Below are 114,620 nucleotides of genomic sequence, written 5' to 3'. Positions count from 1 at the left end.
GCATCCCAGAGCAGGCTGCTGTCCGTCGGCGCGTGAACCGGTGCCTCCGTGACCGTGCTATCAACCCGAACCTGGCGTCCGCGCTCGATCTTTTGCGTTTGCGCATCTTGCAACATCAACCGATTGATCCGCTCCCAGCTTGCCTCACTCAGGGCGCTGATCCCCCTCTGCAGCGCCGACTTCTTCGGCTTTAATCTCAGGGGCAGCCGCGCAAAGGCCTGAAAGGAACGAGAGTCCTCCAGATAAAAGGCCAAGGCTTCATAGCTGAGTTGACGGTGCTGCTTCAGGATGGCGCAGCGCAATATCGACTCGACAGACAATCCTTCACGGCCAGTCTCCTTCACGTCTGCCCGGCACAGTTCCGGGGTCATCCAATCCAGAATCTCGGGATGACCATCCAGCCAGTCGGACATCGCTTCGAGTTCGCGCCCGATCTCGTGCTCTGCGTAAAGATCGAATATACTGCTCTGGACGGTGCGTTTTTGACGCATTGTTACCTCCTCGGATTCTGGTTTTTTCTTTTGTTTCAATTGCTTGTGACAAAGAATACCATTTTCCGCTGGAGGTTTCCTGCCTGATTACCTCATTTTTTTATTTAATATCAGTGTTTTACGTTTATGGACGGAAACTAGTTAGCCGTTCCCCGCGCTCGCGGGGATGAACCGCGCTCAATCTTGTAACCGCCCTGCTTGTAAAGCCGTTCCCCGCGCTCGCGGGGATGAACCGTTGTGTTTGTGATGAAATACAGGTATTTGCCGCCGTTCCCCGCGCTCGCGGGGATGAACCGTCGTAGGGGCAGCCGATCTCGTCGGCCTTCTGCCGTTCCCCGCGCTCGCGGGGATGAACCGACATAGCTGTATGGTGTCGTCGGCGTCGTGGCCCGTTCCCCGCGCTCGCGGGGATGAACCGCCGGGATGGTACGAGATCATAGACTGGGGAGTCCGTTCCCCGCGCTCGCGGGGATGAACCAGATGGGATGCCGGTCCGGCCCCTACATATCAGCCGTTCCCCGCGCTCGCGGGGATGAACCGGTTAATGTGTCTGTTAAGCAGATAATTAGACGTCGTTCCCCGCGCTCGCGGGGATGAACCGCTTCTTTGATTTCGTACTTCTCGGCTATTTTTCCGTTCCCCGCGCTCGCGGGGATGAACCGCAAAGAAAGACATCCATAAAGCCGCAGACAAGCCGTTCCCCGCGCTCGCGGGGATGAACCGCCTAAGTGCTACAAAAAGATTGGTAATTTGGGCCGTTCCCCGCGCTCGCGGGGATGAACCGGTTTCGTTGCCGGCGACAATCGGCGCGAAGGGCCGTTCCCCGCGCTCGCGGGGATGAACCGGGTATGTGGCCTCCAAAACCCCAGCTCCGCAGCCGTTCCCCGCGCTCGCGGGGATGAACCGAAATCAGTGAAGAGCTTGTTATCAATCCTGCACCGTTCCCCGCGCTCGCGGGGATGAACCGGTGCCGCGATAGCACCGCGTGAATCTCTGTCGCCGTTCCCCGCGCTCGCGGGGATGAACCGCAGCCGAGACTCAGGTAGACACCCAGCGCACCCCCGTTCCCCGCGCTCGCGGGGATGAACCGTCTGAATGGTTGCCACCTGAACCGGGGCGGCGCCGTTCCCCGCGCTCGCGGGGATGAACCGCGCACGGGCGTCTTCCAGTTCCGCGTCGTCATCCGTTCCCCGCGCTCGCGGGGATGAACCGGGATCTTTTCATCGGAATGGATGGACACCAAGCCGTTCCCCGCGCTCGCGGGGATGAACCGGCAACGCTGGAGCGTGTGCGCGCTGGTCGCTCCCGTTCCCCGCGCTCGCGGGGATGAACCGTGTACTCGCTGGTCACTGAGAGTCAAGCGGCGCCGTTCCCCGCGCTCGCGGGGATGAACCGGCATAGATCAGCTCGATCAGCTGGCTGAACAGCCGTTCCCCGCGCTCGCGGGGATGAACCGAACATAGGGTTGAACGGCGTACCTGGTATATGCCGTTCCCCGCGCTCGCGGGGATGAACCGCCAAACCAGAGGGCAGAGCCCCAGACGCCCTGCCGTTCCCCGCGCTCGCGGGGATGAACCGGATGTCGCCATGGCTCGGGATTCCAGTGACACCCCGTTCCCCGCGCTCGCGGGGATGAACCGTCGATAATACGAGCGGCGATATTATCCTTGGCCTGTTCTCCGTGCTCTCGGGGATGAGCCAAAATCAAACGTCAGGATTGGAGGCTGGTTAAACTGTTCATCAAAAGCGCAGGAATGAATTGTGGAAAAGCGAACACGCTGCCTGTTTGACGGCTATCTGCGTTATGTGGTGCTAACAATGCCATTGTGGTGATTTTTGATCACGCTTAATCATTGGGTAGCCCGGGAACTATCGATCACCAGAAAGGAACTTCGACGATGAGTACTCCGTCTTTGGCTGGGCCGTGAGGTCCGTGGTGAGTATTCCCGCATTCCCTTGTACCTGACGTAATAAGGGAACCTAAGCACAGGCAATTGACACACTGTTCATTGGGCCATTGGCCCCTTCCTACCACGAAAGCCCCAGTGTCGCCTGAACTCAGGTGTGGTTTTCCACCCATCATGGAATTCCAATGGGTGTAAATTCACCCATTTTCTAGTGGGTGGCCTCTGTGTTTTTCAAAACGTAGCTGTTTTAAAAGTGGTTTTTGGAACTGGTCTGGTCCTTGCAGCCAGGTGTGCCAACGCCGCCCGGTTGAGGCGACGTCGAGAACCCAAACAAACAAAATGAAACGGGGAGCATTCTCTATGAAAACCCAAGCCTTCATGGCGGTGGCATTCGCCTCCACCTTCGTTGTCGCAAACCCTGCCGTTGCTCAGGATCGTTCAGACTGGCCTGACAACTTCACGGTGGGCACTGCCAGCCAAGGTGGAACCTATTTCGCCTATGGTTCCGGTTGGGCCAACTTTGTGGCTGAAAATCTGGGTGTTTCCGGTGGTGCGGAAATCACTGGAGGCCCGATGCAGAACATGGCACTGGTGCATACTGGTGACCTCAAGTTCGGCCTGACCACCATGGGCCCTGCACGTGAGTCAATGGACGGCAACAGCCCTCTGGCTCCGGGTATGAAGATGGATAATGTGTGTGCCATGTTCCCGATGTATGAAACGCCATTCTCGGTTACCGCGCTGTCAAGCTCCGGTATTACGTCCATTGATGATATCCCGGATGGCGCCACTATTGGCTTCGGGCCAGCGGGCTCAACTTCTGATACCTATTTCCCGCGGATGATGGAAACCCTGGGCGTGAATTTCGAGCGCCGCAATGGCAGCTGGTCCGATCTGGGTGGTCAACTCCAGGATGGCCTGATTGACGTGGTGGCCTTTGCTGCGGGCATTCCGATTCCTGCGGTAAGCCAGCTGGAAGTGCAAACCGACGTCAACATCATCGGTATGACCGACGCAGAAGCTGAGACAATCATCAACAACTTCCCGGTTTCCGAATTTATCATTCCGGCCTCCACCTACCAGTCCCTGGACGAGCCGTCCCGCGTTGTCTCCATGTGGAACTTCGCGATGGTGAACTGCGATATGCCCGAAAGCTTCGTGTATGAGATCACCAAGCTAAGCATGGAGAATAACGACAAGATGGTTTCCATTCACAAGGCTGCCCGTAACTCGGTTCCCGAGAATTACAGCAAGAACAACGTACTGCCCTGGCACCCGGGTGCCGCGCGTTGGTTCAATGAAAACGGTTACACGATTGAGCAAAGCAAGATCAAGTAACTGTTTTCGTGCGGGGGATTGCTTGGCAATCCCCCGAATGACAGCCAGCCAGTTTCTGGCTCCGATTTGCCTGTGAGCAGGGTGTATCATGACTACCGAACAAAATTCCCAGAACCTTCCGGACATAGAAGTGGGCGAGGACCATACTCTCGCTCACAACGTTGATGATGAACCGGTAGAAGCCAACCGAAGACTGTTTGAAGGCGGTCTCCTGAAATTCGTCGCAATGCTGGCGATTGTCTATTCATCCTTCCACTTATACTCCCTGAACATAGCTCCGCTGGAAACCTGGTCTTTCCGGATAGTCCATATCGCCGGCGCCCTGGTGCTGGGTTTTGTGCTTTTTGCAGGCGCCCGTTTCATCTCTGCGGAAGAAGGCAATGCCCGTAACCGCTGGACCACTTGGATCAGTGCGGCCGCCATGTTGCCGGCACTCTATGTACTGTATCAGACCTTTTCGTTCTGGCAGATGGTCCAGAGTGGTACCGTTCGCATTCCCGCTGAGCTGGAGACCTGGCACTTTGGCTGGCCGCTGCTGGCGACAACCGGCGTCGGCATCGTCATGAGCTGGTTTCATCAACGGGCGCGTTCGGTGTTCAGCGTGCCGGATCTGGTGCTCATTGTGTGCTCCCTGGCTGTGGCGGTCTACTTTCTCGTGGTTTATAACACCTCCATGAGGATGTCTACCGGCACCTCCTTTGCTCCGGTCGGCATATCCTTTGCCGCGATTGCAGGTACGGCTCTGATTATGGAGCTGACTCGGCGTGTGGCGGGCATGGCACTGGTGATTATCGGCCTGGTGTTTCTTGTTTATGTGTTCGCCGGTCCCTATCTGCCGGGCTTCCTGGGCTATCCCGGTCTGTCGGTTCAACGTTTTTTCAGCCAGGTCTATACCGATGCAGGTATTCTGGGACCCACGACGGCAGTATCATCCACCTACATCATTCTGTTCATTATTTTTGCCGCCTTTCTGCAGTCTTCAAAGGTGGGTGACTATTTCGTGAACTTCGCCTTTGCTGCTGCCGGCCGGTCCCGGGGTGGTCCGGCCAAGGTGTCGATCTTTGCCTCCGGCCTCATGGGCATGATCAACGGCACCAGTGCCGGCAACGTGGTCTCTACCGGCTCGCTGACGATCCCGTTGATGAAAAAAGTGGGCTACAGCAAACAATCGGCAGGCGCTGTTGAAGCCGCCGCTTCCACTGGTGGCCAGATCATGCCGCCGATCATGGGCGCTGGCGCTTTCATCATGGCGGAGATCACCGGTATTCCCTATACCGAGATTGCCATTGCTGCGATCATTCCGGCGATTCTCTACTTCGCCTCGGTTTACTTCATGGTGGATTTTGAAGCGGCCAAGACCGGCATGCGCGGCATGCGCGAGGACGAGTTGCCAAAACTCCGGACCATGATCAGGCAGTGCTATCTGTTCGTACCCATCTTCATCCTGATTGTTGCCCTGTTCATGGGATATTCGGTGATCCGTGCCGGCACCCTGGCCACTATCTCGGCGGCTGTGGTGAGCTGGTTTTCACCAAACAAGATGGGCGTGCGACAAATCCTTCAGGCACTGGAAGTTGCCTCCTATATGGCGATCCAGATTATCGTAGTGTGTGCGGCGGCGGGTGTCATCGTAGGCGTTATTTCCCTGACCGGGGTCGGGGCCCGATTCTCGGTTCTGTTGCTGGATGTCGCTGCTGCAAGCCAGCTGCTGGCGCTCATCTTTGCCATGTTCATTTCCATCCTGCTGGGCATGGGGATGCCCACCACAGCGGCCTATGCGGTGGCTGCATCCGTTGTGGCGCCGGGTCTGGTTCAGTTGGGTATTGAGCCGCTGACAGCACACTTCTTTGTGTTCTACTTTGCCGTGGTCTCTGCCATTACCCCGCCGGTTGCGTTGGCCTCCTACGCGGCGGCCGGTATTTCCGGAGCCAATGCCATGGAAACCTCGGTGGCTTCGTTCCGGATCGGCATTGCGGCGTTCATCGTGCCGTTCATGTTCTTCTACAACAGCGCGTTGTTGATGGACGGGGACTGGTTTGTTATCGCCCGCGCCCTGGTGACCGCAACCTTTGGCGTGTACCTGTTGTCTGGTGGCGTGCTGGGCTGGTTCGGCAAGGTCAGTGCTGCCTGGGTGGTCCGCATCATGATGATTGCCGCGGCGTTGTTGATGATCGAAGGCGGACTGTGGACTGATATGGCCGGTGTCGCCCTGGCGGTGATTTCGTTCCTGGTTCAGCGTCAGCGCAGGCAACGTTCGGCGCTTTTGGCAGTCTGAGCCTGTGCAGGGCAGGATGATCGTGCCGGTGAACGGTTGTCCTGCCTGGTTCCGGGCGCTACGCTAGCGGTTTTTCCAGGAACCCGGCTTATGTCCTTCCGGATTGGCGCTTTCCTTATTTTTGGCCTGACCCTACTGGTGTCCTGGACACTGGGAGGCTGGGCTGGCTACCGGCAGGTGGAACAGAAAAGCCTTGAGGAATCGTTTCGTTACCGTCAGCTTGTCGCCAACGAGCTGAACCGGTATCTCCCCATCCCCGAGCTTATGGCTGAGCATCCCCTGCTCGAGAAAGCCCTGAGAACTCCGGATGACCCGGGGATCATTCTGCAAGCCAACGAAGAAATGCAGCGGATGGCCACGATCATGGGCAGCTCTGATGTCTATCTGATGGATGTGAACGGCCTGACCATTGCCGCCAATAACTATCAGCAGGAAGACAGCTTCGTGGGTAGCAACTACGCTTTTCGCCCCTACTTTTCGGAGGCTTTGGCAACCCGGGATTCCGCCATCTATTTTGCACTGGGGCTGATGTCCAATATGCGTGGCCTGTATTTTTCGCACCCCATTCTGGATAGCCAGGGCTCGGTGCTGGGCGTTATTGCCGTCAAGGTCCTTGTTCATGAGCTGGAGTCCCAGTGGCACCGCCCTGCGTCGCTGAGTGAGGCGGAAATGGTGGTGCTGGACCGGGACGGCATCAGCTTCCTGGCCAGTAAACCACGATGGCTTTACCGGGACTTTGAACCCTATTCCGGCACAACGCCGGCGGCTGAATCCTACCAACGCTATCCGGACCGGGACCTGACGCCCATCAATATGATGCGGCTCGGGCGTCCCTGGGGCGTGTCTGACCGGTCTGAAAAAATCCATCTGGTTGGGAGTGATGCTGGCGGGCATTACCTGAGTGTCCGTACCGATTTGCCCAGGCTGGACTGGACGCTGCAGGTAATGGTGAGCACCCGCTCCGTTATCTGGACCCGGCTGGCCTTTCTTGTTGGCGGTGCGGCCCTGTTTTTCGGAGGCTTGCTGACCTGGCTCTATATCCGGGAGCGCTACCGCCGGGAGGCTGAACTGGCCTTGAGGGGAGAGCAACTGGAGAGGAGGGTGGCCGAACGAACCGCCGATCTGGAGAACTCTAACTGCAAGCTACTGGAAGAAATCCGCGAGCGTGAGCGCACCCAGAACGAACTCCGGGAAACCCAGCAGGAACTGATCCAGGCCGCCAAGCTGGCCGTTCTGGGGCAGATGTCGGCGGGCCTGAACCATGAAATGAACCAGCCACTGACTGCGATACAGACTTACGCCAGAAACAGCCGCCGTTTCCTTGAGAAAGGCGCGGAAGACATGGTCGACGCCAACCTGTCCGAGATTATCGCGTTGTGTGACAAGATGGCGGAGCTGACGCGGCAGTTCAAGGTGTTTGCCCGCAAATCCGAGGGGCCGCCGGCGGTGGTGGACTTGCGACAGTCCATTGATGCGTCCCTCAAGATCATCCTGGCTCAGAAATCCAGTGCCGATATCGACATCCAGTGGAACCGGCCGGACCACCCGGTGATGTGTCACGGTGACCTGATTCGCATTGAGCAAGTGATGGTGAACCTGATGGCCAATGCGGTGCACGCGGTGGAGGAATCGCGGCATCCGCAGGTGCGGATTGATATTGAGGAAGCCGAAGATTGCTGGAAATGCCTGGTTCGGGATAACGGTCCCGGCCTTCAGGGCAATACCGAGCAGATTTTTGAACCGTTTTTCACCACCAAATCAGTGAAACAGGGCCTGGGCCTGGGGTTGTCAATTTCACGCCAGATTGTCGATGCCCTCGGTGGCACCCTTACAGGGCGGAACCGTATGGACGGTCCGGGTGCCGAATTTGTGTTAACCCTCAGGAAGCGGGAGGCGACGGAATGACAGAACCCTCGGTAATCTTTGTGGACGATGACCCCCATATCCGTCAGGCCATTGCCCAGACTCTGAAACTGGAAGACCTGCCGGTCAGCTGTTATGAAAGTGCGCCGTCCGCTCTCGGGCAGATCGATGCCGACTATGACGGCGTTGTCTTGTGTGACTACAATATGCCGGAGATGAACGGCCTGGAGATGCTGGAGCGGGTCCGGACTGTGGATGAGACTATCCCGGTGATCATCCTGACCGGCCAGGGGGACATCAGTACCGCCGTAACGGCCATGCAGCAGGGGGCCTATGATTTTATTGAAAAGCCCTTTGATCACGACGAGCTGATTGAACTCCTGCGGCACGCTCTGGAAAAACGCCATCTGGCCCTTGAAAACCGGCGACTGAAGGCGCAGTTACGCCATCTGGCAAAGCCGGGACCCCGGATTCTGGGCGATTCGCCGTCAATGCAGAAGGTGATGGCGACCATCGACCCGATCCTGGATATCTCCGCCAATATCCTGCTGCACGGCGAAACCGGCTCCGGCAAGGATGCGCTGGCCCGTTACATTCACGAGAACAGTGCTCGCAGCGCCCATAATTTTGTTGCCATCAATTGTGGCGCGGTTCCGGAAAACCTGATCGAAAGCGAGCTGTTCGGCCACGAGGCCGGTGCCTTTACCGGCGCGGACAAACGCCGCATCGGCAAAATCGAGCATGCCCACAAGGGCACTCTGTTCCTGGATGAGGTAGAAAGCATGCCCATGCCGTTGCAGGTGAAGCTGTTGCGGGTTCTGGAGGAACAGCGGGTGGAGCGCCTGGGCAGCAATCAGGTACAGGAGGTGGATGTGCGTATCATCGCGGCTACCAAGGCGGACCTGAAAACGCTCAGTGAGAAAGGTGACTTCCGGTCCGATCTCTATTATCGCCTCAATGTTGTTAAGGTGGATATTCCGCCATTGCGGGAGCGCAAGGACGATATTCCAACATTGTTTCACCACTTCGTACTGATTGCCGCCGCCCGGTATGACCGGGAGAGTATTCCTCTGGATGCCGGCCAGGCGGCCCACCTGACACAGCACACATGGCCCGGCAACGTCCGGGAACTGAGGAATCTGGCGGAACGCTATGTATTGCTGGGAGCGGCCGCACTGGATGAGAACGGGCCCGTGGCCGCCGCCAATGTATCAGGCCGGCAGACCCTCGCCGAGATGATGGACGGGTTCGAGCGTTCGGCTATTATCAGTGCCCTGAATGCCTGCCACGGTAGTATCAAGGACACCATGGTGCAGCTCGGTATCGCCCGGAAAACCCTGTACGACAAAATGCGTAAACACGGCCTGGATAAGGCGCAGTTCAAAGACTGAGCTACAAAATTTACCGTTGTCGTTACAGGGCAGAAACAAAATATGCAGTATCATCAATGACATTGCCGGTCTTTTTTCGTAATGTTGCCAACCTCTGTTCAGGGCCGAATGTTCCGGCTGACCGCTTGCTCACCAAAAAAGGCCATCTGCCATGAAAAACCTGACCATCCAGACCCGGGTGCTGTTACTGGCTCTTGTGCCGGTTATCGTGCTCACCGCGTTTCTTACCAGCTACAACCTGAATCAGGCCAGTGAGATTGGCGAAGAGGCCGTTGCCGGTTTTTCCACAGACATGGAAGCAAGCAAGCGCCGGGAGCTGAAGAATTACCTGGAGTTGGCCAGGACGTCCATCGCCCATTTGTACAATCAGCCGGGTTCGGCTGATGATCCAGAAATACGCCGGCAGGCCTGGGAGATCCTGCGCCAGCTTCGTTTCGACGATTCCGGTAGCCCAGGGTATTTCTTCGCTTACGACACCCGCGGCGTCAACGTGATGCATGGCGTTAACCAGTCTCTGGAGGGCAGGAATCTGTGGGATTTCCAGGACCCCAATGGCACTTACCTGATCCGCGAACTGGTAAAGGCTGCCCGCAGTGGCGGCGGCTATGTTCCCTATCACTGGAAGAACAGCAGCACTGGCGAAGTGGCGCCCAAGCTGGGTTACGCGGAAATACTGCCGGAGTGGGGCGTCATGATCGGGACCGGTTTCTGGATCGATGGTCTGGACACCCATGTGGCCGATATCGAAGCCCAGGTCGGCGACTCCCTGGCGGATGCTGTAATCGGTTCGGTTACCACGTCCCTGATTGCCCTGGCGATCATAGTGCTTCTGGCCCTGATTGTGGTGCGCAGCATTATCCGGCCGCTGAAATCCGCCGTATCGGCGATGAACGATATTGCCAGTGGTGATGGCGACCTGACCCGTCGGCTCGATGTCTCCGGCAAGGACGAGCTCGGCCAGCTGGCAACGGCATTCAACAGCTTCGCTGACCAGGTGCATGAACTGGTTGAACGCGTGCTGTCATCAACCCGGACACTGAACGAAGCCACGGCTGATCTTACCCAGGTCATGAGCGAGGCCGAGCGGGGCGTCGAGCGGCAGAAATCCGAGAGTGACCAGGTGGCAACGGCCATGAATGAAATGACCGCCGCCGCCCAGGAGGTGGCGAATAATGCCAGTGAGGCCTCAGAGGCTGCTGATCGTGCCAACGGGCAGGTCTGTGATGCCCAGGGCCTGGTGCATCAGGCTATTGGCGTTATTGGCGGGCTTTCGGAACAGGTGGGAGAAGGTGTTCAGGTGATTGAACAACTGGGTACCGATTCCCGCCGAATCGACAGCGTGCTGGAGGTTATCCGCGAAATCGCCGACCAGACCAACCTGTTGGCTCTGAATGCCGCCATCGAGGCGGCCCGCGCCGGTGATGCCGGTCGTGGCTTTGCGGTTGTAGCGGATGAAGTGCGCACGCTGGCTCGTCGTACTCAGCAGAGCACCCAGGAAATTCAGGACATGATCGAACGTCTCCAGTCCGGCGCGGGCAATGCCGTGAAACTGATTGGTTCAATCAGCGAGCGCAGTGAAGCGACCGTTGAGGAAACCCGTCAGGTCAACGAAGCCCTGCAGCGCATCGGCCAGGCAGTGGCCACCATCACGGATATGAATACCCAGATTGCCAGCGCAGCCGAAGAGCAGACCAGTGTTTCTGAAACCATCAATCAGAATGTTCATGAGATTGTTGCGATCACCGAGCAGACTTCTCAGGGCACCCGGCGCGCGGGCGATGCAACCCAGCGCCTGAGGAACCTGGCTTCCGACATGTCGGAACAAGTGAGTCGTTTTCGGGTGTGAGCCCTGTCGGCTGAACACGGGGTCAGAACTGAAGTTCTGACCCCTTTTTTATGAGTTGTTATCGGGTGTGACGCCGGCCGACTGAAGACGGGGTCAGAACTGTGGTTCTGACCCCTTTTTCATTAGAGATTGGACTCGGCAAATTCCGCCAGTACCGAACGGGGAACGCCCTGCAGGTGAATGTGGCCGCCGTGGCGGAAATCCTTGAAACGTTCCGTCATGTAAGTGAGACCGGAGCTCAGCGCACTCAGGTAGGGTGTGTCGATCTGTGCCAGGTTGCCCAGGCAGATCACCTTCGAGCCGTTGCCGGCGCGGGTAATGATGGTCTTGATCTGATGCGGCGTCAGGTTCTGGGATTCGTCGATGATGATCAGGCTGTGCTGGAAGCTGCGGCCGCGGATGTAGTTCATCGACTTGAAGTGCAGGGGCACCTTGCTGAGGATGTAGTCCACGCTGGCGGTCATGTTCTCGTCGTCTTCGTGCAGCGCTTCCAGGTTGTCGACAATGGCGCCCAGCCAGGGCTCCATTTTTTCGGCCTCGGTGCCGGGCAGGAAGCCGATATCCTCGTCCAGCCCCTGGGTGGAGCGGGTGGCAATGATCCGCTTGTACAGTTTGCTGGCCACGGTCATCTCGATGCAGGCGGCCAGGGCCAGGATGGTTTTACCGGAGCCGGCGGAGCCGGTGAGGTTCACCAGATGGATGTCGGGGTCCAGGAGCAGGTTCAGGGCCATGGCCTGGTAGATATCCCTGGGCACCAGACCCCAGACCTCCTCGTTCAGAAGGTCGTGCTGATGCAGGTCCTTGATGATCACCTGGGTGTCCGTGAGATCCGCCACCTTGCCGACAAAGCCCAGTTCATCCACCACAAACTCGTTGATCTTCAGCTTGGCCAGCTCACCTTCCCGCTTCAGGATGTGTTCCGTTGTGCCTTCCCGCTGGACGGTTTCCACCTTTTCGATGGTGTCCCAGAAGGAGTTGGGAAATTCCCGGTACCCTTTGGGCAACAGGTCGATGTCGTCCAGAAGCTGGTCGTTGTGGTAGTCCTGGGCTTCGACCCCGAAACCCCGCGCCTTGAGGCGCATATTGATGTCCTTGGACACCAGGATGATGTCCCGGGACTTGTGCCGGTCCTGCAGTGCCGCCAGGGTATTGATGATCTTGTTGTCGTTGAGGTGCTCCGGGAGGGAGTGGTTGCCCGTGTGCTCCGTGCTCATCAGGATCGACAGTCTGCCCAGAGGGTCGGCCTTTTTGCCCCGCACGATGGGAACACCTTTCTCAATTTCCTTCGGGCTGGCGTCGCCCAGCAATTTGTCAATGTTGCGTATAGCCTGGCGGCAGTCGGCCGCCACGGCCTGTTTGCCGGATTTGAGGCTGTCGAGTTCTTCGAGGACTGTCATCGGGAGGATGACATCGTGTTCTTCAAAGTTCAGGAGGGCGTTCGGGTCGTGAATCAGGACGTTGGTATCTAGGACGTACATCTTCCGGCGAGCTTGCGGTGCTCTGGGCATAGGTGGCGCTACCTCTCTGGTGGCTCAGTCGTTTCGGGCGCAGCGTTGCGTGAGTTCCTCATCCGAGATCACTTTCAGCATATCGTAAGTAGTTATGATGCCCGTGATTTTTGCGTCCCTGGTGACAAAGATCCGGTGCAGGTGTTCGCGCATCATGACATTCGCAATGTCCCGCACCGGCGTTGTCTCGTCAACCGATAAAACGATAGGGGTCATGATATCCCGGACTTCCACCGGCACCTTGCCCATTTCTTCAAAGATGATCATGCGAAGGCGCCGGGCTTCCTCGCGCTCCTCCGGTGTCAGATGCCTGTCGGCATCAGAGCGGGTGGCATTCCAGCGGAATTCGGTGATGTCTTTCAGGGTGGCAATGCCCACGATCTCGCCATCGTCGTCGGTCACAGGGCTGCCGGTTATTTCGTTGTCGGTGAGAAAGCGGGCAAGCCGACCCATGGTCCAGGATTGCGGAACGGCTTTGATGCTCGGTGTCATGATCTCATAAGCGAGAACGGTCATTGATGTGGGCTGCCTTCTAAAGTCCTTTTCCAAAGCTTAGCGCGTGATACCGTGCGCGTCATCCCCTCAAGGTCTGTCGGCTCAGGGGGCAGAGCGACTTACACCGGTCAGTTGACCCTGTTCGTCGTAAATCAGCCGGTAACCCTGGTACCTTTCGCTGTTGGCAACCCGTTCCAGCTCCTCCATGGATTGCACGGGAATGTCCACCAGCAGGGAATTTACCAGCCAGCCCGGTAGTGCGCCATTGGGATCGGTGTGCTGAACCCAAACCATTCGGGTTTTGTCGCCGTCCGGGGTAAACCGGTACAGGGTATCAGAGCGATCAACCCTGATCCGGCTGCTGCTCTGCGTGCGCTGGTTGGGGGTGGCGTTCAGATCCATGACAATTTCACCGGAGGTTTCATCACCCCGGGTCCGGATGCGCAGTACATAATCCCGATCAGTAACCGGCCATGGCATGTCGTTCACGGAATAGGCAAACCGATCACGGAACTCGCCATCGCCGAAGGCATAGGATTCGGTGCAGTTGTACACCCACTCAACGCAGGAGCCGGGGTTGGCCATGACAGCCATCAGATTTTCGATGGGCGCATCGAGAACGGCCACAGCCTTGAAGGCTTTAAAGCTGGAGTCTGGCTGATCGATGGTATAGACACGAATATCATTGGCTTTCTTGCGCAGTGTCCACGCCTCATCGGTTTCAGAGGGCAGTTCAGCCTGGGCATTGGCGGCAACAGCAAATGCCAGCAACGTACAGGCAAGCCCGTTGATGACCGAGGCCCAGCCAGTAATGCCATGGGCTATGGTCTTTCTCATAGGGTACACTTCCTTGCAGATGGTGGGCCGAGTCTAGCATGAGGTTCAGACCGGCACGGCGACGGAAACAGTGGATTGTGAACCAGGTAACTCCTGGCCTGCCCTGGAAGTCTGCGCGAATTCTGCTGCGCAGACTTCCAGGGCAGGTTTTCAGAGTTATCGTTCGGGAAGCGTGACGTTCAGCTCCAAAACCGAACAGCTTTCGTTGCGGTCGACTTCTACCTGCACCATGTCGTCACTGATCTGAACGTACTTGCGGATGACCTCAAGCAACTCCTGCTGAAGCTGGGGCAGGTAATCCGGCTGGTCACGCTGGCCGCGTTCATGGGCGACGATGATCTGGAGCCGTTCTTTGGCCACACTGGCGGTGTTACTGCTTTTTTTGCCTTTGAAATAATCCAGGAAACTCATCCCTTAGCCTCCCTTGAACATCCGTGAGAAGAAACCTTTTTTCTGGGCGGTCATGAAACGGTGCTCCCGTTCCTCACCCAGCAGGCGCGCTACTGCATCCTCATAGGCCTGGCCTGCGTCGCTGTCCTCTTCCAGAATAACCGGTACGCCCTGGTTGGAGGCATTCAGCACAATCTGGCTCTCCGGGATAACGCCCAACAGCGGAATGGCGAGAATTTCCTCGACATCGGCCACCGACAGCATCTCGCCCCTTTCTACCCGGGAGGGGTTGTAGCGGGTGAGCAGCAGGTGTTCTTTCACCGGGTCCTGGCTCATTTCGGCCCGCCGGGATTTGCTCTGCAGAATACCCAGAATGCGATCCGAATCCCGCACCGAAGACACTTCCGGATTGGTGACCACCACGGCCTCGTCGGCATAGTACAGGGCCATCATGGCGCCGTGTTCGATGCCAGCCGGAGAGTCACAGACGATGTAGTCAAACGTCTCGGACAGCTCGTTAATGATTTTTTCGACACCTTCCTTGGTCAGGGCTTCTTTTTCCCGGGTCTGGGACGCCGGGAGGATATAAAGCGTGTTGACCCGTTTATCCCGGATCAGTGCCTGATTGAGGGACGCCTCGCCCTGAATAACGTTGACAAAATCGTACACCACGCGGCGCTCGCAGTTCATGATCAGGTCAAGGTTGCGCAGGCCCACGTCGAAATCAATAACGACGGTTTTGTGGCCCCGTTTGGCAAGGCCGGTGCTGATTGAGGCGCTGGTGGTGGTTTTGCCAACGCCGCCCTTTCCTGAGGTAACGACAATGATTCTAGCCAAGGTTCTGTTCCTGTTTCTCGGTGGATTCGTCGTGTCTGCCGAATTATCCGGTCAAGTTGTTGTATTCAGCCCCAATATCAGGCCTTGTCCAGTGGCGTCACCACCAGCAGGTCGTCCCTGAGCTGGATCTGCACGGCGCTTTTCCAGCCATTGTCCTGAAGATCTTCGGAGATTTTATAGTGTCCCGCAATGGACACAAGCTCTGCCTCCATGGAGTGACAGAATATCCGCGCGGACTCCGCCCCGTGGATACCTGCCAGTGCCCGCCCCCTCAAGGGGCCGTACACATGGATATTGCCTGCCGCAAGCACTTCGGCCCCGGCCTGGACCGGCGCCAGAATCACCAGGTCGCCTTCCGGGGCGTGGATTTGCTGGCCGGAGCGTACCGGCTGGGAGATGATTTTGGCCGGAGGTGGGTCACCGGCACTGCCCGTCGGCGCGGCAACACCTGCGGTTTCTGCTACCTCCGCGGCCGCCTGTTCGGCTTCATGGATGCGATCCCGCTGTCCGTTGCCGGGCAGGAGTGCCAGGGCCGCTCCACGGGCCAGACGGCGCTGGTCTTCATTGCCGCCCCGCACGCCGATCACGTGGATGTGGTTGCGCCGACAGGTTCCGATAATCTTGAAAAAATCCAGCTCGCTGTCCAGCCCCTGGTACTTTTCCAGGCTGATGATCAGTGGAATGTCCTTGAAGAACCCGGGGGCCTGGCTGATCTTGTCCCGCAGGACCTCTTCGAACTCGCCGTCGTCAAAGTAGTAGAGCTCCAGGGCGGTCATGGACACGCTGGCGCTTTTTAGCTGAAAACCCTGTTTTACCCCGGAGGTCGCGGTATCGCTCATGACGGAGTCTCTTCCCTGGTCATGTTGCCGGTTGGGTTCGGGCGCTGCCGGAGAGGTGCGCCTTCGAACCGGATGCCGGACCATCCGGTGCTGATAAACTGGCGGATGTTGCCGTGGCTCTCGCCGGTCGGGTCGTCCAGAACCTGTTGATAATGCTGGGCAAACAGCTTGAGCGTGTCGACTTCACTCAGGTTGCAGTACTGGCCAAGGGCAAAGATCCGGCAGGAGCCGGTGTTTTCGCCCTCGGCGTTGACCAGGGGGCCGTTCCGGAAGCCACAGGGCTGATACTCAAAGTGCTGTTCGATCAGGGTCAGGGAATCGTCGAAGTTGGCATGGCCTGCGTCCAGGGATGCCAGATGGATCCTCACGGCATCTTTTATGGTCATTATTTGTGTTCCTGCTTGGGGCCTTTTTGGTAGAGGGCTTTCCAGTCCTCGTAGGGCATGCCGTAGATTTCTTCCCGGGCTTGCGGATCGGAAATCTCGAACCCCCGCTCATCCGCCTCCGCCCGATACCACTTGGACAGGCAGTTTCGACAGAAACCCGCCAGGTTCATCATGTCGATATTCTGCACCTCGGTGTTCTCACGCAGGTGGCTGACCAGTCGGCGAAAGGCGGCTGCTTCAATTTCGGTGCGTTCTGCTTCAGGAATCGGGTTGCTCATGGTGGCCTCGCAATGGTTGATGCGCCGGTTGATAAGGGTTCCTGACATTCTCTGCATGTTAACTTAAGATACAAGGCTGTATAAATGTACAGAAAGTCGACGCGAGCCCCTCGATTATGCCACAACGCAAGATCATCCATGTGGATTGTGACTGCTTCTACGCGGCGGTGGAGATGCGGGACGATCCCAGCCTGCGGGATGTGCCGCTGGCAGTAGGTGGCGATGGGGGGCGGGGCGTGGTGACCACCTGCAATTACAAGGCCCGTGCCTACGGTGTGCGTTCGGCGATGCCGGGTAGTGAGGCGCGACGACTGTGTCCCGGGCTGGTGACGGTACCGACGGACATGGGACGCTACCGGGCGGTTTCACAGCAGGTGATGGCCATCCTGCGGGAACTGACAGATCTGGTGGAACCGCTTTCCCTGGATGAAGCCTTTCTGGATGTCTCCGATGTGACCGATCACAAAGGCAGTGCCACCCTGATGGCCCGCCACCTTCGGGAGCGGGTGCACCGGGAAGTGGGGATCACCATTTCCGCCGGGGTTGCGCCCAACAAGTTCCTCGCCAAGGTCGCCAGCGACTGGGAAAAGCCGGACGGGCTGTTTGTCATTGGCCCGGAGGACGTTGAGGCATTTGTGCAGGGATTGTCGGTTGAGAAGCTGTTCGGAGTAGGGCAGGTGACGGCCTCGAAACTTCACGCGCTTGGGGTCAAGACCTGCGGTGACATGCAGGCGCTTGGGGCGGAGGTGTTGATAGAGCGCTTCGGCAAGCAGGGCTATCGTCTGCACGAGATGGCCCATGGCCGGGATGACCGGGCCGTGGTGGTGTCGCGGATCGCCAAGTCGGTCAGCGTGGAGCGAACCTTTTCCCAGGATTTGCCGGATATGGCGGCGTGCGAGATGGTCATGGCCTCTCTGGTAGCCGACCTCAATCTACGGCTATCCCGCAGGGCGCGTCAGAAACCAATCCACAAGCTCTTTATCAAGATCCGCTACAGCGATTTCTCAACCCACACCCTGGAACGGGTTCGGGAGCAGGTCAGGGAGCCCGCCCTGGAAGATTACCTGCCGCTGCTTGCCGAGCTGGTAACCAATCGGGAAAGGCCGGTGCGGCTGCTGGGGCTGGGCGTGCGTTTCCGCAATGACGGCGCCCCTGTTACGCAGTTGCGTCTGTTCGACTAGCGGTCAGAAAGACCCTGTGAAAAGCCTGGCGAAGTCCGGGTACAGCCAGGTCATTGCGACGTAGCCCATCAGCCCACCGATCAGGGCGCCCGCGGCGACGTCGCTGGGGTAGTGCAGGCCCAGAATCACCCGTGATGCGGCAACGCTGAGGGTAAACGGGAGCACGATCAGCGCTAGCGCCGGTTCGGCCACGGTGAGCATAACCTGAAAGCAGCCGGCGTGAAGTGTGTGGCCGGAGGGAAAGCTGTAGCGGTCCAGGGGCGGTGTGCCGCAGTTGATGGCCGGGAAGGATATAAACGGTCGTTCCCGGATAAGCCAGCGTTTGAGCAGCTTGTAGCTGACGGTACAGGTGAGTCCCGTCAGCGCCATGAGCAGCGCCAGACCAGGGCCCGATGCCGGATAAACAAAGGGGATGGACAGGATCAGGGCGTACCAGAACCAGCCGTCTCCGAGTCGGCTTACCAGTCGGAAATAGCCAAGGGCTGGCCGGAAACGAACAGCACGGTTGATGGACTGGCAGAAAGCGACTTCCCGCTGGTCTGCCAGTTCAAAGAAGCGAGATGCTTTGCTTGTTGACGGCATGGTATCCGGCTTTTGCGGTTTGGTTGAAAACCAGTAGCTCAAACTGGTCGATCTGCGAATTCCAGCTCTGCTCCAGGGCGTCCAGCCTGGCCTGGGCCCTGATCCGGTTCAGCAGGGTCGGCTGATCGGCCAGTCGGAGGGCACTGTCGACATAAGCCTCGTCCTGATCCAGGGGCACTTTCATGCCGTTTTCCTCGTGGCGGATGTGTTCGGCCGCCGCCGCATCATTAAAGGCAACGACACCCAGGCCACTGGCCATGGCTTCAAGAACCACGTTGCCGAAGGTGTCGGTCTTGCTTGGGAACAGGAACAGGTCTCCGGAGGCAAAATGCCGAGCGAGGTCATCACCGCACTGGGTGCCGCAGAACACGTAGTCCGGGTGGCGTTCAGCCAGTTGACGCCGAAGCGGGCCGTCGCCAACCAGGATGAACCTGGCCTGGGGGTGGAGACCCCGGATACGCTCGAAGCAGGCAACCGCCATTCGCAGGTTTTTCTCCGGTGCGAGTCGGCCGACGTACAGAATGGCTCTGTCGTTGGGCTGTAGCCCCCAGGATTCTCGCAACGCGCTGTCCCGCTTGTGGGGAGTGAATCGATGACAGTCCACGCCCCGACTCCAGAGTCCGGTTGCCGGAATGCCCATGGCCCGCGTCGCTTGCTGCATTTTTCGGGTTGGTACCAGGGTGATGGCAGTGCGGTTATGGAACCAGCGGCCATAGAGACACAGCAATCGCTCCAGCATGCCGACGCCGTAATACCGACTGTAGCTGTGAAAGTTGGTGTGGAAGCCGGAGCTCACCGGGATGCCCATCTGGTGTGCCGCCGATGTGGCGGCGACGCCCAGTGGGCCCTGGGTGGCAACGTAGAGGGCATCGGGCCGGTCGGTAGCCAGGAGCTTTTTCAGGTGACGGGTCCGGGCCAGGCCAAAGCGCAGGTCCGCGTAGCCGGGTAAAGGCAATCCTGTTACCACATGCTCGCGGGTGAAAAGGGCCTCGCCGGCAACGGCGAAGTTGCCTTTGCGCTCATGTTGCTGTCGCGGCCTTATAACCGTCACCCGGTGCCCACGCTGCATCAGTCCCTGGCATAGATGCCTGAGCGTGTTTGCCACGCCATTGATTTCCGGCGGAAAAGTCTCCGAAACAATGGTAATGTGTTGTTGGCGCCGGTTAGCCTGCACGGTCTCGGTCACGGTGTATCCTGTGCTTCCTTTGACATGCCCCTACTATGAAAAGCTGACATGACCGTTATGCGACACTCCCGTGACATTCCCTTTACCTGTGAAATGCGCCGACCCGGAGACGATAGGCAAACACAAAAGCCTGGAAAGACGGATATCGGCGTTACCCTTATTGGCCTGTTCATTTGCCAGGCCGGGCGGGGCTGCGGTTACAGTCTGAAATGTTTGGGATCATTTTTTGACGAAAATGCGCTGATCCGATGACAAAAAGGCGGCGCGTTTGTGTGCGGATTCACATCTTTCTGGCGCTGAATCATTAGACTTTAGCTATAGGTATCCGTAGACTAACGTTTCGGAAAAGGTCTCAGTCAGTGTCATGATTATTCGCATCTTTGTTGCATTACTCGCTCTCAATCTCATTGCTTTTGTTGTCCGTGCCGAAGCTTCCGGGCGTGCGTTTGAGGAAGCCGAAAACGCTCCGACGGCCGAAGAAATTTACGAGCTGCAGGAGCGGATGTCCGGTGATTTTGATTACGACAGCTCCGAGGCTTTCGCCGAAATCGGTTCACGGCTGCTAAGCCTCACACTGACCCGTTCCAGGAACACCGGTAAGCAGTATGCGTCCGATCCGGCCCAGGCGGACCATGGCATTTCTCTGTTGAACGAGGGCGCCCGCCTGAACCTGAAGTGGAACTTCTGATAATTCCCCCTTCTTTCTGTTGAGACTGTTTCGGTTAGCTCGTCCGGTCTGTTCCCGTCTCTGCCGTTGGTGCATGCAAATCCTCAAATCATGACCTGGCGCATTGTTTACGCCCGGGGCTCGTGTGATTATCCCCGTTGACATCCTGATTAGCCTGTAAGGAGCTTGGTAATGGCAATGGATAAAGTGCAGGTATCGAATGATGTGAACGCCTGTGTTGATGAGGTGGTTCGCCGGGTTGGCAAGAACATCACACTGGGTTTACCTCTGGGACTGGGGAAGCCCGTCCGGTTCGTTAATGCGCTCTACCAGCGGGCCAAGGATGACCCGGAAATCCGTTTGCATATTGTCACGGCGCTGTCGCTGCTGGCGCCGAAAGGAGGTTCGTCACTGGAGCAGCGCTTTATGGGGCCGTTTGTGGAGCGCCTGTACGGCGCTATTCCTGAACTGACCTATGCCCGGGACGTATCGTCAAATCGCCTGCCAGAGAATGTCCAGGTTTCCGAGTTTTTCTTCAAGGCCGGAAGTTACCTCAATAATGGCTCCCAGCAGCGCCATTACGTTTGCACCAACTACACCCATGCGGTTCGCGATCTCATGGCGGTGGGTGTGAATGTGGTTGCCCAGATGGTGGCGCCGGGGGAGGCACATGGACAGCCCGGGCAAGTCAGCCTGAGTTGCAACCCAGACCTGACGCTGGACCTGATTCCACGGTTTCGGGAGCGGGAAGCCGCGGGCACGCCGGTCGCCGTGGTGGCAGAGACGAACCGGAACCTGCCGTGGTTCGGGCACGATGCCGCTATCGGGGCAGATCGTTTCGATATAGTGCTTGATCAGCCCTCCGGCGATTACCCGCTTTTCTCTGCGCCGCCGATGTCTGTCAGTCCGGAAGATCATTTGATCGGGTTTTATGCCAGCACCCTGTTGAAAGACGGTGGCACGCTTCAGGTCGGAATTGGCTCACTGGGCGCTGCCCTGGTTCACAGCGCCATACTCAGGCACAGTCATAACGATGCCTGGCGGAACGTGTTTGATCACCTCAAGGTTGATCAGAACTTCCCGGTGGTCAGCGAAGATGGTGGAACCGGGCCCTTCGAGCAGGGGCTGTATGGCTGTAGCGAGATGATGGTCGATGGTTTTCTCTATCTGATGGAACACGGCATTCTGCGCCGAGAAGTCTACGACCATGCCGGCCTTCAGTCCCTGATCAATAACGGGGACATGACCGAGCGGGTATCGCTGGCCTCCCTGGATGTGTTGCGCCGGGAGAAGCTGATCGACAGTCCGCTGCGGGCCCGGGATGTCCACTGGCTGGTCCGGCACGGGATTTTCAGGGAGACTGTGGAATTCAAGGGTGGGCGGCTGCGTGCCGGCGATCAGTCCGTTGAGGGCGATCTGGACAACCCGGAAGCCCGGGAAGCCATTGAAACGCTGATTCTCGGAGAGCGACTCACCGGCGGCATCGCCATGCACGGTGGCTTCTACGTCGGGCCCGAGCGGTTCTACCAGTCCCTCAGGGAGCTGACCGACGATCAGCGCGCGAAGATCTGCATGACCAGCGTGAACTTTATCAACCACCTTTACGATCACCGGTTTGGCGATCAGAAGCTGAAGGCTGCGCAACGGGTACATGGACGTTTTATCAATTCGGCGATGATGTACACCCTCAATGGTGCTGGCGTATCGGACGGCCTGGAAGATGGCCGGGTTGTCAGCGGCGTGGGCGGGCAGTACAACTTCGTGGCCATGGCCCACGAACTGCCGGGTGCCCGCTCCATACTGACGCTGCGCAGTACCCGGCAGTCTCGTGGCAAGGTGTTGTCGAACATTGTATTCAGCTATGGCCACTGCACCATTCCGCGTCACCTCCGGGACATTGTGATTACCGAATACGGCATTGCGGATCTCAGAGGACAGTCCGATGAGCAGGTGTTCCTGAGGCTGATCCGCATCGCCGACTCCCGGTTCCAGCAGGAGCTTCTGAGCAAGGCCCAGAAGGCGGGCAAGGTAGATCCTGCCTTCAAACTTCCGGCGTCCTGGGGTAACAACACCCCGGCATCAATCCGCCGCGCGGTGTCGGCAACCGGCGATACGGGCCTGTTCCCGCCGTTTCCGTTTGGCAGGGATTTTACCGATGAAGAGCTGATGTTAGGGAAAGCCCTTAAGGGGCTAAAGGCCGCAACGGCTACTCGCCGTGGTAAACTGGCGACCCTGTGGCAGGCCCTCCGGGCCCGGGACGATGATGGCCGCTATGGGGTCCTGCTTGAGCGCATGGGGCTGTCGGCGCCTTCCGGATTGCGGGACAAGCTGGATCAGCGGCTGGTTATTCATGGTCTGAAACAGCTCGAATCACCACCGGATACAGGAAACCCGAAAACCTGATGACAGCTCCACAAGCAAGACCCGATGTGTTTACTATCCACTATGTGCTGAAGAACAAGATCGGCGAGCTGGTTGATACTTCCGAGGGCAGCGAGCCTTTGCATTTTGTCTACGGCAGCCCCGAGATTATTGAGGGTATCCAGCAGGCCGTGAAGGACCGCAACGTGGGCGACTGCCTCGAGGTGACGGTGCCGCCCGCGATGGCCTATGGTGAACATAAGCCGGAGCTGGTGCGCAAGGTGCCACGCTCACTGTTTGAAGGAATTGAAAATCTGCAGGTTGGCATGAAATTTCAGACCAACACCGGGGACGAAGCGCAAATTGTGCAGGTAGTTGGTATCGATGGCAATCTGGTCAGGGTTGATGCCAACCACCCGCTGGCGGGTTTTACCCTGTACTTTGATCTGGAGATTGTCGGCCGCCGTGAAGCGACGGAAGACGAGGTGGCTCAGGGCCGCCCGCTGTTTTGACGAGGCGGTCCTCGCCTTGGTCCAGCTCGCCAGTTGCGGGCTCAATCGCTGGGCCCACGGGCGAATAGACCATCCCATGCCCGGCGCTCTTTTGTTTCCATTTCCCGACCAGCCTATGACGCCGGTGTGACGCACCGGTGACCAGGAAGTGGCGTGTCTGTGACATCGCAAGGCAGACCGACATCGCCGTGCGCTGTGTCACGGGCTGTAACGAAACAGCGGTTCCATGTATATTTCTGAATAGCATGTATAATTGCTGTTACAACAGGTTGCCTGTATTGTCGGGTACATAAAGTGACCTGAAACCGGAATAACAAAACCAGAGACGGATGGCGTGGAACAGACAAACGAAAGTTGGCGAATTCTGATTGTCGAGGACGACGAGCGGTTGGCTGAGTTAACCCGTGAGTATCTTGAAAGCAACGGGTTGACCGTCTCCCTGGAAACTCACGGTGGCCCTGCGGTGGAGCGGATCCGCAACGAGCAGCCCGACCTGGTGGTGCTGGATCTGATGTTGCCGGGGGAAGATGGCCTGTCCATCTGTCGCCGGGTGCGCCCCTTCTATTCCGGTCCTATCATCATGCTGACCGCCCGCACGGATGATCTGGATCAGGTTCTTGGTCTGGAGATGGGCGCAGACGATTATATTGGCAAACCGGTCAAACCCAGGGTTTTGCTTGCCCGTATCCGAGCCATGCTGAGACGGGTCACCGAGGCGGGGCAGGGCTCAGCTGATGAAGCGAGCGGCGAAGAGCCGGTGCGCCTTCAGTTCAATGACCTGGTTGTTGATCGTTCCATGCGTGAAGCCTGGCTGAGTGACGAGAGTATCGATCTGACCAGCGCCGAATTCGACCTGCTCTGGCTGCTGGCCAGCAATGCGGGCCGGGTCCTGAGTCGGGAAGAAATCTTTACGGCGCTGCGCGGTATCGAGTACGACGGCCAGGATCGCTCCATTGATGTACGGGTGTCGCGGATTCGCCCCAAAATCGGTGATGATCCTATCCATCCACGGCGCATTAAGACCGTTCGCAGTAAAGGCTACCTGTTTGTAAAGGAAGCCTGACGATTCAGTCTCTGGAGCCGGTGTGCAAACGGCCTGCACATCGGTGTTCCATGCCAGGGTTGGTATCATGCCCCTGAAATTCTTCCTCAAGCTTTATGCCCGCCTTGCCGGTCTTACCGCGTTGGTTGTTCTTTTGTGTGCTCTCCTGTTTACCGGTATCAATTCGGTTCGTTCCCAGTTCTGGCATGAGCGCTTTCCTGAGCCTGTGATGCGGTGGCTGGCAGCCACGCCGGCGCCAGCGCAGCAATATCATTGGCTGAGATCGACCGTTGATTTCCGTGTGGGGGCCGCCTCCGAATTTGTCCTTTCCCAGGTTGCGCTCGAGAGACTGGGTTACGGCCAGGTGGTCGGAATCGAGAGTGGTGCCGGCTACCGGGTCCTCATCGCGGGTCTCTCGGGGCAGGTTTTGCAACTGCGCCTGACCGACCCTTACCGCGATGTGGCGGAAACCACCGGGCTGATCTTCCGCTGGCATCTTGACTCAGCACCACCGGAGAATCGTCCCGATGTTGCGGCCCAAATGGCGCGGGTCCTCAATGTCGGGGTTCGTCCGTTGGATGATTCAACCTTGCTGCCGGGTTCGGACGTTCTGGGCCAGGTTGCCGACCGCGGCCTGGCATTCTATACAGAGGGCTCTGATGACAGCGGCAGAGTCATTATTCAACTCTCGGACGGTGAGCTGTTCCGGATCGATATGCCGGCTCCCTTCAGCGCCTGGTCCTGGCCCGTTGTTCTCCTGCTGGTTATGGTGCTGGGTGGCGTGCTGGCGGTCGCCCTGTTCCTGGCGCTTCGGGAAGTGGATAACAATCTCAGAACCGTTGAGTCGGTGGCTGTTCGCATAGCCCGCGGCGAAATGGGGGCAAGGGTTCAGGCGGGCGAAGGGACCCTGGTTTCCCGGTTGGCCGCTTCCTTTAACGGCATGGCCGAGCATATCCAGCGGCTGGTGCAGGTGCAGCGGGAAATGATTCACGCGGTATCCCACGAATTGCGCACCCCGGTGGCCCGAATCCGGTTTGGTGTCCAGATGATCGAGGACTGTCAGGATCAGGCCTCGCTCCAGAAACAACTGGACGGTATCGACGGCGATATACAGGAACTGGATGAACTGATCGACGAGATTCTCACCTACGCCAGGCTGGAGCAGGGCGGCCCGGTTTTCTCCCTTCAGGAAACCTCGGTAACCGACATTGTCCGCCAGGTGGTTGCGGAGCAGCAACTGGTGCGACCAGAACTGAGTATTCAGGACAATATTGATGAGATGTCCGAACGCTGGGCACTGTCGGATGTTGAGCCTCGTTACCTGCATCGGGCTATTCAGAATCTGGTGGGTAACGCGGGTCGCTATGCGGCTGGCAAGGTCGTCGTAAGCTGTCATTTTGACGAGGATAACTGCCGGATAGACGTGGAGGATGATGGTCCCGGAATTCCGGAGGAGGACTGGGAAAAAGTGTTCACAGCCTTTGCCCGGCTGGACGACAGCCGTACCCGTACCTCCGGCGGCTACGGTCTTGGTTTGTCCATTGTCCGGCGGATTCTGTATTGGCATGGCGGCCAGGCTTTCGTCGGCACAAGCGACACCCTTGGCGGCGCCAGGTTCAGCCTGGTCTGGCCCAGAAAGAAACCACTGAATCCCATTGTGTGAACCAGTCCTCACTGACTCACCTGATGTAACAAAGCTGCTACACAAGCGCTACTGAAGTTTCCTGCCCCCGCGTTAATAATAGACATCGTAAGGGATGACTTTTGAGGTTGTAGTTCTTACGAACTTCCTTGTTTCATTCGTCATTTGAGGGTCGGTTTTCCGGCCCTTTTTTTATGGCTGCCGCCAAATTCCGGATTGTTCACTCTTTCCTGGGGCCCCCGCTGTTAAAATCGGAAGAAACAACAGGAGGCCGTCCATGACCCGCTATCTGCTTGCCATTGATCAGGGCACAACCAGCACCCGCGCAATCGTTTTCGACCAGACAGGTAACTGCGTTGCGACTGATCAACAGGAGTTTCATCAGTATTTCCCAAAGGATGGCTGGGTTGAGCATGATGCCCTGGAAATCTGGGACAGTACCCTGGCGGTGTGCCGGGGTGCTCTGGAGAAGGCCGGCGTTGAGGCCAGCAACCTGGCAGGCATTGGCATCACCAATCAGCGCGAGACCACGGTGATCTGGGAGCGGGCCACTGGCAAGCCCATACACCATGCCATTGTCTGGCAGGATCGCCGCACTGCCTCCTGGTGCGCCAAGCTCAAGTCTGACGGCCACGAAGACAGCGTCACCGAGAGGACGGGGCTGCTTATCGACCCCTATTTCTCGGCCACGAAGATTGCCTGGATACTGGACAACGTGGAGGGGGCCCGTGGGCGGGCGGAATCCGGAGACCTGGCGTTCGGCACGGTGGACAGCTGGTTGCTCTGGAATCTGACTGGCGGCAAGTCACACTGCACCGATGCCACCAATGCCTCGCGCACGGCACTTTTCAATATTCACCAGCAGGGATGGGACGACGAACTCCTGGCCCTGTTCCGTGTGCCCCGCGCCCTGTTACCGGACGTGTTGGACAGTGCAGCGGATTATGGCACTTCGGAATCACATTGGCTGGGAAGCCCGGTCATGATTGCAGGCATGGCCGGCGATCAACATGCCGCCCTGATGGGGCAGGCCTGCTTCAAGCCGGGCATGGCCAAGAGTACTTACGGCACCGGCTGTTTTCTGATGCTCAATACCGGGGATCAGGCCGTTCGTTCCGAGAACCGTTTGCTAACGACCATGGCCTATCGCCTCAACGGGAGGCCCTGCTACGCCGTGGAGGGCAGCATTTTCGTCGCCGGTGCGGCCATGCAATGGCTGAGGGATGGGCTGAAGCTGATTGCCCACGCCAATGAGTCCTCGACCCACGCGGAGGCGGTGGGTGTCGATAATCCGGTGTACCTTGTTCCGGCGTTTACCGGTCTGGGCGCGCCTCATTGGGACCCTCACGCCCGCGGGGCCATTATGGGCCTGACCCGGGACACGGGGATTGGCGAGATTGTCACGGCGGGCCTGCAATCGGTGTGTTACCAGACCAAAGACCTGGTGCGCGCTATCCAGAATGATGGTGCCCGGCTTGAGTCCCTGCGGGTGGATGGCGGCATGGTGGTGAATGACTGGGTGATGCAGTTCCTGGCGGATATCCTGAATGTCACCGTTGACCGGCCAAGGGTCACGGAAACAACGGCACTCGGGGCCGCCTACCTCGCCGGGCTGCAGACGGGTGTGTTCGAGAGTCTCGAGCAAATATCCGGACTTTGGGCCTGTGAGCGCCAGTTCCACCCCGGCATGCGGCCAGCCCTGCGCGAATCCCTCTATGCCGGCTGGATTGATGCCGTGGAGCGGGTCTGCAATAACTGAGCCTGGTTCAGCCGGTGCGCTCAAAAGCGATCAGGTGATCCGCCTCCACGCGTACCGGTACATGCTCGCCGAGATGGAAGTCCAGATGACTTCGGAACAGGGCCTCGAACTCGGTGTCTTCCGAGCAGCGAAAGCGGTAAAGCGTTGAGGTGCCTGCGAAGGTTTTCTCGATCACCTTCGGTCGAAGATCCGAGCCTGGGTCGTGGACAATGTCATCCGGCCGGATAAGTACGTCTACGAGGGTTCCCGAGGACCACTTGTAGGCCCGGTTGCCGCGAATGGTGCCCAGTTCCGATTCGATGGTATCTGGTCCCAGGGCCAGACCGGGGATGAACCCGCCCTGGCCGACGAAGCTGGCCACAAAGCGGTTTGCCGGCTCATGATAGAGATTGTACGGCACGTCCCACTGCTGGATCACGCCGTCCCGCAACACCGCCACCTGATCGCACATGGCGAAGGCTTCCTGTTGATCGTGGGTCACCAGGATGGCACTGATCCCGAGGGTTTTGAGAATTTCGCGAACGTCCAGGCTCAGGCGCCGGCGCAAATCCGCATCCAGATTGGAAAACGGCTCGTCCAGCAGGATCAGGGTCGGCTCGGGTGCCAGAGCCCGGGCCAGGGCAACCCGTTGCTGCTGGCCTCCGGAAAGTTCATGGGGGTAGTGATCGGCCAGGTCCTGGAGGTGAACGACATTGAGTAACTCCATGACCTTCTGCCGCTTTTCCGCTTTGCCCAGATTGCGCAGGCCAAAGCCAACGTTATCGGCGATTGTCAGGTGCGGAAACAGGGCGTAGTCCTGAAACACCATGCCAATCCGGCGTTTCTCGGGCGGCAGGGTGCGACCGGGCAGGCTTATGGCCTGAGACTGAAGGCGGATTTCACCACCCGTCAACGGCAGGAAGCCGGCCAGGGCCCGCAGGATGGTGCTTTTGCCGCAGCCGCTGGGGCCCAGAAGACAGCCGATGTCGCCGTGGCTCAAGGCAAAGCTGACATCCTTGACCACGGAATCCCCGCCGTAGCCACAAGACAGGTTGTTGACCTCAAGCAGCCAGTCTGCAGGAGATTGCGCGGTCGTACTCATGGAGTCAGTCCAGGTGGTTCAGAATGAGAAACTCAAGCAGGGCTTTCTGGGCGTGCAGGCGGTTTTCGGCCTCGTCCCACACCACCGAAGCGGGATGTTCCATCATGTCTGCGGAAATCTCTTCGCCCCGGTGGGCTGGCAGGCAGTGCATGAACAAGGCGTCTTTATTCGCCACGGCCAGGAGCTCCGGATTGATCTGGTAGCCACTGAACGCTTTCTCGCGGGCTTTCTGTTCGTCTTCCTGGCCCATGGATGCCCAGACATCCGTTACCAACAGGTTGGCATTGCGCGCGGCTTCTGCCGGTTCGCGAAACAGGGTTACGCGATCACTGCTTGCCCTGACCAGGGATTCGGCGGGTTCGTAGCCTTCGGGGCAGGCAACATTCAGGTGGAAATCAAACCGGGCCGCCGCGTTGATGTAGGAGTGGCACATGTTGTTGCCATCGCCGATCCAGGCCACGGTGGCGCCACGAATGCTGCCACGGTGTTCCCGATAGGTCTGCATATCGGCCAGCAACTGGCAGGGGTGGAACTCATCCGTCAGGGCATTGATAACCGGAACCCGGGAAGCGGCGGCAAAACGCCTGACCGTGTCATGGGCAAAGGTGCGTATCATCACCGCGTCCACCATGCTCGAAATAACGATGGCGGAGTCTTCAATGGGTTCGCCCCGGCCAAGCTGGGTGTCCCGTGGCGACAGGAACATCGCGGAGCCACCGAGCTGGGCCATGCCGGCTTCAAAGGAAACCCGGGTGCGCGTTGATGACTTTTCGAAAATCATTGCAAGCACGCGATTTTTAAGGGAGTCGCGAACCTTGCCCTGGCGCCATTCATTGCGCAGTGCAGTGGCATGATCAACCAGGCCTTCCAGTTCACTGGTGGTCATGTCGTTTAGTGTCAGAAAATGTCTTGCCGCCATGAAATGGCCCTTATCTCAACGAACCCCGCGGCGGGCGGGATTGCCTGAACGTTGCCTGAAAAAAACGGGGCATCAAGTCTAGCCCTTCGGGGCAGGTATGACAACGCTGCAACCGGGCCGGAACCCATGGCGTTGTCTGAGGTCATATCACGGTGTTTGGTGCGCGGTTGGGCACCCGTGTACAATGAGTGTCAAGCGAATTGCCGTGTGGCAAGACTGTTCCAACAGAGGTGAATGTTCATGGATATCAATGAAACCATCAAAAGCCAGCTCAACGAAAACCCGGTCATCCTATACATGAAAGGCAGTCCCCAGGCGCCCCAGTGCGGCTTTTCCGCTAAAACCGTGCAGGCCCTGATGGCCTGCGGTGAACGTTTTGCGTTCGTGAATATCCTGGACAACCAGGAGCTCCGTGAGGCCCTCAAGGTATATTCCAGCTGGCCCACCTATCCACAGCTCTACATCAATGGCGAGCTCGTTGGTGGTTGTGACATCATTCTCGAAATGTCCGAGAGCGGTGAACTGGCCAGAATGGTCAAAGAGGCTGCGAAGCAGGCAGAAGCCAGAGAGCGGTCTTGAATCAGAGCCGTTTCGGGGTGAATACCAGTTCAACCTCGAAACGATTCTGGCTGTTTTCCCCTTCAGGAGGTCTGGGGTAGGGGCTTGCCGCCAGGGCCGCCCGGTAGGCGGCCTCATCGATCCCCTCAATTCCCGTTGATTTCAGCACTCTTGCCCGGGTCAGGGCACCGTTACCCAGCAGTTGTAGCTCCACTTCCATTGCCACAGTCCGGGACAGTTCTCTCATTGCCGGGACCCTGACCTGTTCAAGCTGGCGCGCCAGATGTGTCGCCAGGATTACCAGGTATGGATCTTGCTCGGCCGGGGATTTGGTAATGCGGGTTACCGTTGCGTCGGTGGCTTGCACTTCCGGCTGTGCAACCTCCCCGGCGTGGGCGCTGTTACTGGCTGTTGATTTACGGGTGATCTCCGGTGTTTCGGGCTTTGGCTCGGGGGCAGTCTGTCTGGGAGCGTTCAGGGGGGCAGGGCTTTGCCGGGTTACTATCGGCTCCACAGGCTCCGCCGTAAAACGTGGAGTGGGAGGTGCTGGCCGACGGATTGCATCGGATGGTTGGCCAGGCCGGGAAGTCTTATCAGTACCCGGGGGAATCAGCTCAAATTCCAGGCTTTCGCGATGGGCTTCCTGTCGCTCCCTGACCGGTGAAGGAATACCAGAGAGCAAAAGGGTATGAAGCAGTAGCGCCAGGGACAGTGCAAGGGCGATCCGGTATCTTGCCGGAAGGGCGCTGGCTCTGCCTGCTTCGACCATTAATGTCAGGCCGTTTTACTCCGTAAGGTGCCGACAACAGCGTCCAGGGCGCGGTCGATCAAGGCGCCCTGCTCCAGCAGGGTCAGGCGACCACGGCGCATTTCGTGGGCCAGCTGGATCCGTGTTTTCTCGATGACCTTCAGCCCCATCCGGTTGACAAAGACAAAGCACTCGGCTTCCTCGATAATGGCGGAAAGCTTGCAGCGGAAATTGGCGCCATTGACCAGGCGAAATTCAACCCAGTTACCGATTTCAATGCTGTCAATCTGGGCGACGTACTCGGAAACTGCCGCTTCTTCCAGTTCCTGCTGTCTCTCGACCGCAGTCTGGTGAACGGTAGCGATCTCCTCCTCTTCAATCTCTTGCGGGGAGTCCTGCCGTGCTTCTATGGCCGCATTGGTCCGGAACGCTTCGGCCAGCTCATGTTTCAGGTGGCTCATCATTTCGTCCAGCCTGGACGAATTGTAGGAAACCTCCACCAGACCGGATTTCAGGGTTTTCAAAAGGCCCGGCACAACCCGCACCCATTGGTCCCTCTCGTCATCTTCCTGATGGGGGTGCAGGCACCAGATCAGGTCATCAACCACCTTCACCGTTGTATTCCAGCGATGCTCGATGTCGTCCCGGAGGTAGGCGAGAAACATCACCCGACTCCAGCCGTTGATCAGAATGTCGTGGATCGATTCTGGCAGTTTGTAGCGTGATACTTTTTCTTTCAGCAGGTTATCGACGGTTTGCTGTGCTGTCTGGGATTTGATTCGGCCCCTTTCCGATTCCCGGGTCCGCTGCTCAACCAGTGAGGCTTTGCGGTTCTCCCGTTCCAGGAATTGCTCAAACTCCTGGTTCAGTGTCTCGAACAGCGCTATATCGCCATCAAATTCGTTGAGAATCCTCTGAACGATGTTGTGGATCTGGCCGTACAGCTTATCCTTGGTTTTCTCGTCGCTGCTGCTCCATCCAATGCCTGCCCGGGCGAGGGAATTCAGCAGGCGTCTGGCCGGGTGCGTGGCCTGGCTGAAGAAGCTCCTGTCCCGGATGACCACTTTCAGTATCGGAATCTGAAGGCGGCTGATCAGAACCTGAACCGGAGCAGACAGGTTGTAATCATCAAGAATAAACTCGAACAACATGGACACCAGATTGATGAGATCTTCGTCGACCTCGTTCAGTGCCGGTTTTCGGCCATCCCCCGCATCTGCCTTGGCAAGCAGCTGTTGCATCAACTGTCTCAGATCGATAGTGACGGGCTCCCCGTTACTCAGGTCGCCCTGGTCGTGCCGGATACCTGCAAGAGGCAGCGAATTCAGTAAGCTGGCCAGCTCCGAATCACCGACTACGCGAACCTTGGGGTCGGATGACCGGGGCGGAACCCCGGCATTGGCCCGTTGCAGTGCCAGCATCTGCCTGATCTGGTCGAAAACAGCGCTGCTGTTACCGGATTCCCCGGCCATTGTGTGAGTTGCGGAGTCTGAGGCCTCGGATGCCCCCTTGCTGGCGCCTTGTGCCTTTGAAGCACCATGCTGCTGTCCCGCTTTGCCGTGATAACGGAAATTCGGGATGATGCCGGCCTGAATCAGAATGCGGTTGGCTTCGTCCAGCAGCATCCCGAGATTGGAGACAACGTAGCGGTCAAATTGCTTGAGCAGAATCAGGCGTTCCCGGATCTGGATTTCCAGTGCCTGTATCGCCTCGGTAAAGGCGCTGCAAAGAGGTTCTGGCGCCATTGGGTTAACCGGTGATTCGTCGGTAGCTTCCGGATAAACCTGGCTGAATCGGGTCTGCAGCTGAAGCAGTGGACCCTGAAAATGGGCTTTCGCTTTGGTGATCATGGCGTTGAGGGCGACCTGCTCTTCCAGATCGTCGTTGCCGACCAGAGACAGGGTGTCGGCACTGGAATGTTTGCCCTGGTTTTCTTCCTGGAGGGGGCCAGTATGGGGCGGGTTCGCGAAATGCTGGGCGACCATGTTCTGGAAATGCCGCTCCACACCCTTCCGCTTGATGCGGATTTCACGCATTGCCTCGAAGTACCGATTCTGCTCATTGTTGCTGCGTGCATTATTGGCCAGTTCGAACAGTGAGTCGTCGACGGCATCGAAAGCACCCTGCAGCAAATCTCCGAGCCCGGCAACAACCGTGTCCCGGATGCGGGTGACCTCCGCTGGAACCGGTTTGCTGCTCCCGGCTTCCCGATGCTCGCGAAGGTAATGTATGCCAGACTGCTTGTTCATGGCAGACTCCTGTTTTACGCCTCAACCGGATACATGACCGAGCTCAAGATCTTTGTCTTCTCATTATTGGTTAAACTTACCGCATTTTCGCTAAAGTTAACATGACTAAACACTAACGTGGGACCGAATTCAAAAAACATGGGGCGCCCCTCGGGGCACCCCATGCATGTTACTGAGCGACCAGGGATATTGTCGTCAGTTCACATAGACAGGGCCTATACCCATACTCCAGATGACCACGCTGATAGCGAGCAAGGCGACCAACATCACCAGTCCGACTGTAAGCACGGCGGATGCAAACATGAAACCTCGCTCTTGCGGGATTTTCATCAGTATGGGGAGTCCTTCGTAGAGCAGGTAGACTGCATAGCCAGCAGCTACGAGCCCAGCCACCATATTGACCCAGATGTTGGGATACGCAGCGATGACGCCGATCAGGAGGATCGGGGTCGCCGTGTAGGCGGCCAGAGCGACGCCCCTCGGTACCCGCTCAATCGCATCATAGGTGGTGGCAAAAAAATCGATAAACTTGCCCAGCACAAATATGCCCGCGAGCATGGCAACATAGAACAGCACCGATAACTGCAGCGCGCTGGCTGTGGAGAGCCGGGTTGTCTGGCCGTCGCCAATTTGCCAGCCAACCTGGGTGGTTCCATAAAAACCTGCGACGGCGGGTATCAGCGCCAGTAACAAAATGTGACCGGTATAAAGTCTTGTAACAGATTCTGATTCATTGCGTATCGCTTCCCATTCCCTGTCGGGATGGGCAAGCAGGCCGAAAGTGTGTGTCAGGCTCATGGACGAATTCCCTGTGGTTGTTTTTGTGTTGCACGCCTTGTCAGTGTTGGTGCGGAATTGATAACGGTCAAGCCGGTGGTTAAATCTTGATCTTTCAAGAGGGGGTGCCACTATAACTGAAGAATCTATAGCGGCAGGCAAGGGTCGGGTTTGTTCAGGCCAGCGAAAGCGAGCGTTTTTTGCGCTTTTTGGGGTGCACAATAGCCGCTTTCACGACATTGTCCTTGATCTGCAGCACTTCCACCCGGTGTCCGTCCACTTTCAGGCAGACATTTGTGTCCGGGATGTTTTCCAGGGTTTCGGTAATCAGGCCGTTGAGGGTTTTTGGTCCGTCCGTGGGCAGCTTCCAGCCCAGGGTCTTGTTGATGGTGCGCACTGCCGATGCGCCGTCAATGATAAACGTGCCGTCGTCCTGGGGAATGATATCGGGGCTGGTTGCCGCGTAGTCCGTTGTGAAGTCGCCGACAATCTCTTCCAGTATGTCTTCCAGTGTCGCAAGGCCAAGAACGTCGCCATATTCGTCGACCACCACGCCAAACCTGCGCCGGCCTTTCTGGAAATTGATCAGTTGGGTATTCAGTGGCGTACTTTCCGGGATGAAATAGGGTTCCTGGCACAGCTGCATGATCATGGTCTTGTTGATTTCCTCCTGCTGGAGCAGCTTGGAGACGCTCCGGAGGTGGAGTATTCCCTGAATGTTATTGATGTCACCCTTGAATACCGGCAGCCGGGTATGCTGACTGCTGCGTAACTGGCGCAGGATTGTGTCGGTGTCGTCCTCCAGGTCGATACCCACGACCTCGTTGCGGGGCACCATGATGTCGTTCACCGTCACTTTTTCCAGGTCAAGGATACTGACCAGCATGTCTTTGTGCTTGGCGGGAATCAGGGCCCCGGCCTCGTTCACCAGGGTCCTGAGTTCCTCCCGGCTGAGGTGGTCATTGGCAGCGTCCGCGGCGGAAACCCCAAGCAGCTTCAATATGCCGCCGGTAAACAGGTTAACGGCCCAGACAATGGGGTAGAGGATCTTTAATAGCGGCCCGAGTATGTAGCTGGCGGGAAATGCGATTTTTTCCGGGAACAGCGCGGCCAGGGTTTTGGGGGTTACTTCGGCAAAAATCAGGATCACGATGGTCAGCAGGATCGTGGCTATCGCAATGCCGGCGTCGCCCCAGACGCGTATCGCAATAACCGTGGCAATCGACGATGCGAAGATATTGACGAAGTTGTTGCCAATGAGGATAACGCCGATCAGCTGGTCCGTGCGTTGCAGCAAGCCCTGGGCACGTTTGGCGCCTTTATGGCCGGTTTTGGCCATATGTTTGAGGCGATACCGGTTGAGGGACATCATCCCCGTTTCCGAGCTGGAGAAGAATCCGGAGAGCAGGATCAGTCCGACAAGGAGAGTAAACAGCGCGGTAAGCGATGTTTCGTTCAAAAGAGGTGTCCTTATATTACCGACAAGTAGCGAAAATAGGGTGTGGGGGAGCTTTATGTCAAGAGATTGCCGGGCGCATCAGGCCTCAGCCGCCTCTTTGGAAAATGAGTTCCAGCACAAACTTGCTACCATAGAATGCCAGCATCAGCAGCGCGGAGCCCGCCAGTGTCCACCGGCTTGCCGTGATGCCGCGCCAGCCCCTGGTATAGCGCCCGATCAGCAGTGCCACGAAGACCAGCAGGGAGAGCAATGAGAACAGGGTTTTGTGGGCCAGGTCCTGGGCGAAAAGGTCATCGATGAAAAGTGCGCCGGTCACAATCGCGAGTATGAGCATGACAACACCGGCCCACACCATCTCGAACAGCAGCGACTCCATGGTTTGCAGCGGTGGAAGGTTGCGGATCAGCAGGCTGTTATAGTTATGTTTTAACTGGCGATTCTGGAAATAGAGGAGCACAGCCTGGATAGCCGCCAACGTAAAGAGGCTGTAGGCTGTCACGGACAATGCGATATGGGACAGCATGCCGTAGTTCTGCTCCGACACCAGTCTGGACGGTCCATGGGTGACCAGCGCCAGGACGATTGTGAGTGCGGCCAGCGGGTACACACCCAGAAACAGGCTCTGAACCGGCTTTTTCAGATTCAGCCCAAGCAAAAGGAAGACAATAAGCCAGGAAATCAGTACTGAGCTTTTGAAAAAGCTGAAGTCGAAGCCGCCGTCACGATGAACGGTCTGGGCTATCAGTAGACCGTGGCTGGTCAGGGCGAGTACGCCAATCAGAGTGGTGATGGCGAGGTTGCTTTGAACCCGGCCCCTGAAATGCAGGGCTTGCAGCGCAGTACCTACGCTGTACAGAAAAAGAGAGGTGACCGCGAGAATCAGCGTTCCCATGACTTCCTTATTAACCACTGTTCTGACTGGGGATCGGCGTTGGTTTCAGCCGATTTGACCGGGCTGGTCGTTTCAGGGCGATAGTCTGGTTATAATGTCGTGATTATGCAACTGGAATCAAGGGGTAGACACTGGCCCTGTGGTTCATGCACTCAATTTATCCGGGGTACGGAAGAGCAACATGTTTGAGAACCTCCAAGACCGACTTTCCGGCAGTCTGCGCAAGATTTCCGGCCAGGCACGCCTCACCGATGACAATATCAGGGACACCCTCAGGGAGGTGCGGATGGCACTGCTGGAGGCCGACGTTGCCCTTCCGGTAGTGAAGGATTTTGTCGAAGGTGTCCGCAGGCGTGCTATCGGGCAGGAGGTGCAGCGCAGCCTTACACCGGGCCAGGTATTTGTAAAGGTCGTTCAGCAGGAGCTTGAGCGAGTAATGGGCGAGGGTAACGAATCCCTCAAACTGAACGTTCAGCCGCCGGCCGTGATTATGATGGCCGGCCTGCAGGGCGCTGGTAAGACCACCACGGTTGCCAAGCTTTCGCGCTTTCTCAAGGAACGCCAGAAGAAATCCGTAATGGTTGTCAGTGCCGACGTTTACCGTCCGGCAGCGATCCGGCAGTTGGAAACCCTGGCGGGCGAGGTCGGCGTCGAGTTTTTTCCAAGTACCGCTGACCAGGATCCCCTGGATATTGCTGAGGGTGCGATTGCTGCCGCGCGGAAGAAGCATATTGATGTAGTGATTCTCGATACTGCTGGCCGCCTCCATGTCGATGAGCAGATGATGGGTGAGATCGGCAGGCTGCACAAAGCCGTCAATCCGGTAGAAACCCTGTTTGTGGTTGACGCCATGACCGGCCAGGATGCCGCCAACACCGCGAAAGCATTTAACGATGCGTTGCCGCTTACCGGTGTGGTGCTGACCAAAACCGATGGCGACGCCAGGGGCGGTGCGGCCCTGTCGGTCCGTCACATCACAGGCAAACCGATCAAGTTCCTGGGTGTGGGCGAGAAGTCCGATGCCCTGGAGCCGTTCTACCCGGACCGGGTGGCGTCCCGGATTCTGGGCATGGGCGATGTGCTCTCCCTTATAGAGGAGGCGGAGCGCAAGCTGGACCAGAAAAAGGCCCAGAAGCTCACCAGGAAGATCAGGAAGGGCAAGAGTTTTGATCTTGAAGACTTCCGCGACCAGTTGCAGCAAATGAAGAGCATGGGTGGTATCGGTGGTTTGCTTGACAAGCTTCCGGGTATGGGGCAGATGGCCCAGGTGGCCCAGCAGCAGGTAAACGACAAGTCCATGGGGCAGATGGAGGCAATTATTTGCTCGATGACTCCGAAGGAGCGCCGCCACCCGGATGTCATCAACAACTCCCGCAAGCGCCGCATTGCCACCGGGTCTGGTACGCAGATCCAGGATGTGAATCGTCTGCTGAAGCAGCACAAGCAAATGCAGAAAATGATGAAAAAGTTTGGCAAAAAGGGTGGCATGGCGAATATGATGCGCGGTCTGGGCGGCATGATGCCGCCAGGCGGCGGGGGTGGTGGCGCGCCTCCATTTGGCCGTATGTAAAAAGCCTTACAAGGAAAACCGGGAAACAACCGGTTTTCCTGTTTTCTTTGGCGCGTATTTGGCATAGAATAGCGCCCCTTTCGAGTATGGGTCTTCGCATCAGGCGGTGTTCAGCCGGCGCGAATCGTACAAAGTTCGTTCAACAGAACAGGATATTGGTTAAATGGTAACAATCCGTTTGGCTCGTGGCGGCTCCAAGAAGCGCCCGTTCTACCATCTGACAGTCACCGACAGTCGCAAATCCCGCGACGGTCGTTTCATTGAGCGCGTTGGCTTCTTCAACCCGGTCGCCCGTGGCCAGGAAGAGCGCCTGCGCGTAGATCGTGATCGTGTTGACTTCTGGCTTGGCCAGGGTGCTCAGGCCAGTGATCGCGTTGCCCAGCTGCTGAAGGCTGCTGAGTAACCCAGTATTGACGCCGGGGTTGGTGGCATGACACAGAGTTTGCAGGAAACTGTGATCGGCCGGATTACCTCGGTGTTTGGGGTCAAGGGGTGGCTGAAAGTCTTCTCCTACACGGATCCCAAGGAAGGCATACTGAACTATCCGGACTGGACTCTGGATCTGGACGGTAGGCGTATTCCGGCCAGGCTTGAGGAAGGTCGCCGCCAGGGCCAAGCCATTGTCGTCAGGCTGAAAGGAATTGATGATCGTGAGTTGGCGCGCACGTACTGTGGTGCCGAGGTCAGGGTTTCCAGGGCAGAGTTGCCTGAGCTTCCCGAAGGGGAGTACTACTGGTTTCAGTTGGAAGGTCTTGAGGTCTTCACGGTTGAGGATGAGTGCCTTGGTAAGGTGCGCCATCTGATAGAAACCGGGTCTAACGATGTTCTGGTGGTGCAGGCAACGGCAGGTTCCATCGATCAGCGTGAGCGTCTGATTCCTTATCTGCCGGGTGAGGTGATCCAGAGTGTTGACCTGGATGCTGAACGCATGGTGGTGGACTGGGATCCGGAGTTCTGACGGGTGTGGATTGGCGTAGTCAGTCTGTTCCCGGATATGTTCGGTGCGGTAACGGATTACGGGATCACGGGTAGGGCGGTCCGGGACGGTCTTCTGACTTTCCGGAGCTGGAATCCCCGTGATTATACCCGTGACCGGCACCGCACAGTGGATGACCGGCCCTATGGTGGTGGCCCGGGTATGCTGATGAAAATTCAGCCCCTCAGGGATGCCATTCACGCGGCACGGGAGGCGGCGCCTGGCAAGGCTTGCGTGGTTTATCTGTCGCCCCAGGGCGAGACGTTGAATCAGTCCGTTGTCGAGTCGCTTGCGGCAGGAGAGCCGCTGATTCTCGTGGCAGGCCGGTACGAGGGTATTGATGAGCGCCTGATAGCGACGGAAGTTGATCGGGAAGTGTCTCTGGGTGATTTTGTGCTTTCCGGTGGCGAGCTGGCAGCAATGGCGGTTATCGATGCGGTTACACGCCTCATCCCCGGAGCGCTGGGTCATGCGCAGTCGGCAGAGCAGGATTCTTTCGCCGACGGTTTGCTGGATTGTCCGCACTACACCCGGCCCGAGGTTTACGAAGGCCAGGCGGTGCCGGATGTTTTATTGGGCGGTCACCATGATCAGATCCGGCGTTGGCGACTCAAGCAGTCGCTGAGGCGAACCCGGCAGCGACGCCCCGACCTGCTTGAAAAACGGGTGTTTACGGACGAAGAGCGTGATCTGCTGGAAGAGATTTTGAACGAACCGGGTGCCTCTGAATGATCAGGGCATTAACAGATTGGGTATCAGGAGCATTACGATGAGCGGCAAGAACAACATCATCAGTCAACTTGAAGCAGAACAGATGACCAAGGAAATCCCTGCGTTTGCGCCGGGCGACACCGTGGTCGTTCAGGTTCGCGTAACCGAGGGTAACCGTGAGCGTCTGCAGGCGTTCGAGGGTGTTGTCATCGGTAAGCGTAACCGTGGCATGAACTCCTCGTTCACCGTGCGTAAGATTTCTTACGGTGTTGGTGTTGAGCGTACCTTCCAGACCTTCTCTAAGCTGATTGACAGTCTCAGCGTGAAGCGTCGTGGTGACGTACGCCAGGCCAAGCTTTACTACCTGCGGGACCTGTCTGGCAAGGCGGCGCGTATCAAGGAAAAGCTGGGCTGATCAGCGTATTGCCGACCACCAGACACAAAAAAGGCAGCCATGGCTGCCTTTTTTGTGTCTGGTGGTCCGTTAGGCCTGCTGTGGGTGAGTCACCGTTTGAGGGCTTGGGCGTGAGATCAGGAGACGAATCAGTGATCGGTCGGTTTGTTGATGCCATCTGGCTTGAGGATGGGCTTGGTGAGAAGACAAGGCAGGCATACCGAAGTGATCTGTCAAGGCTGTCCGAATGGCTGGAGGACCAGCCAGGTCGTCCGATGCTGACAGAGGTGCGCAGAACCGACCTTCTGGCCTGGATGTCCCGGGGGCTTGCGGAAGGGATAAAAAGCTCCACGGCTGCAAGGCGTCTTTCGGGGCTCCGGCGGTTTTACCGGTTTTTGTTGCGGGAAGGCCTGATCACCGAGGACCCGACCCTGCGTATAGACAGCCCGAGCCTGCCGCGACGCCTTCCGGATTCCCTGACCGAAGAGGAAGTGGATGCGCTGCTTTCAGAGCCGGACCCCGGTGTTGCCATCGAACTCCGGGACAAGGCTATGCTGGAGATTCTCTACGGATGCGGCCTGCGGGTGTCGGAGCTGACGGAACTGAGGGTTGATCAGGTGAATCTGCGCCAGGGTGTGATCCGGATTACCGGCAAGGGTGACAAGGAGCGCCTGGTCCCCCTGGGCGAAGAGGCGGTGGACTGGTTGCTCCGGTATATGAAAGAGGCGCGCCCGGAGCTCCTGAGGGGGCGGTCCTGTGATGCGCTATTCCCCGGTAACCGGGCAGCCGCCATGACGCGTCAGACTTTCTGGCACCGTATCAGGCACTACGCCGTGCGAGTGGGTATCCGGAAGCACCTCTCGCCCCATACGCTCAGGCATGCGTTTGCCACGCATCTCCTCAATCATGGGGCGGACTTGCGTGTTGTCCAGATGCTTCTCGGCCACTCGGATCTGTCCACCACCCAGATCTACACCCATGTGGCCCGGCAGCGGCTTCATTCGCTGCACCAGGCCCATCACCCCCGTGGCTGAATGCCGGGTGAACTTTCCCGGCATGGAGGTGTCGCACTGAATTGATTCCCGGCCTGTGCCAATACTGCCCGGGTTGTTTAACCGATGACTGAAAAAGGGTTGTTTGCCAGAATGAATATTAAAAGTCTTATCGTGGCGCTCGGTGTCGTTGCCGGCTTGTTGGGAGTGGCCAGCGTCAATGCCGGCGAAGTCGAGGACCGGATCGCCGAGCGCCTGACTGAGGCGGTACCGGGGCTGAAAGTAATGTCGGTGCGCAAATCCGAGGCGAGAGGCCTCTATGAGGTGCGGAGCAACAACGGCGACACCATCTACACCACCGAAGATGGCCAGTACCTGATGACCGGTGACCTTCTGAAGATTACGGATCAGGGCATCACAAACGTCACCGAAGTTGCCCGTGCCGAGGCTCGCAAGGCGACGATGTCCGCGTTTGGTGATGAGGGTGCAATCCGTTTTCCGGCGAAAAATGAGAAGGCCGTGGTGAGCGTTTTTACCGATATTGATTGCCCCTATTGCCGGAAGCTTCACGATGAGGTGCCACAGCTCAATGAGTATGGCATTACGGTGAATTACTACGCGTTTCCCCGCTCGGGCCCGAACACAGCTTCTTTCAGGAAATACGAGTCGGTCTGGTGTGCAGAGGACCAGCAGGCGGCTATGACATCAGCCAAGGCAGGCAAGAGCATTGATGAGGCCAACTGCGAGAATCCGGTTCAGGAGCAGTACCGGCTTGGTGGCCAGATTGGCGTAACCGGCACGCCTGCCATTGTTCTGGAAGACGGCAATATGGTCCGTGGTTATGTCCCGGCGAAGCGTCTGGCAGAGGGTCTTGGGCTGCTCTGATTGCAGTTCTGGTTGTCAGGGCTTTCCGAAATTTTCAGTATTTGAGTTGGTTCCGGTTCAGGGCTTATTCACTGAGGCCTGAATCGGTATACTGTGCCCCCTTAATAGCCATTCATCAGCACCCCTTCGGGATTAGAGGTGAGAGTTTGAAAGACGTCAGTGTCGGAATCTGCGGACTGGGAACCGTCGGCGGCGGTACCTTTAATGTCTTGACCCGCAACGCCAGGCTCATTGCCGGCCGGGCCGGCTGCAACATCCGGATTACCCGGATCGCCAGTCGCCGGGCTCGCGAGGACATGGACCTCGGAGATGTACCCTTCAGCACCGACATTTACGACGTGGTGAACGATCCCGGCGTGGATATCGTGGTGGAGCTCATCGGCGGTTACGATGCCGCCCGTGAACTCGTGCTGGCGGCCATTCGCAATGGCAAGCATGTTGTGACGGCCAACAAGGCCCTGATCGCCGTTCACGGCAACGAAATCTTCGAGGCCGCCGAAAAGGCGGGCGTCGTGGTTGCCTACGAGGCTGGTGTGGCCGGTGGTATTCCGGTGATCAAGGCTGTGCGTGAGGGTATGGCGGCAAACCGTATTGACTGGATTGCCGGCATTATCAATGGCACCGGTAATTACATCCTCACCGAAATGCGTGCAGGCCGCGAGTTTGCCGAAGTGCTCAGGGAAGCCCAGGATCTGGGTTACGCAGAGGCAGATCCGACCTTTGACGTGGAAGGCATTGACGCGGCCCACAAGCTGACCATCCTCGCCTCGGCCGGCTTTGGTGTGCCTCTGCAGTTTGAAAAAGGCTATACCGAAGGGATTTCGAAGATCACTCCGTACGATATTGCCCACGCCGAACTGCTCGGCTATCGCATCAAACATCTGGGTATTGCCCGCCGCCGGGACGATGGTATTGAACTGCGGGTTCATCCCACCCTGGTTCCCCGTAGCCACCTGATTGCCCAGGTGGACGGCGTGCTGAACGCGGTGCTGGTGGATGGCGATGCCGTTGGCCAGACCATGTACTATGGCCCTGGCGCCGGGGGTGAAGCAACGGCGTCGGCGGTTATTGCGGATATCGTCGATGTCGCACGCGCCGTGGCCACGGAGAGCGGCCAGCGTGTGCCTTACCTTGGTTTCTCGCCAGACACCATGGAGGATCTGGGTGTACTGTCCATGGAAGACATCCAGTCTGCCTATTACCTGCGCATTACCGCTCTGGACCGTCCGGGCGTACTGGCTAAGATTGCCTCGATCCTGAGTGAGCACGGCATCAACATTGAGTCGATCATGCAGAAGGAATCCGAGCTGAAGGATGGCCGGATTCCGGTGATTATCCTGACTCACACGGTTCAGGAACGGCAGGTCAACCGTGCGATCAAAGAGCTGGAAGCCCTGTCCGATACCGATGGCCAGGTTGTCCGCATCCGCGCCGAAAACTTTAACTGACAGGTACGCACGTGAGATACATCAGTACGCGGGGTGAGGCGCCCGCACTGGGCTTTGAAGACGTTTTGCTGACCGGGCTGGCCACCGACGGTGGGCTCTACGTTCCCGAGTCGCTGCCACATTTCAGTCTGGAGGAGATCCGGAGCTGGCGCGGACTTTGCTACAGTGAACTTGCCTTCAATATCATGCATCCGTTTGTGGACGATGCCATTCCCGCGGGCGATTTCCGCAAGATGCTGGATGAAACCTACGCCGTGTTCGCGCACAAGGCCGTTGCACCACTGGTGCAGCTGGATACCAATGAGTGGGTGATGGAGCTGTTCCGTGGCCCGACACTGGCGTTCAAGGATTTCGCCCTGCAGCTACTGGGTCGTTTGCTGGATTACGTGCTGGAGAAGCGCCAGCAGCATGTGGTTATCATGGGAGCTACCTCCGGTGATACCGGCTCGGCGGCCATTGAAGGCTGCCGCCGATGCGAGCACGTGGATATCTTCATCCTGCATCCTTACCAGCGGGTGTCGGAGGTGCAGCGCCGCCAGATGACCACGGTCCAGGGCGACAACATCCATAACATTGCCGTGCGCGGCAATTTTGATGACTGCCAGCGCATGGTGAAGGAGAGCTTTGGCAATCAGTCCTTCCTGGGCGGCAAAACCCAGTTGGTGGCAGTCAACTCCATCAACTGGGCCCGGATCATGGCCCAGATCGTCTACTATTTCCACGCCTCCCTAGCCTTGGGTGGTCCGGATCGCAGCATGGCGTTTTCGGTTCCCACCGGGAACTTTGGCGATATCTTTGCCGGGTACCTGGCAAAGAAAATGGGGCTGCCGATCTCCCAGTTGGTCATTGCCACCAACCGCAACGACATCCTGCATCGCTTCATGAGTGGCAACAAATACGAGCAGCATCAGCTCGAGCACACACTGTCGCCGAGTATGGACATTATGGTATCCAGCAACTTTGAGCGCCTGCTGTTTGATCTGCACGGTCGGGATGGGCTGGCGGTGAAAACCCTGCTGGAAAATGCCGCCAAAGGCCCGGTCAGTATTGAGGATTACCGCTGGAGGCACGCCCGCAAGCTGTTCGACAGCGACGCGGTGGATGACAAAACCACTTGCGACACCATCCACGAAATTTACCAACAGAATGAATATCTTCTGGACCCGCACACCGCCATCGGGGTTCGCGCCGCGCGCAACTGTCGCCGCGATAACACCGTACCGATGATTGCCCTGGGCACAGCCCATCCGGCCAAGTTCCCGGACGCCGTTTCCGAGTCCGGCCTGGGTGTGCAGCCGCCACTGCCGACCCACATGGCGGACCTGTTCGAGCGGGAAGAGCGTTACACGGTGTTGGATAACAACATCGCCGCTGTTCAGGAATTCATCGCCAAGAACTGGAAGAATACCTGACCTGGTATGGCACCCAAAAAAATCCTGCGTCGCCCCCAGCCCGAGACAATCCCGGGCTGGGGGCGAAACCTGCCCCCCTTGCTTCGCCGCCTGTACGCCGCCCGTGGCGTCACCTCCGATGAGCAACTGAGCTATACCCTGAAACACCTGGCTTCGCCCATGTCCCTCCGGGGCATCAACCGGGCCGTTGAGCTTCTCGCCGAGGCCATTGATCAGCAGCAGCGGGTTCTGGTGCTGGGCGATTTCGACGCAGACGGTGCGACGAGCACCGCCGTGGCCATGCTTGGCCTTTCGATGCTCGGCTTACAGAGTATTGATTTTCGCGTTCCCAGCCGGTTCGCAGACGGTTACGGCCTGACCCCGGGTATCATCGAACGTTTGCGTGAGGAAGGCGAGCTTCCGGACCTGATGATCACGGTCGACAACGGCATATCCGCCGTTGAGGGTGTCAGGGCCGCCAGGGAGCTGGGCGTGACGGTGGTGGTTACCGATCATCACCTGGCGGGCGAGGAACTTCCGGATGCCGATGCCATCGTCAATCCCAATCAGCCGGGTTGCCCCTTCCTTAGCAAGAACGCCGCCGGCGTTGGCGTGATGTTCTACGTGCTCACGGCGTTGCGCAAACAGCTCAGGGAAACCGGTCGCCTGCCCAATCCGGAGCCAAACCTCGGCAGCCTGCTTGATCTTGTGGCCCTGGGAACGGTTGCGGATGTGGTACCCCTGGATCACAACAACCGGATCTTCGTAGAGCAGGGTCTGCGCCGTATACGTCAGGGCGAGGCCCGCCCCGGTATCCTGGCGTTGCTGGAAGTGGCTGGCCGGGATCATACCGCCATCAGCTCAACCGATCTCGGCTTTGTCGTTGGCCCCCGCCTGAATGCAGCGGGCCGGCTTGATGACATGAGTATCGGCATCGCCTGTCTGCTGGCGGATAGCCCGGGTGAGGCCCGCCGTCTGGCCAGGGAGCTGGATACCTTCAACCGGGAGCGCCGGACCATCGAAAAAGACATGAAAGCCCAGGCCCAGGATCTTCTGGCTTCCATGTCACTGGACCTTGACGGTTTGCCCTGGGGCCTGGCCCTGTTTGATCCCGACTGGCATCAGGGGGTCATCGGTATCCTCGCCGCCCGCATTCGCGAGCAGACCCACCGACCCACCATCGCCTTTGCCCCGGACGACAACGGCGAAGACATCAAAGGCTCCGCCCGCTCCATCCCTGGTTTGCACATCCGTGATGTACTGGCGGTGGTGGATTCCCGCCACCCTGGAATCATGAAAACGTTCGGCGGCCACGCCATGGCAGCGGGCATGACCCTCGCCAAAGCCGACCTGGACGCCTTCTCCGAAGCCTTCGACCGCGCCGTTCGCGACACCCTTTCGGCCGAGGATCTGGAGGCGGCGATCACTACCGACGGACCTCTGGAGCCAAACGAGCTTTCCCTGGATACCGCCGCGTTACTCAAACGGGCCGGCCCCTGGGGGCAACATTTCCCGGAGCCGCTGTTCGACGGCGAATTCCGGGTGGTGAGTCAGCGAATTGTCGGGGAAAATCACCTGAAACTGGTGTTGCAGCCGGTCGATGGTGGCGGCATTATCGACGGCATTGCCTTCAACACCGGTCCGGAAGTGCCTGATTACACCCGAACCGGTGCCCGGGTGGTGTATAAGCCGGATGCGAACACCTTCCGGGGGCGGACCAATCTTCAGCTGCTGGTGGATTATCTGGAGCCGCTGAGTGAAATTGGGGTCTGACCCCGCGGGGTCAGACCCCTTGTTCAAAGACACCTTTTCCCGCCAGAAAGCCCTGCCTGCGTCCCGCATGCTCCCAATAGCCGGAAAACCACGGCTGATTTAACAAGCGATTTCGGGTAGAATCCCGCCTCTGTTTTTACTCTCCATTTTCAAGAGCGAGTAAGGGTTTCATGGAAATTAATCCCATTGTGACGAAGATTAAAGAGCTTCGTGAGCGCACTGAAGCGCTCAGGGGGTATCTTTGACTACGATCAGCGCAGTGAACGGCTGGTCGAAGTAGAGCGCGAACTGGAGCAGCCGAGCGTCTGGGACGACCCGGACCGGGCTCAGGCTCTGGGAAAAGAGCGTGCGGACCTGGAACTGATCGTCAAGACCATCGATAACCTCACCTCCGGTCTGGAAGACGCTGAAGGTCTGCTGGATATAGCCGCAGAAGAAGAGGACGAAGGTACGGTAGCCGAGATCGAGTCTGACCTCGACGGTCTTGATAAAGAACTTGAGAAGCTTGAATTCCGCCGCATGTTCTCCGCTGAAATGGACGCCAACAACGCCTACCTGGACATCCAGGCCGGCTCGGGTGGTACCGAAGCCCAGGACTGGGCCAACATGCTCCTGCGTATGTATTTGCGCTGGGCGGAGCGCCGGGGCTTCAAGGCCGAGATTGTCGAGCTCATGGAAGGTGAAGTGGCCGGCATCAAGAGTGCCACCATTCACATCCAAGGCGACTACGCCTATGGCTGGCTGCGCACGGAAACCGGCGTTCACCGGTTGGTGCGTAAATCTCCGTTCGATTCCGGCAACCGCCGTCATACTTCGTTCTCTTCCGTGTTCGTGTCACCGGAGGTGGATGACAGCTTCGAAATTGAAATCAACCCGGCGGATCTGCGGGTGGACGTCTACCGTGCCTCTGGCGCCGGTGGTCAGCACGTTAACCGGACCGAGTCGGCGGTGCGTCTGACCCACAATCCCACCGGTATTGTCGTGGCCTGTCAGGCTGGCCGAAGCCAGCACCAGAACAAGGACCAGGCCATGAAGCAGCTGAAGGCCAAGCTGTTTGAGCGTGAGATGCAGGAGCGTAACGCCGAGAAGCAGAAGGCCGAGGACGCCAAGGCCGATATCGGTTGGGGCAGCCAGATCCGTTCTTACGTTCTGGATGACAGCCGTATCAAGGACCTGCGTACCAAGGTTGAAACCAGTAATACCCAGTCGGTGCTGGACGGTGACATTGACAAGTTCATCGAAGCCAGCCTGAAGATGGCGCTGTAACCAGCGCCTTTGCCACGCTAACCCGGACAACCCGATTCCTAGTGAGCCAAAATGACTGATCAGACTCAGAATGCCGCACAGCACGAGGACAACAAGCTGATTGCCGAGCGTCGCGCCAAACTGTCAGAGATGCGCGACCAGGGCAATGCCTTCCCCAACGACTTCCGTCGTGACGCCACCGCCGCTGAGCTTGAGGCAAACTACGGCGACAAGAGCAAGGAAGAGCTGGAGTCCCTGGGCATCAAAGTGGCCATTGCCGGCCGTATGATGCTTGACCGCAAGGCATTCAAGGTGGTTCAGGACATGACCGGCCGTATCCAGATCTATGCCTCCAGGGATGTCCAGAAAGACACCAAACACTGGGATCTCGGGGATATCGTGGGTGTGCGAGGCACCCTGTCCAAGTCGGGTAAGGGCGACCTGTATGTCACCATGGACGAGTACGTGTTGCTCACCAAGTCCCTGCGTCCGTTGCCCGAAAAGTACAAGGGCCTGACCGACACCGAAGCCCGTTATCGCCACCGCTATGTCGACCTGATGGTCAACGAGGACAGCCGCCGGGTGTTCCATGCGCGCTCCAGGATCATCAGCGCCATGCGCCAGTACTTCACCGACCGGGACTTCATGGAAGTGGAAACCCCGATGTTGCAGGTGATCCCCGGCGGTGCCACCGCGCGCCCCTTCGTGACCCATCACAACGCCCTGGGTATCGACATGTACCTGCGCATCGCGCCTGAGCTGTTTCTGAAGCGCCTGGTGGTTGGCGGCTTCGAGCGGGTGTTCGAGATCAACCGGAACTTCCGTAATGAGGGGCTTTCCACCCGCCATAATCCGGAATTCACCATGGTGGAGTTCTACCAGGCCTACGCGGATTACAACGACCTGATGGATCTCACCGAGGACATGCTCCGCACCATCACCTGGAAGGTGCTGGGCACCACCACGGTTGTGAATACCCGAACCCTGGCCGATGGCCGCGAGGAAACCATCGGGTACGATTTCGGCAAGACCTTCGAGCGCCTGACCGTGGTCGATGCCATCCTGCGCTACAACCCGGATATCAAGCCCGGGCAGCTGGCGGACGACGCCAGTGCCCGTCAGGTCGCGAAAGACCTGGGTATTCATCTCAAGGATGGCTGGGGCTTGGGCAAGGTCCAGATCGAGATTTTCGAGGCGACCGCCGAGCATCGCCTGATGCAGCCGACGTTTATCACCGAGTATCCGAAAGAAGTGTCGCCCCTGGCCCGCTGCAAGGACAGCAACCCGTTCGTCACCGAACGCTTCGAGTTTTTCGTGGGCGGACGCGAAATCGCCAACGGCTTCTCGGAGCTGAACGACGCCGAAGACCAGGCCGAACGCTTCCAGGCCCAGGTGGCCGAGAAAGACGCCGGTGACGACGAGGCCATGTTCTACGACGAAGATTACATTATGGCACTGGAATACGGCCTGCCGCCCACCGCCGGCGAGGGCATCGGCATCGACCGGCTGGCCATGCTGCTAACCGACTCCCCGTCCATCCGCGACGTCATCCTGTTCCCGGCCATGCGCCCGGAGCACAAGGCCGAGCCGCGCAAAGACGAGGAATAAGCCATGAGCCCGGTTGAGGTACTGGCCAGCCAGCTCAGGCTCGACAGGGGCTGGAAAGAACATCTCTCGGAGGAATTCCGCCAGCCCTACATGCAGAGCCTGGCGGACTTTCTGGCCGCTGAGGAGCAGGCCGGAAAAGTCCTGTTCCCCGCAAGCCAGCACTGCTTCAATGCCCTGAACAGCACCCCGCTGGACAACGTCCGGGTCGTCATCCTCGGTCAGGATCCCTACCACGGTCCCGGCCAGGCCCACGGCCTATGCTTCTCTGTGCGCCCGAACGTGGCTGTTCCTCCCTCGCTGGTGAACATCTTCAAGGAAATCCAGGACGACCTCGGTATAGCGCCCCCGGACCACGGCTGCCTGCAACCTTGGGCCGAGCAGGGCGTGCTGCTGCTCAACAGCGTCCTCACCGTCGTCCAGGGCCAGGCCGGCGCCCACCAGGGCAAGGGCTGGGAAACGTTTACCGATAGGGTCATCGAAACGATCAATCGTGAGCGTGAGGGCGTGGTGTTCCTGCTCTGGGGCAGCTACGCAAAGAAGAAAGGCCAGCACATCGACCGCATCAAACACCTGGTCCTCGATGGCCCCCATCCCTCGCCACTGAGCGCTTACCGGGGCTTCTTCGGTTGCAAGCACTTCTCAAAGGCCAACGACTGGTTGCAACAGCAGGCCAAGCCCACCGTTAACTGGGCGTTGCCAAGCAAGGCAGAGTTGATCCAGAGATACAAGAAGAGCTGAAGGTATGCCCGAAAGTAGTCTTCGGGATGGGGTCAGGCTCCCAAAACCGTGCGGAGCCAAGGATGGCGGAGCCGAGCGTACAGGGAAGTATTCACAGCGTGTTTTGGGAGCCTGACCCCATCCTGAAGACAGGCGGTCAAACTCCCAGCAACAAATTACTGAAGCAGCGCCATAGCCGCTTCCATCTGGGCGTTCAGATCCTCTTCCTCGCTCATGTCGATATTCGGATCCAACCCAAGGCGATCAAAAGCAGAAATCTTTGTCCAGTCCATCTCCGTCCAGGGGTGCCCGGAGCCGGCAACCAGTTGGAGATTGGCAACCATCACCAGATCCGCATAGTCCGCTGCCGGAACCTCACGGTTGAAGCTGGCGTATTCCAGCGGAACATTCTGAAGATCTATCGGGAAGTCCCACTTCTTGAGGATGGTCGCCCCAATCTTCGGGTGCAGCTCATCGACAACGTTGTCCAGCATGATGCTGCTGATCTGGATATCCTGATCTTCCACGTATCGCAGGATCGGCAGCACACCAATCAGGTGCACCAGGCCTGCGAGAGTGGCCTGGTCCGGTTTCAGCCTGGTGTAGTGCTGGGCCAGTACGTGACAGACACCGGCAACTTCGGTGCTGGTCTGCCAGGTGGCGCGCATCCGCTTGTCGATCATGTCGGAGGTGGCCTGGAACATCTGCTCCATGGCCAGGCCCATGGCCAGATTGCTGGTGTAAGCCATGCCGAGACGACTCACCGCCATATTCAGGTTTTCAATAGCCCGACTGCCCCGGAACAGCGGGCTGTTGCACACCCGGATAATGCGTGCGGAAAGGGCGGTGTCATTGCTGATTACCTTCACCAGGTCGGCAATGGCCGAATCCTCGGATTGCGCAATATCCCGTACCTGCAAGGCCACTTCCGGAAGGGTGGGCAGCACCAGTTTGTCATTTTCAATGGCAGCGTTGAGATCGGCTTTAATGGTTTCGACAATATTCGACATGGTCAGTAGAGGTCCGCGTGTAGGTTCCGAACAATCAGATATGTGAGCTACTGCATAGCAAAATAGCAAATTCCGGGACGTTTGCCTGTCAACTTATGTATCTGATTGTGCGCTTTTTTCCCTTTCCGGCACAGCATAGGGCAGTGTCATCGGTGTAAGCACAGCCTCGGGCAGGCCATCAGGATGCAGGGTATTTCGGGCGGCATCGTGGCGCACGACGGCCAGGAGTTCAACACGGCCGTCACGGTATTTGACTGCGTTCACCACTTCGCCCACCGACCGCTCGCCAGCATACAACGCACAGCCGGGTGCCGGCACGTCTCCGGCCTGTTCGATCCGGAAACGGAACAGGCTTTTCTTCAGTTGCCCGAGAAAGTGCATTCGGGCAATCACTTCCTGACCTGTGTAGCAGCCCTTTTTGAAATGAACGCCGCCCACATGTTGCCAGTTCAGCATCTGTGGCACGAAGGATTCCCGTGTGGCGGCTGTGAGAGAAGCTATCCCGGCAGCAATCTCGGAAGCCCGCCAGTTTGCCGTGGACATCCGGGTGCTGGCGGGAAGAGCTGTCTCATTATCTTCAGGCTGCCAGAATTCAAAGCGGGGTGTGCCTTCGGCGGTTGGCTCTGTTTTTACCAGCAAGCCGTCACTGAGTGCGGTTGAGTCGCCGGGTTCCTTCAGGCTATCCATGGCGTCACCGGCCAGGCTTTCAGCAGACTGGCTGCCCAGAATACCAACGATCCTGGCTTCCGGGACAACGTCCATGGTCGTCCCGCGAAACAGCATCAGGTACTTGCGCAAATGGCTGATGGTGTCCTCCGCCAGATCAGAAGGGAAATCCATCAGTATGTCCTCTCCCGCGCGGACCATGCGGGTCAGGCAATAGGCGCGGCCCTTGGGGGTCGCGGCGGCGGCTCTGGGCGAGTGGTCCGGGGTTACCTCGTCCAGGTTCTGGCTGAACTGGCCCTGAAGAAACTTGTCGGTGCCCGGACCGCTGATGCGCGCAACCACCCGGTCGTTCAGGACCGCCCAGCCGTCGTTCGGCAGGGGGAAGTCTGCAACGGCTGATACAGGTGCGTCTGTGTCGGTCATGGCGTGCTCCGGATCGGTGATTCAGGTGGATGGTCGCCTGGAGCGGCCCAGCCTGAGCCACACCCTGAGGCGACGGAAATCGTCTTCCTGGACGTTACCCGGCCTGTGCGGCGACGGTGCCAGAAGTATTGTGGTGTAAGAACGGAATCTGGTGCCATCCGGGCGCAGTTTCAAGAGTGCCAGCCCGGACCAGATCTGGCTGGACGCTGCGGGCTGCACCGGAATCTGCCGGTTGTCTCCGGTTTTTGCGTACATCTTGCCCTGGTCGATCAGCAGGCCGTTCACCGAATGGCTGCCCAGAAGTAACCCGTTACACCGATACTGCAGCGCTGCTCCCGCCAGAGCAACCGGCACAGCAGCGAGCAACCAGGTTTTGCCGGCCAGTGCCGAGATCACCAGAAAGCCCAGCAGTACCAGCCAGGGTATGCTCGCCAGCACGCCGACCAGCAGGGAAGGTGAGAGCGTCAGCTCAATCCGGCTGGACACGTTTGAGGATGATGCCGACCATGCGTTGAAGGTCCGGATCCTCCGGGCGGCTGCGCTGCATGAACCATTCGAACATGTCGTTGTCCTCGCAGGTGAGCAGTTTTCTGTAGCGCGCCTGGTCTTCGGCGTTGAGGTCGCGGTAGGCCTGCTCCACGAAGGGAATCAGGAGGTTGTCCAGCTCAAGCATGCCGCGACGGCTGTGCCACCACAGGCGGTTAAATTCTGCTTTTTCGGACGGTGCAGATGTCTCTGACATAGTGTTTACCATTGAATCGTGTGTAAAAGCCGGCGTTGGTTCAAGGCGCAGGCGTCCGGTAGGTCGTGGGTACCAGTACGGTATCACGGACTTCATTGAGCAGTCCCGGATAATCCAGCGTGTAGTGCAGCCCACGGCTTTCCTTGCGCTGCAGTGCAGAACAGATAATCAGGTCGGATACAGTGACCAGGTTGCGAAGTTCAAGCAGGTCGTTGGTGACCCGGTAGTTGCTGTAGAACTCCCCGATTTCCGCAGACAGAAGATCGACCCTGTGCTTGGCCCGTTGCAGTCGTTTGGTGGTTCGCACAATGCCTACGTAGTCCCACATGAAATGCCGCAGCTCGTCCCAGTTGTGGGAGATGACGACGTCCTCATCGGAATCCCGGACCTGGCTTTCGTCCCAGTCCGGAGCCTCCGGGGGTGGTGGGATGTCCGCTTCCCGGCGGGTAATATCGGCAGCGGCGGCGCGGCCATACACCAGGCATTCCAGCAGGGAGTTGCTGGCCATGCGATTGGCGCCATGGAGTCCGGTGAAGGCGGCCTCGCCCACCACATAAAGCTGGTTAATGTCGGTTCTGGCGCGTTCGTCACTCATTATGCCGCCGCAGGTATAGTGAGCGGCAGGAACCACGGGAATGGGCTCGCGGGTGATATCAATGCCAAAGCCCAGGCACGTCTCGTGGATGGTCGGGAAGTGGTGCTTTATGAAGTCCGCGGGTTTGTGGCTGATATCGAGATACAGATGGTCAGCGCCCAGGCGCTTCATCTCATGGTCAATGGCCCGGGCAACGATGTCCCGGGGTGCCAGTTCTCCGCGCGTATCGAAGCGGTCCATGAATCGTGTGCCATCGGGTAGCTTCAGCAAGCCACCTTCACCGCGCACCGCTTCGGTGATCAGGAAGGATTTTGCAAGGGGGTGATACAGGCAGGTCGGGTGGAACTGGTTAAATTCCATGTTCGCCACCCGGCAGCCGGCCCGCCATGCCATGGCGATACCATCGCCGGACGCCCCGTCCGGATTGGTGGTGTAGCGGTAGGCCTTGGAAGCGCCCCCGGTGGCAATAACGGTAAACCGCGCCCGGAACAATTCCACATGGTTGTCCTCAAGGTTCAGGATGTAGGCGCCGACACAGCGGTTACCCGGCAGGGATAACTTGCGATTGGTGATCAGATCCACCGCTACCCGGCCAGACATAAGCTCAATGTTGGGCCTGGCCTGGGCCTGGGATGCCAGGGTGGTTGAGACGGCATGGCCGGTGGCATCGGCAGCGTGAATGATGCGTCGGTGGCTGTGACCGCCTTCCCGGGTGAGGTGATAGTGGGCATCCTGGTCCCGGCTGAAATTGACCCCGGAATCAATCAGCCAGTCTATGCTGTCTTTGCCGTGCTCCACGGTGAAGCGGACAGCGTCCTCATGGCACAGGCCGGCGCCGGCATTCAGAGTGTCGGTGATGTGGTGTTCCGTGGAATCCTGATCATCCAGTACCGCAGCAATGCCTCCCTGGGCCCAGAGGGTGGCGCCGCTGCTGATCCCGGCCTTGCTAACCACGCATACTTTCAGGTGCTCTGGCAGATTGAGAGCAACGGTCAGGCCGGCAGCACCACTGCCGATAATAAGAACATCGTATTCGTAGGGCTGTAGCATCGGGTCGTTATCGCAGGCCATAATGTGGACGTGTATTGAACTAAACTTTACGCTTGCTGTCTATTTGGCTTGACAGGGTGAGCCGCCTGGCAGGTGGCACAACCCGTTTCACGAACGGACGCCGGATAGCATCAATGACGCAACGAAACTTGGTACAGGCCGGACAGCTGGCCGTCAAATCAGGGAACCCCGGCAAACAGTCCATGACTCCTGATACAGACAAACAACAGGGTGAGCACTCCGACAGTCAGACGGACCTGCAGTTGGTGCGCAAGGTTAAAAGCGGTGACCGTGCCGCGTTCGACCTGCTGGTGGTCAAGTATCAGTCCAGGGTTGCGTCCATCATCGGCCGTTACGTTTACGATAGCCAGGAAGTCATGGATCTGACCCAGGAAACCTTCGTTAAGGTATTCCGGGCGATCGAACGTTTCCGTGGTGACAGCGCCTTCTATACCTGGCTTTACCGAATTGCCGTGAATACCGCGAAGAACTATCTGGAATCCCGGGGGCGGCGTCCCCAGGGCAGTGCCGATTCGGCTGAGGCGGAGAATTTTGATGAAGGCTCGAGGCTCAGGGATACCGCCTCACCGGAACGACTACTGCAGAGGGAACAGCTCCAGGAGGAGTTGACCAAGGCCATTGCCCAGCTGCCGGAAGAACTGCGTTCGGCGTTTTTGCTACGGGAATATGACGGCCTCAGTTATGACGATATTGCCGGGATACTGGAGTGCCCCATCGGTACCGTGCGTTCACGGATTTTCAGGGCCCGGGATGCGGTTGATCGTCATCTCGGACCGTTGCTCAACCACTCGGTCACGTAATTGAGGTTGCATCCCATGGATGATCGTCTCAGAGAAACACTGTCCGCCATGATGGACGACGAAGCTGACGAACTGTCGGTGCGTCGCCTGTTGTCACACGGTAGCCAGGATGAGGTCCGGGCCCAGTGGCAGCGATGGCAGGACGTTCGGGATCTTCTGCATGATGGCCACTCACCGGCCCATGGAGTGGATGTCAGTGTTGCCGTGCGTGAACTGCTCGATGGTCGCACGTCCGCTTCGGCGCGGTCCCGGGTCCTGCGGCCGAACACGAATGTTCGCCGCTGGCACTGGCCTGCCGCAGCCATGGTTGCCACGGCGCTGCTCATTGGCTTTGGCGCTGGTGCCGGTTGGGATTCTTCTGATGTCGGGCCTCTCCAGCCAGCGACTGCGGCTGCGCCAGAGCCAGAGCCAGAGGTGTCGACACAGGATCAGCCGGTCAGGGAGATTGCACTGCAGGGTCTGGATGATGAGCAGTGGGAGTACATGAGTCGTTATCTGCTGGAACATGCGCAGCACAACAGTGTCGGCGCCGGTCGGGGAGCCGTCGGCTATGCCCGTCTGGTCAGCGCCAATGGCAACGGTTACTGACCCCTGACCCTTGGAGTGAGTGTGATCATACGCAAAGCCCTGAGTGCTGTTTCCCGGAATCGGGCACTGTCATTGCTGATGATCCTGGTGGTCCTGCTTGCCGGCCCAATGCCGGTGGCTGCCGGTGAAGAAGAGGAAGCAGTGGCCTGGCTCAATCGCCTCGGTCCGGCTCTGAACATGACGTCCTACCGCGGCGTTTTCGTGTACGCCCGGGGTGATCGCGTACATTCAATGCAGATTGCGCACCGTTACAATGAGGGTGTTGTCGAGGAGCGCTTGGTTCTGCAGGATGGCGGCAGCGGCGAAATCGTCCGCAAGGGAATGAACGTGGTCTGCGTACTTCCCGAAAGGGGGCGCATCAAACTTGATCAGGTCATTCCATCCGGTCCTTTCGCCGAGGCGTTTACCAGCCAGTTGGTGCCGGTGAGCCGCTGGTATCGTGCTGAAATGAAGGGTGGGGACCGGGTAGCGGGTTACGATGTGGTGACAGTAGCCCTCAGTGCGAAAGATCCCTACCGCTACAGTTACCGGTTGTGGCTGGAGAAGTCGACGGGGCTGCTGGTAAAGAGTCATGTGCGCAATGCCAGGGGTGAGGTTCTGGAGCATTTCCAGTTCACCAGTTTGCAGATCGGCGAAAATATCCCCGACAGTGAGTTTGAAATTCGCACCCGTGGCCGTGAAATTTCCAGGACGCTCGGGGAACCGGCACCCCAGGCATCGGCCGTTCAGCGCATGGATGGCTGGCAGCTTGGCTGGCGACCGGACGGTTTCATGCCGGCTGCGGCTCCTCGTTCCGGCAAGGGGCAGGCAGTTGCTTTCTCTGACGGCCTGGCGGCATTTTCGGTCTTTGTTGAGCCTGCGGGTGCGGTAAACATGCCCACCGGTGCCTCCCGGATCGGTGCCACGACAATCTATATGCACAAGGTCTGGGATAAGGGCAGGGTATTCCTGGTTACGGTTGTCGGTGAACTGCCGCCACAAACCGCTCGCCAGGTTGCCGAATCCGTCCGGATCGAGAACGCACTGGCACTCGGTGCAGGTGGATCGTGATTACGGAAACGGGAAAAGTTGTTGCACTGAAGGGGGGGCGCGTCTGGGTTCAGACCATCCGCGCCAGCGCGTGTAAGAGCTGCACTGCCCGTAATGGTTGCGGGCAGAAAGTGCTGGCAGCCGCAACCGGGGGGCGGGCGAATCAGATTCTGGTGGCGAACACAATGAATGCCCGGGTCGGGGATGAGGTCACCATCGGGATTGATGAGCAGGCACTGCTTGGTGCCTCGCTGGTGGTCTATGCGATCCCGCTGGTTCTGATGGTGGTGGCGAGTGTTCTTGGCCACCATGTGTCTGGCGGGCAGGACAGTGCTGCCATGCTGGCCGCCGCAGGTGGCCTGGCCCTGGGTTTTGTGGCTGTGCGCAAACTGCAGCGCTCTGGCACAACGGACTGCGAGCCCAGGTTGGTTCGGGTTAACCGGATTTTCTCCGAAAACTGTCTATAAATCCTACCGTTTTTTAAGTTGAAATTCGGTGTCCTGACCCGAAAACTACCATAGGGTCTTTGCTGCACAGGGGGAGTACAACATGTCGAGAACAACAGACGTTGCCCAGCGTTCCCGGAATTTTCAGTCCGGCGGCGCACTGGTCATTCTGCTATTGGCACTGTCCGTCATGGTGCTGGCGGGTTGGAGCCAGGCAGGGGTGGCTCAGGGTTTGCCCGATTTTACCGAGCTTGTTGAAGACAACGCGGGCGCTGTGGTCAATATAAGCACGACCAGTGAACCCAGGGCGGGCAACGCGCGCGGTCTGCCTTTTGATGAGCGCCAGCTCGAACAGATGCCAGAATTTTTCCAGGACTTTTTCCGCGGCCCCCAGTCTCCCTTTGGTGGTGCTCCTGGGAACTCCCAGCCTCGCCGGTCCATGGGCTCCGGTTTTATTGTGTCTGAGGATGGCTACGTTCTCACCAACAACCATGTGGTTGAAGGTGCCGATGAAATCATTGTTCGCCTGAATGACCGGAGGGAGCTGCCGGCAACGCTGGTGGGGACCGATCCGCGTTCCGACATGGCGGTACTGAAAATCGAGAATGGTGAGGACTTGCCGGTGGTGAAAATCGGCCGCTCGAAGGAGTTGAAAGTCGGTGAATGGGTGTTTGCCATCGGGTCTCCGTTCGGTTTCGATTATACGGTGACCGCAGGAATCGTCAGTGCTCTGGGTCGTTCACTACCGTCTGAGAATTATGTTCCCTTTATCCAGACCGACGTTGCCATTAATCCGGGTAATTCCGGCGGCCCCCTGTTCAATCTGGACGGTGAAGTGGTCGGCATCAATTCCCAGATCTATACCCGCTCCGGTGGTTTTATGGGTGTCTCTTTTGCCATCCCCATTGACGATGCCATGAACGTTTTCCGCCAGTTGCGCGATAAGGGCGTTGTTTCCCGTGGCTGGCTGGGTGTATTGATCCAGGAAGTGAATCGTGATCTGGCGGAATCCTTTGGCCTTGAACGGCCAAGAGGCGCACTGATTGCCGAAGTCATGGCAGGCTCACCGGCGCAACAGGCGGGCCTGCAGGCGGGCGATATCGTGCTCAGTTACGACGGTGAACCCGTTGAGCTCTCCTCGGACCTGCCGCCAATGGTAGGGCGCACCCCGGTCGGTGAAACGGCCAGTCTCAGGGTGCTCCGTGGTGGAGAAGTCATTGAACTGGGTGTCGAAATCGGCCAACTGCCCGAGGACGGAAGCCGGCAGGCGGCAGCTCCTTCGGATGGCAGTGGCGGCCCCTCCTCCGCACCTCTGGGTATTATGGTGGAGCCTCTGCCCGCGGATCTTGCCGATTCCCTCGGTGTTGACGGTGGGGTGATTGTTGCCGATGTCGCCCGTGGCGCCGCTTATGAAGCCGGTATCCGACCGAGAGACGTAATTACTGAAATCAACCGCAGGAAGGTTGCCTCCGTTGCAGATTTTCGTGAGGTGGTCCGGGCACTGCCTGACAACAAGGCAGTGTCGGTGAGGGTGGTGCGGCAGGGTCGCGCGCTGTACCTGGTGATGAAGCCCTGACCCTGAGGCACTGAACACCAGGCAGTCTCTGGAAGCCCCCGGATGCGTTGAAAACGGCACGCCCCGGGGGCTTTCGTTATACCCGCTGTCATCAATAAAAATGAACGGCCATGGAACGGATAAGGACCCATGATGAAAAGGCAGGAGCTCTCCCTCAGTAAGCTGTTGGAATCTGGTAATGCCTGGACGCCCTCATTGGCTTCCTTATCCGGCAGTGCGAAAGGCCGCTGATTTCCTGGTCATGGCAATGGCGGCCGGTAACCGGTAAAATCACGCGGTTCCCGGATCCGGGTAGCGGCTCTTCCGGGCTCAATCCTTCGTCTTAACTGAGTATTCATTGTCTGTGACTGAACTGAGCCGAATTCGTAACTTTTCCATTATCGCGCACATTGACCATGGTAAATCCACGCTTGCAGATCGTTTTATCCAGATCTGTGGTGGCCTGACTGACCGTGAAATGGCTGAACAGGTCCTGGATTCCATGGATCTTGAGCGTGAGCGAGGGATTACCATCAAGGCCCAGAGTGTCACGCTCAATTACACGGCCCGGGATGGCCAGGAATACAAGCTGAATTTCATTGACACCCCGGGGCATGTGGATTTTTCCTACGAAGTGTCGCGCTCGCTGTACGCCTGCGAAGGGGCATTGCTGGTGGTGGACGCCGGGCAGGGTGTGGAAGCCCAGTCGGTGGCCAACTGCTATACCGCCATTGAACAGGGGCTGGAAGTGGTGCCGGTCCTGAACAAAATGGATCTGCCCCAGGCCGAGCCGGAGCGGGTGGCTGCGGAAATTGAAGACATCATTGGTATCGAGGCATCGGGGGCAGTACGTTGCAGCGCCAAAAGCGGCATGGGCGTTGAAGATGTGCTGGAAGACCTGATCCAAAAGATTCCGCCCCCCAAAGGTGATCGTGGCGCGCCTCTGCAAGCGTTGATCATTGATTCGTGGTTCGATAATTACCTGGGTGTGGTATCCCTTGTACGGGTGACCGAAGGAACCCTGAAAAAGGGCGACCGGATTGTTATCAAATCCACCGGCAAGGCCTGGAACGCGGACAAGGTCGGGATATTCAATCCCAAGCCAACCGATACCGACGTGCTGGAAGCCGGCGATGTCGGCTTTGTCGTTGCCGGTATCAAGGATATTCATGGAGCGCCGGTCGGCGACACCATCGTGCACCAGAAATTCGCTGCCGAAACGCCCATGCTGCCCGGTTTCAAGAAGGTCAGGCCGCAGGTATACGCCGGTCTGTTCCCGGTGAGTGCAGACGACTACAACGATTTCCGGGATGCGCTGGAGAAACTGACCCTGAATGACGCTTCCCTGTTCTTCGAGCCAGAGAGCTCAGACGCCCTCGGTTTTGGTTTCCGGTGCGGTTTTCTCGGTATGTTGCACATGGAAATCGTCCAGGAGCGGCTGGAACGGGAATACGATATCGATCTGATTACCACCGCCCCCACGGTGATCTATGAGGTAGTTACCAAACGGGGTGAGATCCTGTCGGTGGACAACCCCTCAAGCCTTCCGGATATTGGTTCCATTGAAGAAATGCGAGAGCCAATGGTGGAGGCGAACATTCTGGTGCCCCAGGAGCACCTCGGTAACGTGATTGCCCTGTGTGAGGAGAAGCGGGGCGTCCAGAAGAACATGCACTTCATGTCGACCCAGGTTCAACTGACCTACGAGCTGCCCATGGCGGAAGTGGTGATGGATTTCTTCGACCGGATCAAGTCCGCCAGCCGTGGTTTTGCGTCACTGGATTACCATTTTACCCGTTTCCAGGAAGCCAATCTGGTGCGGCTGGATGTGCTGATCAACGGTGAGCGCGTGGATGCGCTGGCACTGATTGTTCACAAGGAACAGGCGCATCGCAAGGGGCGTCAATTGATCGAGAAGATGAAGGAGCTGATTCCGCGGCAGATGTTTGATATTGCCATTCAGGCCGCCATTGGAAACCAGGTGGTGTCGCGGGTTACGGTGAAGGCGCTGCGCAAGAATGTAACCGCCAAGTGTTATGGCGGCGACGTCAGCCGGAAGAAGAAACTGCTGCAGAAGCAGAAGGAAGGTAAAAAGCGTATGAAGCAGCTGGGTAATGTCGAGGTGCCTCAGGAAGCGTTTCTTGCCGTACTGAAAGTGGATAACTAAAAGGCCTCCTGAATGGATATCGATTTTCCCCTGGTACTGGTGGTACTGACCTTTGCAACGGGTCTGATCTGGCTGGCGGACAAGCTGTTTCTTCGGCAGCGTCGCCTCGCCGGTTTTCGTGCCAACGGCAATGCCGCAGGCGGCCCAGCCGTCGAGAACGAAGAGCCCAAAGAACCCTACCTGGTTGATCTCAGCCGCTCCTTTTTTCCGGTGCTGGCGATTGTGCTGGTACTTCGGTCCTTTCTGGTGGAGCCGTTCCAGATTCCGTCCGGCTCCATGCTACCAACGCTTGAGGTCGGGGATTTTATTCTGGTGAACAAATACGCCTACGGGCTTCGGTTGCCCGTCTCGGGCACCAAAGTGCTTACCGTTGACGATCCCCGGCGGGGCGATGTCATGGTGTTCAAGTACCCGAAAGATGGTGAGACCAACTACATAAAGCGGGTCATAGGTGAGCCAGGTGACCGTATTCGTTACAAAGACAAGCAGCTATTTATCAATGGCGAGCTTGTGCAGACCCGGTTTGTCGCAAGACTGCCGCCCGTGGAGTTGCGCCGGGAAGATCTGGGCGAGGTTGAACACGACATCTACCTGACCCTGGGCCGCGTCGGTGAGAGCGGTGAAGGGGAATGGCAGGTGCCCGAGGGCCACTATTTCGTCATGGGCGATAATCGCGATAACAGCAACGACAGCCGCTACTGGGGCATGGTTCCTGACGAGCTGGTCGTCGGCAAGGCCTTTGCCATCTGGATGCACTGGAAATCCCTGACCAGCCTGCCATCCTTTGATCGTGTGGGCGGAATCGAGTAACTCGGACTATCTGGAGTGCAGGCATAATGAAGAAAAACAATCTTTCCGGCATGGGCCGTCAAAGAGGTGCCTCGGCATTGACGATGATGGTCGTGGTGCTGTTTTTCGGTGGTTTGCTGACCCTGGTGATCAAGCTCGGTCCCATTTACCTGGACGACATGACCATTCAGGAAGCGCTGGAAAGCCTTGATGGTACCGAGGGCCTGTCGGAGATGGGGGTTGCCCAGGTTCGCACGCTGATTAACAAGCGCCTGAGTGTGAACAATGTCCGGGGCTTTGATGCCAAGAATATCACCGTCGAGAAAAACGGTGAGCTCGTTATTATCAATGTTGATTACGAAGTGCGCAACAACCTGTTCAGTAACGTGGATACCGTCGTTCACTTCAAGCATGAATATGAGATGAAGGGCAAGTGAGTTCACAACCGGATCTGGATCAGTTGCAGCGCCGCATCGGCTATCAGTTCCAATCGCCGGAGCGGCTTTTGCTGGCGCTTACCCACCGGAGTTACGGAAACCAGAATAACGAGCGCCTTGAGTTCCTCGGTGATTCCATTGTCAACATGGTCATTGCCGAATACCTGTTCCTCCATTTTGAAAAAGCCCGGGAAGGGCAACTGAGCCGGCTTCGTGCCCGCATGGTCAAAGGTGTCACGCTGGCGGAAATCGGCCGGGAGTTCCAGCTCGGCAATTACCTGCGTCTGGGGTCCGGGGAACTGAAAAGCGGGGGATTCCGGAGAGAGTCCATTCTGGCCGATACGGTGGAATCCATCATTGGTGCCATCTATCTGGACAGCGATTTCCACACCTGCCGTGAGCAGGTGCTGCGCTGGTTCGAGCACCGCCTGGACAAACTGGATCTCCAGGACACCCAGAAAGACCCGAAAACCCGTCTGCAGGAGTACCTTCAGTCCCGGCAGTTTCCGCTGCCGCGGTACGATGTGCTTTCAGTGGACGGCGAAGCCCACAACCAGACCTTTCACGTATCCTGTGCGCTGCCTTCGCTGGACCGAAAAACCACCGGGACCGGCAGCAGCCGCCGCGTGGCGGAGCAGCAGGCAGCCCGTAACGCCCTGAAAGAACTGGGCGTGGAGGACCAGTAATGAACGATATCACCCGTCCGGAGAACCCGGACAGTCGCTGCGGTTTTGTGGCCATCGTCGGTCGTCCGAACGTGGGTAAATCCACGTTGCTGAATCATCTTCTCGGGCAGAAACTGAGCATTACCTCCCGCAAGCCCCAGACCACCCGGCATCAGGTGCTCGGCATCAAGACCGTGGGGTCAGTCCAGGCGATTTACGTGGATACGCCGGGCATGCATGAAGAGGAACCCAGGGCCCTGAACCGCTATATGAACAAGGCAGCCACGTCGGCATTGATTGACGTGGATGTTGTGGTGTTCGTGGTGGATCAGCTGGCCTGGACCACCGCCGATGAGCTGGTGCTGGAGAAACTCGACAAGCTGAAATGCCCGGTTATCCTGGCGGTCAACAAGGTCGACAAGATCGAGAAGCGGGAAAGCCTGTTGCCACACCTGGATATGGTCTCGAAAAAGCGCGAGTTCGCAGAGATTATTCCACTTTCAGCCCTGAAAGAGATCAATCTTCAGCCTCTGGAAGAAGCCGTCGGCCGTTACCTGCCGGAGAGTATCCATTTCTATGGCGATGACCAGATCACTGATCGCAGCGAGCGCTTTCTTGCCTCGGAAATTGTCCGGGAAAAGATCACCCGCCAACTGGGCGCGGAGCTGCCGTACTCAGTGGCGGTAGAGATTGAGGCGTTCCGGCGCGAGGGGAAGACTCTTCACATCTCTGCGCTTGTCCTGGTAGAACGTGAAGGGCAGAAAAAGATCATGATCGGCGACAGGGGCGAGCGGATGCGCCGTATCGGCCAGGAGGCGCGTGTCGATATGGAGCGCATGTTTGACAGCAAAATCATGCTACGGCTCTGGGTGAAGGTAAAGCGTGGCTGGGCAGACAGCGACCGGGCCCTCAAGAGCCTGGGCATGAACGACCTCTGAGGCGGGTATGACAGGGCCTGAGTTGCAGGAGCCCGCCTATGTCCTTCATCGCCGCCCATGGCGGGAAACCAGCCTCATGGTTGATGTGTTCACCCTGAATCACGGCCGTATGACCGTGATCGCCAAGGGCGCCAACAGCGCCAAAAGCCCCCTGAAAGCCCAGCTCCAGCCATTCCGGCCGCTGGTTATGAACTGGGTCGGTCGGGGTGACCTGAAAACTCTTACCCAGCTTGATGTACGCAGTGGCCCGGCGTTGAGCCGGACGATTTCCCTGTACAGTGGACTTTATCTGAATGAGCTGCTGCAGCGGGTTCTTCCGGCTTCTGATCCACACCCGACCCTGTTTGCAGCCTATATCGATGCCATCGGCCGCCTCTCCGGCACAACCGATGTCGAGCCGGTGCTGCGTCGGTTCGAACTGGCGTTTGCTTCTGCCCTGGGCTACGACTTTGCCTGGGATATTGCCACCGATACGGGGCAATCCATCGAGGCCGGTCAGCAGTATTGTTATGATCCGGAACAGGGCATTGTGTCCGGGGTCTCGTCCGGCGTACGCCTGCAAAATCTGCCGGGGGACGTGTTATTGGCCCTGGCCCGGGAGGATTTCGAATCCGGCGCCTGCCGCCGGGTGTCCAAGCGGGTTATGCGTGTGCTCACCGACTACCTTCTGCAGGGGCGGCCCCTGAACAGTCGCAGCCTTTTCACTCACCTTCGGGGAGAATCACATGAATCCTAGAGTTTTGCTTGGCGTCAATATTGATCACGTTGCCACCCTCCGGCAGGCGAGGGGGACCCGGTATCCAGACCCGGTGCAGGCAGCGCTGGTGGCCGAGGAGGCGGGTGCCGATGGCATCACCATCCATCCGAGGGAAGATCGGCGCCATATCCAGGACCGGGACGTACTGCTCCTGAAAGAGGTACTGCAGAGCAAGATGAACCTCGAAATGGCCGTTACCGATGTCATGCTGGCGTTTGCCGAGCAGGTGCGGCCGGAGTGCGTGTGTCTGGTGCCTGAAAAACGGGAAGAACTGACCACCGAGGGCGGTCTCGATGTCGATGGCCAGGAATCCAGGGTGGCGAAGGCCTGTGAACGCCTCGCCCGGATTGGCGCCGAGGTGTCACTGTTTATTGATCCGGATCCGGCGCAGATTGATGCCGCGGTTCGCTGTGGTGCCCCGGTAGTGGAGCTGCATACCGGCGAATATGCCGAAGCCGGCACTGCCGAGGCCGAGGATGCCGCCTTCAGGACCCTCGCCGATGCCGCCGCCTACGCGCGCAAGAAGGGGCTGACTGTGAATGCCGGCCATGGCCTGCATTATCAAAACACCGAGCGGGTGGCGGCTATTCAGGGCATCAACGAACTGAATATTGGCCATGCCATTATCGCCCGGGCCGTCTTCACCGGCTTGAAAGAGGCCGTCCGCGATATGAAAGCCATTCTTGATCAGGCCCGGGGCCGGGCCTGATCAAGAGATTCCGGCCGCCTGGTGCCGTTCGCGAAACCGCTGCTGCCAGTCGGTCTGTTCGCTCCAGATCTGCAGGCGCTCCATGGCGGAAAGCAACTGGTCTTTGCGGTGTTCCAGATCGGGTGCGGAGCACTTGATGGCGGTCTCCAGCCGGCTGGCTGCGGCCCGGAGTTCCGGAACACCGCAGTAGCGGGTGGCGCCATGGAGCTTGTGAACACATTCCAGCAGTGCATCCATGCTCCGGTTTACCCAGAATTCCGATACCCGCTCCAGATCAACGTGGACCTGTTCCAGCAGCATGCTGAACAGTTCTTCTGCCAGGTCCGCTTTGCCGGCCGCCAACTGAATGCTTTCATCAATACTCACACAGTCCTGTTGCATCTGGCGCGTTGACGGGCGTAGGGCGCGGCGGGTGTCCCGGACTTCCGGTATCCGGAGGCGCCCCGGGCCGGCCATGCTCGGGCAGACATAGCCGGTGTACTCGTAAATGGTTTCAGTGAGCTGGGTGCTGCTGAGGGGTTTCGGCATGTAGCCGTCGAATCCCCGCCTGGTCAGCCTTTGCTGTTCGTCGGCATGGGCTGTGAGCGCAATGATCGGCGTGCGGTGGCTGCCGGTATCCATCTCCCGTAATCTGGCTGTCGTCTCCACGCCATCCATGCCAGGCATCTGAAGGTCCATGAAGACCAGGTCGAAGGGTTTCTGTCTGGCCTTGCTGAGGGCTTCAAATCCGCTGGAGGCCCCTTCGGCTTCGAGCTGGCAGTCTTCAAGCAGGGTAAGGACCAGTTTCAGGTTGGCGTCGTTGTCATCCACGGCGAGTACCCTGGGCACGTTGCCAGTGGACAGTGGATATCCGGCAGTTTCAACTTCCACAGCAGTGCGTCCCGCCGAGTGGATGCCATGTACCAGAAGCAACAGCTCGTCGTACAGGGCGTCCCGGCACACCGGTTTGGTCAGGTGGCTGCTGGCCAGCCCGGAGAGCGGGGTGTCATGGCTTTCGAGTGTTGGTGTCAGTAGCAGGGTCCGGCAATCCCGTTCAATTTCCAGGGTGCGCACGAGCCCGCAGTACTGGCTGGAATTGAGCAGATGGCGGGTAATGCCAATGATGGCTGCGGCATAACCGGCCTGGCTTTTCTGGGCTTCCCTGACCTGCTCCTGCAGGGCGCCGGGGGTTTCCACACGGTCAACCACCATGCCCCAGTCCCGTAACAGGTGTTCTACTGCCAGGCCCGTGGTCTGCTGTTGCTCCAGATAGATAACCCGCTCGCCTTTCAGGGCATCCCTTGGTGCGACGGCCTCGCCGCTGGTGGCGAGCTCCGGAGTCAGGGTAAACCAGAAGGTTGAGCCCTTGCCCAGTTCGCTCTCAAGGCCGATCTTGCCGCCCATCTCCTCCACCAGTCGTTTGGAGATGGCAAGGCCCAGACCGGTACCGCCATACTGGCGGGCCGTGGACGCGTCTGCCTGACTGAAGGCATTGAACAGGGATTGCTGCTGGGCCCGGGAAAGGCCCACGCCGGAATCGGAAATGCTCAGGCGGAGGGTGACCCGATTGGTGTCTTTCTCTTCTTCTTCCAGGCTCGCGCGGAGCACCACTTCACCCGTCTGGGTAAACTTGATGGCATTATTGACCAGGTTGGTGATGACCTGTTTGACCCGCAACGGATCGCCCATGATGTTGTCCGGCACATCGTTGTAGACCAGAGGCACCAGGTCCAGGTTTTTGGCGTGAGCCGCGGGCGCGAGCATGACCATGACATCTTCCACAATGTCCCTTAACTGGAAGGGTACACGGTCGAGTATCAGTTTGCCGGCCTCGATCTTGGAGAAATCCAGAATGTCATTGATGATGGTGAGCAGTATTTCAGAGGACTTGCGGATGGTGCTCAGGTGGTCCCTCTGCTGTCTTGGCAGCGCGCCTTTCAGCAACAGTTCGGTGAAGCCGATAATGCCATTGAGCGGGGTGCGGATTTCATGGGACATATTGGCCAGGAATTCCGACTTGATCCGGCTGGCTTCCAGAGCCTCCTTCCGTGCGAAGTCCAGTTCAATATTCTGGATCTCGATGGTTTCCAGGGTCTCACGCAGGTCTCCGGTAGCCTGATCGACATTCTGTTGCATCTCGGCCTGGGCTTTGCTCAGCTCCTCAGCCATGGCATTGAGCCCGGATTCGAGCTGCTCGAATTCAGGGCCGGCGCCGGTATGGATACGGGTGTCCAGCTTTCCTTCCTTGAGCCTGGCAACGGCTGCATTCAGTTCAAACACCGGATTGGTGAAGGCCCGGCTGAGTCTCAGGGCAATCGCCATACTGAGAATGACGCCGCCCAGAACCAGCAGCAGGGAGATCAGCAGAGCCTTGTAGGTCTCCTTTTCGGTGCGGACGTGGGACATCTCCACGACAACCCAGCCCAGGGGCTCCCGCAGTCCGGACACGGATTGGCGGGCATCCGGGTCCATCATGCTCTCAATCATCAGGTCCTGAAGGAAGACGGGGGTAATAAAGCGGGTGCTGTTCTCCCGGGAAATTCGTGTGGCATGTTCGGCGGTCAGCTCTTCGCTTTTCACGGTATCGGAACTGCCAGGCCCGGTATGCAGCAGTTGTGAGCCGTCGCTGCCAAAGAAAGTGATTGAGCGGACATCCTGTTCTTCGAGAAGGGCATTGGAGAGGCTGCTGAGCAGACTCCGGTTAGCGGTAAACAAACCGTACTCCGACCCTGCCGCCAACTGGCGTGACAGAGATTCACCCCGGTCCCTGAGCAGACTCTCAATATTGCTGACCCAGCTGTAAGTGAAAAACAGCCCCAGCATCAGGGTGGTCAGAAGGGTGGGAACCAGGGTTACCACCAAAACTTTCTTGCGAATGCCCCAACGTCGCATACCGTGTTCCTGAATTTGCCTTTTTCCGCACGCACGTACGGAAAACGTCCATGTTAAGAATAGATCATCCGGACGCGGATAACTGTGGTATCAGTCCCGACAGCACCGGAAAATCCCGTGGCGGATATAGCCACCGGTCATGGATATAGCAAGAAGCTGTATTGGGAGACCGGAGCAATAGCGCGTATCATGCGAAGCCAAAAGTGTACCACAGGGTTATCGTATGCATTTTCCCACCATTGAAGATTATGTCGGGCGCACTCCTCTGGTTCGCCTGCAACGTCTCCCCGGTGAGACCAGTAACATCGTTCTGGCCAAGCTGGAGGGTAACAACCCCGCCGGATCGGTAAAGGATCGCCCGGCCATCAGTATGATCCAGGGGGCCGAGCGCCGTGGTGAAATCAAGCCGGGTGATACTCTGATTGAGGCGACCAGTGGCAATACCGGCATAGCCCTTGCCATGGCGGCCGCGATCAAGGGCTATCGTATGGTACTGATCATGCCGGCCAACATGAGTGAGGAGCGCCGGGCCTCCATGCGGGCCTATGGCGCGGAGATTGTCACGGTTACCAGAGAAGAGGGCATGGAAGCCGCCCGGGACCTGGCCCTCAGGATGGAGGCCGAGGGCAGGGGCAAGGTGCTGGACCAGTTCAGTAACCAGGATAATCCACTGGCGCATTACCGCACGACCGGACCCGAAATCTGGGAGCAGACCGAAGGGCGTGTCACGCACTTTGTCAGCTCCATGGGCACCACTGGCACCATCATGGGCGTTTCCCGGTATCTCAAGGAGCGCAACCCTGATATCCGCATTATCGGTCTGCAGCCGAAAGAGGGCGCCTCGATCCCCGGAATCCGGCGCTGGCCCGAGGCCTACCTGCCAAAAATCTACGATGCCACCCGGGTGGACCAGGTGCTGGACATCGGGCAGGAAGAAGCCGAGACCACCATGCGGGCCCTGGCCTCCGAAGAGGGTATCTTTTGCGGGGTATCCTCGGGCGGGTCCATTGCCGCCGCTCTGAAACTGTCACAGCAGGTTGAAAACGCCATCATCGTAGCCATTATCTGTGATCGCGGTGATCGCTACCTGTCGACCGGCGTGTTTCCCGGCGCCTGAATCCGTTTATACCAAGAGACCCGAATATGAGCAGACGACGCAGGAAGGCTCTTCCCAAAGAGCCTGTGCGCTGTGGCATTGAATCCCTGAGCCACGACGGCCGGGGGATCGCCCGTCGGGACGGCAAAATCCAGTTTGTGGATGGCGCCCTGCCCGGAGAGACGGTGAGTGCCAAAGTGGTGTCCAGTCGCAGCAAATTTGATGAACTGCGCGTCGAACAGGTATTGGAAGCTGCGCCGGAGCGCCAGGCACCGCCCTGCGAGTTCGCCGACCTGTGCGGCGGCTGCAGCCTTCAGCACATGAGTGGCGACGCCCAGATCCGGTTCAAGGAAGATACCCTGCGTGAACATTTTGCCCACTTCGGGGGCATTGAACCCGAAGAGTGGATCGAACCCCTGCGCTCGGAAAGCAGCCTGGGTTATCGCCGTAAGGCGCGCCTTGGGGTCCGTTACGTGAAGGCCCGGGAATCCGTTCTGGTGGGTTTCCGGGAGAAGCGCAACAGCTTCCTGACCGACATTGATCGCTGCGCAGTGCTGGATCCGCGCATTGGAGAGCGGGTGCTGCCACTGCGCGACATGCTCCACGACCTGGACGCCTACAACCGGATTGCCCAGGTGGAAGTGGCCTGTGGTGATGATGTGGCTGTGATGGTTTTCCGAAACATGGATGAGCTCTCGGCGGGTGACCGGGAAAAACTCATTGCCTTTGGTCAGGCCCACGATTTGCATATTTACCTGCAACCCAAGGGGCCGGATACCGTGCACCGGATCTGGCCTGAATCTGCTGGCCGGGATGACGAACGTCTGAGCTACCGGCTGGAAGAATTCAAACTGACCATGAAATTTCATCCCATGGACTTTACCCAGGTCAATGCAGGCATCAACCGGGCGATGGTACACAGGGCTGTCGAGTGGCTGGATGTGCAGCCAGAGGAGCGGGTGCTGGATCTGTTCTGCGGTCTTGGCAACTTTACCCTGCCGCTGGCCAGGAAGGGGGGGCAGGTTGTTGGCGTGGAAGGCGATGAGACCATGGTCGCCCGTGGCCGGGAAAACGCGGAACTAAACGGTCTGGATAATGTCGCTTTTCATGGCGCCGATCTGCATGGGGATTTCACGGGACAAAGCTGGGCAAAGGAAGGGTTCGACAAGATCCTGATTGATCCGCCCCGTTCCGGTGCCGGGGAAATCTGTACGTACCTGACGGCATTCGGGGCCCGGAGGATTGTCTATGTGTCCTGCAATCCGGCCACCCTGGCGCGGGACGCGGGGGTGATGGTGGGCAACGGCTATCGTCTTGTGCGCGCGGGTGTGATGGACATGTTTCCCCACACCACCCATGTGGAATCCATCGCACTGTTCGAACGGGATTCCCGCTGAAGATGTCGTGGCCAGTCAGGGATGGCTGCGTGAACCATCAGGAACAACAAGACTGTTATGGTAAAAGTTCGCGAAGACTACGCAATGACCGGCGACGGCCAGGTAGACATTGAGGGCTGGGTGCGCCAGATTGCCTCGCAAACACATCTGGACGACGTTGACCAGTTCCGGCGAGCCTGCGAAAAGGCGGCTGAGATTGATCTGCAGGCGTTCCGGGAAGATCGCCTGTGGGCGCCCGGCTCCAGCAGTTTCCGTATCGGTATTGAAATGGCCCAGGTGCTGGCGGAGCTGCATCTGGACCAGTCCAGCCTGGTGGCCGCGATTCTGTATCGAGCTGTTCGTGAGGAGCGGGTTCCGCTTGCAGATATCCGCAAGGAATTTGGCGATGAGGTCGCCGCCCTGATCAATGGCGTTCAGCAAATGGCGGCGATTTCCTCCATTCATCACCCGCTCAAGGGCAATGTGCTGGGGCAGAGTGAAGGCCAGCTGGACAACGTTCGCAAGATGCTCGTCACCATGATCGACGACGTGCGCGTTGCCCTGATCAAGCTCGCGGAGCGGACCTGCGCCATCCGGGCCGTCAAGAATGGCACCGAAGAGAAGCGCATGCGCGTTGCCCGGGAAGTGTTCGACATCTATGCTCCGCTTGCCCACCGTCTTGGCATAGGCCACATCAAATGGGAGCTGGAGGACCTGTCCTTCCGCTACCTGCACGGGTCCGCCTATAAAAAGATTGCCAGGTTGCTTGATGAAAAGCGCCTTGATCGGGAGGGCTACATCAGGCGGGTGCTCGAGACCCTGCAAACAGAACTCAAAGCGTTCGGCATTGAGGGAGAACTCTCGGGCCGGGCCAAGCATATCTACAGCATCTGGCGGAAAATGCGGCGCAAGGGTATCGACTTTTCCCAGGTGTACGACGTGCGTGCTGTCCGAATCCTGGTGCCGGAAGTGCGGGATTGCTATGCCGCGCTCGGGATCGTTCATACCCTGTGGCGTCATATCCCCAACGAGTTCGATGACTATATTGCCAATCCCAAGGAAAACGGTTACCAGTCGCTGCACACGGCGGTGATCGGGCCGGAAGGCAAGGTCGTGGAAGTCCAGATCCGTACCCACAAGATGCACGAGGAGGCGGAACTGGGTGTGTGTGCCCATTGGTTGTACAAGGGCACGGACAAAAGCAACAAGTCCACCGGCTACGATGCCAAGATCAACTGGCTGCGCCAGGTTCTTGAATGGCAGGAAGAGCTTGGTGACCTGTCCGGGCTGGCGGACCACCTGAAATCCGATGTGACATCGGACCGGGTGTACGTCTTCACGCCCGAGGGCCATGTGGTGGATCTGCCCCAGGGTGCGACCCCGGTGGATTTCGCCTATCGGGTTCATACCGAGATAGGCCACGCCTGCCGGGGAGCGCGGGTCAACAGCCGTATTGTGCCGCTGACCTATCCGCTGAAAACCGGGGATCAGGTGTTCATCCTGACCTCCAACAACCCGGCCCCCAGCCGGGACTGGCTGAACACAAGCCTCGGCTACATCCAGACCTCCCGGGCCCGGGCCAAGGTAACGCACTGGTTCAAGCAACAGGATCGTGGCCGCAATATCATTGATGGCCGGGCCATCCTTGAGGACGAATTCAGGCGCCTGTCGCTTTATGATGTGGATCTCGGCGAGCTGGCAGAGAAAGTTAACTACCACAGTGCGGAGGACATGTTTGCCGCCACTGGTGCCGGCGATCTGCGCCCGACCCATGTGGCCAACGTGGCCCAGCAGATGCTGGAGCCGAAATCCGAGCAACTGGACCTCAAGCTCAGCACCCAGCGGCGCAAGCCCTACGATACCGAATCTGACATTCAGATCGTGGGTGTCGGCAAGCTCAAGACTCAGGTGGCAAAGTGCTGCAAACCCCTGCCAGGTGACGAGATTGGCGGTTATATCACGGTAGGTCGGGGCGTGACGGTTCATCGTCAGGACTGCCTGACTTTCCTGAACCTGCGTGAGTTTGAGCCGAACCGGATCATTGAGGTGAGCTGGGGAGGCCGGCCGGCGGCGGTCTATCCGGTTGATATCGAGATCGAAGCCTATGACCGCTCGGGTCTGTTGAGGGACATCACCCAGGTGCTGTCCTCGTCCAGGAGTGATGTTCTTGCGTTAAACACCCTAAGCAACAAGGACGAGAATACGGCCACAATGACCGTAACCGTGGAGATCTCCAGTCTGGAACAACTGGCGCGATTGCTGGCGCAGATCCGGAACCTGCCCAATATCATTGATGTAAGGCGTAAGCGCGGATGAGCTACACCATTGATGACCTTAAAACCCTCATGGCCCGGCTCCGGGACCCGGAGACAGGTTGCCCATGGGATACCCGGCAAACCTACAGGACCATTGTGCCTCATACCCTTGAGGAGGCCTATGAAGTCGCCGATGCGATTGAGCGCGAGGATTACCCGCATCTGAAGGATGAATTGGGTGACCTGCTGTTCCAGGTGATCTTCTACGCCCAGATTGGCCGGGAAGACGGGCATTTCGATTTTGATGGTGTGGTTCATCACCTGGTCCGGAAACTGGTGCGCCGGCATCCACATGTTTTTCCGGAAGGAACCCTGGACAGTCGAATCGATCCGGACAACCGGCCGGATGAGGCCTGGATCAAGGAAAGCTGGGAGCGCATCAAGGCCGAGGAGCGGGCACTGAAGCCGGCACCGGATGCCGGCGCACCGGAAAGCCGGCTTGATGGCATTGCCCGCACCCTGCCGGCCATGGCCCGGGCTGAAAAGCTCCAGAAACGGGCGGCGCGCCACGGCTTTGACTGGCCGGATATCGCCCCCGTGTTCGACAAGCTCCATGAGGAAATTGACGAGCTCAAGGAAGCCTGGGAAGCGGCGCAAACCGGCGCTGGTGATCCGGACGCCGTTGAGGATGAGCTGGGCGATCTCCTGTTTGTCTGTGTGAACCTGGCACGGTTCATGAAGGTTAATCCCGAGCAGGCTCTCAATCGGACCAACCACAAGTTCGTTGCCCGCTTCCGGGCAATTGAAAAAGTGCTTGAGCGTGAGGGCCGCGACATGGACGAAGAATCACTGGAGGCGCTGGATGCCGTCTGGAAGGCGGTCAAAGGTGTGGAGCGGGGAGGAAGAGAGGACTGAACAGGGCGGATCGGTAAGTACAATCCGTTACCAATTTTCTCGCCCCCGGACCGACGGCTTCGTCTACACTTCCGGTAGCGGAGGCACTGATTTTGTGCGCCGTGCGCCATGAATAAGATGCAGGAGTGAAGGCACCATGAAAATCAAAGATCTGGTCAACTACTGGGACAAGCATGCTCGTGGTCGGCTTACCCGGGACGCCTATTTCATGGCGTTATCTGACCAGCATCACAAGCGCCTCGAAAAGCTCGCAGCGCTTTATCCAATGAAGTCGCCCCAGGACCTGATGCGGGACCTGATTTCCGCGGCACTGGACGAGATGGAAACCAGTTTTCCCTACGTTCAGGGAACCCGGGTGGTGGCTTATGACGAGGACGGTTTTGAGATCTACGAAGATCAGGGCCTGACTCCGAAGTTTGTCAGCCTCAGCCAGAAGCACATTCAGCGCATCAAGGCCCGTCAGCTGGAATCAGTAGCCTGACGGGCAGCACATTGCCCGTCGTTACTTACTTTTCCTTCCCTTCCAGTTTGTCTTTCAGAGGGCTCTGGCGAACCAGATCGTCCAGGGCCGCGCCAATCATGTCGTTCAGGATGTCGCTCTCGCTACGGTCCGGGTAAAGCTCGGCTAGTGCGGCTACTCGTGCGGCATCTTCCAGTGGCAGGCGCAGGTTGTAGTCGTGGGTGCGTTCCACGGGTATTTTTTGCGTTTCCCAGTGTTTGGGCAGATCAGTAACCTTCATGATGACTCCTTGCAGCTACAGGCTTGAATTGCCAATAGACTTTCTCGACTGTTCCTTAGTATCGTAAGTTTACTTTGCCTCCGTCAATTCAAAAGGATGCCAATGTGACCGAGCTACATCCCGATCTCCGAGAAAACGTGCGAATGTTGGGCGAGCTGCTGGGCCAGAGTATACGACGACACCCCGGGCAGGATTGTTATGAGCTGATCGAGGAAATCCGGGCCGCCGCAAAAGCGGATCGCCTTCAGGAAAGCGGGTCCGGCCAGCGGCTGGTGAGCTTGCTGGGTAAGCTGCGGGATGACGAACTCCTGCCGGTCACCCGGGCCTTCAACCAGTTTCTCAACCTCGCCAACCTGGCCGAGCAGCACCATGGCATAAGGCGCAAACAGGGGCGTCAGTCTGATCTGATGGTTGAATCCCTGGGTGAGGTCTTTGATCGGCTGAAAACCGGAGGTGTCAGCCCGGAGGAGCTCCACCAGCGGGTGGCCGATCTGCGGATCGAGTTTGTGCTGACCGCTCACCCCACCGAAGTGGCCCGCCGCACACTGATTATGAAATACGACGAAATGTCGGATTGCCTGGCGAGGCTGGATCATGACGACCTGATGCCCGCGGAGAGGGAGGAAATTACCAGCCGCCTGTCCCAGCTGGTTACGGAAGCCTGGCATACCGACGAGATTCGCCATGAGCGGCCAACGGCCGTGGATGAAGCCAAGTGGGGTTTTGCGGTGATCGAGAATAGCCTCTGGCAGGCGTTACCACAGTTTCTGAGAAGTCTCGACGCTTCGTTGCAGGGGGCCACGGGTAGAGGGCTGCCCTTGCAGGCGTCTCCTATCCGGATTGCGTCCTGGATGGGGGGGGACCGCGATGGCAATCCCAACGTCACCCATAAAGTGACCCGCAAGGTTTTCCTGCTGGGCCGCTGGATGGCGGCGGATCTTTACCTGCGGGATATCCAGGCATTGAGAGCCGAGCTGTCGATGTGGCAGGCGAGTGATGAACTCAAGGCCGTTGCCGGTGATTCCCGGGAGCCCTATCGCCATGTCCTCGCCGAACTCCGTGACAGGCTGATTAAAACCCGCGACTGGGCCGAGGCGAGCATTAACGGTGAACCGGCAGATGCCACCGGTATTCTGTTCGAGAACGAGGACTTTACCGGGCCCCTGGAGCTTTGTTACCGGTCTCTGGTTAATTGCGGCCTGGAGACGATTGCCAACGGCCCGCTGCTGGACACCATTCGCCGGGCCCACACCTTCGGCCTGCCACTGATTCGGCTGGATATTCGCCAGGAAGCGAGCCGTCACGCCGAAGCCGTTGCAGAAATGGTGGATTATGTTGGTTTGGGAGATTACCTTTCCTGGCCAGAACAAAAGCGCCAGTCGTTTCTGGTGCAGGAACTCCAGGGTCGGCGACCACTGGTACCCCGCAACTGGGAACCCTCGGAGTCGGTTGGGGAGGTGCTTGCCACCTGTGAAGTTGTGGCCCAGCAAACGCCGCAGGCTCTGGGTTCCTATGTGATTTCCATGGCCAGCAAGCCTTCCGATGTGCTCAGCGTCATTCTTCTGCTGCGGGAATCGGGAATGAAGTACCCGATGCGGGTGGCGCCCCTGTTTGAAACCCTGGACGACCTGCGTGGTGCTCCTGAGAGTATGGCCGCCCTGTATGAGGTGGAGTGGTATCGGGAGTACTGCCAGGGACGCCAGGAAGTCATGATTGGTTATTCCGACTCCTCCAAGGATGCCGGCCAGCTCATGGCCGCCTGGGCGCAGTATCAGGCCCAGGAAAAGCTCACCCACGTTGCAAGCCAGTATGGTGTGCACCTCACCCTGTTTCACGGCCGTGGCGGCACCGTGGGCCGTGGTGGTGGCCCGGCCAACCGGGCCATCCTGTCCCAGCCGCCGGGTTCGGTAAACGGCAGTTTCCGGATTACCGAGCAGGGTGAAATGATCCGTTTCAAGTTCGGTTTGCCCAGGCTGGCGGTGCAGAGCCTGACGCTCTACACCACGGCGGTCATTGAAGCGACCCTGGCACCGCCACCGAAGCCGGAGGACAACTGGCGGGAAACCATGGACTGGCTCACGGAGCGGTCCCTGAAGGCTTATCGGGACCTGGTCCGCGACAATCCGGACTTTGTGCCTTATTTTCGCCAGGTAACGCCGGAGCAGGCGTTGGGAAAACTGGCCCTCGGAAGCCGGCCGGCGCGAAGAAAGGCGACCGGCGGCGTGGAAAGCCTGCGGGCCATTCCCTGGATTTTCGCCTGGACCCAGATGCGACTGATGCTGCCCAGCTGGCTTGGCAGTGATGTGGCACTGGAAGAGGCGGCTCGGGATAACCGGCTCCCGGTCCTCAGGGATATGATGCATGGCTGGCCTTTCTTTCGAACCTATGTGGATATGCTGGAGATGGTGCTGGCCAAGGCAGATTTGCGCATCGCCAGCTATTATGAGCAGACGTTACTGGACGATGACAAGCTCAAGGCCCTCGGGGAAAGCCTGAGAATGCGGCTTCAGGGCTGCATTCATCGGCTTCTGGAGCTCAAGGAGCAGAGCGACTTGCTGGAAGGTGAACCAGTGTTCGCTCACTCCATGCGGGTGCGTAATCCCTACACGGACCCTTTGCATTACCTGCAGGCCGAGTTGCTCCGGCGTGACCGGGAGGGCGAAGGCAAGGGCGAGGTGCCGGAGCTGGTGGAGCGTGCCCTGAAAGTCACGATGGCGGGCATCTCGGCGGGCATGCGCAACACCGGCTAAAAGTGCTGGAAAAAAGAGGCCGGGTAGCCCGGCCACCGACGCTGGATAACAGGAGTAGGTTGTGGCATTGGCTGCACGATTGGCGCGTTTTCTGGCCCGCAAGGGTATTGATTTTCAGGAGTTGCCGATGGATCAGGTAACCAGCCTGGATTCAGCGGTTATTGCCTCGGGACTCCCCCAGGCCGATTTTATCCAGGCAACACTGCTGGTTGATATCGGCGGTGTGGTGATGGCTGTCCACAAGTTTGACAGCACTCTTGACCCGGATGCGGTCTACCAGTTGACCGGTCGCCGATTGCAGCCCCTGACTGCCCGCCAGACCCTGCGCCTGTTCGGGGACTGCGACCCGGGGTTCACACCACCCATTGGCCAGGCTTATGAGCTTCCGGTGGTGGTGGATGACGATGTCGCCAGGGCCAGGCGGGTGTTTTTCTCCAGCGGCACCGGTCACTCGCTGGTGGAGATGGATGGTCGGTCCCTCATGCTCGCCCTCGCTGGCGCCAGGGAGGGCCATCTGGTTATCCGCGGGCCGGGCAACGGTAATCGTGAGGCGCTGACCCTGGAGGAAGTAGCCGACAAACTCCAGAAACTTTACCGCCTGCCACCGATGCCGGCCCTTGCGCTGCGCATTCTCCGGCTGACCGCAAATACCGACGCCACCGCTCGGGAGCTGGCTGAGCTGATCGAGTTTGATCCGAGTCTGACGGCCCAGGTCATGCGTTACGCCCGATCTGCACTGTTCAATTACCCCGGCCAGATCAATTCGGTCCAGGAAGCGGTAACCCGGGTGCTCGGTTTTGATCGTGTCGCCCACATTGCGCTCGGTATCGCGTCTGTCCGCGCATTTGAGGTACCCCGCCAGGGAATGCTGGGCATGGATAATTTCTGGCGCCACTCGCTGTATTGCGCGTTCCTGTGCCAGAGCATTGCGCCAAGGTGCGGTGGCGAGAAAGGCCTCGCCTATCTGTGCGGACTGCTTCATAACTTCGGTCTGTTGCTGGTTGGGCACCTGTTTCCCGCCGAATTTGACGAGCTGAATGAGCTCCGTGAAATCAACCCTGAAACCAGTATGCAGTCCCTTGAGCAGCAGGTATTCGGCCAGGGGGACGGGCAGGAAATTCTTGCCGTGGGCCATGGTGCCATTGGCGGGATTCTCCATCGCCTGTGGCAACTGCCGGACCCCGTCATCAAGGCAGCTGGCATCCATCAGCAGCCCGGCTATCACGGAGAGCATGAAAATTACGTGTTGATGGTGCAGCTGTCGAATGCCTTGCTCAAGGAGCGTGGGATTGGTGATGAATTCAATCTTGACGACGTGCCAGCGCTGTTGGAGGGGCTGGGGCTGCAGCCAAATGTGCTGGATGAACTTACGGCGGAAATGGATCGGGTGGCTCCGGATCTGGACGCCCTGGCCAGCTCCCTGTCATCCTGACACCCTGGCGTTGTCCGTTGGGAAAGGCGCACTTCCGGTGCATGATACGGAGGTCGACTTTCTCTGACGTGGTTGACTTCGTATAATGCGCCCTCGCCGATTCCGGCTGACCACCTGTTCCGGATGGGAGAGGCTTTCGCAAAGGCAGAGGTTTTTGCCACAGCTTTTCAAACGATAATGACTAAAACGGGAGCACAGCGTTATGCGAATCATCATGTTAGGCGCGCCGGGCGCAGGTAAGGGAACTCAGGCCCAGTTCATAACCGAGCGGTTTGATATTCCCCAGATCTCCACCGGTGACATGCTGCGGGCGGCGGTTAAGGCCGAGTCGGGGCTGGGTAAGCAGGTGAAGGAAGTCATGGCGACTGGCGGCCTGGTGTCTGACGACATCATCATCGCGCTGATTGAAGAGCGCATCCAGCAGCCGGATTGCAGGAACGGTTTCCTGCTGGACGGTTTTCCACGCACCATTCCCCAAGCGGAGGCCCTGAAAGATCAGGGGATTGCCATTGATTATGTGGTCGAGATTGCCGTCGACGACGAAGAAATCGTCAGCCGTCTGTCCGGCCGCCGGGTTCACGAAGGCAGTGGCCGGATTTACCACGTAAAATATGATCCACCCAAGGTGGAAGGCAAGGACAATGAAACCGGTGAGCCACTGGTTCAGCGTGAGGACGACAAGGAAGAAACGGTTCGCAGACGTCTGAAAATCTACCACGACCAGACTGCACCGCTGATAGGCTACTATCTGGACTGGGCGTCAAAAGAGCCTGCTTCGGCACCGAAATATGTTCGGGTGGAAGGTGTTGGCAGCCTGGACAGCATTCGCGACCAGATCCTGTCTGAACTCACGTAAATCCACGGCATCCTGACCTGAGGTTTTCACGCCCGTGAAACTGCTGGCACTGGATACGTCATCAGAGGGCTGCTCCGCAGCCCTTCTTGTTGATGGCGAGATCTCAGAACGTTTTGAACTTGCCCCGCGCGGCCATACCCGTCTTTTGATGCCGATGGTGCGGGAGCTCCTTTTGGCGTCGGGCCTGGTGCCCGCGGATCTGGATGCCCTGGCGTTTGCCTGTGGCCCCGGTTCCTTTACCGGCCTGCGAATTGCAACCGGGGTGGTACAGGGGCTGGCATGGGGGCTGGATATTCCGGTGGTACCGGTTTCTTCTCTTGAAGCCGTTGCCCTTGGCGCGATCAAAACCCTCAATATTCCCGAGTACAGTGGTATCGCAGTGGCTTTTGATGCCCGCATGGGGGAGGTCTACTGGGGCTGTTTCGAATGTCGTTCTGGCCTTCCGGTTTTGCTGGGCGAGGAGCAGGTTTGTCCCCCTTCAAAGGTTGCTCTCCCATCCGGGCTCGATCACTGGTACGGCGTTGGCCCGGGCTGGCAGTATCGCTCCGGGATGCCCTCGGCAATAACCGGACAGGCAGAAACGGTCGATGAGGCACTGGTGCTTCGTGCCTCCTGGGTTGCACGGTTGGCCGTTATCAGATATCGGCAGGGTAAGGCGGTTCCGGCGGAACAGGCCCAACCGGTGTATATCCGGGACGAAGTGGCCTGGAAGAAGCTGCCCGGTCGCTAGTCAGTTCGATCATCCAGGCCTGAGTGAATACTGAACAGCCGCCTTTTCTTCCGGTCGGGAATCTTCCATACTTCCAGTTCAGGTTTTCCTGTCAGCGGACCAGTGGTATCTGAACATGATTGGTGGCATTAATCCGGGCAACACTTTCGCTTCTCAGGCGGGCAGCAACAGCCAGGTCCGCGAGCGCAGTGATGTCGCACGCGCTCCCGCTTCGGCGCCAGAGAAAACGGGCGATTCTGCTCGCCGTGCTCTTGCCGATAGCCGCCAGGGTGTGGCCAGTGAGCGAACCCCCACCGAAAGTCTTGAGCGTCGGGTCGAGGCCAGACGCGCCTCCGAAGACATCCGTCTTGAGCGTTTCCGGGCGGGTGAAGTCTCCTTGCCCGCCGCCCGGGCGCTGTCCACGTTTGCTTCCGTTGCGGCCGCCGGCCAGGACGCCGGCACCGGCGGCAGCCTGGCCGGAATCGATATTCTGGTCTGATGTCTGATCCTTCTTTTTCTTCTGTAATGCCCGCCGACTGGCAACAAACCATTGCCATTGCCCGAAGTCCCCTGGGGGACAGGGTTCAGGCTGAGTCCCTGGCCGAGTCTCTGTTGCTGGAGAATCTGGGGGTGGTGCTGCCAAGGAATGTTCGCGGCCTCCCGGTTCTGTTGTTCCTTGATGAGCAGGGCCTGGGCCTGCAAGTTACCGGCAAGGGAGCGCCCGGGCCGGTGCGCGCGGAATTCGTTACCGGCAAGATGGGCTACCGGCGTGAGCATGGTGGTGGGGCCGGTCAGTTGGTCGCCAGGGCTGTCGGCCTGCAGAAAACCCGCGCCCGTCTGCATGTTGTTGATGCCACGGCAGGACTTGGCCAGGATGCGTTTATCCTCGCCAGCCTTGGGTGCCGGGTAACGTTGTTTGAGCGCAATCCGGTTATCCATGCGCTCCTGGCGGATGGTCTGGCCCGCGCCGCCCTGAACGTGGATTGTGCGATGATCGTCGAACGCATGCAGTTGATGGAAGGCAGCAGTATCGACTGGCTTGAACGGGCCGGCGGTGAGGCTGCGGATGTAATCTATCTGGACCCGATGTTTCCGCACCGGGATAAGTCGGCCCTGGTTAAAAAGGAAATGCAGATATTCCGGACGGTGGTCGGCGACGATGACGATTGCGCACGCCTGCTCACGGGAGCCCTTGAGTGCGCCCGTCACCGGGTGGTGGTCAAGCGGCCGCGGAAGGCGCCGGCGATTGCCGGGCCGGATCCAACCACACGGATAGAGGGCAAAAGCAGTCGCTACGATGTCTATTCCATCAAGGCCCTGCCTGCCCAGTGAGCCCTTAGCCTGAAAAAAAGCCGCTGGTTAGCCTGTGGCGCGCCCCTCAGGCTCCCATCATCGTGACCTGCTGAATCGCCTGCCGCTTCTCAACGCTCAGCACCAGCCGTGCGTCCTCTGCCACCTCATCTAGCCCCTCGCCATAACACAGCAAGCCGTTATCATCGGTAGTGATCACGCCGTTCTTCTGCATGTTGGCTATGAAGTTCCGGAACAGGCTCTTGTCGAAGAACTCCGGTGCATTCAGGCCGAACAGGATCGACATGCGTTCGGCCAGCAGCGCGCTCTGCTCTTCCAGTTCTGTCGCACCGATCTTGCCCGACCCGTATTTCCGGAGGATGCCGAGCGTGATGTGGTAGCGCTCGACGGTCTGGATGATAAAACGTGACAGCACCCGCAACCTCAGCATGGCCTCGGTGCCTTCGTCTGGCCGGCCGATCCGTTCGCCGTCCAGAGGCTTTAGCAAACCCTGGGCGATCAGAACATCGATCCATTGATTGATGACGGTTTCAGTCTCATCCGACCGGAACTTCAGAAACAGCTCGGATTGCAGATAGGGGTAGGCCACGCTGGCCAGGAACACGATCTTTTCTCGTCTAAGGGAATCCATGTTCTCAAAGAGGCTGGCAATCAGTGAAGGCAGTGCGAACAGGTGCTGGATATTGTTGCGGTAATAGGTCATCAGAATGGCATTGCTGCCTTCCAGGGCGATGATGTCGCCCAGCTTCTGGGGCTGGCGGCTAATCAGTCCCATGCCCTCGCAGTAGGCCACCCAGTCTTTACCGCTGCCTTCGGGCAGGGTGACCGTCGCGGCATAGGGAAAGGCTTTCAGCAGGGCGGCGTATTGATCCATCAGCCTGATTAACTGGCCTTCGTCCATCGCAAGGCGCTCGGCCCCGAGCAAAACCGTTGCGGCCATGCCAATCGGATTAACCGCGACAGAGGCATTGATGCTGGAGGCTACCCGGAATGCGAGTTCGGATACGGCAGTGTTGAGCCAGGCCGGGCGGTACCCGGCGTCGTAGGCTTCCTCGCGCCAACTGTCATGGACATCATCCAGAACTTCGGAAAGGTGAATGGCCTCACCGAAGTTGACCGCCACGCGACCGAAGGAATGGCTGAGTTTACGCGCCGTTCTGGCCAACGCGAAGACACTTTCTTTTTCTTTTTTCTTGCCACGAAGTTCGCCCAGATACGAGCGGCCCTCCATAACCTTTTCGTAGCCAATGTAGACGGGGACGAACACGATGGGCTTGCGGTGATCCCGAAGGAAACTGCGTACGGTCATCGCCAGCATTCCGGGACGGGGTTGCATCATCCGGCCTGTGCGGCTTCGGCCACCCTCGACAAAATACTCCACCGAGTAACCCCGGGAAAACATGACATGCATGTATTCGTTGAACACGGTAGCGTACAGCGGGTTGTCCTTGAAGCTGCGGCGCATGAAAAAGGCGCCGCCCCGACGCAGAATGGGGCCCACGACAGGCATATTGAGGTTGACCCCTGCAGCAATGTGCGGCGGCATCAGGCCGTTTTTGTAGAGCACGTAGGACAACAGCAGGTAGTCGATGTGGGAGCGATGGCAGGGTACGTAAACCACAGCATTGTCCTGGGCGACGTCTTTCACCACCCGGATGTTGTTGATAGCAATGCCTTTGTAGATCCGGTTCCACAGCCATGACAACACCACTTCCAGGAAGCGAATGGTGACGATGGACATGCTGGCGGCAATTTCATCCGCGTACTTGTAGGCCCTGGTGCGAACTTTCTCCGGGGGGATGTCGTCTCTGGCGGCCGTTTCCCGGATCGCTTCTTTTACTGACGGGGTCCGCACCAGGCCTGCAACAAGGGTGCGGCGGTGTGACAGGTCCGGTCCCAGCACGGCCTGGCGTACCCGGCGGAAGTGGGTTCTGAGTATCCGGGCCAGTTTCCGGTTGGCGCGCCCTTCGTTATGCCGGTATTCATCAATAACCTGCTTGAGCGAGAGGGGCTGATTGAACTGAACGTAGGTGTTGCGGCCGTGAACCATAATGATCAGAAGCTTCTGCAGCCTGCCGGCAATGGACCAGGTGTCAGACAGCAACAGCTTTACCAGGGATTTCTCCTTGTCCGGGGAGCGGCCCCAGAACAGGGAAACCGGAACGATCTGGACATCCTGATCCGGGTGTTCGAGGCCGTAGTGAACCAGAGCCTGGAACTCGCTGGTAGGCGCCGGCGCCTGGCGCCCCCGGAAAAAACCACCAATCCGGTGATACAGAAAGAAGAAAGAATGCGACGGTCCGTTTTTAACCGGCAGAGCTTCCGCCGCTCCGGGTAATCCTGCCCGGATAACTTCCTGCTCCAGGACCAGTCGACCGGAAAGGGAGCTGTACTGCAACACGTAGCATACCGGCTTGTCCGGGTCCAGGGCGAGGGCGTCAACGCTGTTGCCGCTGACATCTGTCCGGACCCAGATAAACAGCATCTTGCGAAAAAGGGTCAGGATCAGGCTGCGAATGCCCTGGTAAAGACGCATAAAGTGCAACTCCGTTGAAAAGACAGGTGCCAAGTTTACTTGGTTGAGTATAGGGCGGAAAGCCGAGGTTGCATTCTTGGCCAGCAAGGCAATGTGGTACATTTCAGCTTGGTCTTATAATCACTCAGGCAGCACATCAAACGGTGGTCTTGATGACTCAGTGGAAACCCGGCTGGACAAACAGGCCGCCGGAGCAGAACGACCTGATTCTGGCGCTTGCGGGGTCAGGCGTGGTGAAGCCCGATAACGGCTGGCTGCATCCCCGGGACAGCGCGCTGTTCGGGGATATCCTGCCCGGTGCCGTCTCTATGGGAACCTTCGACGGTTGCGATGTATTCGTCACTGAGTTACCGGAAAGCGCGGTTGGAGAACAGCAGATCATTCCCCTGAGGGAGGCCCTGCTGATGATGAACGATGCCCCCGCGGATATGCTGAGTACCGGTTTCCAGGTCTGGCAGTGGTGGCGCGACCACCAGTACTGCGGGCGCTGCGGTGAGGAAACCGGTTTTCATCCCCGGGAGCGTGCCAGATGGTGTGCCGCCTGCGGGATTTCCTGGTACCCGAGGCTCGCCCCCTGCGTTATCGTTGTTATCCGTCGGGATGACCGACTGTTGCTGGCCAGGTCGTCACGGGTCAAGCGCCACTTCTACAGCCTGATTGCCGGATTTGTTGAGCCGGGGGAAAGTCTGGAAGGGGCTGTTTGCCGGGAGGTGAAAGAGGAGACCGGCCTGGATGTGACCAATATCCGGTACCACGCATCGCAGCCTTGGCCTTTCCCGCACCAGCTGATGGTTGGGTTTTTTGCGGATTATGCCGGAGGCGAGCTGGTGTTGCAGGAAGACGAACTCGCCGATGCTGGCTGGTTTTTACCGGGTGACACACCGCCGGTGCCGCCGGAAACCACGATTTCAGGCCGTCTGATCCGGGCTATGGAGAAGGAAATTTCCCGGGGAGGTATTCCGGTTTGAACGAGCAGGCGTCTCCCAGGGTTCTGGTATTCGATTCCGGCGTCGGCGGCCTGAGTGTTGCTGCCTGCATTCACCGGTACCTGCCGGGCGCGGACCTGATTTATCTGGCGGACAACGCCGGATTTCCTTACGGTGACAAGTCGGAACCGGTCGTGATTGAACGCTGCTGCACCCTGATTGCCCGAGCCCTTGAGCAATATCCCGCCGATGTCATCGTGGTGGCCTGTAACACGGCCAGTACTGTGGTATTGCCCCATCTGCGTGGGAGAATATCGGTGCCGGTTGTGGGGGTGGTGCCAGCGATCAAGCCCGCGGCGGCGAAAACCCGGAACCGGCGTATCGGGCTCCTTGCAACGCCGGCCACAGTTCGCAGACCCTATCTGGACAGGCTGATCGAGGAATTTGCCGGTGATTGCCGGGTGGAGCGTATCGGGCATCCCGGCCTGGTGCGCTGGGCGGAAGAGCTGGTTGCCGGCGGTGTGGTACCGGCCCGCGAGCTGGCAGATGCCATGGAGGCATTTCGTGAAGCAGAGGTGGACACGGTGGTGTTGGGCTGTACCCATTATCCCCTGTTACTGGAGAGCCTGAAGCGGAGCCTGCCGGCGGTTCGGTTCTGGGTGGATTCGGGAGAGGCGATTGCTCGGCGGGTCGCCTGGCTGCTGGAACAGACAGGCCAGCTTGCCGTCGCCGAGAGAGCCATTGCTCAGCCGGCACACTTGCCGGTCACTGCCGCCCTGTTTTCCGGCCCGCCCCCGGAAGGAATCGCCGGTTTCATGTCCGGGCTGGGCCTGCCGCCCCGGCAGGTGTGCGAAGGCTGGCCCGACCAGCGCCCGGTGGCTATAGAAGCCGGGTCAGCTTGAACATGGCGAGAAACTCCAGCGCTGGAATCGACCGTTTATGGCAACAGTAGGTCTTGAAGTTGTCTCCCCGAAAGCGTGACTTGGTGAACTCCAGCCCTTTGAAATTGTAGAGGAAGTTGCCTTTCTCATAGAGTCCGTGCAGCAGGCGTTTGAGCAGGCGGCTCTCTTGATGTTCGGTCGCCGGATCGAGCGACAGGGGAATCAGCCCCAGATCCAGATAGGGCACGCCCTCGGTCTTGAAAGCGTCGATGGCATGGGCCATCAGGGTGTAGAAAATGCCCTGGCGAAAATCGGCATTGGCCCGGGAAATATTGGGCACATAGCTGATGATCTCGTTGTTGCGGTAAATCGGATCAAAGTAGATAAAGCCGACTGCCTTGCCATCCTGATAGGCGTAGAAGTGCCGTTCATTCTCCCGGTATTCCATTTCCATGGGTCGGATCAGGAAGCGGATCTCATTGCTTTTACACTTGCGGGTGCGTATCCAGGCCTCGGAGATCTCCCGGGTATGGTCGTCGCTAAAGCGCTCCTTGACGGTAATGCCGTTTTTTTCCGCCTGGTTCAGCGCGGTTCTGAGCACCTGTTTCTTCTTCCCGCTGAGGGACCAGCGGGCAAGATCGATGCGGGATTCGCTGCCGAACTGGGTGCCATAGAGGCCAAAGCGCAGATGCAGAAAATCCACCACCGGCTTTGATACCTGAATGTAACTGGCGTTCGGGAAGCGGCGATGAAAGCTCTCCAGCAGTCGACCGAAATCGTCCGGCGCACAAACCGGGTCCGAGAGGACAAAAGTCCCGCCCCATTTCCGCATGTAGGCGATATAGCCAATGCCCGGCACATCAAAATACTGCATGCCCGGCTGCAGAGTCGAGAAGGACTGGGAGTGGGTTCCGAACTTCTTCAGATAACCAACCCGCTCGCTGAAGGTGAACGAACCGCTATCCAGTGTGGCGATTCTGTCGAGTGCGAGTATCTGATCCGACATGCTGCTGCTCCCCGATTATTTTTGTTGGCGACTCCGAGCGACGCTGTTCAGGCCTGCTTGCGTCCGAGAATGGACCAGTAACAGTCCATGTTCAAAAGCTTGAAATGCTTCTTCTTGGTGACCTGGAGGCCCAGGCGCTGCATGTGCTCGGGGTAGTTGTAGATCCTGTGGAATGCGTTATTGGCAAACAGCCAGAAGATGAATACGGCCATGTACCAGTAAAGCTTCTTGAATATCCGGGAGAAGATGTTGCCGGTGGGGTAGCAAAAGTCGCCGACAACCACTCTGGCGTCTGGCTTGCCAAGACGAATGAGGTGCTCCAGGACCCGGACCATCATGTCTTCATCAAATACGTTGAGGAAGAAGTTGGCCACCACCATGTCGTACCGCTCGAACTCGTCCACGTTCATGATGTCGCTGTGGATGCGGCGGATAGTCAGGTGGGGGGCCTCCTTTTGCTGGGCTTCGCCAAACTTGCGCAACATGGTTTCCGACAGGTCTACCACGGTAACGTCCGCGCCCAGTTCAGCTGCACGAATGGCATCCCTGCCATGGCCAACCCCGGCAAACAGGATCCTGTCTCCGGGTTTGACGGTTTCAACGTCCAGCATGGCCGTTTTACAGCGGTGTATGTTCTTGCCGCTGTAGAGATTGCTCAGAAAATCGTAGACGGGGCCAATGTACCTGTACTTGTCGCGCATGATGACTGCTGCCTGTTCTTGTTCCTTGGATGCCGCCACCGTTGTTGTCGTTTTTGACCCGACAGACTGTCGGACATTTCGGTGGTCAGCGCCTGATGGATTTGAGCTTAGAGAACAGGGTGGGAGAAATATGTGCAGTAATGCGCATTTCCGGATACACAAAGTAACGTACTGCAATACTTTGCAAACCAGATCGCGGTTTTATATCGGAGTGTCCGACAATAAATAATCACCTATCCGAGCGAGGCTGCCCGGGCCTTGGTGATCCCGAGGATTTTTGAAATCTCGGTCGCGGGTCGTGCCGGCCCGTAGAAGAAGCCCTGAACCTGATGGCAACCGAGACTTCTGAGGTACTCAAGTTGTTCGTCGGTTTCCACACCTTCCGCAATAATATCGAGCTTGAGGCCATGTGCCATGGCCACTATGGCATTCACGATGCAGGCGCCGTCGTCGCCGCTGCGAATGGCCTTTATGAAGGACTGGTCCACCTTCAGGGTATGGATGGGCAGGCGATGCAGGTAGTTCAGGGAGGAGTAGCCGGTGCCGAAGTCATCAATCGCAATCCGCACACCGAAAGAGGCCAGTTCCCGGAGTTTCTGGCTGATCTGCTCCAGGTCATTCATGATCACGTTTTCGGTGATTTCAATCTCCAGGTTGCCGGCCGGGAAGTTGTGAGTCTCGACCTGCTGCATCAGGGTTTCCACAAACCGGGAGTGCTCCACCTGAATGGGTGACAGGTTGACCGCCAGGCGGAGGTCTGGGCGTCCTGAGCGAATCCATTGCCCGACGTCCTGGCAGGCCTGGTCGAGAACACGCTCACTGAGCTGGCCAATAAGCTTGGTTTCCTCTGCCAGCGGCAGGAAATCCCGGGGGTAGAGCAGTCCCCGTTCAGGGTGCTGCCAACGCACCAGTGCCTCAAGCCCAACGACCCGGTTGCTGGTCGAGCACATCTGGGGCTGGTAGAAAACCCGCAATTCGTCACACTCCAGCGCCTGGCGCAGATCCCTCTCCAGGTTCAGCCGGTTGGCCGTGTCGATGCTCATGCTTTCGGAATAGAAACGATAGCTGTCCTTGCCCTTGGCTTTCACGTGGTACATGGCAATATCGGCGTTCTGGATCAGTTGGTCCATGGTTTCGCCGGCCTCCGGGAAGATGGAAATGCCAATGCTTACGCCAACGAACACTTCATGATCGCCCAGTTGGAAAGGTGCGCGCAGAGCATCGATCAGTTTTTTTGCAATTTGCCTTGCATCTTCGTGATTGTGGATCGAGGGCAGCAACAAAGTGAATTCATCACCGCCGAACCGGGACAGGGTGTCACCCTTGCGCAGGCATTTTTCCAGCCTGTGGGTCACTGCCTGCAGCAAACGATCCCCCATGGCGTGCCCCAGGGTATCGTTGATTACCTTGAAACGATCCAGGTCAAGGAACATCACCGCCAGTTTCTGGCCGCCGCGTTTGGCATGGGTGATCGCCAGTTCAAGGCGATCCTTGAACAGGGCCCGGTTTGGCAGGCGGGTTAGCAGGTCGTGGTAAGCCTGGAAGTTGATGAACGCCTCAGCTTCTTTCCGTTCGGTCACATCCCGGGCGGTACCGTAATATCGGGCACCGTTGCCATTGCCACCGCCCTGGGTGGCCCCGGAATGGGGCCAGGTCTGCGGGTCGATGGCGAAGGCAGTGATCTCGAAGTGGCGGGTTGCCCGGCGGCTGCCACGGGTTTTCAGCCGGACTTCCAGGGTCCTCGGGGTGTCTGCGGTGATATTGGGACCCTTCAGGGCCATGGTTCCCCGGGCAACATCCCGGTCGTCGAGGATATGCCGGAAATGCTGCCCACAGAGTTCCGATGGCTGATACCCCAGCAAGCTCTCCACCTTGCTGTTTACGAAACAGAAATGACCTTTTTGGTCGAGCATGAAGACGATATCCGGGGAGCTGTTGACGATATACCGGTGCAGGGCTTCGGATTTTTCCAGTCGGAGCTGGATGTGTTCGTGGGCCTTGAGGAGGGACTTTTTGCCGATGACGCTTTCGACCGTTGCCAGTAATTCCTCGGGATCAAAGGGCTTGCGGATATAATCCAGGGCGCCCCGCCGGAGTGCCCGGCTGACTGAGCTGAAAGAGCTTTCGCCGCTGATAACGATCACGCCGCATTCCGGCTGTCCGTTGGCAAGGTGGGCCATGACATCAAACCCGTTCACCTCCGGCATCCGCAGATCCAGCAGCGCCAGGTCGAAGCCCTGTCGGTCGATCAGTTCGCAGGCCTGCCTGCCACCGTGGGCCTCTGATACCTTGTAACCACGACTGCGCAGCAGCGATGCCAGGGTGTCCAGCAGGCGGGGTTCGTCATCTGCCACCAGTATCCGTGCCGTTAACCCGTCACGGAAAGGCTGATCAGTGAGTTCAGGAGCCATCGGTTCGTGTCCGTTGTTTCTGCGTCAGTCGGTCTCATTTTTTTTATGGCTGGCCGCGGGAAACAGAATCCTGAAGGTGGTGCCTTCCTGCCCCGTGCGACAAGCGATGATGCCCTCCATGTCATCTACAAGCTGTTTCACAATACTCAGGCCCAAACCGCTATGGCCCGCTTCTTTTGTGGTTCTTACCGGTGAAAACAGGGTGTCCCTGATCTCGCCGGGTATTCCGGTGCCTGTGTCCGTGATTTCCATTTCCACCCAGGTGCGCTGATTCTGCCACACCGGGCATGACGTGCGGATCTCTACCATACCACCTTCGTCCGGAAGACTCTCGGCTGCATTGCGGACCAGGTTGATCACGATCTGGCGAATCCGGGCGGTGCCGGCGGCAACCAGCGTTGGCTGGTTGCACAGTTTCAGTGTCAGTTGACGGTTTTCGGAGCTGAACAGGCTGTCTTCCAGAATCCGGGCGAGGCTTTCCAGCTCCGCATTCAGTTCAACGACGTCGGCATCGTGTTCCGTGGGGTCCGTGTGACTCATCCGCAGCAAAAGATTTCCGGCGCGGTCCAGCTCATCCCGGATCACGTCCAGTTCCTGCTGAACGTCGGTATCCTCCAGCCGGCCTCTGAGCCGATAAATGTACTGCCGGATGATGGTCAGGGGATTGCTGACCTCATGGACCTGTCTGAGTAGCCGGTCACGGGCTATTTCCCGGTCCAGCCGTTTACCGTCAGTCCCGGCCTCTGCGTCCGGGAGTGGCCGGTTTGCCAGTGCAGCGGACAGCTGGCGGGTGAAAATGGCTGCCAGTTCCAGTGTTGTCGGCAATTGTTCGTTGTCCGTGCCCAGGGCAAAGACTCCCGGACAGATGTCGCCGCTGATGACCGGCACAGCCAGCAGAGATGGGGTGTGTAACAAGGATAGCAACTGCCTGTCCAGCACCGTTGGTGAGCGCTCCCCGAGGCTGACGGGCAGTCCGGAAATAAAGGCCTCGGTCAGTACGCTGCCGCCTGGTTTGGCGGTCACGGCCAGATCCGGGATATCGCCAATTGTACCGGACAGAAGCACCAGGTTGTCCCCGGTGTGGCCGAAGCACAGGGCGGGCAGGCCGGTAATCAGAGTCAGGCTGTTGACCGTTTCGGCAAGGATGTCCTTGGTTTCACCGGTGACATCGGCAAGATTGATTGCCTGGCTGGCCATGGCCTGGCGCAGAATGGTCTGCTTCAGTTGCCTGGACGCGCTTTCGCCGTTGTATTCCTCATCAAGGGGAATACCAAGAGACGCTGCCATTCCGGATACTTCATGTCCGATCCGGCGGTTGATCTCACGGGTGAGTTCCTCATTCAGCCCGAATACCGTGCCTGCCGCCGCAATGCCGGCGGCATCGGAAAGCGCCAGACGGGTAGCCAGACTGATCAGCTTCACCAGATGCCCGGCATCCCGCAGCTCCGAAGGGAGAGCCTGCTGGTACCGCATGGCATCGGCGGCCATCGGCCCCAGGCCCCAGGAAGAGACAAGCCTGGCGGCAATATCGGATTGATGATCAAGATAGTGTTGCTTCGTTTCGGTTGCTGGCGTTTTAATAGCGATCAGTTCACCGATGTTGTGAAGCATGCCCAGCATGAATGCTTCGTCCGGCTCCGGGTAACGGGTGAGGGTGGCAAGCGCCTGAGCGGTCAGCGCTGTCGTCAGTGAGTGCCGCCAGAAATCCCTGAGTTGCTGCCACTCGTCGCCCCCGAGTTCAAAGATTAGCTGGCGCAGGGCAGCGGTAAGTACGAGTGTATGGAATCGCCGGGTACCCAGCCTCAGCAATGCCTGGTCCACCGACCGGATTGGTGTGGAAGGGCCGTAAAGCGCGGAATTGGCAAGTGCGAGTATGCGGGCGACGAGGGCGGTGTCGGCGGAGACAATCTCGCTGATGGCCCGGTAGCTTTCATCCCGATGACAGGCATCCAGCGCCCGCAAGGTCACTTCCGGAAGGCTCGGTAACTGTAAATCAGGCGCAATGTGCATGGGCTTACCTGCCGTGCGGCGTAACAAGCGGTACTTGACGAAGCGATCACTCTTGTCCGGTAAGAGCTTAGACAATAAACCGTCGTTATTAAATACTTGTTGCTGTTTTTTTAAGCAATATATTATCTGATTCGTGATATGTGTAGAATTTTGACAGGTTAAATAGCCTGTAACCGTAAAATCAGGGACCGAGATTGCCGGTGAAGACTGCCAGAGAACCTGTAAAGCACAATCCGAACCAACCCCGGACCATCGCCATCACCGGCGGCAAGGGTGGGGTGGGCAAAACTTCGGTCGCCCTGAACCTGGCTCTCACCCTCGCGAGGCAGGATAGGCGGGTCTTGCTTCTGGACGGTGACACGGATCTGGCCAATGTCAGCATCATGGTGGGTCTGTATCCCCGGAAAACCCTTGCCAACGTCATGGCCGGGGAATGTCGGCTGGAAGACATCATTCTTGAGACCGACTACGGCCTCCACATTGTTCCCGGGGCCTCCGGGGTTCAGGAATGCATGGACATGGGGCCAGCCGAGAGCCTGCGCGTTCTCCGGGCCCTTTACAACCTCGAAAACCGGTACGACTATGTTATTACCGATACGGCGGCGGGTCTTCAGGCCGCGGGGCTTCATATGATCGCGGCCACGGAGCTGGCCTGCATGGTGGTAACCCCGGATCCGGCTTCCCTGACAGACGCCTTCTCCCTGATCAAGGTTCTTCGGCGCAGGGGCTACAACCGGATCCCGAGTATTCTCGTCAACATGGCCCAGGGGGCCAGTCAGGCCCGCTCCGTGTTTCAGCGCCTTGATGCCGCCGCACAGCGCCATCTGGGGTTTTCCCTGCATTACATGGGCGGAATATGGCGGGACGAAACTCTCCGTCAGTCGGTTCTGAACCAGAAACCCGTTGCATTGCTGCCGGTGTCAGACCCATCCTGCCGTCAGTTCCATACCCTCGCGGATATGGTGAATGTGCGGCTGTCCCAGCTTCCCGAAAAAAAGGCCGGTATCGCGGCGTACTGGCACAAGGTGTCTCGCAGGGGGGCGGAAGTTACACCTGCCCCGGTTGCCGCGCCCGGGAAAACGACTGAAGAGGAAGCTCCAGATGCTAAAACGCAGTGTCTGGGCGCGGTGAGCCAGTTGGAGTCGGTGTTCGCCCGGGCGCCTGTTGATCCGATGCTGCGTTATGAAGCATTTACCCGGCTTTTTGCACTCCTGGGGAGCACATTGGACAGCGACGTGATTGAAATTGTCCAGACTGGACTGGGATCTTTTCAGTGGGAAAACCTCGATCCGGAACACAAGCGCCATCTGGCGACGCACCTGCGGGAGCTTGCCGACCAGATTTCGCCCCCTCCACAAGGAGCAAGGAAGCCGGAAGCCGCGTCTTCAATCCTGCGCGAGCCCTTTTATGATCGCATCAGCTTTGGAGAGCAGGATCGCCTGGTACGCGTGCTGAAGGAGCAGCCCGCGGATATTTCCCTGGATCAGCTTCTGCGGTCACTCTCGGACAATGATCAGGGCCGCTCCTGACACGCAGAAAACCTGCCTCCTTTTCCGTCATTTTATTAACACTTTTTGTAGCGTAACTTTGCTGTGTGTCACCAATCTGTCACCAAAGTTGTGCAAGTATTGAGCATAAATCTGAGTCGTGGCCCGCAATATGCAGTGGCCTGTTGTACCTGATTCGCAAACTTTCCTGCCGGCAGGTATGCACCGGCGATGAATTTGATATAGAGAAGGAGTTCTCCCATGGCAACACAGCAGTTGAATCCCGGAACATCATCGAAAGTCCTTGAACGGCTCCGAGGAAAGCAGGTGCTGATTACCGGCACCACCGGCTTTCTCGGCAAGGTGGTTCTGGAAAAGCTGATTCGTGCCGTTCCCGATATCGGCGGCATTCACCTGCTGATCCGTGGTAATAAGCGCCATCCGGATGCCCGGGGGCGTTTTCTTGATGAGATTGCCACATCGTCGGTATTTGATCGTCTTCGCCAGGAGGACCAGGAGGCCTTTGAATCCTTCATTGAAGATCGAGTGCATTGCGTTACCGGCGAAGTCACCGAACCATTATTCGGTTTGTCGGCTGATCGCTTCCGCAAGCTGGCCGGCGGCATTGATGCCGTGATCAACTCGGCCGCCAGCGTCAACTTCCGTGAAGAGCTGGACAAGGCCCTGGCGATCAACACCCTGTGCCTGGAAAACGTTGCCGAGCTGGCGCGGCAGAACAAGTCGCTGGCGGTGCTTCAGGTGTCCACCTGCTACGTGAATGGAATGAACGCCGGCCAGATTACCGAATCCGTCATCAAGCCTGCAGGTGAATCCATTCCCCGCAGCACCGAAGGCTATTATGAGATTGAAGAGCTGGTCCGGCTGCTGGAAGACAAGGTAGCCGATGTCCGGTCACGTTATTCCGGAAAGATGCTTGAAAAGAAACTGGTGGACCTGGGTATTCGTGAAGCCAATCACTATGGCTGGAGCGACACCTACACCTTTACCAAGTGGCTCGGTGAGCAGCTTTTGCTGAAAGCCCTTTCGGGGAGGGCGTTGACCATTGTGCGCCCGTCGATCATAGAAAGCGCTCTTGAGGAGCCCGCGCCTGGCTGGATTGAAGGTGTAAAGGTGGCAGACGCCATTATCCTTGCCTATGCCCGGGAGAAGGTCTCCCTGTTCCCCGGCAAGCGTTCCGGGGTTATTGATGTCATTCCGGTTGACCTGGTGGCCAACGCCATCATCCTGGCTGCCGCCGAGGCGATGGGTGAGTCCCCGCGCCACCGGATTTACCAGTGCTGCAGTGGCTGCTCCAACCCGGTTTCCCTGGGCGAATTCATTGATCACCTGATGGCGGAAGCCAGGGCAAACTACGCGGACTATGACCAACTGTTCTATCGGCAGCCGACCAAGCCGTTCATTGCCGTGAATCGCAGGCTCTTTGATGCGGTCGTGGGCGGAGTGCGCATTCCCCTGAGCATTGCCGGGAAGGTGCTGAAAATGTTGGGTCAGAACCGGGAATTGAAAGTACTTCGGAACCTCGATACCACCCGTTCCCTGGCAACGATTTTCGGTTTCTACACGGCACCGGATTACATCTTCCGCAATGATGACTTGCTGGCCCTGGCCTCGCGCATGGGTGAGCTGGACAAAGTGCTGTTCCCGGTGGATGCCCGCCAGATCGACTGGGCAGTTTACCTGCGCAAGATCCACCTTGCCGGGCTCAACCGGTATGCCCTGAAGGAGCGTAAGGTCTACAGCCTCCGTTCGGCCAAGGCCCGAAAGAAAGCGGCGTAAAAAACCCGGGCCCGGTCGCCAGGGCCGGGCCGTTGGCTGGCCCTGCCTGTTTTCCTCGCCAGTTTGCCATTGGCCCCGATGGGGCTATCCTTCAAGAAGATTCTAAGAAGTTTCTTGTTCGGTGCAAATAACCCCTGTTTTTTTGTGGGTTAGCGGTCGGTTTTCACCAAAAGTTCAGGCGCATTAGGACGTTAGTCTAATTCATTGTCTGGTGGCACACATGTTGAACTACGGCTATCCGTCTACAGAGGACCGGAAAGGTCCCAGCGCTCAGAATTCCAATACCGACAATGACAACAGGCTCTGACAAAGGGGGAGCACAATGACAGATAAACAGGTATATCCGGTTAGCCCGGAGGTGGCCAAGCGGGCCCTTCTGAACCGGGAACAGTATGAAGAAATGTATCGTCAGTCAGTTGACGACCCGGACACCTTCTGGGGTGAACACGGCAAACGCCTTGAGTGGATCAAGCCTTACACCAAGGTGAAAAACACGACCTACGATTACAACAATCTGTCCATCAAGTGGTTTGAAGATGGCCAGTTGAACGCATCCGCCAACTGCCTGGACCGCCATCTGGAGAATCGTGGCGACCAGACAGCCATCATCTTTGAGGGTGATGATCCTGCCGACTCCCGCAATGTCACCTACCGCGAACTGCATGAAGAAACAAGCAGGTTTGCCAACGTCCTGAAAGGCCTGGGCGTGAAGAAGGGCGACGTTGTGACCATCTACATGCCGATGATTGTGGAAACGGCAGTTGCCATGCTGGCCTGCGCCCGCATCGGGGCGATCCACTCGGTGGTCTTCGGCGGTTTCTCTCCGGAAGCGCTGGGCGCCCGGATTGTTAACGGGAAATCCCGCTTCGTGATCACGTCCGATGAAGGTGTTCGCGGCGGCCGCAGGATTCCGTTGAAGAAGAATGTGGATGCGGCCCTGAAGAACGAAGGCGCCGCCAGCGTTGAGAAGGTGGTTGTTGTTACCCGCACCGGTAACTCCGAAGTGCCCTGGAACGAGGGGCGCGACGAACGCTATGAAGACCTGATGAAGTCCGCATCGGCGGACTGCCCGCCGGAGCCCATGAACGCCGAGGATCCGCTGTTCATGCTGTATACCTCCGGCTCCACTGGTGCGCCGAAGGGCGTTCTGCATACCACTGGCGGTTACATGGTCTACGCGTCCATGACCCACGAGTACGTGTTCGATTATCACAAGGGCGATGTCTACTGGTGTACGGCCGACTTCGGCTGGGTGACAGGCCATAGTTACATCCTCTATGGCCCGCTGGCCAATGGTGCCATCACGGTTCTGTTCGAGGGTGTGCCCAACTACCCGGACAGTTCCCGCATGGGCCAGGTAGTCGACAAGCATAAGGTGAACATTCTCTATACCGCTCCGACCGCGATCCGTGCCCTGATGGCGGAGGGTGAGTCCTGCATGGACGGCACCAAACGCGATAGCCTGAAACTGCTGGGTTCCGTGGGCGAGCCAATCAACCCGGAAGCCTGGGAGTGGTACCACCGCGTGATTGGTAACAGCAAGTGCCCGATTGTCGATACCTGGTGGCAGACCGAGACCGGCGGCATCCTGATTTCCCCGCTGCCCGGTGCCGTTGACCTTAAGCCGGGCTCCGCCACCGTTCCGTTCTTTGGTGTCCAGCCGGCACTGGTGGATAACGACGGCAATATCCTGGAAGGCAAGACCGAGGGTAATCTGGTTATCCTGGACAGCTGGCCAGGCCAGATGCGCACCATCTACGGCGACCATGAACGCTTTATCCAGACTTACTTCAGCACCTACAAGGGCATGTACTTCACCGGTGACGGCGCCCGTCGTGATGAAGACGGCTACTACTGGATCACTGGCCGCGTGGATGACGTTCTGAATGTGTCCGGCCATCGTCTGGGTACTGCGGAAGTTGAAAGTGCCCTGGTGGCCCATGATAAGGTTGCCGAAGCTGCGGTCGTTGGCTATCCGCATGAGATCAAGGGGCAGGGCATCTATGTCTACGTAACCCTGGTTCACGGCGAGGAGCCCTCAGACGAACTGAAGAAGGAACTGGTGCAGTGGGTGCGCAAGGAGATTGGCCCGATTGCCTCTCCGGATGTGATCCAGTGGGCGCCTGGACTGCCCAAGACCCGCTCTGGCAAGATTATGCGCCGGATTTTGCGTAAGATTGCCTCCAACGAGCATGATCAGTTGGGCGATACGTCTACGCTGGCAGATCCGGGTGTAGTGGATGACCTGATCAGCGGTCGTGCGAACCAGTAACGCCTGTGTATTACCAGGCCATGTACCTGCAAGGAACCTGTTGAATGGCACAAACAATTATCGTCGCTGATGATCACCCACTGTTTCGTGCAGCATTGAAACAGGCGGTCAGTCAGGCGGTACCGGATGCGGAGACGGTTGAAGTCGACAGCATCAAGGCGCTGCAGGCGGCGGTAGAGTCGCACCCGGACACGGATCTGGTTTTGCTGGATCTCAATATGCCGGGTGCCCATGGCTTCTCGGGGCTCGTGTTCATGCGCGGGCAGTACCCGGGGCTGCCGGTCGTGGTAGTGTCAGGTTCCGAGGAATTGCAGGTGATGCGCCGCTCGATTGACTACGGGGCTTCCGGCTTTATTCCGAAGTCGGCGCCGCTGCCCACCATCACTGAAGCCATCCAGGCCGTCCTGGAAGGGGATGTCTGGTTGCCGGCAGGTGTGGCGGACAAGATCGAGCGAATGCATTCCGATGCCACGGATTTTTCGGAAAAACTGGCATCGCTGACGCCGCAACAGTTCCGGGTGCTTGGCATGCTCGCCGAGGGGCTTCTGAACAAGCAGATCGCCTATGATCTGGATGTTTCGGAGGCTACCATCAAGGCGCATATCACGGCGGTATTCCGGAAGCTCGGGGTCCGCAACCGGACTCAGGCGGTGATCGCGATCCAGCAGATGGAAATTGATCCTTCGGATCAGTCGTTGTCCGGTAGCTGATCCGGCTTTTCGGTCTGAATAGAAAACGGGAGCCCTCGGGCTCCCGTTTTCTTTTTAGCATTACTGAACTCATTGATTGAAGAGCGATAACCCTTGAGAGTGTCTGGTCTGGGAACTATATTGGCGTTCTGCTCATAAGGAAAACCGGAGATGTTCACCCCTCACCAAAGCACCTACTTTGCTCATTGGCTGACACAATCCGGCAAAATCGAAAACCAGGTCTTCCGGGCCATGGCCTCTGCCCGTGTGGATATGAACCCACACCAGATTGATGCCGCCTGTTTTGCCCTGAAATCGCCATTAGAGCAAGGTGTACTGCTCGCAGACGAAGTGGGCTTGGGTAAAACCATTGAAGCCAGCCTGGTGATGGCGCAGAAATGGGCAGAGTGTAAGCGGAACATCCTCCTGATTGTGCCAGCCTCATTGAGAAAACAGTGGAGTCAGGAACTCAGGGATAAGTTTGAACTGCCATCGATCATCATTGATGGCAAAGTCGCTGCCAGCCTTAAAAAAGAAGGAAAAACGAATCCCTTCGACCAGAACGGACAGATCGTTATCTGCTCGTATGAGTTTGCTGCTCGCCAGCAGGATGGTGTGCGTTTGGTAAGCTGGCACCTTGTTGTTTTCGACGAGGCCCACAAATTACGGAACCTCTATCTGGCCAGCGGCAGCAAACGGGCGAAAGCGCTCGTCGAGGCCACTGAACTCGCGGACAGCCGTGTCCTGCTATCAGCTACTCCGATTCAGAATAACCTGATGGAACTCTACGGCCTGAGTCAGGTTATTGATCCCCATTTCTTTGGTGATGAAAAATCCTTTCGCGCGTTATACGTGAATCGGCAAAGGGACCAAAAGGCGCTTGAGGACCTGAAGCGCCGTATTCGCCCGCTTTGCCATAGGACTCTGCGGCGACAGGTGCAGGAAGAAGGCGGTATCAACTTTACCAATCGCTATTCCATCACTCAGGACTTCACGCCGTTGCCTGAAGAATGGGAGCTTTACCAGAAACTCTCTCACTATCTTCAGTGCTCTGATAACGAAGCGATTAATCCTCGTGCTCGCCACTTGGTGAGTATGGGCTTACGAAAAATTCTGGCGTCTTCATCCTTTGCAGTTGCTGATACCCTCAAGGGCATGATTGAACGGCTTGAAAAAAAGCAGCGGCTTGATGAAGAAGTTCTTTCTGATATTGAGGAAATCGATGATTGGGCGGAGTCTGAAGACGAGGAAATTTCATGCGAAAATGACAACGTTGAGTCAGCAGCGCCTTCCGATAAGCTGAGCCGGGAGATTGCCCAACTCACCGAGTTCCGAGACCTCGCCAACAGCATCACCAGCAACGCCAAGGGGCAGGCCTTGCTTACTGTGCTGGAAAAAGCCCTCACTATGACGGAGCGCCTGGGCGGGCAACGCAAAGCGGTTGTCTTCACCGAGTCCTGTCGAACCCAGCAATACCTCCACGAGCTGTTGGAGAGCAGTGGCTACGCGGGGAGAACTGTTCTGCTGAACGGCTCCAACAACGACGCTCGCTCCAAAGCCATCTATCAGGCATGGCTGGAAGAACACAAAGGTTCTGCGCGAATCAGCGGCTCGAAGCCCGCTGATATGAAAGCCGCACTGGTGGAGCGGTTCCGGAGTGACAAGGCCGACATCTTGATCTCCACAGAGGCCGGTGGTGAAGGTATCAACCTTCAGTTTTGCTCCGTGCTAATCAACTATGACCTGCCCTGGAACCCCCAAAAGGTGGAGCAGCGGATCGGTAGGGTCCACCGCTATGGCCAGAAGAACGATGTGGTGGTGGTCAATTTTGTGAACCGCAAGAACCCGGCCGACCGACGGGTATTCCAGCTTCTGGATGAAAAGCTCAAGCTATTTGAAGGCGTGTTCGGCGCTTCCGATGAAGTGCTCGGCGCGATCGAAGGCAGCATTGACATCGAACGACGCATTTACGAAATCTACCAGAAGTGCCGTACCGATCAGGAAATCGAGTACGAGTTCGACCAGCTCCAGAAAGCCCTGGGGGAAACGCTGGCGACCAGGGAGACGGCTGCACGGGAAGCTTTGCTGAACAACTTCGACCGGGATGTGGTATCAACCCTTAAAACCCGCCGTGATCAGAGCAACGACTTCCTGCAGGAATACGAGCAAGTGCTCCTGGATCTCGCCCGAGCTGAATTGCCAGAAGCTGAGTTCAATACCAACCACTTCTACCTGAGGGGGCAGCGTTATGACTTGAGCTGGCCTCTCGCGGAACAAAACGACTCGGAGTTTTTCCGTTTGCAGGCCACTGAGCATTATTTGGCGTGGGATCTGGTACACAGGGCCAGGGCCCGCGAACCGGAGCCTGCGCACCTGGTGTTTTACTATGACCAGCTCCATGGCCAGTATGCGGCACTCAAGGAGTACATTGGTCAGTCGGGTGTTCTCACTGCCTTCGAAATACGGTTTACCTACAACAAGGGAAAAACAAAAAACACCCGCCTGGTTGTGCTCGCTATAACGGATGATGGCCAGAAACTGACACTGGAGAATGCGGACCATCTGATGTCCGTGCCCGCCCGCGAAGAGCCCCTCGCAGATGTGATTCCGGCAGAGCTCTTTGCAAGTTGGCAATCGCAGGTTGTCGAAGAAACCGAAGCCGAAACAGAGGCCGAGCTTGACCAGTACCTGGAGCAGGAGTCCGAAAAGCTCGAACGCTGGGCTCAGGATCGCCGTAAGGCACTCATGGCCACGGTCGATGAACTGGATGAACAGATTCGACTGTATAAGAAAGAGGCGCGCCAACTGGCCTCCACGGCCGATAAAATCCAGGCTAAAAAAGAGCTTCGCAAACTGGAACGCAAGCGTGATGACGCTCTGGCAGAATACCACCAATCCAAAAAAGCCATTGAGCAAGAGGAAGATCGCCTGTTGGATGAAGTGAGCGAAAAGCTGGAACTGACTTGCGAGATCAAAGAGTTGTTTTCCGCCCGCTGGACACTCACTCACTGATACAGGCCAGAGATCATCATGGACAGAGAAAAACTGGTTAAAGATCTGTTGTACCAGATTCGCCTGGGCGAAGACTCCGGTTATGAGTTCAAGCGCGTTGAAATCCGGGGCAACAAAATCAAAGGGCCGGACCAGAAAGATCTGGCCGACGAAATGGTCGCCTTCGCCAACCAGAAAGGTGGCTACCTGATTCTGGGTGTGGATGACAGAACCCGGGCGATCACCGGCATCCCCACAGAGTTGCTTGAGGCGGTACAGAAACGAGTCAAAGACGCCGCTACCGACAACGTAGAACCGCCGCTGCCCATTGCCACCCGGCTGTTGGAACTCCCGGACGAACACGGCGACATGAAAAACGTGCTGCACGTGGATATCGAAAAAAGCCTGTTCGTTCACAGCAGCAACGGGCGCTATTTCCATCGTGTGGCCGAGTCCAAGCAGCCCATGAAACAGGACTACCTGGCCAGACTCATGATGCAGCGCAGCCAGTCCCGGCTGATCTGGCTGGACGAGCGCCCCGTACCTGGTAGTGGCTACGAAGATCTGGACCCAAGCCTTTACCGCAAGTTTCTACGCGAAGAAGGCCAGCCGGAACGAACCCAGCTTCGCAAACTCCGTATGCTGGTGGAGGATGATGAGGGTAATGAAAGGCTGAGTGTTTCCGGGGTGCTGTTAGGCACACCGAGCCCGGTCAACTGGCTCCCCAATGCCTACATACAGGCAGTCTGCTATTCAGGTGAAGAACGGGATGCTGACCAGCAAATTGATGCCATGGACTATAACGGCCCGCTGGATCAGCAGATCAGCGGCGCCCTGGCCTTTGTCGAAAAAAACCAGCGTGTGGCGGCCCGTAAGCTGCTGGGCCGGGAAGACATTCCCCAGTACAGCCTGACCGCCATCTTCGAAGCGCTGGTCAACGCCGTCGCCCACCGGGACTACGACATCTACGGTGCCCACATCCGCCTGCATATGTTCGCCGACCGCCTGGTGCTATGCTCCCCCGGCGCCCTGGTCAATACCATGGAAGTGGATGAACTCATGGCCCGGCAGGCCTCCCGTAATCAGCTGATCACCAGCCTGCTGGCCCGCTGCCCCTACGAACACCCTACCATTAACCGCTCGCGGATGATGGATAAACGGGGGGAGGGGGTGCCGGTTATCCTCAATGAATCGGAAAAACTGTCTGGCATGCGGCCGGAATACAAGATGGCCGGAGAAGAACTTCAACTCACTATTTATCCGGCGAAGAAGGAGCCTTACCGCCCATGACACTGGAAGATCGAGCCGTCAGACTGTCAAAGCCAGACCTGATTCGACTGCTTAGCGCAGTATACGGAGTAGAAGCCTACGTCGATGACATCAACCAGCTCAAGACCAACGCCGTGAAAACCTTCGAGGCCTTTAACCAGGGCAAGGAAAAAATCGACCAGATCGATTTCAAAACGGTTTGATTCGCATTGCAGGATACAGGAGCGCCCATGGACATTAACGCAAGCATCATCGACCAGAGACTGGATGGCATCGTCGATGCCAACAGCGATCTGTTGCCACCGGGTAAAGACCCGCAGAAAAAAAAGTCCGCCGCCTTTGTGTTGCTTAGCGCCGCCACGGCTCTGGGTATTCCTCTGGAAGAGGCAGCGGAGTACCTCACCGAAGGTGGTGGCGATGCAGGCGTGGATGTGCTCTATGTGGGCGATGTGGAAGATGGCGAGTTTCAGGTCACCTTGTTTCAGGGCAAGTACAAACATAAAGACCTGAGTGGCGCGGCCCATTTCCCTGAGAACGGTGTGAAGGCAGCCATTCAGACGATTGGCACCCTGTTTGACCCAGCCAAGGTGCTGGATATGAACGACCGACTGAAGCCCCGGATAGAAGAAGTGCGTTCCCTGATTCGGGATGGGTATATTCCTGTGGTGAAGATGGTTCTCTGCAACAATGGAGACCGATGGAACGATAGCGCTCAGAAACTGATCGAAGCCGCAGGTTTTTCAGACTCGCAGGTTAACTGGGTGCACCTGAATCACAACGACATCGTGAGGGTGTTGCAGAACCAGAAGTCGGTGGACGATTCCCTGCCACTGCGCGGTGAAGCCGTGATTGAAGACTTCAACTATCGTCGAGTGCTCATTGGCAAGGTGGCGATTCAGGACATTGCCGACCTGTTCAATCGCCATGGTGACCAGTTGCTGGAGCGCAACATTCGCCGCTATCTTGGCATGAACCGTAACCGGGTGAACACGGCCATTCACGATACCCTGGTGGACGATAACCGGCGCAAGAATTTCTACTTCTTCAACAACGGAATCACCATGATCTGCCGGAAGTTCCGCCACAATGCCCTGCAAGGGCGGGACTACCAGCTCAAGCTGGAAGGCATTCAGATCATCAATGGTGGGCAAACCTGCAAAACCATCCAGCAGACCCTCAACGACCCCGACCTGTTAAGGGACTTTTCGGAGACTTACGTGCTGCTGCGGCTTTACGAACTTGCGGAAGATGATAAAGAGTTTGTGCAGGACATTACCTACGCCACCAACAGCCAGAATCCGGTAGACCTGAGAGACCTGCGCGCCAACGACGAGCAACAGCGCCGGCTGGAGCTCGGTATGAAGGATCTGGGCTTCAGCTATCGCCGCAAGCGGGACGATACCTCGGTAAAAAGTGACGAGTTGACCAGCTCCGTGGTGGCCGAAGCGGTGCTGGCGGTTTGGCGCCGCAAGCCTTTTCAGGCCAAGTTTCGCCGCAAGGAGCTTTTCGGAAAGCTGTACGAGGAAGTCTTCGACAACCTCAATTCCGCACAAGCGATCCTGGCCGCACTGATTTTCCGTATGGTGGAAAACGAACGCAAACGCCCGGAGCAGGACCAACCTCCGGTATTCCTGCCTTATGCCTCTCATTACAAGGCCATGCTGGTGGGGGATTATCTGCTGGAAGCTGAGGGCGTTGCTCTGGCCGAAGTCAGCCACCAGAACTATCAGGCGTTGCTGGCCTGTCTGAATCGCCGGTTTGACGAATTCCAGCATCGTGCCCAGGATCAGATTGCCGAGGCGCTGGCAGCCTTGTATGGCGAAAGGGAGATTTCCCTGCAACAACTCTCTGCCACTTTCCGCCGTGGTGATTTGATGCAATACCTGACCCCAGCCGAGGAAGCCGGAGCTGTTCATTGAAACTGAAGTTCAACCCCAATCTGGATTACCAGCAGGACGCCATCGAATCCACCCTGTCTGTGTTCGAAGGCCTTTCCACCGCCGGCGAGCCATACCGCAAGCTGGGCATCGCCAACACCCTGGCGCTCGATCCGGACAAGCTGCTGGATAACCTCCACCGGGTGCAGGAGCAGAATTTCATCGAGAAATCCCCGGGCCTGTTCGAGGACGGGGACGATTACCCGTTCCCCAATTTTTCGGTGGAGATGGAAACGGGAACCGGCAAAATGGCAAGCTGGCCCGCTGGTTTGAAGATGCCTACAAAGAACTGGCTGCCAGCCCATTATTCAGCGACTTGCCCAAACGGCAGGTGGAGCAGGTACATGATGGCTATTTCGCCGAGGTGAAGAAGCGGGGCAAGGTGGTGGAGCTGAAAGACACCAGCGGCACCACCGCAAGCGACGCGGAAGTCTACGAACTGATCATGAAAAACAAGGAGCGTTTGCTTGATGATACTGAGCCGCTTCGTTTTATTTTCAGTCATTCGGCTTTGAAAGAGGGCTGGGACAATCCCAACGTGTTCCAGATCTGTACCCTGCGTGAATTCGGCAGTGAAAAGGAGCGGCGACAGACCCTGGGCCGTGGTCTCCGTTTGTCGGTGGATGCCAACGGCGACCGGGTATTTGACCCTCAGGTCAACCGCCTGACCGTGGTCGCCAGCGAATCCTTCGAGGAGTATGCCAAAAACCTGCAAACGGAAATGGAAAAGGATATCGGCGGTGGCTTCAAGTTTGGCCGCGTACCCGCCATCGCCTTTGCACCGCTGGCGGTCAATGACACCGAAACCCTGGGCCAGGAAAAGTCCCGCCATCTTTGGCAGGCCCTGAAGGCAGAGGGCTACCTGGATGCTAAAGGTGACCTCACAGCTCGTTTCCAGCCGGACGACATGTACTTCCAGCTTCAAGTGCCGAAGGAATACCAGCTGTTGGAAAACGAGATTATCGACCGACTGCGCAGCTTTATGTTTGCAGGCCGGGTGCAGGATGCCCGCAAGCGCACAGCTGTTACCTACAACAAACGGGTGGAACTAAACCCGGATTTCAAGGCACTTTGGGACAAGATCAGCCAGAAAACCCGGTACGCCATCCGGTTTGATACTCAGCAACTGATCGACCTGGCCAGCCACAAGCTCCAGAACATGCCCGTGGTCAAGCCGGTGACGCTTACGATTGATCATACCCAGGCAAAACTGACCGATGCCGGCTTTGGCAGTGATCGGCAGATTTCCACCCCCAAGGAACGGTATGTCAGCTCCCACCAGGTTTTGCCAGACTTGATTGGTGCCTTGCAGGAGCGCACGCACCTGACCCGGGGCACGTTGCTGACGATCATCCGGAACAGCCAACGGCTGGGCGAGTTCAAAGGCAATCCTCAAGGCTTTATCACCGAGGCCGCGCGGCAGATCCAGAAAGCACTGGATGAATTACTGGTGGATGGTATCCGCTACGAAAAACTGGCCGGCGAACACTACAAAATGGATCTATTCAACGAGCCGGAACTGGAAGCTTACCTGGACCGTTCCTATCAGGTGCAACATGGCAATCAGGGCGACCAGGTCCAGACGCCTTATGATTACATCGAGTGTGATTCTCATATCGAGCGCATGACTGCCCAGTCGCTGGACGGTGCCGGGAACGTCAAATTTTTCTGCAAACTACCCCGCTGGTTTACTATTCCCACCCCGGTGGGCGACTATAATCCTGATTGGGCTGTGGTGCTGGACGAAGATCGCAAGGTGTATCTGATCCGGGAAACCAAGACGACTCACGACAGCGATAAGCGCCGGCTGGAGGAGAATCTGAAGATTCTTTGTGGCGAGGCGCATTTCGCAGCTTTAGGCGACGTAGACTACAAAGTTGCGGTATCGGTGGCGGAGGTTACCGCGGTTTAGTAGAGCGGTATCCTGAGAGCAACTGTATGAAAATCAGGTTTGTCGGATTACGCCTTTGGCTGATCCGACCTATGGTTGAACATATCTCGGGGGAGCCAGGAGGTCGCCCCGGCTCCGGATTCAGCGATACGTCAGCTACCTGCTCCCGGCGTACCCCAGTTCCTTATCCACCAGGTTGAACAACTCCTCGCCTTTGTGCCAGCGGTCGAAGTTCTCCAGGAACTGGTCGGTCAACGCCCGTTTCCAGCCGATGAAGTCGCCGGCCATGTGGGCTGTCATGGTGACGTTTTCCATGTCCCAGAGCGGGTGATCTTCCGCCAGTGGTTCTTCCTCGAAGACATCCAGTCCGGCGCCGGCAATCTCGCCATTTTTGAGGGCCGTGATCAGATCATCGGTTTTGATGATCGGGCCGCGGCCGATGTTGATCAAGCGGGCGGATTTTTTCATGGCCTTGAAGGCTTTCTCGTCAAACAGGCCTTCGGTCTGGGGTGTCAGAGGGGCGGCGATCACCACAAAGTCCGCGTGCCCCAGTTGTTCGTACAGATCGTCATTGCCGTGCACCGCCACGAAATCGGGATCGTCCTTTCTGGGCTTGCGGGCAATGCCGTGGGCCTTCAATCCTGCGGCGCCTACCAGGCGGCCGATCTGGCGGCCGATGGAGCCTGCGCCAACAACCAGAACCTGCTTGCCCTCTGCGCGTTCTGTATCTCGATGCTCCCACTGGTGTTTCATCTGTAGTCGAATCGAGTTCGGAAAATCCTTGGCGAACATCAGGATGGTGCAGAGCACGTACTCGGCAATGGTGCGGTCGAAAATGCCGCGGGCATTGGTGACGGTTACATCATCCTTGATCAGGTCCGGGAACATCAGGGCGTCAACGCCGGCACTGGTGGCATGGATCCATTTTAGCTTGTCGGCTGTGTGCCAGGCGGCGGCCAGGGCTTCGGTGCGGAAGTCCGTCACCATCATGATGTCGGTGCCCGGAAGCGTCTCGCGAAGGGTTGGCTCATCGCAGGCGAAGCGCACATTCGCGCGGGCCCTGAGTGCGTCCATTCCCGGCGGTTCCTGTTCTCCCGGCGCGGTGAGAACGGTAACAACAGGTTTGCTGTGCTGAGTCATTGAGCCTCCGCTTTTTGTGATGAATGACGATGTGTAACGGGTGATCGCCCTTGGGGGTAATGACAGTCTGGTCGGCAGGTCCTGCCCGGTCAACTTGCGGGGCAACAGGTTTGCCTTTGGCGGCGGTGATGGAGGTATTTTCACCTACATTCACGTACCTCATCTTTGTGACGTTTTGTCTTGTAGAGCCCCGCCATACTGACTAACCTGCAGGGGTGGATTTTATTTGCCCCGTTTGCAGGAGGTGCTTATGGCAGAAGCCGCCAACAAAGAAACCGGCCAGACCAAACCGCGTAGAGTGAAGTACCGGAAAACCAAGGCCAGTTGGAATCCTGCCATGCAGGCAATCCCGGTGCCGGGTATCCGGCGTATGGTGAACATGGCGGCCACCATGAAGGATGTGATTCATCTTTCCATTGGTCAGCCGGACCTGCCGACACCCAAGCATATTATCGATGCCTACATTGATGCCCTGAACGCAGGCCAGACCGGCTATACCATGGATGCCGGGCTGCCGGAGCTGCTGGTAGCGCTTCGCGACTACTATGGCAAGCGCTACAACCGGAAGCTGACCCGGGACAATATCCTGATTACCAGTGGTGCCACCGAGGCCATGTATCTGGCGATTTCCGCGACCTCCGCGCCGGGCAGGCAGTTTATCGTAACGGACCCGTCGTTCCTGCTCTACGCCCCTCTGATCCGGATGAACGGCGGCGAGGTGAAGTTTGTGCCAACCCGGGCGGAGAACAATCACCAGTTGGACCCGGACGAAGTCATCCGTGCCATGGGTTCACGCACCTTCGCGCTCATCCTGAACAACCCCAATAACCCGACCGGTGCCGTTTATCCACGCAGCACCGTGGAAACCATTCTTGAAGAGTGCGCCTACCGGGGCATTCAGGTTTATGCCGATGAAGTCTACGACCACCTGATCTTTGATGATGACGACTTTGCCAGCGTACTCAACTGCTCGATGGACCTGGACAACATCATGTGCATCAGCAGCTTCTCGAAAACCTACAGCATGGCGGGGCTGCGGGTCGGCTGGGTGATTTCCAGCCAGGCGGCCATCAAGTCATTGCGGCGGTATCACATGTTTACCACCTCGGTGGCCAACACGCCGTCCCAGTTCGCGGGGGTGGCCGCGCTGACCGGTGACCAGCAGTGTGTGCGGGACATGGTGGATATCTACCGCGAGCGCCGGGATAAAGTGGTTGAGCTCATTGACCAGACTCCCTATATGACCGGCTACAGACCCGGCGGCGCCTTCTTTGCGTTTCCTGAGTTGCCACCCCATGTGGATGGTTCGGACCTGGCCCTGCGGATGCTGAAGGAAACCGGCGTGTGCGTGGTGCCGGGTGATGCCTTCGGGGAAGGATGTACCAACGCCGTGCGGATCAGTTTCTCAACCACCTGTGAGAAGCTGGAAGCGGCCTTTGATCGAGTCATCCCATGGATGGCCAAGCAACACTTCTGAGGTGATGCCATGTCAGCCCTGGACTCGGTATTGATTCAGTGCCCGTATTGCTGGGAGACGCTGGATATCAGCGTCGATCCATCGGTGCCTGAACAGGAGTATGTCGAGGACTGCCAGGTCTGCTGCCGGCCTATCCTGTTGCGCGTGGCTTTTGACGACAATCTGACTCCCCATGTCGGGGCCTGGGCTGAAAATGAATAGAACTCCTCTGAATGGTCTCTGGGCCCTTCTGATTCTGGCGCTGGCACTGACAAGCGGCTGCGCCAGCATGTCCCCCTACTCCATTTCCGAAGGCGAGCTGGAGAGGCACCTTCAGGACGTGGTCAGCGAGTTTGACCGCCAGCAATTGAGCAGCGGTTCGCCACTGAGCCTGAGCCTGGACGACGCCGACATTACCCTGGGGCCGGATGGCCGGGACGTAGCGGTGATCAATGTGCGAGGGCAGGTGGCTCTGAATGCACTGATGGCGAAGTTACCGGTGGATATTGCCCTGAAGGTGGAAGGTGCCCCGGTTTACGACAGTACGGAAAAGGCGATCTTCATCAGGCGGCTGCAGTTGCTGGAAAGCAGCATTGATTCGCCATTTTTCAAGGGTGACCTGAAGCCGGTTACCGACACGGTGATGCGGCTTGTCGCCCAGATGCTGGAGACCATGCCGGTGTATCGGCTTGACGAGGCCAATCTTGCCCAGCGAATGTTTGGCATGATGCCCGTGGATGTGCGGGTGGCGCCGGGCCGGCTTGAGTTTGTTATGGCAGACGAGTAAATGCGTGGCCAGGCGCTCGGACCTGACCACAAAAAGGCAGATTTCCTGATCGGGAAGACAGTTTCACGCAGACAGGCGCCTGCAGATCGCCGCCCCTATCTCACGGGTGCCCCGCCGTGTTCCGGAGTTCTCTGCGAGATCTGCTGCAACCGCATCGAACAACTCCTTGCCTGCGGCAGCAATTGCCGGGTCTTTGCGACCGAGCCATTCAAGCATGCGGGCAGTGGTGAACAGCATGGCGGTGGGGTCTGCCAGGCCCTGGCCGGCAATGTCCGGCGCACTGCCGTGCGTGGGCTCGAACATGGAGGGCATGTCCGGGGCGGTGGGGTTCAGGTTGCACGAGGGCGCCACGCCCATGCCACCTGAAAGCACGGCGGCCAGGTCGGTAAGAATGTCGCCCTGCAGGTTGCTGGCAACCACCACATCAAAAGCCCAGGGGCTCTGCACAAATTTCATACAGGCCGCATCCACCAGCTCATGGTGGGGCGCCACATCCGGGTATTCCCTGCTGATCTCTTCAAAGGCTTCCGTATACATGTCGCCCCAATAGCGCAGGGCATTCCGCTTGGTGACCAGGCATACCTGGCTTTCGCAGGTGCGGCCATCCAGCGTGCGGAAAGTCCGGGTCCGGCCTTCGTTCACCCGGTCTGCGGCCCGGCTGCGGGCCTGTTCAAAGCCATACCGGATGATCCGGTCGGTGGCCTTGCGGGTAAATACCTCCATCTGGGTCGCCACTTCATCGGGAGTGCCCTTGCGCAAGCGGCCACCCTGGCTGACGTATTCCCCCTCGGAGTTTTCCCGGATCACCAGCATGTCGATGTCCCTGGCGCGTTCATCGGCCAGATACTGACGGGCACCGGGCAGCAGCCTCGCGGGACGCTCGCAGACCCATTGGTCAAAGCCCTTGCGCATATCCAGCAGCGGCGCCAGGGAGATACTGTCGGGCAGCAGGTAGCGGTCCGGATCATCCATCGGGCCCGGGTCGCCCAGGGCACCCAGCAAAATGGCATCGTATTCCTGCAACTGTTTCAGCGCGTCCTGCGGCATGGGTTCTCCGTGTTCCTCATGCCAGGCATGGGAGGGCCAGGGGAATCGCGTCCACTCAATGGCAAGGCTGTGCCTGGCGCGCAGGGTTTCCAGGCAGCGTACAGCCTCAGCGACAACTTCGGGGCCAATGCCGTCGCCCGGGGTTACTGCGATACGGGTAGGTTGGGCCATTCGGAGAACTCCTTTTGAGGGCAGACACGTAAAAACGACAAACCCCAGTTTAGTCATGTCAGCAGGGGATGCCAGCGTTTCACACGCTTTAATCAAAAGTGGTTTTACCAGGCGAGGGATCGAGGCTATAGTGGATTGAAAATACGTCTTGTTGACGCCACATTATCGCCAGATTTGAAGGTCAGGAGTTGAAGGAGCCCCCGTGGACTTTCTTAAGCTGGTTGAAATGGCCTTGATGCGTAATATTCACTAGGAGCCTAACAAACAGGTCATTGTGGAGCCGGAGTTTCCGGTGTGAGTCCTTTGTAAACTGACAGGATCGACCCCTTTGCTCTACCGAATGATCACCATTGTTGGCGGGCTGGTTTTTGTCATCATCCTGTTCGCCCTGATCTGGTTTTTCTGCAAGAAATTTCTGGAGCACCATGGCGTGACGGACCAGGTGAAGGACCGGGCCATGGTTCTGGCTACCTGGACCTTTGCCGGTATCAGCGTAGGGCTTGTTTTTGCGGTGGTTGGTGCGTTTGTCTTGGGCCCCTGGGCCTTCTACCGCACCCTTCGGGGTCATGGTGTTGAAATATCCGATGGCGCGGCAGTCTGGTGGGGGCTCGGAATTGTTATAGCCTCCCTGGGCATCACGGCTGTGGGATTTTTCGCGTTTCTGATGCTGGTTGGTGCCTATTAGCCTTCAGCTGATGGCTTTCAACTGCTCCCGGAACCAGATCAACGCCGGCTCTCTCTCATAGGCTTTATGCCAGTATATATGCACGTCGATAGACGGCAGGTCTGCGGGCGGGTCCATGATCCGGATGTTGGCCCGCTCAGCAATGATGCGGGCGTAAGCTTCCGGCATGGTCAGCAGCAGATCGGTGTCCTCAACAACCCGGCAAGCGGCGTAGTAGTGCTGGCACCTTAGCCGGATACTGCGCTGGACCCCCAGCCTCGACAGCTCAAAGTCCTCAATTCCGGGGCCCTCGGTACGTGACGACACCAGCACGTGTTTCGCGGAGAGATACCCGTCCATATCCAGAGTCTCCGACGCCAGCGGGTGTCCTTTACGGGCGAGAACCACCAGGCGGTCACGGCGCAGCAACTCGTGGGAAGTCTGGTTGCTGACCGGCAACAACACATCCACGGCAAAATCCAGTTTGCCGGCCGCCAGTTGTGTCTCCATATCGCGTCGCGCGATCCGCTGGCTGACGATCTCGAGTTCCGGATAGGCGTCCAGGCGTTTCATCAACCGGGGCAGGAAGGTGGATTCGAGAATGTCCCGTAACCCGAGCGAATAAGTCTTGCGATGGGTTGCCGGATCAAAGGCATGAAACTGGTTTACCGCGCCCTGGATCTGGGTCAGGCCCGGCCGCATGGACTCCAGGAACCGCCTGGCCAGCGGAGTGGGGACCATCTGATTGCCCTGACGGGTAAACAGCGGGTCATCAAAGTGGTCCCGGAGCCGGGACAGCGAGTGGCTCACGGCCGGCTGGGTCAGGTGCAGCGCCCGGGCGGCGCGGGTCAGGCTACCCTCCCGGTAGATGGTGTCGAAAACGTGCAACAGGTTCAGGTCCAGGCGATTCAGGGCCATGGTCAGGGTCCGTTTTTTGTGTGAGTTTGAATAAGCGGGGCTAATAATAAACGATAAGAATAATTCAGTCGCGTAATAGTCAAGTCGCCTCTAGACTGGTCCCAAGGTGATTATTTCCTGCACGCCACCGTGCAACAGTCAGTGAGGATACGGCGATGGATTTCAGTATTTCCGAGAAGGGCCAGGATTATCTCAACCGCGTGAAACAATTCATGGAAGATGAGATTTTTCCCGTTGAAGAGCAGTATCACAAGGAGCTTGCTTCCCTGGATAACCGCTGGGTTGTGCTGCCAATCATCCGGGAGCTGAAAGAAAAGGCCAAAGCCCAGGGCTTGTGGAACATGTTTTTCCCGGACGAGAAATACGGTTGTGGCCTGCTGAACTCGGACTACGCCCTGATTGCCGAGGAAACCGGACGCAGTTTCATCGCGCCGGAGATCTTCAACTGCAACGCGCCGGACACCGGCAATATGGAGGTGCTGATCCACTACGGCTCTGAAGAGCAGAAAGCCGAGTGGCTGCCGCGGTTGCTGAGCGGCGAGATCCGCTCGGCGTTCTGCATGACCGAGCCTGCCGTTGCTTCGTCTGATGCCACCAACATGGAAGCAACCGCGGTTGTCGAAGGCGACGAGGTGGTTCTGAACGGACGTAAATGGTGGAGCACCGGTATTGGCCATCCCGATTGCAAGGTTGCCATTTTCATGGGCCTGACGGATCCGGACGCCCACAAGCACCGCCGTCATTCCATGGTGCTGGTGCCGCTGGATACCCCGGGGGTAAAAATTGAACGAATGCTGCCGGTGTTCGGTGAGTACGATGAGCCCTACGGCCATGGTGAGGTGCTGTTTGATAATGTTCGCCTGCCCAGGAGTGCGTTCATTGCCGGCCCCGGTCGTGGGTTCGAGATTGCTCAGGGCCGCTTGGGGCCAGGCCGAGTACACCACTGCATGCGGGCCATCGGCGCGGCAGAACGCGCACTGGCACTGTTGATCAAGCGTGCAACCAGCCGTGAAGCCTTCGGCCGCCCGATTGCCAAGCTGGGGGGTAATCCGGACATCATTGCCAATGCCCGTATGGCCATCGAGCAGGCCCGCCTTCTGACCCTGAAATGCGCCTGGGCGCTGGATACCAAGGGCATCATGGGAGCGCTGCAGGAGGTCTCGATGATCAAGGCGGTGATTCCGTCCATGCTGCAGACCATTGTTGATCAGGCCATTCAGGTTCATGGTGGTGCCGGTGTCAGCGATGACGACTTTCCGCTGACGCAATTGTTCGCCTATGCTCGTGTTTTGCGTTTGGCTGATGGGCCTGATGAGGTGCATCGCGCCATGGTGGCCCGGTTGGAACTCCGGAAGTACAAATCCTGATCAGTATTCGACATTTGGTGCCGGGATCGGGTGGGGACAGGTTTCTGAAACTGTGCGGAGCCATGGATGGCGGAGCAGAGCTTACATGGACGTATTCACAGCGTGTTTTGGAAAGCTCTACCCGGTAGCAGCTCTTGCACCGAACGTGACATAAAGCTAGCGCGAACTAAAACGGAGAGAACCACGCATGACACAACGAGTATTCATAACCGGCGGAGCCAGCGGTCTCGGTCGGGCGATTGCATTGCGGTACGCCAAAGAAGGCGCCAGAGTCTGCATCGGCGACATTAACCCGGAGCAGGGGGTTGGCGTTGAGAAAGAGATTACCGCAGCCGGAGGCGAGGGCTACTACGTCGAGTGCGATGTTCGACGCCTGACCGATTTCGAAAAGGTCCGCGATGATCTCGTGAAGAAATGGGGTGGCGTTGATGTGGTGGTGAACAACGCCGGTGTGGCGTCTGCCGGTTCCATCGAAGATACCGCCATGGCGGACTGGGAGTGGATTCTCAATATTAACGTGCTGGGTGTCGTTCGTGGCTGCAAGGCGTTCACGCCCCAGTTC

100 protein-coding genes and 1 CRISPR repeat array (1 of these 101 only partly in view) are annotated in these 114,620 nt (G+C 58.0%); of the genes, 67 read left to right on the top strand and 33 right to left on the bottom strand.

All coding sequences use genetic code 11. From position 1 onward, the window contains the following. Positions 1–491 (bottom strand): transposase (locus tag QPL96_RS03840; RefSeq protein ID WP_303285671.1); only part of this gene is annotated, 491 nt, incomplete at its 3' end. Between the two features lie 145 nt (positions 492–636). Continuing rightward, positions 637–2,192: direct repeats of the CRISPR family, unit length 29 nt; unit sequence CCGTTCCCCGCGCTCGCGGGGATGAACCG. A gap of 566 nt (positions 2,193–2,758) precedes the next feature. Between QPL96_RS03840 and QPL96_RS03835 the strand changes: the two genes are divergently transcribed. From QPL96_RS03835 to QPL96_RS03815, 5 genes are all read left to right on the top strand, one after another. Then, on the top strand, positions 2,759–3,736 hold the full coding sequence (locus tag QPL96_RS03835; protein WP_303285670.1) for a TAXI family TRAP transporter solute-binding subunit: 978 nt from the start codon (positions 2,759–2,761) through the stop codon (positions 3,734–3,736). Positions 3,737–3,824: 88 nt separating this feature from the next. Further along, positions 3,825–6,011 (top strand): TRAP transporter permease, encoded by a 2,187-nt coding sequence (locus QPL96_RS03830; protein WP_303285669.1) that lies wholly within the window; start codon positions 3,825–3,827, stop codon positions 6,009–6,011. 90 nt (positions 6,012–6,101) lie between these two features. Continuing rightward, a complete protein-coding gene (locus tag QPL96_RS03825) occupies positions 6,102–7,916 on the top strand; it encodes an ATP-binding protein (protein WP_303285668.1) in 1,815 nt (604 codons plus the stop codon). Next, the gene (locus tag QPL96_RS03820) at positions 7,913–9,265 is read left to right on the top strand and encodes a sigma-54 dependent transcriptional regulator (RefSeq protein WP_303285667.1); all 1,353 of its coding nucleotides are present in this window, start codon (positions 7,913–7,915) and stop codon (positions 9,263–9,265) included. Before QPL96_RS03825 ends, QPL96_RS03820 begins: the two co-directional genes overlap by 4 nt. A 151-nt stretch (positions 9,266–9,416) precedes the next feature. Continuing rightward, complete coding sequence (locus QPL96_RS03815) at positions 9,417–11,111, top strand: methyl-accepting chemotaxis protein (RefSeq protein ID WP_303285666.1); 1,695 nt, start codon at positions 9,417–9,419, stop codon at positions 11,109–11,111. Between the two features lie 122 nt (positions 11,112–11,233). On the opposite strand, the gene QPL96_RS03810 is transcribed toward QPL96_RS03815, so the two are convergent. The 8 genes from QPL96_RS03810 to QPL96_RS03775 all read right to left on the bottom strand — a co-directional run bounded on the left by QPL96_RS03810 (position 11,234) and on the right by QPL96_RS03775 (position 16,681). Beyond that, positions 11,234–12,589 carry a PhoH family protein gene (locus tag QPL96_RS03810; RefSeq protein WP_303285688.1) on the bottom strand — a complete coding sequence of 452 codons (1,356 nt, stop codon included), beginning with the start codon at positions 12,587–12,589 and terminating at the stop codon, positions 11,234–11,236. Between the two features lie 54 nt (positions 12,590–12,643). Further along, positions 12,644–13,135, bottom strand: coding sequence for an HPP family protein (locus QPL96_RS03805; protein WP_303285665.1), 492 nt, complete (start codon positions 13,133–13,135; stop codon positions 12,644–12,646). A gap of 81 nt (positions 13,136–13,216) precedes the next feature. After that, on the bottom strand, positions 13,217–13,951 hold the full coding sequence (locus QPL96_RS03800; protein WP_303285664.1) for an START domain-containing protein: 735 nt from the start codon (positions 13,949–13,951) through the stop codon (positions 13,217–13,219). A 156-nt stretch (positions 13,952–14,107) separates the two neighbouring features. Next, a complete protein-coding gene (gene minE / locus QPL96_RS03795) occupies positions 14,108–14,362 on the bottom strand; it encodes a cell division topological specificity factor MinE (protein ID WP_303285662.1) in 255 nt (84 codons plus the stop codon). 3 nt (positions 14,363–14,365) lie between these two features. Then, positions 14,366–15,178 carry a septum site-determining protein MinD gene (gene minD / locus QPL96_RS03790; protein WP_303285660.1) on the bottom strand — a complete coding sequence of 271 codons (813 nt, stop codon included), beginning with the start codon at positions 15,176–15,178 and terminating at the stop codon, positions 14,366–14,368. Positions 15,179–15,255: 77 nt separating this feature from the next. Beyond that, complete coding sequence (gene minC / locus QPL96_RS03785) at positions 15,256–16,017, bottom strand: septum site-determining protein MinC (RefSeq protein WP_303285659.1); 762 nt, start codon at positions 16,015–16,017, stop codon at positions 15,256–15,258. After that, complete coding sequence (locus QPL96_RS03780; protein WP_303285658.1) at positions 16,014–16,403, bottom strand: HopJ type III effector protein; 390 nt, start codon at positions 16,401–16,403, stop codon at positions 16,014–16,016. The genes minC and QPL96_RS03780 overlap by 4 nt, the downstream gene beginning before the upstream one ends. Continuing rightward, on the bottom strand, positions 16,403–16,681 hold the full coding sequence (locus QPL96_RS03775; protein WP_303285687.1) for a DUF1244 domain-containing protein: 279 nt from the start codon (positions 16,679–16,681) through the stop codon (positions 16,403–16,405). Before QPL96_RS03775 ends, QPL96_RS03780 begins: the two co-directional genes overlap by 1 nt. Before the next feature lie 116 nt (positions 16,682–16,797). Between QPL96_RS03775 and dinB the strand changes: the two genes are divergently transcribed. Continuing rightward, on the top strand, positions 16,798–17,862 hold the full coding sequence (gene dinB / locus QPL96_RS03770) for a DNA polymerase IV (RefSeq protein ID WP_303285657.1): 1,065 nt from the start codon (positions 16,798–16,800) through the stop codon (positions 17,860–17,862). A 3-nt stretch (positions 17,863–17,865) separates the two neighbouring features. Here dinB and QPL96_RS03765 read toward each other — a convergent pair whose 3' ends face one another. Both QPL96_RS03765 and QPL96_RS03760 read right to left on the bottom strand, forming a co-directional pair. Further along, the gene (locus QPL96_RS03765; RefSeq protein ID WP_303285656.1) at positions 17,866–18,444 is read right to left on the bottom strand and encodes a phosphatase PAP2 family protein; all 579 of its coding nucleotides are present in this window, start codon (positions 18,442–18,444) and stop codon (positions 17,866–17,868) included. Next, complete coding sequence (locus QPL96_RS03760; protein WP_303285654.1) at positions 18,410–19,630, bottom strand: glycosyltransferase family 1 protein; 1,221 nt, start codon at positions 19,628–19,630, stop codon at positions 18,410–18,412. The genes QPL96_RS03765 and QPL96_RS03760 overlap by 35 nt, the downstream gene beginning before the upstream one ends. A 364-nt stretch (positions 19,631–19,994) precedes the next feature. Here QPL96_RS03760 and QPL96_RS03755 point away from each other — a divergent pair, with 364 nt between their 5' ends. The 6 genes from QPL96_RS03755 to glpK all read left to right on the top strand — a co-directional run bounded on the left by QPL96_RS03755 (position 19,995) and on the right by glpK (position 27,613). Beyond that, a complete protein-coding gene (locus QPL96_RS03755) occupies positions 19,995–20,318 on the top strand; it encodes a hypothetical protein (protein ID WP_303285652.1) in 324 nt (107 codons plus the stop codon). 171 nt (positions 20,319–20,489) lie between these two features. Continuing rightward, positions 20,490–22,700, top strand: coding sequence for an acetyl-CoA hydrolase/transferase C-terminal domain-containing protein (locus QPL96_RS03750; protein WP_303285651.1), 2,211 nt, complete (start codon positions 20,490–20,492; stop codon positions 22,698–22,700). Further along, positions 22,700–23,170, top strand: coding sequence for a peptidylprolyl isomerase (locus tag QPL96_RS03745; RefSeq protein WP_303285650.1), 471 nt, complete (start codon positions 22,700–22,702; stop codon positions 23,168–23,170). Before QPL96_RS03750 ends, QPL96_RS03745 begins: the two co-directional genes overlap by 1 nt. A 334-nt stretch (positions 23,171–23,504) precedes the next feature. Beyond that, complete coding sequence (locus QPL96_RS03740; RefSeq protein WP_303285649.1) at positions 23,505–24,233, top strand: response regulator; 729 nt, start codon at positions 23,505–23,507, stop codon at positions 24,231–24,233. 22 nt (positions 24,234–24,255) lie between these two features. Then, positions 24,256–25,875 carry an ATP-binding protein gene (locus QPL96_RS03735; RefSeq protein ID WP_339751214.1) on the top strand — a complete coding sequence of 540 codons (1,620 nt, stop codon included), beginning with the start codon at positions 24,256–24,258 and terminating at the stop codon, positions 25,873–25,875. A 256-nt stretch (positions 25,876–26,131) separates the two neighbouring features. Then, entirely contained in the window at positions 26,132–27,613 is a 1,482-nt protein-coding gene (glpK, locus tag QPL96_RS03730) for a glycerol kinase GlpK (RefSeq protein ID WP_303285648.1), read from the top strand. A 7-nt stretch (positions 27,614–27,620) separates the two neighbouring features. Here the strand turns inward: glpK and QPL96_RS03725 are convergent, their stop codons facing one another. Together QPL96_RS03725 and argF are read right to left on the bottom strand one after the other, a co-directional pair. Next, a complete protein-coding gene (locus QPL96_RS03725; protein ID WP_303285647.1) occupies positions 27,621–28,694 on the bottom strand; it encodes an ABC transporter ATP-binding protein in 1,074 nt (357 codons plus the stop codon). A 4-nt stretch (positions 28,695–28,698) separates the two neighbouring features. Continuing rightward, positions 28,699–29,613 (bottom strand): ornithine carbamoyltransferase, encoded by a 915-nt coding sequence (gene argF / locus QPL96_RS03720; protein WP_303285646.1) that lies wholly within the window; start codon positions 29,611–29,613, stop codon positions 28,699–28,701. Positions 29,614–29,853: 240 nt separating this feature from the next. Between argF and grxD the strand changes: the two genes are divergently transcribed. Then, complete coding sequence (gene grxD / locus QPL96_RS03715; protein ID WP_303285645.1) at positions 29,854–30,192, top strand: Grx4 family monothiol glutaredoxin; 339 nt, start codon at positions 29,854–29,856, stop codon at positions 30,190–30,192. 1 nt (position 30,193) lies between these two features. Here the strand turns inward: grxD and QPL96_RS03710 are convergent, their stop codons facing one another. From QPL96_RS03710 to ccsA, 5 genes are all read right to left on the bottom strand, one after another. Continuing rightward, positions 30,194–30,940 (bottom strand): TonB family protein, encoded by a 747-nt coding sequence (locus QPL96_RS03710; protein WP_303285644.1) that lies wholly within the window; start codon positions 30,938–30,940, stop codon positions 30,194–30,196. Positions 30,941–30,945: 5 nt separating this feature from the next. Continuing rightward, positions 30,946–33,168, bottom strand: a complete 2,223-nt coding sequence (locus QPL96_RS03705; RefSeq protein ID WP_303285643.1) for a DUF1631 domain-containing protein — start codon at positions 33,166–33,168, stop codon at positions 30,946–30,948. A 195-nt stretch (positions 33,169–33,363) separates the two neighbouring features. Continuing rightward, the gene (locus QPL96_RS03700; RefSeq protein ID WP_303285642.1) at positions 33,364–33,966 is read right to left on the bottom strand and encodes a Yip1 family protein; all 603 of its coding nucleotides are present in this window, start codon (positions 33,964–33,966) and stop codon (positions 33,364–33,366) included. Between the two features lie 154 nt (positions 33,967–34,120). After that, positions 34,121–35,404 (bottom strand): HlyC/CorC family transporter, encoded by a 1,284-nt coding sequence (locus QPL96_RS03695; protein WP_303285641.1) that lies wholly within the window; start codon positions 35,402–35,404, stop codon positions 34,121–34,123. Between the two features lie 85 nt (positions 35,405–35,489). Continuing rightward, a complete protein-coding gene (ccsA, locus tag QPL96_RS03690; RefSeq protein ID WP_303285640.1) occupies positions 35,490–36,296 on the bottom strand; it encodes an inner membrane protein YpjD in 807 nt (268 codons plus the stop codon). A gap of 181 nt (positions 36,297–36,477) precedes the next feature. Between ccsA and ffh the strand changes: the two genes are divergently transcribed. From ffh to ung, 13 genes are all read left to right on the top strand, one after another. After that, positions 36,478–37,866 carry a signal recognition particle protein gene (gene ffh / locus QPL96_RS03685; RefSeq protein ID WP_303285638.1) on the top strand — a complete coding sequence of 463 codons (1,389 nt, stop codon included), beginning with the start codon at positions 36,478–36,480 and terminating at the stop codon, positions 37,864–37,866. Positions 37,867–38,029: 163 nt separating this feature from the next. Further along, positions 38,030–38,269: a 30S ribosomal protein S16 gene (rpsP, locus tag QPL96_RS03680; RefSeq protein ID WP_303285637.1), complete on the top strand. Its 240-nt coding sequence runs from the start codon at positions 38,030–38,032 to the stop codon at positions 38,267–38,269. A gap of 27 nt (positions 38,270–38,296) precedes the next feature. Beyond that, positions 38,297–38,824 (top strand): ribosome maturation factor RimM, encoded by a 528-nt coding sequence (gene rimM, locus QPL96_RS03675; RefSeq protein WP_303285636.1) that lies wholly within the window; start codon positions 38,297–38,299, stop codon positions 38,822–38,824. A gap of 3 nt (positions 38,825–38,827) precedes the next feature. Beyond that, positions 38,828–39,574: a tRNA (guanosine(37)-N1)-methyltransferase TrmD gene (gene trmD / locus QPL96_RS03670; RefSeq protein ID WP_303285635.1), complete on the top strand. Its 747-nt coding sequence runs from the start codon at positions 38,828–38,830 to the stop codon at positions 39,572–39,574. 37 nt (positions 39,575–39,611) lie between these two features. Beyond that, positions 39,612–39,968, top strand: a complete 357-nt coding sequence (gene rplS / locus QPL96_RS03665) for a 50S ribosomal protein L19 (protein WP_099619311.1) — start codon at positions 39,612–39,614, stop codon at positions 39,966–39,968. A 110-nt stretch (positions 39,969–40,078) separates the two neighbouring features. Continuing rightward, positions 40,079–40,981, top strand: a complete 903-nt coding sequence (gene xerD, locus QPL96_RS03660; protein WP_303285633.1) for a site-specific tyrosine recombinase XerD — start codon at positions 40,079–40,081, stop codon at positions 40,979–40,981. Between the two features lie 111 nt (positions 40,982–41,092). Beyond that, the gene (locus QPL96_RS03655; protein ID WP_303285632.1) at positions 41,093–41,824 is read left to right on the top strand and encodes a DsbC family protein; all 732 of its coding nucleotides are present in this window, start codon (positions 41,093–41,095) and stop codon (positions 41,822–41,824) included. Between the two features lie 146 nt (positions 41,825–41,970). Further along, a complete protein-coding gene (locus QPL96_RS03650; protein WP_303285630.1) occupies positions 41,971–43,272 on the top strand; it encodes a homoserine dehydrogenase in 1,302 nt (433 codons plus the stop codon). A gap of 11 nt (positions 43,273–43,283) precedes the next feature. Further along, positions 43,284–44,684, top strand: coding sequence for a threonine synthase (thrC, locus tag QPL96_RS03645; RefSeq protein ID WP_303285628.1), 1,401 nt, complete (start codon positions 43,284–43,286; stop codon positions 44,682–44,684). A 6-nt stretch (positions 44,685–44,690) separates the two neighbouring features. Beyond that, positions 44,691–46,436, top strand: a complete 1,746-nt coding sequence (gene recJ / locus QPL96_RS03640) for a single-stranded-DNA-specific exonuclease RecJ (protein WP_303285627.1) — start codon at positions 44,691–44,693, stop codon at positions 46,434–46,436. Positions 46,437–46,606: 170 nt separating this feature from the next. Then, a protein-coding gene (gene prfB, locus QPL96_RS03635) for a peptide chain release factor 2 (RefSeq protein ID WP_303285625.1) occupies positions 46,607–47,702 on the top strand; the annotation gives its coding sequence in 2 pieces (ribosomal slippage) (positions 46,607–46,678 and positions 46,680–47,702; 1,095 coding nt in all). Positions 47,703–47,753: 51 nt separating this feature from the next. Next, entirely contained in the window at positions 47,754–49,289 is a 1,536-nt protein-coding gene (lysS, locus tag QPL96_RS03630) for a lysine--tRNA ligase (RefSeq protein WP_303285623.1), read from the top strand. 3 nt (positions 49,290–49,292) lie between these two features. After that, positions 49,293–50,027 carry a uracil-DNA glycosylase gene (gene ung / locus QPL96_RS03625; RefSeq protein ID WP_303285622.1) on the top strand — a complete coding sequence of 245 codons (735 nt, stop codon included), beginning with the start codon at positions 49,293–49,295 and terminating at the stop codon, positions 50,025–50,027. A gap of 155 nt (positions 50,028–50,182) precedes the next feature. Here the strand turns inward: ung and QPL96_RS03620 are convergent, their stop codons facing one another. The 5 genes from QPL96_RS03620 to nadB form a co-directional block, all read right to left on the bottom strand. Continuing rightward, positions 50,183–51,016 (bottom strand): HDOD domain-containing protein, encoded by an 834-nt coding sequence (locus QPL96_RS03620; protein WP_303285621.1) that lies wholly within the window; start codon positions 51,014–51,016, stop codon positions 50,183–50,185. Between the two features lie 93 nt (positions 51,017–51,109). Then, positions 51,110–52,105 carry a folate-binding protein YgfZ gene (locus tag QPL96_RS03615; RefSeq protein ID WP_303285620.1) on the bottom strand — a complete coding sequence of 332 codons (996 nt, stop codon included), beginning with the start codon at positions 52,103–52,105 and terminating at the stop codon, positions 51,110–51,112. A gap of 21 nt (positions 52,106–52,126) precedes the next feature. After that, on the bottom strand, positions 52,127–52,591 hold the full coding sequence (locus QPL96_RS03610) for a hypothetical protein (RefSeq protein ID WP_303285619.1): 465 nt from the start codon (positions 52,589–52,591) through the stop codon (positions 52,127–52,129). After that, positions 52,575–52,847, bottom strand: a complete 273-nt coding sequence (locus QPL96_RS03605; protein WP_303285617.1) for a succinate dehydrogenase assembly factor 2 — start codon at positions 52,845–52,847, stop codon at positions 52,575–52,577. The genes QPL96_RS03610 and QPL96_RS03605 overlap by 17 nt, the downstream gene beginning before the upstream one ends. Before the next feature lie 40 nt (positions 52,848–52,887). Then, positions 52,888–54,492 carry an L-aspartate oxidase gene (nadB, locus tag QPL96_RS03600; protein ID WP_303285685.1) on the bottom strand — a complete coding sequence of 535 codons (1,605 nt, stop codon included), beginning with the start codon at positions 54,490–54,492 and terminating at the stop codon, positions 52,888–52,890. A gap of 134 nt (positions 54,493–54,626) precedes the next feature. On the opposite strand from nadB, the gene rpoE reads away from it, so the two are divergent. From rpoE to pdxJ, 12 genes are all read left to right on the top strand, one after another. After that, on the top strand, positions 54,627–55,313 hold the full coding sequence (gene rpoE / locus QPL96_RS03595) for an RNA polymerase sigma factor RpoE (RefSeq protein WP_303285615.1): 687 nt from the start codon (positions 54,627–54,629) through the stop codon (positions 55,311–55,313). 15 nt (positions 55,314–55,328) lie between these two features. Next, positions 55,329–55,901 carry a sigma-E factor negative regulatory protein gene (locus QPL96_RS03590; protein WP_303285614.1) on the top strand — a complete coding sequence of 191 codons (573 nt, stop codon included), beginning with the start codon at positions 55,329–55,331 and terminating at the stop codon, positions 55,899–55,901. Positions 55,902–55,979: 78 nt separating this feature from the next. After that, entirely contained in the window at positions 55,980–56,951 is a 972-nt protein-coding gene (locus QPL96_RS03585; RefSeq protein WP_303285684.1) for a MucB/RseB C-terminal domain-containing protein, read from the top strand. Continuing rightward, complete coding sequence (locus QPL96_RS03580; RefSeq protein ID WP_303285613.1) at positions 56,948–57,397, top strand: SoxR reducing system RseC family protein; 450 nt, start codon at positions 56,948–56,950, stop codon at positions 57,395–57,397. Before QPL96_RS03585 ends, QPL96_RS03580 begins: the two co-directional genes overlap by 4 nt. 169 nt (positions 57,398–57,566) lie before the next feature. Next, a complete protein-coding gene (locus QPL96_RS03575) occupies positions 57,567–58,952 on the top strand; it encodes a DegQ family serine endoprotease (RefSeq protein ID WP_303285682.1) in 1,386 nt (461 codons plus the stop codon). Positions 58,953–59,295: 343 nt separating this feature from the next. Further along, positions 59,296–61,098 carry a translation elongation factor 4 gene (gene lepA, locus QPL96_RS03570; protein WP_303285611.1) on the top strand — a complete coding sequence of 601 codons (1,803 nt, stop codon included), beginning with the start codon at positions 59,296–59,298 and terminating at the stop codon, positions 61,096–61,098. Positions 61,099–61,110: 12 nt separating this feature from the next. Beyond that, positions 61,111–61,908, top strand: a complete 798-nt coding sequence (gene lepB, locus QPL96_RS03565) for a signal peptidase I (RefSeq protein WP_303285610.1) — start codon at positions 61,111–61,113, stop codon at positions 61,906–61,908. Between the two features lie 26 nt (positions 61,909–61,934). After that, positions 61,935–62,324, top strand: a complete 390-nt coding sequence (locus tag QPL96_RS03560) for a DUF4845 domain-containing protein (protein WP_303285609.1) — start codon at positions 61,935–61,937, stop codon at positions 62,322–62,324. Continuing rightward, entirely contained in the window at positions 62,321–63,010 is a 690-nt protein-coding gene (rnc, locus tag QPL96_RS03555; protein WP_303285608.1) for a ribonuclease III, read from the top strand. Before QPL96_RS03560 ends, rnc begins: the two co-directional genes overlap by 4 nt. Beyond that, positions 63,010–63,927: a GTPase Era gene (era, locus tag QPL96_RS03550; RefSeq protein ID WP_303285607.1), complete on the top strand. Its 918-nt coding sequence runs from the start codon at positions 63,010–63,012 to the stop codon at positions 63,925–63,927. Before rnc ends, era begins: the two co-directional genes overlap by 1 nt. A 7-nt stretch (positions 63,928–63,934) precedes the next feature. After that, positions 63,935–64,663 (top strand): DNA repair protein RecO, encoded by a 729-nt coding sequence (recO, locus tag QPL96_RS03545; protein WP_303285605.1) that lies wholly within the window; start codon positions 63,935–63,937, stop codon positions 64,661–64,663. Next, positions 64,653–65,393 carry a pyridoxine 5'-phosphate synthase gene (pdxJ, locus tag QPL96_RS03540; protein ID WP_303285603.1) on the top strand — a complete coding sequence of 247 codons (741 nt, stop codon included), beginning with the start codon at positions 64,653–64,655 and terminating at the stop codon, positions 65,391–65,393. Before recO ends, pdxJ begins: the two co-directional genes overlap by 11 nt. Here the strand turns inward: pdxJ and QPL96_RS03535 are convergent, their stop codons facing one another. After that, entirely contained in the window at positions 65,394–68,264 is a 2,871-nt protein-coding gene (locus QPL96_RS03535) for an ATP-binding protein (RefSeq protein ID WP_303285602.1), read from the bottom strand. It lies immediately after the preceding gene. A 223-nt stretch (positions 68,265–68,487) separates the two neighbouring features. On the opposite strand from QPL96_RS03535, the gene cysM reads away from it, so the two are divergent. From cysM to QPL96_RS03510, 5 genes are all read left to right on the top strand, one after another. After that, positions 68,488–69,381 (top strand): cysteine synthase CysM, encoded by an 894-nt coding sequence (gene cysM / locus QPL96_RS03530; RefSeq protein ID WP_303285601.1) that lies wholly within the window; start codon positions 68,488–68,490, stop codon positions 69,379–69,381. Positions 69,382–69,407: 26 nt separating this feature from the next. Further along, positions 69,408–70,757 carry a 23S rRNA (uracil(1939)-C(5))-methyltransferase RlmD gene (rlmD, locus tag QPL96_RS03525; protein ID WP_303285600.1) on the top strand — a complete coding sequence of 450 codons (1,350 nt, stop codon included), beginning with the start codon at positions 69,408–69,410 and terminating at the stop codon, positions 70,755–70,757. Between the two features lie 57 nt (positions 70,758–70,814). After that, positions 70,815–73,052 carry a GTP diphosphokinase gene (gene relA / locus QPL96_RS03520; protein WP_303285599.1) on the top strand — a complete coding sequence of 746 codons (2,238 nt, stop codon included), beginning with the start codon at positions 70,815–70,817 and terminating at the stop codon, positions 73,050–73,052. Then, a complete protein-coding gene (mazG, locus tag QPL96_RS03515) occupies positions 73,049–73,906 on the top strand; it encodes a nucleoside triphosphate pyrophosphohydrolase (RefSeq protein WP_303285597.1) in 858 nt (285 codons plus the stop codon). The genes relA and mazG overlap by 4 nt, the downstream gene beginning before the upstream one ends. A gap of 136 nt (positions 73,907–74,042) precedes the next feature. Continuing rightward, positions 74,043–74,387, top strand: a complete 345-nt coding sequence (locus QPL96_RS03510; protein ID WP_303285596.1) for a pilin assembly protein — start codon at positions 74,043–74,045, stop codon at positions 74,385–74,387. A 25-nt stretch (positions 74,388–74,412) separates the two neighbouring features. Here the strand turns inward: QPL96_RS03510 and QPL96_RS03505 are convergent, their stop codons facing one another. Next, positions 74,413–74,646, bottom strand: a complete 234-nt coding sequence (locus tag QPL96_RS03505; RefSeq protein ID WP_303285595.1) for a hypothetical protein — start codon at positions 74,644–74,646, stop codon at positions 74,413–74,415. A gap of 104 nt (positions 74,647–74,750) precedes the next feature. Between QPL96_RS03505 and ppc the strand changes: the two genes are divergently transcribed. The 6 genes from ppc to QPL96_RS03475 all read left to right on the top strand — a co-directional run bounded on the left by ppc (position 74,751) and on the right by QPL96_RS03475 (position 81,725). Continuing rightward, positions 74,751–77,396 carry a phosphoenolpyruvate carboxylase gene (gene ppc, locus QPL96_RS03500; RefSeq protein WP_303285594.1) on the top strand — a complete coding sequence of 882 codons (2,646 nt, stop codon included), beginning with the start codon at positions 74,751–74,753 and terminating at the stop codon, positions 77,394–77,396. A 61-nt stretch (positions 77,397–77,457) separates the two neighbouring features. After that, on the top strand, positions 77,458–78,828 hold the full coding sequence (locus QPL96_RS03495; protein ID WP_303285593.1) for an HDOD domain-containing protein: 1,371 nt from the start codon (positions 77,458–77,460) through the stop codon (positions 78,826–78,828). Between the two features lie 202 nt (positions 78,829–79,030). Beyond that, complete coding sequence (gene adk, locus QPL96_RS03490; RefSeq protein ID WP_303285591.1) at positions 79,031–79,684, top strand: adenylate kinase; 654 nt, start codon at positions 79,031–79,033, stop codon at positions 79,682–79,684. Positions 79,685–79,718: 34 nt separating this feature from the next. Beyond that, positions 79,719–80,414: a tRNA (adenosine(37)-N6)-threonylcarbamoyltransferase complex dimerization subunit type 1 TsaB gene (gene tsaB / locus QPL96_RS03485; RefSeq protein ID WP_303285589.1), complete on the top strand. Its 696-nt coding sequence runs from the start codon at positions 79,719–79,721 to the stop codon at positions 80,412–80,414. Positions 80,415–80,529: 115 nt separating this feature from the next. Continuing rightward, positions 80,530–80,892: a UDP pyrophosphate phosphatase gene (locus QPL96_RS03480; protein WP_303285588.1), complete on the top strand. Its 363-nt coding sequence runs from the start codon at positions 80,530–80,532 to the stop codon at positions 80,890–80,892. Continuing rightward, complete coding sequence (locus tag QPL96_RS03475; RefSeq protein WP_303285587.1) at positions 80,892–81,725, top strand: class I SAM-dependent methyltransferase; 834 nt, start codon at positions 80,892–80,894, stop codon at positions 81,723–81,725. The genes QPL96_RS03480 and QPL96_RS03475 overlap by 1 nt, the downstream gene beginning before the upstream one ends. Before the next feature lie 46 nt (positions 81,726–81,771). Here QPL96_RS03475 and plsB read toward each other — a convergent pair whose 3' ends face one another. After that, positions 81,772–84,240 carry a glycerol-3-phosphate 1-O-acyltransferase PlsB gene (gene plsB / locus QPL96_RS03470; protein ID WP_303285586.1) on the bottom strand — a complete coding sequence of 823 codons (2,469 nt, stop codon included), beginning with the start codon at positions 84,238–84,240 and terminating at the stop codon, positions 81,772–81,774. Positions 84,241–84,392: 152 nt separating this feature from the next. On the opposite strand from plsB, the gene nudC reads away from it, so the two are divergent. Together nudC and murI are read left to right on the top strand one after the other, a co-directional pair. Continuing rightward, complete coding sequence (nudC, locus tag QPL96_RS03465) at positions 84,393–85,208, top strand: NAD(+) diphosphatase (RefSeq protein ID WP_303285584.1); 816 nt, start codon at positions 84,393–84,395, stop codon at positions 85,206–85,208. Beyond that, positions 85,205–86,068 (top strand): glutamate racemase, encoded by an 864-nt coding sequence (murI, locus tag QPL96_RS03460; protein ID WP_303285582.1) that lies wholly within the window; start codon positions 85,205–85,207, stop codon positions 86,066–86,068. The genes nudC and murI overlap by 4 nt, the downstream gene beginning before the upstream one ends. Here the strand turns inward: murI and QPL96_RS03455 are convergent. From QPL96_RS03455 to QPL96_RS03440, 4 genes are all read right to left on the bottom strand, one after another. Next, complete coding sequence (locus QPL96_RS03455; RefSeq protein ID WP_303285581.1) at positions 86,046–87,053, bottom strand: DUF2156 domain-containing protein; 1,008 nt, start codon at positions 87,051–87,053, stop codon at positions 86,046–86,048. The two genes, murI and QPL96_RS03455, sit on opposite strands and share 23 nt — an antisense overlap. A gap of 47 nt (positions 87,054–87,100) precedes the next feature. Next, positions 87,101–87,754 (bottom strand): class I SAM-dependent methyltransferase, encoded by a 654-nt coding sequence (locus QPL96_RS03450; protein WP_303285580.1) that lies wholly within the window; start codon positions 87,752–87,754, stop codon positions 87,101–87,103. A gap of 233 nt (positions 87,755–87,987) precedes the next feature. Further along, complete coding sequence (locus tag QPL96_RS03445; protein WP_303285579.1) at positions 87,988–90,165, bottom strand: bifunctional diguanylate cyclase/phosphodiesterase; 2,178 nt, start codon at positions 90,163–90,165, stop codon at positions 87,988–87,990. 24 nt (positions 90,166–90,189) lie between these two features. Next, a complete protein-coding gene (locus QPL96_RS03440; RefSeq protein WP_303285681.1) occupies positions 90,190–92,175 on the bottom strand; it encodes an HDOD domain-containing protein in 1,986 nt (661 codons plus the stop codon). Between the two features lie 200 nt (positions 92,176–92,375). Between QPL96_RS03440 and QPL96_RS03435 the strand changes: the two genes are divergently transcribed. The 10 genes from QPL96_RS03435 (at position 92,376) to QPL96_RS03390 (ending at position 106,529) form a co-directional block, all read left to right on the top strand. Next, positions 92,376–93,704, top strand: coding sequence for an AAA family ATPase (locus QPL96_RS03435; protein ID WP_303285577.1), 1,329 nt, complete (start codon positions 92,376–92,378; stop codon positions 93,702–93,704). A 219-nt stretch (positions 93,705–93,923) separates the two neighbouring features. Next, positions 93,924–95,459 (top strand): fatty acyl-CoA reductase, encoded by a 1,536-nt coding sequence (locus QPL96_RS03430; protein WP_303285576.1) that lies wholly within the window; start codon positions 93,924–93,926, stop codon positions 95,457–95,459. Between the two features lie 322 nt (positions 95,460–95,781). Beyond that, positions 95,782–97,731 carry an acetate--CoA ligase gene (gene acs / locus QPL96_RS03425; protein ID WP_303285575.1) on the top strand — a complete coding sequence of 650 codons (1,950 nt, stop codon included), beginning with the start codon at positions 95,782–95,784 and terminating at the stop codon, positions 97,729–97,731. A 44-nt stretch (positions 97,732–97,775) separates the two neighbouring features. After that, positions 97,776–98,441, top strand: coding sequence for a response regulator transcription factor (locus QPL96_RS03420; RefSeq protein WP_303285574.1), 666 nt, complete (start codon positions 97,776–97,778; stop codon positions 98,439–98,441). Positions 98,442–98,591: 150 nt separating this feature from the next. Next, entirely contained in the window at positions 98,592–101,432 is a 2,841-nt protein-coding gene (locus QPL96_RS03415) for an SNF2-related protein (protein ID WP_303285573.1), read from the top strand. An 18-nt stretch (positions 101,433–101,450) separates the two neighbouring features. Next, positions 101,451–102,701 (top strand): ATP-binding protein, encoded by a 1,251-nt coding sequence (locus tag QPL96_RS03410; protein WP_303285572.1) that lies wholly within the window; start codon positions 101,451–101,453, stop codon positions 102,699–102,701. Then, a complete protein-coding gene (locus QPL96_RS03405) occupies positions 102,698–102,883 on the top strand; it encodes a hypothetical protein (protein ID WP_303285571.1) in 186 nt (61 codons plus the stop codon). Before QPL96_RS03410 ends, QPL96_RS03405 begins: the two co-directional genes overlap by 4 nt. Before the next feature lie 27 nt (positions 102,884–102,910). Beyond that, positions 102,911–104,599, top strand: coding sequence for an AIPR family protein (locus QPL96_RS03400; protein WP_303285570.1), 1,689 nt, complete (start codon positions 102,911–102,913; stop codon positions 104,597–104,599). After that, positions 104,596–104,985 (top strand): hypothetical protein, encoded by a 390-nt coding sequence (locus tag QPL96_RS03395; protein WP_303285568.1) that lies wholly within the window; start codon positions 104,596–104,598, stop codon positions 104,983–104,985. The genes QPL96_RS03400 and QPL96_RS03395 overlap by 4 nt, the downstream gene beginning before the upstream one ends. Further along, a complete protein-coding gene (locus QPL96_RS03390; protein ID WP_303285566.1) occupies positions 104,949–106,529 on the top strand; it encodes a hypothetical protein in 1,581 nt (526 codons plus the stop codon). The genes QPL96_RS03395 and QPL96_RS03390 overlap by 37 nt, the downstream gene beginning before the upstream one ends. 135 nt (positions 106,530–106,664) lie before the next feature. On the opposite strand, the gene QPL96_RS03385 is transcribed toward QPL96_RS03390, so the two are convergent. Continuing rightward, the gene (locus tag QPL96_RS03385; protein ID WP_303285564.1) at positions 106,665–107,648 is read right to left on the bottom strand and encodes a D-2-hydroxyacid dehydrogenase; all 984 of its coding nucleotides are present in this window, start codon (positions 107,646–107,648) and stop codon (positions 106,665–106,667) included. Between the two features lie 250 nt (positions 107,649–107,898). Between QPL96_RS03385 and QPL96_RS03380 the strand changes: the two genes are divergently transcribed. From QPL96_RS03380 to QPL96_RS03370, 3 genes are read left to right on the top strand one after another with little or no spacing between them, the layout of a single operon-like run. Further along, on the top strand, positions 107,899–109,125 hold the full coding sequence (locus QPL96_RS03380) for a pyridoxal phosphate-dependent aminotransferase (RefSeq protein WP_303285563.1): 1,227 nt from the start codon (positions 107,899–107,901) through the stop codon (positions 109,123–109,125). 9 nt (positions 109,126–109,134) lie between these two features. After that, the gene (locus QPL96_RS03375) at positions 109,135–109,326 is read left to right on the top strand and encodes a CPXCG motif-containing cysteine-rich protein (RefSeq protein WP_303285561.1); all 192 of its coding nucleotides are present in this window, start codon (positions 109,135–109,137) and stop codon (positions 109,324–109,326) included. Beyond that, complete coding sequence (locus QPL96_RS03370; protein ID WP_303285560.1) at positions 109,319–109,891, top strand: DUF1439 domain-containing protein; 573 nt, start codon at positions 109,319–109,321, stop codon at positions 109,889–109,891. Before QPL96_RS03375 ends, QPL96_RS03370 begins: the two co-directional genes overlap by 8 nt. 63 nt (positions 109,892–109,954) lie before the next feature. Here QPL96_RS03370 and QPL96_RS03365 read toward each other — a convergent pair whose 3' ends face one another. Then, positions 109,955–111,109 carry an isocitrate/isopropylmalate dehydrogenase family protein gene (locus tag QPL96_RS03365; protein WP_303285559.1) on the bottom strand — a complete coding sequence of 385 codons (1,155 nt, stop codon included), beginning with the start codon at positions 111,107–111,109 and terminating at the stop codon, positions 109,955–109,957. 328 nt (positions 111,110–111,437) lie between these two features. Here QPL96_RS03365 and QPL96_RS03360 point away from each other — a divergent pair, with 328 nt between their 5' ends. Continuing rightward, a complete protein-coding gene (locus QPL96_RS03360; protein ID WP_303285557.1) occupies positions 111,438–111,794 on the top strand; it encodes a hypothetical protein in 357 nt (118 codons plus the stop codon). 3 nt (positions 111,795–111,797) lie between these two features. Here the strand turns inward: QPL96_RS03360 and QPL96_RS03355 are convergent, their stop codons facing one another. Further along, a complete protein-coding gene (locus tag QPL96_RS03355) occupies positions 111,798–112,691 on the bottom strand; it encodes a LysR family transcriptional regulator (protein ID WP_303285556.1) in 894 nt (297 codons plus the stop codon). Between the two features lie 155 nt (positions 112,692–112,846). Between QPL96_RS03355 and QPL96_RS03350 the strand changes: the two genes are divergently transcribed. Next, the gene (locus QPL96_RS03350; RefSeq protein ID WP_303285554.1) at positions 112,847–114,058 is read left to right on the top strand and encodes an acyl-CoA dehydrogenase family protein; all 1,212 of its coding nucleotides are present in this window, start codon (positions 112,847–112,849) and stop codon (positions 114,056–114,058) included. Positions 114,059–114,245: 187 nt separating this feature from the next. Then, on the top strand, positions 114,246–114,620 hold the beginning of the coding sequence (locus QPL96_RS03345; protein ID WP_303285553.1) for an SDR family oxidoreductase. The gene runs 447 nt beyond the window's last position; only the first 375 of its 822 coding nucleotides appear in the window; its start codon is at positions 114,246–114,248; its stop codon lies beyond the right edge, outside the window.

The organism is Marinobacter sp. SS8-8 (assembly GCF_030540945.1).
GTDB lineage: Bacteria > Pseudomonadota > Gammaproteobacteria > Pseudomonadales > Oleiphilaceae > Marinobacter.
This window is presented reverse-complemented; position numbering and strand designations above follow the sequence as displayed.

Coding starts and splice junctions, on each gene's coding strand:
- ffh (WP_303285638.1), top strand. CDS start 36,478: ATGTTTGAGAACCTCCAAGACCGACTTTCCGGCAGTCTGCGCAAGATT.
- QPL96_RS03835 (WP_303285670.1), top strand. CDS start 2,759: ATGAAAACCCAAGCCTTCATGGCGGTGGCATTCGCCTCCACCTTCGTT.
- QPL96_RS03455 (WP_303285581.1), bottom strand. CDS start 87,053: ATGTCGGATCAGATACTCGCACTCGACAGAATCGCCACACTGGATAGC.
- era (WP_303285607.1), top strand. CDS start 63,010: ATGAACGATATCACCCGTCCGGAGAACCCGGACAGTCGCTGCGGTTTT.
- QPL96_RS03590 (WP_303285614.1), top strand. CDS start 55,329: ATGGATGATCGTCTCAGAGAAACACTGTCCGCCATGATGGACGACGAA.
- ccsA (WP_303285640.1), bottom strand. CDS start 36,296: ATGGGAACGCTGATTCTCGCGGTCACCTCTCTTTTTCTGTACAGCGTA.
- QPL96_RS03585 (WP_303285684.1), top strand. CDS start 55,980: ATGATCCTGGTGGTCCTGCTTGCCGGCCCAATGCCGGTGGCTGCCGGT.
- QPL96_RS03420 (WP_303285574.1), top strand. CDS start 97,776: ATGGCACAAACAATTATCGTCGCTGATGATCACCCACTGTTTCGTGCA.
- minE (WP_303285662.1), bottom strand. CDS start 14,362: ATGAGTTTCCTGGATTATTTCAAAGGCAAAAAAAGCAGTAACACCGCC.
- rpoE (WP_303285615.1), top strand. CDS start 54,627: ATGACGCAACGAAACTTGGTACAGGCCGGACAGCTGGCCGTCAAATCA.
- acs (WP_303285575.1), top strand. CDS start 95,782: ATGACAGATAAACAGGTATATCCGGTTAGCCCGGAGGTGGCCAAGCGG.
- rpsP (WP_303285637.1), top strand. CDS start 38,030: ATGGTAACAATCCGTTTGGCTCGTGGCGGCTCCAAGAAGCGCCCGTTC.
- QPL96_RS03655 (WP_303285632.1), top strand. CDS start 41,093: ATGAATATTAAAAGTCTTATCGTGGCGCTCGGTGTCGTTGCCGGCTTG.
- rplS (WP_099619311.1), top strand. CDS start 39,612: ATGAGCGGCAAGAACAACATCATCAGTCAACTTGAAGCAGAACAGATG.
- relA (WP_303285599.1), top strand. CDS start 70,815: ATGGTAAAAGTTCGCGAAGACTACGCAATGACCGGCGACGGCCAGGTA.
- QPL96_RS03510 (WP_303285596.1), top strand. CDS start 74,043: ATGAAAATCAAAGATCTGGTCAACTACTGGGACAAGCATGCTCGTGGT.
- QPL96_RS03535 (WP_303285602.1), bottom strand. CDS start 68,264: ATGCGACGTTGGGGCATTCGCAAGAAAGTTTTGGTGGTAACCCTGGTT.
- recJ (WP_303285627.1), top strand. CDS start 44,691: ATGGCACCCAAAAAAATCCTGCGTCGCCCCCAGCCCGAGACAATCCCG.
- QPL96_RS03800 (WP_303285664.1), bottom strand. CDS start 13,951: ATGAGAAAGACCATAGCCCATGGCATTACTGGCTGGGCCTCGGTCATC.
- QPL96_RS03605 (WP_303285617.1), bottom strand. CDS start 52,847: ATGTCAGAGACATCTGCACCGTCCGAAAAAGCAGAATTTAACCGCCTG.
- QPL96_RS03575 (WP_303285682.1), top strand. CDS start 57,567: ATGGTGCTGGCGGGTTGGAGCCAGGCAGGGGTGGCTCAGGGTTTGCCC.
- grxD (WP_303285645.1), top strand. CDS start 29,854: ATGGATATCAATGAAACCATCAAAAGCCAGCTCAACGAAAACCCGGTC.
- QPL96_RS03505 (WP_303285595.1), bottom strand. CDS start 74,646: ATGAAGGTTACTGATCTGCCCAAACACTGGGAAACGCAAAAAATACCC.
- QPL96_RS03430 (WP_303285576.1), top strand. CDS start 93,924: ATGGCAACACAGCAGTTGAATCCCGGAACATCATCGAAAGTCCTTGAA.
- lepB (WP_303285610.1), top strand. CDS start 61,111: ATGGATATCGATTTTCCCCTGGTACTGGTGGTACTGACCTTTGCAACG.
- recO (WP_303285605.1), top strand. CDS start 63,935: ATGACAGGGCCTGAGTTGCAGGAGCCCGCCTATGTCCTTCATCGCCGC.
- QPL96_RS03475 (WP_303285587.1), top strand. CDS start 80,892: ATGTCTGATCCTTCTTTTTCTTCTGTAATGCCCGCCGACTGGCAACAA.
- QPL96_RS03355 (WP_303285556.1), bottom strand. CDS start 112,691: ATGGCCCTGAATCGCCTGGACCTGAACCTGTTGCACGTTTTCGACACC.
- QPL96_RS03725 (WP_303285647.1), bottom strand. CDS start 28,694: ATGAGTACGACCGCGCAATCTCCTGCAGACTGGCTGCTTGAGGTCAAC.
- rimM (WP_303285636.1), top strand. CDS start 38,297: ATGACACAGAGTTTGCAGGAAACTGTGATCGGCCGGATTACCTCGGTG.
- QPL96_RS03825 (WP_303285668.1), top strand. CDS start 6,102: ATGTCCTTCCGGATTGGCGCTTTCCTTATTTTTGGCCTGACCCTACTG.
- QPL96_RS03400 (WP_303285570.1), top strand. CDS start 102,911: ATGGACATTAACGCAAGCATCATCGACCAGAGACTGGATGGCATCGTC.
- QPL96_RS03410 (WP_303285572.1), top strand. CDS start 101,451: ATGGACAGAGAAAAACTGGTTAAAGATCTGTTGTACCAGATTCGCCTG.
- QPL96_RS03815 (WP_303285666.1), top strand. CDS start 9,417: ATGAAAAACCTGACCATCCAGACCCGGGTGCTGTTACTGGCTCTTGTG.
- ung (WP_303285622.1), top strand. CDS start 49,293: ATGAGCCCGGTTGAGGTACTGGCCAGCCAGCTCAGGCTCGACAGGGGC.
- argF (WP_303285646.1), bottom strand. CDS start 29,613: ATGGCGGCAAGACATTTTCTGACACTAAACGACATGACCACCAGTGAA.
- minC (WP_303285659.1), bottom strand. CDS start 16,017: ATGAGCGATACCGCGACCTCCGGGGTAAAACAGGGTTTTCAGCTAAAA.
- QPL96_RS03365 (WP_303285559.1), bottom strand. CDS start 111,109: ATGGCCCAACCTACCCGTATCGCAGTAACCCCGGGCGACGGCATTGGC.
- QPL96_RS03445 (WP_303285579.1), bottom strand. CDS start 90,165: ATGGCTCCTGAACTCACTGATCAGCCTTTCCGTGACGGGTTAACGGCA.
- QPL96_RS03350 (WP_303285554.1), top strand. CDS start 112,847: ATGGATTTCAGTATTTCCGAGAAGGGCCAGGATTATCTCAACCGCGTG.
- QPL96_RS03385 (WP_303285564.1), bottom strand. CDS start 107,648: ATGACTCAGCACAGCAAACCTGTTGTTACCGTTCTCACCGCGCCGGGA.
- QPL96_RS03750 (WP_303285651.1), top strand. CDS start 20,490: ATGGCAATGGATAAAGTGCAGGTATCGAATGATGTGAACGCCTGTGTT.
- QPL96_RS03450 (WP_303285580.1), bottom strand. CDS start 87,754: ATGCGCGACAAGTACAGGTACATTGGCCCCGTCTACGATTTTCTGAGC.
- mazG (WP_303285597.1), top strand. CDS start 73,049: ATGAGCTACACCATTGATGACCTTAAAACCCTCATGGCCCGGCTCCGG.
- QPL96_RS03375 (WP_303285561.1), top strand. CDS start 109,135: ATGTCAGCCCTGGACTCGGTATTGATTCAGTGCCCGTATTGCTGGGAG.
- QPL96_RS03705 (WP_303285643.1), bottom strand. CDS start 33,168: ATGAACAAGCAGTCTGGCATACATTACCTTCGCGAGCATCGGGAAGCC.
- QPL96_RS03380 (WP_303285563.1), top strand. CDS start 107,899: ATGGCAGAAGCCGCCAACAAAGAAACCGGCCAGACCAAACCGCGTAGA.
- QPL96_RS03830 (WP_303285669.1), top strand. CDS start 3,825: ATGACTACCGAACAAAATTCCCAGAACCTTCCGGACATAGAAGTGGGC.
- QPL96_RS03480 (WP_303285588.1), top strand. CDS start 80,530: ATGATTGGTGGCATTAATCCGGGCAACACTTTCGCTTCTCAGGCGGGC.
- QPL96_RS03710 (WP_303285644.1), bottom strand. CDS start 30,940: ATGGTCGAAGCAGGCAGAGCCAGCGCCCTTCCGGCAAGATACCGGATC.
- lysS (WP_303285623.1), top strand. CDS start 47,754: ATGACTGATCAGACTCAGAATGCCGCACAGCACGAGGACAACAAGCTG.
- QPL96_RS03820 (WP_303285667.1), top strand. CDS start 7,913: ATGACAGAACCCTCGGTAATCTTTGTGGACGATGACCCCCATATCCGT.
- QPL96_RS03765 (WP_303285656.1), bottom strand. CDS start 18,444: ATGCCGTCAACAAGCAAAGCATCTCGCTTCTTTGAACTGGCAGACCAG.
- pdxJ (WP_303285603.1), top strand. CDS start 64,653: ATGAATCCTAGAGTTTTGCTTGGCGTCAATATTGATCACGTTGCCACC.
- QPL96_RS03745 (WP_303285650.1), top strand. CDS start 22,700: ATGACAGCTCCACAAGCAAGACCCGATGTGTTTACTATCCACTATGTG.
- nudC (WP_303285584.1), top strand. CDS start 84,393: ATGACTCAGTGGAAACCCGGCTGGACAAACAGGCCGCCGGAGCAGAAC.
- QPL96_RS03620 (WP_303285621.1), bottom strand. CDS start 51,016: ATGTCGAATATTGTCGAAACCATTAAAGCCGATCTCAACGCTGCCATT.
- QPL96_RS03780 (WP_303285658.1), bottom strand. CDS start 16,403: ATGACCATAAAAGATGCCGTGAGGATCCATCTGGCATCCCTGGACGCA.
- rlmD (WP_303285600.1), top strand. CDS start 69,408: ATGAGCAGACGACGCAGGAAGGCTCTTCCCAAAGAGCCTGTGCGCTGT.
- QPL96_RS03775 (WP_303285687.1), bottom strand. CDS start 16,681: ATGAGCAACCCGATTCCTGAAGCAGAACGCACCGAAATTGAAGCAGCC.
- QPL96_RS03370 (WP_303285560.1), top strand. CDS start 109,319: ATGAATAGAACTCCTCTGAATGGTCTCTGGGCCCTTCTGATTCTGGCG.
- QPL96_RS03615 (WP_303285620.1), bottom strand. CDS start 52,105: ATGACCGACACAGACGCACCTGTATCAGCCGTTGCAGACTTCCCCCTG.
- cysM (WP_303285601.1), top strand. CDS start 68,488: ATGCATTTTCCCACCATTGAAGATTATGTCGGGCGCACTCCTCTGGTT.
- glpK (WP_303285648.1), top strand. CDS start 26,132: ATGACCCGCTATCTGCTTGCCATTGATCAGGGCACAACCAGCACCCGC.
- QPL96_RS03415 (WP_303285573.1), top strand. CDS start 98,592: ATGTTCACCCCTCACCAAAGCACCTACTTTGCTCATTGGCTGACACAA.
- adk (WP_303285591.1), top strand. CDS start 79,031: ATGCGAATCATCATGTTAGGCGCGCCGGGCGCAGGTAAGGGAACTCAG.
- dinB (WP_303285657.1), top strand. CDS start 16,798: ATGCCACAACGCAAGATCATCCATGTGGATTGTGACTGCTTCTACGCG.
- QPL96_RS03755 (WP_303285652.1), top strand. CDS start 19,995: ATGATTATTCGCATCTTTGTTGCATTACTCGCTCTCAATCTCATTGCT.
- QPL96_RS03805 (WP_303285665.1), bottom strand. CDS start 13,135: ATGACCGTTCTCGCTTATGAGATCATGACACCGAGCATCAAAGCCGTT.
- plsB (WP_303285586.1), bottom strand. CDS start 84,240: ATGCGTCTTTACCAGGGCATTCGCAGCCTGATCCTGACCCTTTTTCGC.
- QPL96_RS03560 (WP_303285609.1), top strand. CDS start 61,935: ATGAAGAAAAACAATCTTTCCGGCATGGGCCGTCAAAGAGGTGCCTCG.
- QPL96_RS03440 (WP_303285681.1), bottom strand. CDS start 92,175: ATGCACATTGCGCCTGATTTACAGTTACCGAGCCTTCCGGAAGTGACC.
- nadB (WP_303285685.1), bottom strand. CDS start 54,492: ATGCTACAGCCCTACGAATACGATGTTCTTATTATCGGCAGTGGTGCT.
- QPL96_RS03700 (WP_303285642.1), bottom strand. CDS start 33,966: ATGAGCCTGACACACACTTTCGGCCTGCTTGCCCATCCCGACAGGGAA.
- QPL96_RS03405 (WP_303285571.1), top strand. CDS start 102,698: ATGACACTGGAAGATCGAGCCGTCAGACTGTCAAAGCCAGACCTGATT.
- QPL96_RS03810 (WP_303285688.1), bottom strand. CDS start 12,589: ATGTACGTCCTAGATACCAACGTCCTGATTCACGACCCGAACGCCCTC.